This window comes from Frigoribacterium sp. NPDC087798 (assembly GCF_044742985.1).
GTDB lineage: Bacteria > Actinomycetota > Actinomycetes > Actinomycetales > Microbacteriaceae > Frigoribacterium.
This window is the reverse complement of sequence record NZ_JBIUVP010000003.1, coordinates 1-111,132: the sequence shown is the minus strand read 5'-3', so window position 1 is coordinate 111,132 and position 111,132 is coordinate 1. Positions and strand designations below refer to the sequence as shown.

109 protein-coding genes, 4 tRNA genes and 1 pseudogene (1 of these 114 only partly in view) are annotated in these 111,132 nt (G+C 71.5%); 65 read left to right on the top strand and 49 right to left on the bottom strand.

What is annotated here, in order from left to right; all coding sequences use genetic code 11:
- The 6 genes in view from ACIOSR_RS10360 to ACIOSR_RS10335 are tightly spaced (each overlapping or abutting the next) and all read left to right on the top strand, a layout consistent with a single transcriptional unit that may run on beyond the window.
- Positions 1-411, top strand: partial view of an FHA domain-containing protein gene (locus ACIOSR_RS10360; RefSeq protein ID WP_402752563.1) — the 3' portion only. Its footprint begins 513 nt before the window's first position; only the last 411 of its 924 coding nucleotides appear in the window; its start codon lies off the left edge, out of view; its stop codon occupies positions 409-411.
- Positions 408-737, top strand: coding sequence for a hypothetical protein (locus ACIOSR_RS10355; protein ID WP_402752562.1), 330 nt, complete (start codon positions 408-410; stop codon positions 735-737). The genes ACIOSR_RS10360 and ACIOSR_RS10355 overlap by 4 nt, the downstream gene beginning before the upstream one ends.
- A complete protein-coding gene (locus ACIOSR_RS10350; RefSeq protein ID WP_402752561.1) occupies positions 734-2,056 on the top strand; it encodes an EsaB/YukD family protein in 1,323 nt (440 codons plus the stop codon). Before ACIOSR_RS10355 ends, ACIOSR_RS10350 begins: the two co-directional genes overlap by 4 nt.
- The gene (locus ACIOSR_RS10345; protein ID WP_285062068.1) at positions 2,053-3,039 is read left to right on the top strand and encodes a hypothetical protein; all 987 of its coding nucleotides are present in this window, start codon (positions 2,053-2,055) and stop codon (positions 3,037-3,039) included. The genes ACIOSR_RS10350 and ACIOSR_RS10345 overlap by 4 nt, the downstream gene beginning before the upstream one ends.
- A complete protein-coding gene (gene eccCa, locus ACIOSR_RS10340; RefSeq protein WP_402752560.1) occupies positions 3,036-6,983 on the top strand; it encodes a type VII secretion protein EccCa in 3,948 nt (1,315 codons plus the stop codon). Before ACIOSR_RS10345 ends, eccCa begins: the two co-directional genes overlap by 4 nt.
- Complete coding sequence (locus tag ACIOSR_RS10335) at positions 6,980-7,561, top strand: hypothetical protein (protein WP_173153985.1); 582 nt, start codon at positions 6,980-6,982, stop codon at positions 7,559-7,561. Before eccCa ends, ACIOSR_RS10335 begins: the two co-directional genes overlap by 4 nt.
- 57 nt (positions 7,562-7,618) lie before the next feature.
- On the opposite strand, the gene ACIOSR_RS10330 is transcribed toward ACIOSR_RS10335, so the two are convergent.
- The gene (locus ACIOSR_RS10330) at positions 7,619-8,302 is read right to left on the bottom strand and encodes an SOS response-associated peptidase (protein WP_402752559.1); all 684 of its coding nucleotides are present in this window, start codon (positions 8,300-8,302) and stop codon (positions 7,619-7,621) included.
- 78 nt (positions 8,303-8,380) lie between these two features.
- On the opposite strand from ACIOSR_RS10330, the gene ACIOSR_RS10325 reads away from it, so the two are divergent.
- The 4 genes from ACIOSR_RS10325 to crcB all read left to right on the top strand — a co-directional run bounded on the left by ACIOSR_RS10325 (position 8,381) and on the right by crcB (position 10,662).
- Positions 8,381-9,118 (top strand): DUF3800 domain-containing protein, encoded by a 738-nt coding sequence (locus ACIOSR_RS10325; protein WP_402752558.1) that lies wholly within the window; start codon positions 8,381-8,383, stop codon positions 9,116-9,118.
- A gap of 200 nt (positions 9,119-9,318) precedes the next feature.
- Complete coding sequence (locus ACIOSR_RS10320) at positions 9,319-9,837, top strand: universal stress protein (RefSeq protein WP_056229464.1); 519 nt, start codon at positions 9,319-9,321, stop codon at positions 9,835-9,837.
- 13 nt (positions 9,838-9,850) lie between these two features.
- Positions 9,851-10,288, top strand: a complete 438-nt coding sequence (locus ACIOSR_RS10315) for a fluoride efflux transporter FluC (RefSeq protein WP_402752557.1) — start codon at positions 9,851-9,853, stop codon at positions 10,286-10,288.
- Positions 10,285-10,662, top strand: a complete 378-nt coding sequence (gene crcB / locus ACIOSR_RS10310; RefSeq protein ID WP_402752556.1) for a fluoride efflux transporter CrcB — start codon at positions 10,285-10,287, stop codon at positions 10,660-10,662. The genes ACIOSR_RS10315 and crcB overlap by 4 nt, the downstream gene beginning before the upstream one ends.
- A 113-nt stretch (positions 10,663-10,775) precedes the next feature.
- Here crcB and ACIOSR_RS10305 read toward each other — a convergent pair whose 3' ends face one another.
- Entirely contained in the window at positions 10,776-11,684 is a 909-nt protein-coding gene (locus tag ACIOSR_RS10305) for a cation diffusion facilitator family transporter (RefSeq protein WP_402752555.1), read from the bottom strand.
- 237 nt (positions 11,685-11,921) lie between these two features.
- Here ACIOSR_RS10305 and ACIOSR_RS10300 point away from each other — a divergent pair, with 237 nt between their 5' ends.
- Positions 11,922-12,830: an SDR family oxidoreductase gene (locus tag ACIOSR_RS10300; protein ID WP_173153978.1), complete on the top strand. Its 909-nt coding sequence runs from the start codon at positions 11,922-11,924 to the stop codon at positions 12,828-12,830.
- A 51-nt stretch (positions 12,831-12,881) separates the two neighbouring features.
- On the opposite strand, the gene ACIOSR_RS10295 is transcribed toward ACIOSR_RS10300, so the two are convergent.
- From ACIOSR_RS10295 to nucS, 4 genes are all read right to left on the bottom strand, one after another.
- The gene (locus tag ACIOSR_RS10295; RefSeq protein WP_402752554.1) at positions 12,882-14,183 is read right to left on the bottom strand and encodes a CynX/NimT family MFS transporter; all 1,302 of its coding nucleotides are present in this window, start codon (positions 14,181-14,183) and stop codon (positions 12,882-12,884) included.
- On the bottom strand, positions 14,180-14,857 hold the full coding sequence (locus ACIOSR_RS10290; RefSeq protein WP_056044155.1) for an HAD hydrolase-like protein: 678 nt from the start codon (positions 14,855-14,857) through the stop codon (positions 14,180-14,182). The genes ACIOSR_RS10295 and ACIOSR_RS10290 overlap by 4 nt, the downstream gene beginning before the upstream one ends.
- Positions 14,858-14,881: 24 nt before the next feature.
- Positions 14,882-15,133 carry a hypothetical protein gene (locus tag ACIOSR_RS10285; protein ID WP_402752553.1) on the bottom strand — a complete coding sequence of 84 codons (252 nt, stop codon included), beginning with the start codon at positions 15,131-15,133 and terminating at the stop codon, positions 14,882-14,884.
- Between the two features lie 145 nt (positions 15,134-15,278).
- Positions 15,279-15,974 carry an endonuclease NucS gene (nucS, locus tag ACIOSR_RS10280; protein WP_056044151.1) on the bottom strand — a complete coding sequence of 232 codons (696 nt, stop codon included), beginning with the start codon at positions 15,972-15,974 and terminating at the stop codon, positions 15,279-15,281.
- Between the two features lie 134 nt (positions 15,975-16,108).
- Here nucS and ACIOSR_RS10275 point away from each other — a divergent pair, with 134 nt between their 5' ends.
- Positions 16,109-16,771 carry a hypothetical protein gene (locus ACIOSR_RS10275; RefSeq protein WP_159828314.1) on the top strand — a complete coding sequence of 221 codons (663 nt, stop codon included), beginning with the start codon at positions 16,109-16,111 and terminating at the stop codon, positions 16,769-16,771.
- A gap of 64 nt (positions 16,772-16,835) precedes the next feature.
- On the top strand, positions 16,836-17,915 hold the full coding sequence (locus ACIOSR_RS10270; protein ID WP_267659136.1) for a LacI family DNA-binding transcriptional regulator: 1,080 nt from the start codon (positions 16,836-16,838) through the stop codon (positions 17,913-17,915).
- Positions 17,916-17,963: 48 nt separating this feature from the next.
- Here the strand turns inward: ACIOSR_RS10270 and ACIOSR_RS10265 are convergent, their stop codons facing one another.
- Both ACIOSR_RS10265 and ACIOSR_RS10260 read right to left on the bottom strand, forming a co-directional pair.
- Entirely contained in the window at positions 17,964-19,298 is a 1,335-nt protein-coding gene (locus tag ACIOSR_RS10265; RefSeq protein ID WP_402752552.1) for an MATE family efflux transporter, read from the bottom strand.
- Positions 19,299-19,330: 32 nt separating this feature from the next.
- Positions 19,331-20,596, bottom strand: a complete 1,266-nt coding sequence (locus tag ACIOSR_RS10260) for a uracil-xanthine permease family protein (RefSeq protein ID WP_173153971.1) — start codon at positions 20,594-20,596, stop codon at positions 19,331-19,333.
- 118 nt (positions 20,597-20,714) lie between these two features.
- Between ACIOSR_RS10260 and ACIOSR_RS10255 the strand changes: the two genes are divergently transcribed.
- Entirely contained in the window at positions 20,715-22,679 is a 1,965-nt protein-coding gene (locus ACIOSR_RS10255) for a M13 family metallopeptidase (RefSeq protein WP_402752551.1), read from the top strand.
- Between the two features lie 5 nt (positions 22,680-22,684).
- Positions 22,685-23,590: a serine hydrolase gene (locus ACIOSR_RS10250; RefSeq protein WP_402752550.1), complete on the top strand. Its 906-nt coding sequence runs from the start codon at positions 22,685-22,687 to the stop codon at positions 23,588-23,590.
- Positions 23,591-23,688: 98 nt separating this feature from the next.
- Here the strand turns inward: ACIOSR_RS10250 and ACIOSR_RS10245 are convergent, their stop codons facing one another.
- Together ACIOSR_RS10245 and ACIOSR_RS10240 are read right to left on the bottom strand one after the other, a co-directional pair.
- Positions 23,689-24,096, bottom strand: a complete 408-nt coding sequence (locus tag ACIOSR_RS10245) for an NUDIX domain-containing protein (RefSeq protein WP_402752549.1) — start codon at positions 24,094-24,096, stop codon at positions 23,689-23,691.
- 54 nt (positions 24,097-24,150) lie between these two features.
- Complete coding sequence (locus ACIOSR_RS10240) at positions 24,151-25,437, bottom strand: glutamyl-tRNA reductase (protein WP_402752548.1); 1,287 nt, start codon at positions 25,435-25,437, stop codon at positions 24,151-24,153.
- Between the two features lie 153 nt (positions 25,438-25,590).
- On the opposite strand from ACIOSR_RS10240, the gene ACIOSR_RS10235 reads away from it, so the two are divergent.
- The 12 genes from ACIOSR_RS10235 to hemL all read left to right on the top strand — a co-directional run bounded on the left by ACIOSR_RS10235 (position 25,591) and on the right by hemL (position 36,458).
- Positions 25,591-26,604 (top strand): NADP-dependent oxidoreductase, encoded by a 1,014-nt coding sequence (locus tag ACIOSR_RS10235; protein ID WP_402752547.1) that lies wholly within the window; start codon positions 25,591-25,593, stop codon positions 26,602-26,604.
- A gap of 121 nt (positions 26,605-26,725) precedes the next feature.
- Complete coding sequence (gene hemE / locus ACIOSR_RS10230) at positions 26,726-27,793, top strand: uroporphyrinogen decarboxylase (RefSeq protein ID WP_402752546.1); 1,068 nt, start codon at positions 26,726-26,728, stop codon at positions 27,791-27,793.
- Entirely contained in the window at positions 27,790-29,154 is a 1,365-nt protein-coding gene (locus ACIOSR_RS10225) for a protoporphyrinogen/coproporphyrinogen oxidase (protein WP_402752545.1), read from the top strand. Before hemE ends, ACIOSR_RS10225 begins: the two co-directional genes overlap by 4 nt.
- A 117-nt stretch (positions 29,155-29,271) precedes the next feature.
- On the top strand, positions 29,272-29,520 hold the full coding sequence (locus ACIOSR_RS10220) for a hypothetical protein (RefSeq protein WP_043595360.1): 249 nt from the start codon (positions 29,272-29,274) through the stop codon (positions 29,518-29,520).
- On the top strand, positions 29,517-29,966 hold the full coding sequence (locus ACIOSR_RS10215; protein ID WP_054147459.1) for a phage holin family protein: 450 nt from the start codon (positions 29,517-29,519) through the stop codon (positions 29,964-29,966). The genes ACIOSR_RS10220 and ACIOSR_RS10215 overlap by 4 nt, the downstream gene beginning before the upstream one ends.
- Before the next feature lie 47 nt (positions 29,967-30,013).
- Entirely contained in the window at positions 30,014-30,241 is a 228-nt protein-coding gene (locus ACIOSR_RS10210; RefSeq protein WP_043595223.1) for a DUF3618 domain-containing protein, read from the top strand.
- A gap of 112 nt (positions 30,242-30,353) precedes the next feature.
- Entirely contained in the window at positions 30,354-31,127 is a 774-nt protein-coding gene (gene hemQ / locus ACIOSR_RS10205) for a hydrogen peroxide-dependent heme synthase (RefSeq protein WP_082460100.1), read from the top strand.
- Positions 31,124-32,347 carry a ferrochelatase gene (locus ACIOSR_RS10200; protein WP_402752544.1) on the top strand — a complete coding sequence of 408 codons (1,224 nt, stop codon included), beginning with the start codon at positions 31,124-31,126 and terminating at the stop codon, positions 32,345-32,347. Before hemQ ends, ACIOSR_RS10200 begins: the two co-directional genes overlap by 4 nt.
- 4 nt (positions 32,348-32,351) lie before the next feature.
- Entirely contained in the window at positions 32,352-33,338 is a 987-nt protein-coding gene (hemC, locus tag ACIOSR_RS10195; protein WP_402752543.1) for a hydroxymethylbilane synthase, read from the top strand.
- Positions 33,335-34,126, top strand: a complete 792-nt coding sequence (locus ACIOSR_RS10190; protein WP_043595220.1) for a uroporphyrinogen-III synthase — start codon at positions 33,335-33,337, stop codon at positions 34,124-34,126. Before hemC ends, ACIOSR_RS10190 begins: the two co-directional genes overlap by 4 nt.
- A complete protein-coding gene (gene hemB / locus ACIOSR_RS10185; protein ID WP_173153957.1) occupies positions 34,126-35,115 on the top strand; it encodes a porphobilinogen synthase in 990 nt (329 codons plus the stop codon). The genes ACIOSR_RS10190 and hemB overlap by 1 nt, the downstream gene beginning before the upstream one ends.
- Positions 35,115-36,458: a glutamate-1-semialdehyde 2,1-aminomutase gene (gene hemL / locus ACIOSR_RS10180; RefSeq protein ID WP_159824863.1), complete on the top strand. Its 1,344-nt coding sequence runs from the start codon at positions 35,115-35,117 to the stop codon at positions 36,456-36,458. The genes hemB and hemL overlap by 1 nt, the downstream gene beginning before the upstream one ends.
- A gap of 232 nt (positions 36,459-36,690) precedes the next feature.
- Here the strand turns inward: hemL and ACIOSR_RS10175 are convergent, their stop codons facing one another.
- The 6 genes from ACIOSR_RS10175 to ACIOSR_RS10150 form a co-directional block, all read right to left on the bottom strand.
- Positions 36,691-37,509 carry an ABC transporter ATP-binding protein gene (locus ACIOSR_RS10175; protein ID WP_402752542.1) on the bottom strand — a complete coding sequence of 273 codons (819 nt, stop codon included), beginning with the start codon at positions 37,507-37,509 and terminating at the stop codon, positions 36,691-36,693.
- Positions 37,506-38,195 carry a GntR family transcriptional regulator gene (locus tag ACIOSR_RS10170; RefSeq protein WP_123571143.1) on the bottom strand — a complete coding sequence of 230 codons (690 nt, stop codon included), beginning with the start codon at positions 38,193-38,195 and terminating at the stop codon, positions 37,506-37,508. The genes ACIOSR_RS10175 and ACIOSR_RS10170 overlap by 4 nt, the downstream gene beginning before the upstream one ends.
- A 149-nt stretch (positions 38,196-38,344) precedes the next feature.
- Positions 38,345-39,325, bottom strand: coding sequence for an MDR family oxidoreductase (locus ACIOSR_RS10165; protein WP_402752541.1), 981 nt, complete (start codon positions 39,323-39,325; stop codon positions 38,345-38,347).
- 24 nt (positions 39,326-39,349) lie between these two features.
- The gene (locus ACIOSR_RS10160) at positions 39,350-40,747 is read right to left on the bottom strand and encodes an SPFH domain-containing protein (protein WP_056044120.1); all 1,398 of its coding nucleotides are present in this window, start codon (positions 40,745-40,747) and stop codon (positions 39,350-39,352) included.
- A gap of 11 nt (positions 40,748-40,758) precedes the next feature.
- Positions 40,759-41,268, bottom strand: coding sequence for a hypothetical protein (locus ACIOSR_RS10155; protein ID WP_402752540.1), 510 nt, complete (start codon positions 41,266-41,268; stop codon positions 40,759-40,761).
- 81 nt (positions 41,269-41,349) lie between these two features.
- Positions 41,350-42,375: a 6-phosphofructokinase gene (locus ACIOSR_RS10150; RefSeq protein WP_056044114.1), complete on the bottom strand. Its 1,026-nt coding sequence runs from the start codon at positions 42,373-42,375 to the stop codon at positions 41,350-41,352.
- A 142-nt stretch (positions 42,376-42,517) separates the two neighbouring features.
- On the opposite strand from ACIOSR_RS10150, the gene ACIOSR_RS10145 reads away from it, so the two are divergent.
- Complete coding sequence (locus tag ACIOSR_RS10145) at positions 42,518-43,222, top strand: hypothetical protein (protein ID WP_402752539.1); 705 nt, start codon at positions 42,518-42,520, stop codon at positions 43,220-43,222.
- 82 nt (positions 43,223-43,304) lie between these two features.
- Here ACIOSR_RS10145 and ACIOSR_RS10140 read toward each other — a convergent pair whose 3' ends face one another.
- Both ACIOSR_RS10140 and ACIOSR_RS10135 read right to left on the bottom strand, forming a co-directional pair.
- On the bottom strand, positions 43,305-43,790 hold the full coding sequence (locus tag ACIOSR_RS10140; protein WP_056044110.1) for a pyridoxamine 5'-phosphate oxidase family protein: 486 nt from the start codon (positions 43,788-43,790) through the stop codon (positions 43,305-43,307).
- A 33-nt stretch (positions 43,791-43,823) separates the two neighbouring features.
- On the bottom strand, positions 43,824-44,732 hold the full coding sequence (locus tag ACIOSR_RS10135; RefSeq protein ID WP_173153945.1) for a rhodanese-related sulfurtransferase: 909 nt from the start codon (positions 44,730-44,732) through the stop codon (positions 43,824-43,826).
- 101 nt (positions 44,733-44,833) lie between these two features.
- On the opposite strand from ACIOSR_RS10135, the gene ACIOSR_RS10130 reads away from it, so the two are divergent.
- A complete protein-coding gene (locus ACIOSR_RS10130) occupies positions 44,834-46,231 on the top strand; it encodes a GntR family transcriptional regulator (protein ID WP_402752538.1) in 1,398 nt (465 codons plus the stop codon).
- Here the strand turns inward: ACIOSR_RS10130 and ACIOSR_RS10125 are convergent.
- Together ACIOSR_RS10125 and ACIOSR_RS10120 are read right to left on the bottom strand one after the other, a co-directional pair.
- Complete coding sequence (locus ACIOSR_RS10125) at positions 46,212-47,222, bottom strand: LCP family protein (protein ID WP_402752537.1); 1,011 nt, start codon at positions 47,220-47,222, stop codon at positions 46,212-46,214. The genes ACIOSR_RS10130 and ACIOSR_RS10125 overlap by 20 nt on opposite strands.
- Before the next feature lie 62 nt (positions 47,223-47,284).
- Positions 47,285-48,022 carry a sugar transferase gene (locus tag ACIOSR_RS10120; protein ID WP_402752536.1) on the bottom strand — a complete coding sequence of 246 codons (738 nt, stop codon included), beginning with the start codon at positions 48,020-48,022 and terminating at the stop codon, positions 47,285-47,287.
- A 121-nt stretch (positions 48,023-48,143) separates the two neighbouring features.
- Between ACIOSR_RS10120 and ACIOSR_RS10115 the strand changes: the two genes are divergently transcribed.
- A complete protein-coding gene (locus ACIOSR_RS10115; protein ID WP_402752535.1) occupies positions 48,144-49,106 on the top strand; it encodes a DNA-3-methyladenine glycosylase family protein in 963 nt (320 codons plus the stop codon).
- A 104-nt stretch (positions 49,107-49,210) separates the two neighbouring features.
- Here the strand turns inward: ACIOSR_RS10115 and ACIOSR_RS10110 are convergent, their stop codons facing one another.
- Positions 49,211-49,681, bottom strand: coding sequence for a MarR family winged helix-turn-helix transcriptional regulator (locus tag ACIOSR_RS10110; protein ID WP_402752534.1), 471 nt, complete (start codon positions 49,679-49,681; stop codon positions 49,211-49,213).
- 41 nt (positions 49,682-49,722) lie between these two features.
- Here ACIOSR_RS10110 and ACIOSR_RS10105 point away from each other — a divergent pair, with 41 nt between their 5' ends.
- Complete coding sequence (locus ACIOSR_RS10105; protein ID WP_402752533.1) at positions 49,723-53,343, top strand: proline dehydrogenase family protein; 3,621 nt, start codon at positions 49,723-49,725, stop codon at positions 53,341-53,343.
- A 129-nt stretch (positions 53,344-53,472) separates the two neighbouring features.
- Here ACIOSR_RS10105 and ACIOSR_RS10100 read toward each other — a convergent pair whose 3' ends face one another.
- Entirely contained in the window at positions 53,473-53,910 is a 438-nt protein-coding gene (locus tag ACIOSR_RS10100; RefSeq protein ID WP_043593232.1) for an Lrp/AsnC family transcriptional regulator, read from the bottom strand.
- A gap of 102 nt (positions 53,911-54,012) precedes the next feature.
- On the opposite strand from ACIOSR_RS10100, the gene ddaH reads away from it, so the two are divergent.
- The gene (gene ddaH / locus ACIOSR_RS10095) at positions 54,013-54,891 is read left to right on the top strand and encodes a dimethylargininase (protein ID WP_402752532.1); all 879 of its coding nucleotides are present in this window, start codon (positions 54,013-54,015) and stop codon (positions 54,889-54,891) included.
- A gap of 55 nt (positions 54,892-54,946) precedes the next feature.
- Here ddaH and ACIOSR_RS10090 read toward each other — a convergent pair whose 3' ends face one another.
- The 4 genes from ACIOSR_RS10090 to ACIOSR_RS10075 all read right to left on the bottom strand — a co-directional run bounded on the left by ACIOSR_RS10090 (position 54,947) and on the right by ACIOSR_RS10075 (position 56,921).
- Positions 54,947-56,464: a glycosyltransferase family 39 protein gene (locus ACIOSR_RS10090; protein WP_056044092.1), complete on the bottom strand. Its 1,518-nt coding sequence runs from the start codon at positions 56,462-56,464 to the stop codon at positions 54,947-54,949.
- 112 nt (positions 56,465-56,576) lie between these two features.
- Positions 56,577-56,649 (bottom strand) — tRNA-Phe (locus tag ACIOSR_RS10085).
- A gap of 36 nt (positions 56,650-56,685) precedes the next feature.
- Positions 56,686-56,762, bottom strand: a tRNA-Asp gene (locus tag ACIOSR_RS10080).
- Between the two features lie 83 nt (positions 56,763-56,845).
- A tRNA-Glu gene (locus ACIOSR_RS10075) sits at positions 56,846-56,921 on the bottom strand.
- Positions 56,922-57,258: 337 nt separating this feature from the next.
- Here ACIOSR_RS10075 and ACIOSR_RS10070 point away from each other — a divergent pair.
- The gene (locus ACIOSR_RS10070; RefSeq protein WP_056044090.1) at positions 57,259-58,545 is read left to right on the top strand and encodes a M23 family metallopeptidase; all 1,287 of its coding nucleotides are present in this window, start codon (positions 57,259-57,261) and stop codon (positions 58,543-58,545) included.
- 82 nt (positions 58,546-58,627) lie between these two features.
- On the opposite strand, the gene ppa is transcribed toward ACIOSR_RS10070, so the two are convergent.
- Positions 58,628-59,119, bottom strand: coding sequence for an inorganic diphosphatase (gene ppa / locus ACIOSR_RS10065; RefSeq protein WP_043593233.1), 492 nt, complete (start codon positions 59,117-59,119; stop codon positions 58,628-58,630).
- A 71-nt stretch (positions 59,120-59,190) separates the two neighbouring features.
- Between ppa and tilS the strand changes: the two genes are divergently transcribed.
- From tilS to ACIOSR_RS09990, 15 genes are all read left to right on the top strand, one after another.
- Positions 59,191-60,183, top strand: coding sequence for a tRNA lysidine(34) synthetase TilS (gene tilS / locus ACIOSR_RS10060; protein WP_402752531.1), 993 nt, complete (start codon positions 59,191-59,193; stop codon positions 60,181-60,183).
- 44 nt (positions 60,184-60,227) lie between these two features.
- Positions 60,228-60,779 (top strand): hypoxanthine phosphoribosyltransferase, encoded by a 552-nt coding sequence (hpt, locus tag ACIOSR_RS10055; RefSeq protein WP_056044086.1) that lies wholly within the window; start codon positions 60,228-60,230, stop codon positions 60,777-60,779.
- Between the two features lie 125 nt (positions 60,780-60,904).
- Positions 60,905-62,896, top strand: coding sequence for an ATP-dependent zinc metalloprotease FtsH (gene ftsH / locus ACIOSR_RS10050; protein WP_402752530.1), 1,992 nt, complete (start codon positions 60,905-60,907; stop codon positions 62,894-62,896).
- A 660-nt stretch (positions 62,897-63,556) separates the two neighbouring features.
- The gene (gene folP / locus ACIOSR_RS10045; protein ID WP_402752685.1) at positions 63,557-64,390 is read left to right on the top strand and encodes a dihydropteroate synthase; all 834 of its coding nucleotides are present in this window, start codon (positions 63,557-63,559) and stop codon (positions 64,388-64,390) included.
- A complete protein-coding gene (gene folB, locus ACIOSR_RS10040) occupies positions 64,387-64,878 on the top strand; it encodes a dihydroneopterin aldolase (protein WP_402752529.1) in 492 nt (163 codons plus the stop codon). Before folP ends, folB begins: the two co-directional genes overlap by 4 nt.
- On the top strand, positions 64,875-65,588 hold the full coding sequence (folK, locus tag ACIOSR_RS10035) for a 2-amino-4-hydroxy-6-hydroxymethyldihydropteridine diphosphokinase (protein WP_402752528.1): 714 nt from the start codon (positions 64,875-64,877) through the stop codon (positions 65,586-65,588). Before folB ends, folK begins: the two co-directional genes overlap by 4 nt.
- Entirely contained in the window at positions 65,585-66,061 is a 477-nt protein-coding gene (locus ACIOSR_RS10030) for a DUF3180 domain-containing protein (protein WP_056044083.1), read from the top strand. Before folK ends, ACIOSR_RS10030 begins: the two co-directional genes overlap by 4 nt.
- A 56-nt stretch (positions 66,062-66,117) precedes the next feature.
- On the top strand, positions 66,118-66,597 hold the full coding sequence (locus ACIOSR_RS10025; protein WP_056044081.1) for a PH domain-containing protein: 480 nt from the start codon (positions 66,118-66,120) through the stop codon (positions 66,595-66,597).
- Positions 66,594-68,489: a PH domain-containing protein gene (locus ACIOSR_RS10020; protein WP_402752527.1), complete on the top strand. Its 1,896-nt coding sequence runs from the start codon at positions 66,594-66,596 to the stop codon at positions 68,487-68,489. The genes ACIOSR_RS10025 and ACIOSR_RS10020 overlap by 4 nt, the downstream gene beginning before the upstream one ends.
- Complete coding sequence (locus ACIOSR_RS10015; protein WP_082460095.1) at positions 68,486-69,340, top strand: Rossmann-like and DUF2520 domain-containing protein; 855 nt, start codon at positions 68,486-68,488, stop codon at positions 69,338-69,340. The genes ACIOSR_RS10020 and ACIOSR_RS10015 overlap by 4 nt, the downstream gene beginning before the upstream one ends.
- Before the next feature lie 50 nt (positions 69,341-69,390).
- Positions 69,391-70,911, top strand: a complete 1,521-nt coding sequence (lysS, locus tag ACIOSR_RS10010) for a lysine--tRNA ligase (RefSeq protein WP_056044078.1) — start codon at positions 69,391-69,393, stop codon at positions 70,909-70,911.
- A gap of 151 nt (positions 70,912-71,062) precedes the next feature.
- Positions 71,063-71,335: a hypothetical protein gene (locus ACIOSR_RS10005; RefSeq protein ID WP_082460094.1), complete on the top strand. Its 273-nt coding sequence runs from the start codon at positions 71,063-71,065 to the stop codon at positions 71,333-71,335.
- 400 nt (positions 71,336-71,735) lie between these two features.
- Entirely contained in the window at positions 71,736-72,758 is a 1,023-nt protein-coding gene (locus ACIOSR_RS10000; RefSeq protein ID WP_402752526.1) for a sigma-70 family RNA polymerase sigma factor, read from the top strand.
- Positions 72,759-73,259: 501 nt separating this feature from the next.
- The gene (locus tag ACIOSR_RS09995) at positions 73,260-74,120 is read left to right on the top strand and encodes a hypothetical protein (protein WP_402752525.1); all 861 of its coding nucleotides are present in this window, start codon (positions 73,260-73,262) and stop codon (positions 74,118-74,120) included.
- 303 nt (positions 74,121-74,423) lie between these two features.
- Positions 74,424-75,275: a serine protein kinase RIO gene (locus ACIOSR_RS09990; protein ID WP_402752524.1), complete on the top strand. Its 852-nt coding sequence runs from the start codon at positions 74,424-74,426 to the stop codon at positions 75,273-75,275.
- Between the two features lie 269 nt (positions 75,276-75,544).
- Here the strand turns inward: ACIOSR_RS09990 and ACIOSR_RS09985 are convergent, their stop codons facing one another.
- Positions 75,545-76,543 (bottom strand): NAD(+)/NADH kinase, encoded by a 999-nt coding sequence (locus tag ACIOSR_RS09985; protein ID WP_082460093.1) that lies wholly within the window; start codon positions 76,541-76,543, stop codon positions 75,545-75,547.
- A 195-nt stretch (positions 76,544-76,738) separates the two neighbouring features.
- On the opposite strand from ACIOSR_RS09985, the gene ACIOSR_RS09980 reads away from it, so the two are divergent.
- A complete protein-coding gene (locus ACIOSR_RS09980) occupies positions 76,739-79,228 on the top strand; it encodes an ATP-dependent Clp protease ATP-binding subunit (protein WP_159828242.1) in 2,490 nt (829 codons plus the stop codon).
- A 191-nt stretch (positions 79,229-79,419) separates the two neighbouring features.
- Positions 79,420-79,989: an amino-acid N-acetyltransferase gene (locus tag ACIOSR_RS09975; protein WP_402752523.1), complete on the top strand. Its 570-nt coding sequence runs from the start codon at positions 79,420-79,422 to the stop codon at positions 79,987-79,989.
- 133 nt (positions 79,990-80,122) lie between these two features.
- Here ACIOSR_RS09975 and ACIOSR_RS09970 read toward each other — a convergent pair whose 3' ends face one another.
- The 4 genes from ACIOSR_RS09970 to ACIOSR_RS09955 form a co-directional block, all read right to left on the bottom strand.
- Positions 80,123-80,644 (bottom strand): dehydrogenase, encoded by a 522-nt coding sequence (locus ACIOSR_RS09970; RefSeq protein WP_402752522.1) that lies wholly within the window; start codon positions 80,642-80,644, stop codon positions 80,123-80,125.
- A gap of 13 nt (positions 80,645-80,657) precedes the next feature.
- Complete coding sequence (locus ACIOSR_RS09965; RefSeq protein ID WP_192125149.1) at positions 80,658-81,338, bottom strand: hypothetical protein; 681 nt, start codon at positions 81,336-81,338, stop codon at positions 80,658-80,660.
- Between the two features lie 666 nt (positions 81,339-82,004).
- Positions 82,005-83,369 carry a DNA repair protein RadA gene (gene radA / locus ACIOSR_RS09960; protein WP_055975569.1) on the bottom strand — a complete coding sequence of 455 codons (1,365 nt, stop codon included), beginning with the start codon at positions 83,367-83,369 and terminating at the stop codon, positions 82,005-82,007.
- A 9-nt stretch (positions 83,370-83,378) separates the two neighbouring features.
- Positions 83,379-84,305 (bottom strand): SGNH/GDSL hydrolase family protein, encoded by a 927-nt coding sequence (locus ACIOSR_RS09955; RefSeq protein WP_402752521.1) that lies wholly within the window; start codon positions 84,303-84,305, stop codon positions 83,379-83,381.
- A 137-nt stretch (positions 84,306-84,442) separates the two neighbouring features.
- Between ACIOSR_RS09955 and ACIOSR_RS09950 the strand changes: the two genes are divergently transcribed.
- The 3 genes from ACIOSR_RS09950 (at position 84,443) to ACIOSR_RS09940 (ending at position 85,747) form a co-directional block, all read left to right on the top strand.
- A tRNA-Ser gene (locus ACIOSR_RS09950) sits at positions 84,443-84,530 on the top strand.
- Between the two features lie 444 nt (positions 84,531-84,974).
- A complete protein-coding gene (locus ACIOSR_RS09945) occupies positions 84,975-85,226 on the top strand; it encodes a hypothetical protein (RefSeq protein WP_402752520.1) in 252 nt (83 codons plus the stop codon).
- Complete coding sequence (locus ACIOSR_RS09940) at positions 85,223-85,747, top strand: hypothetical protein (protein ID WP_402752519.1); 525 nt, start codon at positions 85,223-85,225, stop codon at positions 85,745-85,747. The genes ACIOSR_RS09945 and ACIOSR_RS09940 overlap by 4 nt, the downstream gene beginning before the upstream one ends.
- On the opposite strand, the gene ACIOSR_RS09935 is transcribed toward ACIOSR_RS09940, so the two are convergent.
- Positions 85,690-87,123 (bottom strand): ATP-binding protein, encoded by a 1,434-nt coding sequence (locus ACIOSR_RS09935; RefSeq protein WP_402752518.1) that lies wholly within the window; start codon positions 87,121-87,123, stop codon positions 85,690-85,692. The genes ACIOSR_RS09940 and ACIOSR_RS09935 overlap by 58 nt on opposite strands.
- 601 nt (positions 87,124-87,724) lie before the next feature.
- A complete protein-coding gene (locus tag ACIOSR_RS09930) occupies positions 87,725-87,868 on the bottom strand; it encodes a hypothetical protein (RefSeq protein ID WP_402752517.1) in 144 nt (47 codons plus the stop codon).
- Between the two features lie 1,102 nt (positions 87,869-88,970).
- Here ACIOSR_RS09930 and ACIOSR_RS09925 point away from each other — a divergent pair.
- Entirely contained in the window at positions 88,971-90,653 is a 1,683-nt protein-coding gene (locus ACIOSR_RS09925; protein WP_402752516.1) for an Eco57I restriction-modification methylase domain-containing protein, read from the top strand.
- Positions 90,653-91,774 carry a BsuBI/PstI family type II restriction endonuclease gene (locus ACIOSR_RS09920; RefSeq protein WP_402752515.1) on the top strand — a complete coding sequence of 374 codons (1,122 nt, stop codon included), beginning with the start codon at positions 90,653-90,655 and terminating at the stop codon, positions 91,772-91,774. Before ACIOSR_RS09925 ends, ACIOSR_RS09920 begins: the two co-directional genes overlap by 1 nt.
- Positions 91,775-91,806: 32 nt before the next feature.
- On the opposite strand, the gene ACIOSR_RS09915 is transcribed toward ACIOSR_RS09920, so the two are convergent.
- The 4 genes from ACIOSR_RS09915 to ACIOSR_RS09900 all read right to left on the bottom strand — a co-directional run bounded on the left by ACIOSR_RS09915 (position 91,807) and on the right by ACIOSR_RS09900 (position 95,071).
- Complete coding sequence (locus tag ACIOSR_RS09915) at positions 91,807-92,355, bottom strand: hypothetical protein (protein WP_402752514.1); 549 nt, start codon at positions 92,353-92,355, stop codon at positions 91,807-91,809.
- Complete coding sequence (locus tag ACIOSR_RS09910) at positions 92,352-92,876, bottom strand: hypothetical protein (protein WP_402752513.1); 525 nt, start codon at positions 92,874-92,876, stop codon at positions 92,352-92,354. The genes ACIOSR_RS09915 and ACIOSR_RS09910 overlap by 4 nt, the downstream gene beginning before the upstream one ends.
- Positions 92,877-93,644: 768 nt before the next feature.
- On the bottom strand, positions 93,645-94,247 hold the full coding sequence (locus tag ACIOSR_RS09905) for a hypothetical protein (RefSeq protein ID WP_402752512.1): 603 nt from the start codon (positions 94,245-94,247) through the stop codon (positions 93,645-93,647).
- A 242-nt stretch (positions 94,248-94,489) separates the two neighbouring features.
- Positions 94,490-95,071, bottom strand: a complete 582-nt coding sequence (locus tag ACIOSR_RS09900; protein WP_402752511.1) for a hypothetical protein — start codon at positions 95,069-95,071, stop codon at positions 94,490-94,492.
- Positions 95,072-95,415: 344 nt separating this feature from the next.
- Between ACIOSR_RS09900 and ACIOSR_RS09895 the strand changes: the two genes are divergently transcribed.
- A complete protein-coding gene (locus ACIOSR_RS09895; protein ID WP_402752510.1) occupies positions 95,416-95,982 on the top strand; it encodes a hypothetical protein in 567 nt (188 codons plus the stop codon).
- On the opposite strand, the gene ACIOSR_RS09890 is transcribed toward ACIOSR_RS09895, so the two are convergent.
- A complete protein-coding gene (locus ACIOSR_RS09890; RefSeq protein ID WP_402752509.1) occupies positions 95,979-96,290 on the bottom strand; it encodes a hypothetical protein in 312 nt (103 codons plus the stop codon). The two genes, ACIOSR_RS09895 and ACIOSR_RS09890, sit on opposite strands and share 4 nt — an antisense overlap.
- A 47-nt stretch (positions 96,291-96,337) precedes the next feature.
- Here ACIOSR_RS09890 and ACIOSR_RS09885 point away from each other — a divergent pair, with 47 nt between their 5' ends.
- The gene (locus ACIOSR_RS09885) at positions 96,338-97,324 is read left to right on the top strand and encodes a hypothetical protein (RefSeq protein WP_402752508.1); all 987 of its coding nucleotides are present in this window, start codon (positions 96,338-96,340) and stop codon (positions 97,322-97,324) included.
- On the opposite strand, the gene ACIOSR_RS09880 is transcribed toward ACIOSR_RS09885, so the two are convergent.
- Entirely contained in the window at positions 97,308-97,673 is a 366-nt protein-coding gene (locus ACIOSR_RS09880) for a hypothetical protein (protein WP_402752507.1), read from the bottom strand. The two genes, ACIOSR_RS09885 and ACIOSR_RS09880, sit on opposite strands and share 17 nt — an antisense overlap.
- A 694-nt stretch (positions 97,674-98,367) precedes the next feature.
- Positions 98,368-98,532 carry a hypothetical protein gene (locus ACIOSR_RS09875; protein ID WP_402752506.1) on the bottom strand — a complete coding sequence of 55 codons (165 nt, stop codon included), beginning with the start codon at positions 98,530-98,532 and terminating at the stop codon, positions 98,368-98,370.
- Positions 98,533-98,741: 209 nt separating this feature from the next.
- Here ACIOSR_RS09875 and ACIOSR_RS09870 point away from each other — a divergent pair, with 209 nt between their 5' ends.
- The 3 genes from ACIOSR_RS09870 to ACIOSR_RS09860 all read left to right on the top strand — a co-directional run bounded on the left by ACIOSR_RS09870 (position 98,742) and on the right by ACIOSR_RS09860 (position 101,467).
- Positions 98,742-99,146, top strand: coding sequence for a four-helix bundle copper-binding protein (locus ACIOSR_RS09870; RefSeq protein WP_402752505.1), 405 nt, complete (start codon positions 98,742-98,744; stop codon positions 99,144-99,146).
- Positions 99,147-99,290: 144 nt separating this feature from the next.
- Entirely contained in the window at positions 99,291-100,178 is an 888-nt protein-coding gene (locus ACIOSR_RS09865; protein WP_402752504.1) for a helix-turn-helix transcriptional regulator, read from the top strand.
- Between the two features lie 77 nt (positions 100,179-100,255).
- Positions 100,256-101,467 carry an MFS transporter gene (locus tag ACIOSR_RS09860; protein WP_402752503.1) on the top strand — a complete coding sequence of 404 codons (1,212 nt, stop codon included), beginning with the start codon at positions 100,256-100,258 and terminating at the stop codon, positions 101,465-101,467.
- A gap of 50 nt (positions 101,468-101,517) precedes the next feature.
- Here ACIOSR_RS09860 and ACIOSR_RS09855 read toward each other — a convergent pair whose 3' ends face one another.
- Positions 101,518-101,862: a DUF2200 domain-containing protein gene (locus tag ACIOSR_RS09855; RefSeq protein WP_056044565.1), complete on the bottom strand. Its 345-nt coding sequence runs from the start codon at positions 101,860-101,862 to the stop codon at positions 101,518-101,520.
- Between the two features lie 64 nt (positions 101,863-101,926).
- Here ACIOSR_RS09855 and ACIOSR_RS09850 point away from each other — a divergent pair, with 64 nt between their 5' ends.
- The gene (locus ACIOSR_RS09850; RefSeq protein ID WP_402752502.1) at positions 101,927-102,445 is read left to right on the top strand and encodes a MaoC family dehydratase; all 519 of its coding nucleotides are present in this window, start codon (positions 101,927-101,929) and stop codon (positions 102,443-102,445) included.
- Positions 102,446-102,538: 93 nt separating this feature from the next.
- Here ACIOSR_RS09850 and ACIOSR_RS09845 read toward each other — a convergent pair whose 3' ends face one another.
- The gene (locus tag ACIOSR_RS09845; protein WP_402752501.1) at positions 102,539-102,928 is read right to left on the bottom strand and encodes a MerR family transcriptional regulator; all 390 of its coding nucleotides are present in this window, start codon (positions 102,926-102,928) and stop codon (positions 102,539-102,541) included.
- A 47-nt stretch (positions 102,929-102,975) separates the two neighbouring features.
- Here ACIOSR_RS09845 and ACIOSR_RS09840 point away from each other — a divergent pair.
- Positions 102,976-103,758: pseudogene (locus tag ACIOSR_RS09840) on the top strand (NADPH-dependent F420 reductase); the annotation flags it as partial.
- Between the two features lie 64 nt (positions 103,759-103,822).
- Here the strand turns inward: ACIOSR_RS09840 and ACIOSR_RS09835 are convergent.
- Positions 103,823-104,533 carry an SDR family oxidoreductase gene (locus ACIOSR_RS09835; RefSeq protein WP_173153806.1) on the bottom strand — a complete coding sequence of 237 codons (711 nt, stop codon included), beginning with the start codon at positions 104,531-104,533 and terminating at the stop codon, positions 103,823-103,825.
- 108 nt (positions 104,534-104,641) lie between these two features.
- Here ACIOSR_RS09835 and ACIOSR_RS09830 point away from each other — a divergent pair, with 108 nt between their 5' ends.
- Positions 104,642-105,244 carry a TetR/AcrR family transcriptional regulator gene (locus ACIOSR_RS09830; RefSeq protein ID WP_402752500.1) on the top strand — a complete coding sequence of 201 codons (603 nt, stop codon included), beginning with the start codon at positions 104,642-104,644 and terminating at the stop codon, positions 105,242-105,244.
- 51 nt (positions 105,245-105,295) lie between these two features.
- Here ACIOSR_RS09830 and ACIOSR_RS09825 read toward each other — a convergent pair whose 3' ends face one another.
- Positions 105,296-106,291, bottom strand: a complete 996-nt coding sequence (locus ACIOSR_RS09825; RefSeq protein WP_402752499.1) for an NADP-dependent oxidoreductase — start codon at positions 106,289-106,291, stop codon at positions 105,296-105,298.
- Positions 106,292-106,561: 270 nt separating this feature from the next.
- On the opposite strand from ACIOSR_RS09825, the gene ACIOSR_RS09820 reads away from it, so the two are divergent.
- A complete protein-coding gene (locus ACIOSR_RS09820) occupies positions 106,562-108,037 on the top strand; it encodes an Nramp family divalent metal transporter (protein ID WP_200922555.1) in 1,476 nt (491 codons plus the stop codon).
- Positions 108,034-109,008 (top strand): phosphoglycerate dehydrogenase, encoded by a 975-nt coding sequence (locus ACIOSR_RS09815; RefSeq protein WP_402752498.1) that lies wholly within the window; start codon positions 108,034-108,036, stop codon positions 109,006-109,008. The genes ACIOSR_RS09820 and ACIOSR_RS09815 overlap by 4 nt, the downstream gene beginning before the upstream one ends.
- A 31-nt stretch (positions 109,009-109,039) precedes the next feature.
- Here the strand turns inward: ACIOSR_RS09815 and ACIOSR_RS09810 are convergent, their stop codons facing one another.
- The 4 genes from ACIOSR_RS09810 to ACIOSR_RS09795 form a co-directional block, all read right to left on the bottom strand.
- A complete protein-coding gene (locus tag ACIOSR_RS09810) occupies positions 109,040-109,624 on the bottom strand; it encodes a DUF1349 domain-containing protein (protein WP_402752497.1) in 585 nt (194 codons plus the stop codon).
- Between the two features lie 71 nt (positions 109,625-109,695).
- Positions 109,696-109,920, bottom strand: coding sequence for a hypothetical protein (locus ACIOSR_RS09805; RefSeq protein WP_402752496.1), 225 nt, complete (start codon positions 109,918-109,920; stop codon positions 109,696-109,698).
- 123 nt (positions 109,921-110,043) lie between these two features.
- The gene (locus ACIOSR_RS09800; RefSeq protein WP_402752495.1) at positions 110,044-110,454 is read right to left on the bottom strand and encodes a cupin domain-containing protein; all 411 of its coding nucleotides are present in this window, start codon (positions 110,452-110,454) and stop codon (positions 110,044-110,046) included.
- A gap of 7 nt (positions 110,455-110,461) precedes the next feature.
- Complete coding sequence (locus tag ACIOSR_RS09795; RefSeq protein WP_173153786.1) at positions 110,462-110,815, bottom strand: carboxymuconolactone decarboxylase family protein; 354 nt, start codon at positions 110,813-110,815, stop codon at positions 110,462-110,464.
- Positions 110,816-111,132: the final 317 nt, after the last annotated feature.

Genomic DNA, 111,132 nt, shown 5'->3' with positions numbered 1-111,132 from the left:
GACGCCGCGGGACGACCCGACGAGAACACCTTCGGTCGGACGGGCCAGGGCCGACCCACGACCGCCGCGCCATCGATCGTCCTCGAGCTCGACAGCGGCGAACGCCTCGACCTCGAGTCGACCCTGCTGATCGGCCGCGCCCCGGTCAACCGCGAGGGCGAGGAGCACCCGGTCTTCGCCTGGGCGGACCTCGCCCGCAGCCTCACCAAGACCCACGCCCTCTTCGCGTGGGAGGGGGCCGTGCTGTGGGTGACCGACCTCGGGTCGACGAACGGGTCCTCGCTCGTCGCGCCCGACGGGACGCGGCAGCCGCTCGTGTCGGGCCTGCGCGGGCCGGCCGCACCGGGATACGTCGTCGAGCTCGGCGAACGGACCCTCACCGTCCAACCGTCCGGGGTGGTGGACGCATGAGCGGGGACCGCGACGTCGTCCTGCTCGAGACCGTCAAGACGCACCGCGCCCGCCTGGTCTCGGCCCTCCTGTTCGGCGAACTCGACGAGCGTCGGCTCGTCGACGACAACGTCCGTCGGCTGATCGTCAGCCTGGTCATCGCTGCGGTCGCCTGCGCGGGCTGCGCCGGCACGTCCTTCGTGCTCTCGGTGCTGGCCGACCAGCGCGCGACCCAGTCGCAGACCACCGGAGGGTCAGGAGGCGCGGTGCCGGTCACCGGCTCGCCGTCGCCCTCTCCCGCGTCAACCGACGTCCCCGACCCCACCCCCACGACGGAGCCCCGATGACCGACTACACCCGGCTGACCATCGTCGGCACGGCGCGCAAGGCCGAGATGGTCGTGCCCGCCGACGAGCCGATCGGTGGTCTGATCCCGCGCCTCATGGAGCTCCTCGACGAGCGTCCCGGTGCCGTGTCGCGCCCGCTGACCCTCGTCCGCTCGACGGGGGAGCAGCTCGACACCTCTCTGTCGGTCGCCGAACAGCGCATCGTCGACGGCGAACTGCTCCGGCTGCTGCGCGAGGACGCCGCGCCCCCGCCGCCCGAGGTCGCGGACGTCACCGACGTCCTGGCCGAGTCGCTCGCCAGCCGACCGGGCCTGTGGACGCGACGGTCGCGCACGGCGACGGCGGCCGTCGCGATCGGACTGCTCTCGCTGGCGCTCTCGACGGTCGTGGCCAGGGCGTCCGACGTCGAGCCCGTCGGCACGCTCGCGATCGTCTACGGGTTCGCCGTCGTGGTGGCCCTCGTGTCCGGCCGGTTCGGCGGCCGCTGGCTCGCCGTCGCCGCGACCTCGGTCGCCCTGGGGTGCGCGGCCCCCCTGGCGGTCGTGCTCGGGGCCGTCCCGGCCCTCGAGCTGCCGCCGGTCGACGTGGCGCTCGCCGTGATCGTGCTCGCCTGGGTCGCGCTGGCACTCGGAGCGGGCGCCGGTCTCGGCTCCCGGTCGGCGTGGTGGGGCGGCGTCCTCGGCGTCGTGCTCGGGGCCGTGCCGATCGTGCTGCGGTCCCTCGGCGTCCAGGACGCGGGGGCCGTGGGCGTCGGCGCCGTGCTCGCCGTCGTCGTCTGCGGCCTGCTGCCCTGGTTCGCCATGAGCGCCTCCGGCCTGACAGGTCTCGACGACCAGGTGGTCGACGGACGTCGGGGTCGCCGTGACGAGGTGCTGCTGACGGTCGGCGACGCCTACCGCACCCTGACCTGGTCGACCTTCGCGGTGGCGGGGCCCGTGGCCGTCACGGCCGTCTCGTCCGTCGGGTCGGCCGATCTCTGGCAGGTCGGTCTCGGGGTCGCCGTGGTGCTCGTCGTCGCGGCCCGCACCCGGGCCCTGCCGATCGCCGCCCAGGGCTGGGTGCTCTGGGCCGCCGCCCTGATCGGCCTGCTCGGGGGCCTGCTCGTCCAACCGCTCGCTCCCGGGTGGCTCGTGGTCGTCCTGTTCGCGGCCGGGGTCGTGGTCGCGGTCGTGGCCGGCGGCGTCGACCCGGTCGCCCACCAACGCGCCTCGCTGCGCCGCGTGGGTAACGCCGTCGAGGCCCTCGGCGTCGTGGCTCTGCTCCCCGTCCTGCTCGGGGTGTTCGGCGTCTACGCCGACCTGCTCGGGGCCTTCTCGTGAGCGCGTTCGACGCGTTCGTCCGGTCGGCGCCGCTGGCCCTGCTCGGCAGCGTGAGCGCCCGGGTGCACGAGGTGACGACGGTCGACGAGATCGTCCGGCGGCCGCTGCCGGTGTCGCGCCGCATCGGCTTCGTGCAGGCACGGGGCGGAGCCGGGGCGAGTTCGACCGCCGGTTACGTCGCCGCCCTGCTCGCCCGTCGCCGTCCCGGGCTCGTCCTCGGCGTGGACGCGTCGCGCGGCCCCCGCGGCATGCTGTGGCAGGCCGGCGCGCCGGTCGGTTCGAGCGCGGCACCGAGCTCGCGGAGGCGCACGGCACGCCGGTCGGTCGACGCCGTCGACGGTCTGCCCCGCACGCCCTCGGGCCTCTACGCCCTCTCGCTCGACCCCCGGGGCGAGTCCCGTGCCGTGGCCGCCGCGGCGGGCTGGTTCGACGAGGTCACCCCGATCAGCCGCTTCTTCGACCTCGTCGTGACCGACTGGGGAGTGCGCGACTGGCGTGCCGACCTCACCGACGTGGTGTCGGCCAGCCGGACGGTCTGCATCGTGGCCCGCGCCGATCGCCACGCCGCCGAGGAGGCCGCGGCCCTCGTGCCCGCGATCAAGGACCACCCCGACCGGCCCGACGTGGTCATCGCCCTGGTCGACGTCGGCGACGCCGGTCGCGCGGCGCCCGTCACGGTCGGCGACGACCCCACCGTGCCCGTCGTGCGCGTGCCCTACGACGCGGCCCGTTCCGGCGGTCGGCCGGTGTCGAGCGCCGCACTGGGCACGCGCACCCGCATCGCCTACGCCCGGCTCGCCGCCGCCCTGCTGCCCCTCGACGCCCCGTCGGTCCCGAGGGGCGCCCCGCCCGTCGGGGATCCCGGCCCGGCCCCGTCCGCGGCCGATCCCGGCCCGTCGGAACGTCGCCCCTCGGAACGCCGCCAGGCTCGCGGGCGGGACGCCCGCCCGGCGATCGCCGACGACCAGGAGGCGCGACGATGACCGTCAAGCTCGTCCACCGGCCCACGCGCATCACGCGACCCGTCCAGCCCGCCGAGCACGAGGACATCACCCCGCCGCCCCAGCTGGCCGACGGCAAGGTCGGCGGCGTGCCCGTGCAGGCCCTGCTCCCCGTCGTGGGCGCCCTCTCGAGCGTCGTGATGATCGTCGTCTACCGCGGCAGTTCGAACCCGCTCTTCCTGCTGGTCGGCGCTGTGCTGCTCATCGTCGCCCTGGTCGGCGGCCTCGCGGTCACCCTCAGCCAGCGGGGCAACGCGGCCCGGCAGCGGCGCCTGCAGCGCGAGCGCTACCTCGACTTCCTCGAGCGCCTGCGCTCCCGGATGCGCACGAAGGCCCGGGCCGTCCGGGCGACGGCGGCCGTGCTCGACCCCGAACCCGCCGCCCTGCTCGAGCTGGTGCGCGACCCCGCGCGACTCTGGGAACGCCGCCGCCAGCACGACGACTTCCTCTCGGTGCGGATCGGCGAGGGCGACCTGACCTGGTTCCCGATGTCCGTCCCCGAGGACCCGAACCCCGTGCAGCCGTTCGACCCGATCATGGCCAGCGAGGCCGAGTCCGTGGTCGAGCACCTCTCGACCGTGCGGGGCATGCCCATCACGGTCGACCTCGACCGAGCCGGATCGGTCGCCGTGCTGGGCGACCGCGAGTCCGCGCTGCGGGTCGCCCGCTCGATGATCCTGCAGCTCGCCGCCCTGCACTCGCCCGACGACGTGCACCTGGCCGCGGCGTTCCCCGAGAGCGCGGCCGACGACTGGCGCGGCTTCGACCTCGTCCCGCACGCCGTGGACGACTCGCTCTACGACGGACCGGTGCCGGCGCGACGGGTCGCGACCAGCGCCTCCTCGTTGCTCTCGGTCATCGGCGGCGAACTGGGCGACCGGGCACAAGAGGCCGCCACGACGAAGCGCTCGATCGGCACCACGGCGCGCACCGAGGGATCGCGCCTCGTCGTCTTCGTCGACGACTGGGGGCACGTCGCCTCGAGCATCCCGGTGCCCGACGCCGACCTCTCGCTGACCGACCTCGGCGTGACGACCGTCCACCTGCTGAGCGACCGCCTGCACGAGCCGTCCGACGTCACCCTGCGCATCACCGTCGAGGGCGACGAGGCGGTCGTGACGGACGCCCGCGTCGAGGACGACGGCCAGGTCCGCGTGCAGACGGCGACGATCGACGCCACGACCCCGCAGCTGTTCGAGGCCGTCGCCCGCACGCTCACCCCCCTGCGGCTCAGCCTCAGCAGGCAGGACGAGGTCGACTCGGCCCAGGCCGTCGAGATCACCGACCTGCTGGGCATCGACGACGTGACGACGCTGACGCCGGCGACCGCGTGGACGCCGCGCTCGCCGCGGGACTTCCTGCGCGTGCCGATCGGCATCGACGACTTCGGGGCGCCGGTCCTGCTCGACCTCAAGGAGTCCGCGCAGCTCGGCATGGGCCCGCACGGCATCTGCATCGGTGCGACCGGCTCGGGCAAGAGCGAGCTGCTGCGCACGCTCGTGCTCGGCCTCGCCCTGTCGCACTCGCCCGACGACCTCAGCATGGTCCTCGTCGACTACAAAGGAGGCGCGGCGTTCGCTCCGTTCGCGGGGTTGCCGCACGTCGCCGGGCTGATCGACAACCTGGCCGACGACGCGCAGCTCACCGAACGTGCCCGGGTCAGCATCCAGGGCGAGGTCGTGCGGCGTCAGGAGCAGCTGCGCGACGCCGGTGGGGCGTCGTCCATCAGCCACTACCGCGAGATGCGCGTGGGTCGCCCGGAGCTGCCGCCGATGCCCCACCTGTTCGTCGTCATCGACGAGTTCGGCGAGCTGCTCACGGCGGAGCCCGAGTTCGTCGACCTGCTGCTCACCATCGGTCGCATCGGGCGGTCGATCGGCGTGCACCTGCTGCTCTCGAGCCAGCGCATCGAGGCGGGCAAGTTGCGCGGCCTCGACACCTACCTCTCGTACCGGATCGGCCTGCGGACCTTCTCCGAGGCCGAGAGCTCGATCGTGCTCGACCGGCCGGACGCGTTCCACCTCCCCGCGGTCCCGGGGTTCGGCTTCCTCAAGGTCGACACCTCGGTGTACCGGAGGTTCCGTGCGGGTTACGTGTCGGGCCCCCTGCCGACCGAGGCCGCCCGCTCGCTGGCGGGCGACGACGTGCGGCCGACCGCGCTCCTGCTGCCGACCTTCAACGGCATCGCGGGCGGCGACGACGACGGCGGCGAGGACGAGCTCTCGCGGCCCGACGTCGGTCGCGCCGTCATCGACGAGGCCGTCGACCGTCTCATGGGCGGCGGCACCGACGTCGACCCGGTCTGGTTGCCGCCCCTGCCCGACCGGCTCGCGCTCTCGCGGGTGGTCGGAGCGGACCAGGCCGGCGGCCTGCGGGTGCCGATGGGACTGCTCGACGACCCGGCGCGGCAGCGGCAGGACCCGTGGCTGCTCGACCTCGCCCGGGCCGGTGGGCACGTCGCCGTGATCGGGGCGCCGCAGACCGGACGCAGCACGTTCCTCCGCACCCTCGTCGCCTCGCTGGCCCTGACGCACACCCCGCAGGAGGTCGGCATCTACGGCATGGACCTCACGGGCGGGGGGCTCGGCCGGATCGAGGGGTTCCCGCACGTCGGCGGCGTGGCGACGCGGGCGAGCAAGGACCGCCTCCTGCGGCTGCTCGAAGAACTGGCGGCCATGCTGACGACCCGGGAGCGCGTGTTCCGCGACCACGGCATCGACTCGCTGGCCATGCTGCGTCGATTGCACGCCGCGGGCGAGGTGCCCGAGCTCATCTCGGCCGACGTGGTCCTCGTCGTCGACGGCACCGGTCAGCTGCGCGGGGACTTCGCCGAGCTCGAGACGGCGTTCGGCGACCTGCTGCTGCGCGGCGGCAGCTACGGCCTGCACGTCGTGCTCGGGATGACGCGGTGGAACGAACTGCGGATGGCGCAGCAACCGCTGGTCGGCACCCGGGTCGAGTTGCACCTGAACGATCCCGCGGACTCGGTCATCGGTCGCAAGCTGGCCCAGACCATCCGGGCCGACCAGGCCGGTCGGGCACTGACCGACGACAACCTGTTCGCGCAGGTGGCGCTGCCGGTGCTGGACGACACGGACGACGACGAGGTCGGCGAAGCCCTCGAGGCCCTCGCCCGACGGTCGGCGTCGAGCTGGAACGGCCCCGCGGCGGCACCGATCCGCCTCCTGCCCACCGAGCTCTCGCCGGACGAGCTGCCCGACGCGCTGGACGAGCCCGAGGCGATCCCGTTCGGCCTGCGGCAGGACACGATGCAGCCGGTCGCCCTCGATCCGGGTGCCGACCAGCACCTGCTCGTGTTCGGCGACTCGAAGGCCGGCAAGTCGACCCTGCTGCGCGGACTCGTCCGCGGCTTCGTCGACCGGGCGACCCCGGACGAGCTCGTCGTGGCCCTGATGGACCTCCGCGGCGACCTGGTCGCCGAGGTGCCCGACGACTACCTCGGCGGTCATGCCTCGACCAGCACGGACGCCCGCGCGCTCGCCGTCGCCGTGGCCGACGAGCTCGCCAAGCGCCAGGCCGGCGACCGCGACGCCGGTCCGCGCATCGTGGTGGTGATCGACGACTACGACATCGTCGCCTCGGGGGGCACCGAGCCGCTCAAGCCGTTGCTGCCCTTCCTGCCCTCGGCCCGCGACCTCCGGCTGCACGTGTTGATCAGCAGGCCGGTCGCCGGCTCGGCGCGGGCGCTCTACGACCCGGCGCTGCAGACGCTGCGCGACACGGGTGGGTCGTCGTTCATCATGTCGGGCGAACGCAGCGAGGGACCGATCGTGCCGCAGGTCTACGCCGAGCAGATGACCGCCGGTCGAGGCCGCCTGGTCCGTCGCGGCCAGGCGCCGCGCATCGTCCAGGTGGCCCGGTTCGAGGCCGACGGACGAGCCGACGTCGCCGGAGCGGGCTCGTGACCGGCCGGACGGTCGTCGTCGCGGGCGTCGCCGGGGGCGTCGGGACCACGACGGTCACGGCCCTGCTCTTCACCCAGCTCTCGGGGGAGTCGGTGCCCCGGCTGATCGACCACTCGGGCGGGGACCTCGGGACCCGGCTGACCGGGGGCGACGACGCGCCGCGGGTCGACCACGAGCTGACCCTGCACGACCTCGGCGCCCACGCCGACGGCGCACTCCTCGACCTGCTCGACGACACGAGCGTCTTCGGGGTCGTCGTGGCCCCGACGACCCCGGTCGGCTTCGCCGACGCCCAACGGGTCCTCGCCCGCATCCGCGAGCGGCACGGGGTCGGCGGCCTGCGCCGGGTGATGCTCGTGGTCGTCGGCGTCTTCGGCGAGCACCGGACCACGCGCTCGAGCGAGGCGCTGCAGAACGAGTTCGGCCGTCGCTCGCTCGTCGTCGTCCCGCGCGACCCCGCCCTCGCGGCGGGCGGGCGCGTTCCGCTCAACCGGCTGACGCGGGAGTCCCGACGGGCCCAGGGCGAACTCGTGTCGTACCTGCGCGAACGCCTGGCGAGCCACCGCGACGCGCGCTGAGGCGCCGAGCCGCGCCTCCGGCCGGGACGCGAGCCGCGCCTCCTCGTCCGAGGGGCGTCAGCGCAGGGGCTCGATGAGGTGAGGGCCGTTGTTGCGGACGTTGTTCGCGTCGCGGCTCACCTCGTGCTGGACGAGGTCGTGGGCGACCTCGAACGAGTCCCGGTCGAGCAGCGAGAGCAGCTCGTCGGCGTCGAGGCCGTCGCCCAGCCAGTCGTCGTACGAGTCGGGGGTGAGGCAGGCCGGCATCCGGTCGTGCACCTCGCCCGGTGCCACGTGGGCGTCGCGCGTGATGATCGTCGTCGAGAGCACCCAACGGTCGGGGTCGTCCTCGTCCTTCGCGGGATCGGGCCACGCGGTGACGAGGCCGGCCATGGCGAGCCCGGCGTCGGGCTGGTGCACGTAGTGCGGCTGCTTGCCGGTCTCGGTCACGACCCACTCGTAGTACCCCTGTGCGGGCACGATGCACCGGCTGCTCGCGAACGCCCGGCGGAACATGCCGCTGGTCGCCACGGTCTCGATGCGGGCGTTGATCGGCTGCGGACGCTTCTTCAGGTCGGGGTACCACGACGGCACGAATCCCCACCGGGCACCGGGCAGCTGCCTCTCGCCGTGCCGCTCCCGGACGACCGGCACGACGGTCGTCGGCGCGACGTTGAAGTCGTCGGGCAGGGGCCCCAGGCCGTCGAGCAGGCTCGGCAGCAGATCGGACGTGGCCCGGGCAACGACGTAGCGACCGCACATGCCGACAGTCTGCTCTTCCGCGGCCCCCTGCGACTGTAGGGTCGACGCCGAACCGGTACGTGACATGACGGAGGATCGATGGCCTACGGCGAGTACATCGTCTACGCGGACGAGAGCGGAGACCACTCGCTGGTGTCCATCAACGAACAGTTCCCCGTCTTCGTCCTCGTGTTCTGCATCTTCCGGGTCGACGACTACGTCCGGCGCATCGTCCCGTCGACCCAGCGCCTGAAGTTCGACTTCTTCGGCCACGACATGATCGTTCTCCACGAGCGTGAGATGAGGAAGGCCCTGCCACCTTTCGACATCCTGCAGAACGGGGCTGTCAGGAGGACCTTCATGAGCCGCGTCTCGAACCTCGTCGACGACGCCCCCTTCGACGTCGTCGCCTGTGTCATCGACAAGAGAGCCTTCCGTGACGAAAGAGGCCACGCGGCCAATCCGTACCATGTGGCCCTCGAGTACGGAATGGAACGTGTCTTCCTGCACCTGCAGCGCCGCGGTCAGCGGGACCGTCCCACCTGCATGGTCTTCGAGAGCCGTGGGAAGGCAGAGGACGCCGATCTCGAGCGCGAGTTCGAGCGGGTACGGTCGTCGACTCGACTGCGGGGCCTGGGGACCACGCTGACGTTCCGTTGTGCGGCCAAGAGCGCCAACAGCACGGGGATCCAGATCGCGGACATGGTGGCGAGGCCGATCGGACTCCAGGTGATCCGGCCGGGTCAGGCCAACGCGGCATGGGACCGCATCGACCCCAAGATCGTCCGGTCACCTGCAGGCGAGACCCGCGGCTGGGGACTCAAGGTCTACCCGTGAGCGGAGGTCACAAGCGTCTGGCCCCGACATCGTCGGGGCCAGACGCCGATCGAGCATTCCCGATCCATTTGTTCTCCCATCCTAACCGTGGGGTCCTGACGAGACCACCTCGGATCTGCTCTTCCGCGGAGGGGCGTGTCGGTGGTTCACTGTGGCCGTGGCGCCGCGTGGGACGGCGACACGGTGAGAGGGTGGTGACCATGTCCGACGAGCAGAACCCCGCGCGCGGCTTCGTCGTCGCGGGCGTCGTGCCCAACTCTGGTGAGGCCGTCGTGGCGACCGCGGCCGACCTGGCAGCACGGTACGGCACCGGTCTGCTCTGCGTCTCGGTCGAGCCCGACCGGCTCGCCTTCGCCGAGGGCATCGACGGCACCGTCCTGTCGTACCCCCTCGACCCCGACGACTACACCGAGACGCTGTCCTTCGACGCCGACCTGGAGGCGCGGCTGCGGCCGGTCGCCTCGGCTCGCGGCGTGGAGCTGCGCACCTCGATCGTCGCCGGCGACCCCGCCCGGTGCCTGTCGCACCTGGCCGAGCAGCTCGACGCCCCGCTCATCGTCGTCGGCAGCCGCGAGGCCGGCCTGCGGGGCAGCGTCCGTGAGTTCTTCGCCGGCTCGGTCGCGCTGCACCTCAGCCACCGTCAGCACCGGCCGGTCGTCGTCGTGCCGCTCGCCCCCGTCCCCCGCAGCCAGACGCTGCCGTGGGAGGACGAACTGTGACGCGAGGCCGCCGGTGACGGGTGCCGCGCGCCCTCGTGCCCCGCACCTCCGTCCGTCCCTGATCGCCCTCGTCGCCCTGGGCGGCGCCCTCGGGACGGCCGCACGGGTCGGGATCACGCTCGTGGTGCCGTCGTGGGGGGCGTTCGACACGGCGATCTTCGCGATCAACGTGGTCGGGGCGTTCGTGCTCGGCGTCCTGCTCGAGCGGTTGCTGCGCTCCGGGCCCGACGAGGGCGGGCGTCGCCGGCTCCGACTGCTCGTGGGGACGGGGGTCCTCGGCGGGTTCACGACCTACAGCTCGCTCGCGACCGAGACCGCGGCGCTCGCCGGGGCGGGCGGGGGCGATCTCGTCGTCGCCGTGCTCTACGGGCTGCTGAGCCTGGTGCTCGGGGTGCTCGCCGCCGCGGCCGGCATCCGGGTCGGCGCACGTCTCGCGGGGCGCGCCTCGTGAGCCCGTTGCTCGTCGTCGCCGTCGCGGTGGCCGGCGGGGTCGGTGCCGCCACCCGGTTCGTCGTCGACGGGCTCGTCAAGCACCGCCTCGGCTCCGCCTACCCGTGGGGCACGACCGTCATCAACGTGTCGGGCTCGTTCGCGCTGGGGCTGCTGACCGGCCTGGCCCTGCAGGCGGTCGTCACGCCCGAGTGGAAGGCCGTGCTCGGCACCGGGCTGCTCGGCGGGTACACGACGTTCAGCACCGCGAGCGTCGAGACGGTGCGACTGCTGGCGGTCGGGCGACGCGGGGCCGCGGTCGCGAACGGCCTGGGCATGCTCGTCGCGTGCGTGGTCGTCGCCTCCCTCGGGCTGTGGCTCGGCTCGCTCGCCTGACGGGCTCGTCGCCCGGGCCTCAAGCGCGCCGAGTGGGCAGATCTGGTCCTTCCGCCGCTGGTGAGGGACCGGTTCTGCCCACTCGACCCGCGCCTCCGGGGGGAGGGGCCCGGTCAGGCGTGCGTCTCGCGCTCGTGCCCGGCGTGGTCGGCCGGCTCGAGCTGGAACGTCGCGTGCTCGACCGAGAAGTGGGCGGCGAGGCACCGGTCGAGGGCGTCCAGGGTCTCGTCGACCTTCATGTCGCAGAACACCTCGCGTTCGACGACGACGTGCGCCGAGAACACGGTCGCTCCGCTCGTGATCTGCCAGGCGTGGACGTCGTGTGCCGAGACGACGCCCGGGGTGTCGCCGATGTGCGTGCGGACCGACTCGAGGTCGATGTCGCCCGGAGCCGAGCCGAACAGCACCCGGATCGCCTCGCGCAGCAGCGACCAGGCCCTCGGCACGATCATCGCCGCGATGATCAGCGACCCGACCGAGTCGGCCTGCGTGAAGCCCGTGGTCAGCACGACGACGGCGGCCACGACGACGGCCGCCGAGCCGAGCAGGTCGCCGAGCACCTCGAGGTAGGCGCCGCGCATGTTGATCGAGTGCGTGGCCCCGCCCCGCAGCACGAGCAGTGCCGCGACGTTCGTCGCCCCGCCGACCAGGCCGACGACCAGCATCGGCAGCCCGAGCACCTCGTGCCCGTCGACCGCCACGAGACGGGAGACGGCGGCGACGGCGACCGAGAGCGACACGGCGAGCAGCACGAGGCCGTTGACGAAGGCGGCGAAGACCTCGGCCCGGCGGTAGCCGTAGGTCTGTCGGCCGCTCGCGGGTCGGGCGGCGACGATCGTGGCCACGAGGGCGATGACCAACCCGGCCAGGTCGGAGAGCATGTGCCCCGAGTCGGCCAACAGCGCCAGGGAGCCCGAGAGCCAGGCACCGACCAGCTGGGCGACGAGACCGAGGGCGACGATCGCGATCGCGAGGCGGAGCCGTCGTCCGTCGGCGGCGACGTGTCCGTGGTCGTGGCCCATGGGCGCCTCTCGTCGGGATGGAGGATCGGGGTGGCGATCGGCCCGGCGGGTCGGTCCGCCGGCGTTCCGGGCCGGCGTCGAATCTACCGGCGCCCGTCGGCGACGGCCACCGATCCGGGCAGTCGATAACGAGTCTCGATCCCTGCAACGACGCCGATCGGGGCCCGCCGGGCGGACGAGGAGGCGCGGGTCGGCCCCGCCTGGGAGCCGCCCCCACCGCGCATGGTTCAGTGAGGCATGACCGACTCGACCGAGACCTCCTCCGCCTCCCTCGGGGAACCCGCCCGCGCCTCCTCGTCCCTCGTCGCCGTGACGGGTGCGACGGGCGCCGTGGGCGGCATCGTGGCCGCGCACCTGTCCGAGCGGGGCGTGCCGCTGCGGCTCGTCGTGCGCGACGCCACCCGGGCACCCCGACTCGACGGGGCCGAGGCCGAGGTCGCCGTCGCCACGTACGGCGACCGGGCGGCCTCCGTCGAGGCCCTGCGCGGGGTCGAGACGCTGTTCATGGTGTCGGCGGCGGAGGCCCCCGACCGCGTCGACCAGCACCGCTCGTTCGTCGACGCGGCCGTCGAGGCGGGCGTGCGGCACGTGGTCTACACGTCGTTCGCCGGTGCGTCGGCGGACTCGGTCTTCACGCTCGGGCGGGACCACTTCGCGACCGAGCAGCACATCCGCGAGTCGGGGCTGGCCTTCACGTTCCTGCGGGACAACTTCTACCTGGACTTCATCCCGCTGTTCGCGGACGAGCAGGGCGTGATCCGCGGCCCGGCCGGTGACGGGCGCGTGGCGGCGGTGGCCCGGGCCGACGTCGCGGCGGTGGCGGCCGTCGTGCTGCTCGACCACGAGTCGCACGCCGGGGCGACCTACGACCTCACCGGGTCGGAGGCGTTCACCCTGACCGAGGCGGCTGCACGTCTCACCGCCCTCGGCGGACGGTCGTTCACGTTCGTGGACGAGACGGTCGACGAGGCCTACGAGTCCCGCCGCGTCTTCGAACCCGAGCCCTTCCAGGCGGACGCCTGGGTCAGCACCTACACGTCCATGGCCTCGGGCGAGGTGGCGCAGGTGACGTCGTCCGTGCGCGACCTGACCGGACGCGACCCGTTGACGCTCGAGGTGCTCTTCGCCGGAGGCGTCCAGCACTGACCCGGCCCGGGAGGCCGCCCGGTCGTCGGCCCGGCCGGCGGCCCGGCCGGCTCAGGGCACGCGTCGCGACGACAGCACGCCGCTGACGCCGAGCACGACGACCGCCGCGGCGACGCCGATCATCGGGATCTGCCAGTTGCCGCTGACGTCGTGCAGTGCGCCGATCGCGAGCGGCCCGAGCGCGGCGATCGCGTAACCGCCGCCCTGCACCAGGGCCGACAGTCGTCGTGCCTCGACGTCGGTCGACGCCATGCGCACGATGACGATGAAGATGATCGTGATGCCGCCGCCCTGCGCGGCCCCACCGAAGATCGACCAGAGCAGCCAGTGCTCGGGAGCGAAGAGCAGGCCCAGCGGCATGGCCGACCAGAAGACGGCGATCAGCCCGATGACGACCGCCGGCCGCACGCGCAGGGCGAGGAACGGCACCCCCAGCGCACCCACGACCGCGAGGATCTGGAAGACCGACGAACTCGCGCCGGCCGCCTCGCGGGTGAGGCCGACCTCGTCGCGCAGCAGCGTGGGCATCCAGGCCGTGAGCCCGTAGTAGCCGAACGCCTGCCCCGAGAAGGCCAGCGTCAGGCCCCAGGTCGTCCACCGACGCAGCAGCGGGGTCGCGCTGCGTCGTCGCTCGCGCGCGTCGACCTCGGCCTCGCCGGGCTCGACGACGTCGATGCCGCCCGTGAAGACGTCGGTCGCCGAGGAGGCGCGGTCCCGGTCGTCGACGTCGGCCTGCGACCCCGGCACCACGGCCACGCTGCCGCCCCGCACCGCGACGCGGGGGCCGACGGCGATCGACCAGACGACGGCGGCCAGGACGGCGAGCAGCCCCCAGGTGACGAGGGCGAGGGGCCAGCCGACGACCGAGGCGATCGGGGCCGTCGCGAGCGAGGTGATCATGGACCCGACGTTGAGGGCCGAGGTGTAGATGCCGGTGACGAAGCCGGCCCGCTCGGGGCTGAAGTCACGACGGATGACGACGGGCAGCACGACGTTGCCGATCGTGATGGCGACGCCGATCACGATCGTGCCCACGTAGAGCCACACCGTGCCACCGGCCGTGCGCAGCAGCGTGCCGAGGAGCACGCCGGCGAGCCCCAGCGTGACGGCGCGCTCGGCGCCGATCCGGCCGATCAGGGCCGAGGCGAACGGGCTCGCCACGGCGAAGCAGAGCACGGGGATGCTGGTGAGCAGCCCGGCGACGACCGCCGTGAGGCCGAGGTCGGCGCTCATCTGGTCGAGCACGGGGGCCGGGGCCACGATCGGCCCGCGCATGTTGAGGGCGATCAGCACGATCGCGAGGGTGAGCAACCAGGCGGCGGGCGACCGCACCGCGGCCGCGGCCCGGGTCACGCGGCGCCGCGCAGCAGGGAGACGCCCAACAGGTCGGCCACCTCGTCGACGTCCGCCGCCACGGCGACCGCACCGACGTACTCCTCGGGCTCGCCGTAACCCCAGCCGACCAGGATGGTTGGCACGCCGTGCACGGCCGCGCCCTCGACGTCGTGGTGGCGGTCGCCGAGCAGGACGGGCCGCGAGAGGTCGGCCCCGCGGGCCCGCAGGCGCTTCAGGGCCTCCTCGACGACGTCGGCCTTGGTGTTGCGCACCTCGTCGTCGGACGCGCCGGTGATGACGTCGAGGTAGCGGTCGAGGCCGTGGGCCCGGAGGATGGCCGTGGCCGGGGTCTCGGGCTTCGAGGTCGCGGTCGAGGTGGGGATGCCGGCCGCGTGCACGGCCGCCATGAGGTCGGGCACCCCGGGGAAGACCTCGCCCTCGAGGGCGCCGTGGGCCAGGTAGTGCGCGCGGTAGAGCCGCATGGCGTCGACGAGGCGCTCGCCGTCGAGGCCGAGGCGCACCTCGAAGCTCTGCGGCAGGGGCGGGCCGACCCAGGCCATGAGGTCGGCGGGGGAGGGCACCGGCAGGCCGAGTTCGCCGATCGTGTGGGCGAGGCTGGCGGTGATCGCGGGCGCCGAGTCGGCGATGGTGCCGTCGAGGTCGTAGAGGACGGCCGTGTAGGGGAGAGTCATCACCCCCAGCTTACGGATCGGGGGTCAGCAGGGGACCGCTCGGAGCGGCCAGGTCGCGACGGCCGACACGGCGTCCCGGATCGCCGTCGCGTTCGCACCCGCACTCGTCGTGCTCGTCTTCGCGGTCGCGGTCGCGGTCGCGGTCGCGTGCGGGGCCGGGCTCCGTCGCGTCGCGTCGAACGGGCGCTGGGGGGCGTCGGGCCTGCTCGCGAGGGATCGGAAGACGGGGGTCGCCTCGCGTTCGGCGGCCAGGGTGTCGAAGATCGGTGAGGTCACGGGTTGCTCCTGCGGTCGATGGGGGTCGTAGCAGAAATATAACCCTGAAATGTGAGTATCACAAGGGTTCGTAGGCCCATACCCGCGTAGGCCCATACCCGCGTGGGCCCGCACCCGCGTGGCCCCGCACCCTCGTGGGCCGGCGTCAGAAGAGGCGGGAGTGCGAGTCGTCCAGCCCGCGCATGGCGTCGTAGTCGAGCAGGAGGGTGCGGATGCCCCGGTCGTGGGCCAGTGTGCGGGCCTGCGGTTTGATCTCTTGCGCGGCGAACACCCCGGTCACGGGGGCGAGGTGCGGGTCGCGGTTCATCAGCTCGAGGTACCTCGTGAGCTGCTCGACCCCGTCGATGTCGCCTCGCCGCTTCAGCTCGACGGCCACCGCGGCGCCCTTCGCGTCGCGGGCCAGGATGTCGACCGGCCCGATGGCGGTCATGTACTCGCGGCGGACGAGGGTGTGGCCCTCGCCGAGCAGCTCGATCTGTTCGGCCAGCAACTTCTGCAGGTCGGCCTCGACGCCGTCCTTGGTCAGCCCCGGGTCGACGCCCATCTCGTGGGACGAGTCGTGCAGCACCTCGTGGATCGACACCACCAGGAGGTCGGCCGTCTTGGCCTGGGTCACCTTCCACAGCTCGACGACGCCGGCCTCGCGTTGGTCGTCGTCGGGTTCGACCGTGCGGATGGTGCAGGGCGGGCTCATCCAGTTCAAGGGCTTGTAGCTGCCCCCGTCGGAGTGGACGAGCAGGCTGCCGTCGCTCTTGACCATCAGGAGGCGCGTGGCCAGGGGCAGGTGGGCGGACAGTCGACCGGCGTAGTCGACCGAGCAACGGGCAATGACGAGGCGCACCCGACGATCCTACGGGGCGGCGCGAACGCGGCAGGGGCCCTCGTTGACAAGTATGCATATGTGAAATACATTCATGACAGATGGTCGGCAGGACGGCCACCGAGACGCCTCCAGGAGGAACGATGCCCCACCCGATGCCCGCCACGACCCGGCCGCTGCGGACGACGACCCACGACACGGCCGAGCTGCTGCTCGTCGACCTGGCGACGGCGCGCTACGCGCCCGGCGACTCCCTCGACGTCGACACCATCGTGCGCGAGCACCGGGTCACCCCCGGCGAGGTGCACCTCGCCCTCTTCGAGCTGAGGCGCATGAAGGTCGTGGTGCGCGCCCCGTTCAGCGGTGCCCACGTCGTCGTCTGGCACCGGCGGTTCAACGAGGTGCTGCTGCGCGACCTGGTCCGCATGGTCTCCGTGGCGTCGACGACGGCGACGTCGCTCGAGGACGTCCCCGAGCCCGCCGTGCGCCGACCGGCCTGCACGGCCCACGGGCTGGCCCTGCCCGCGGACGTCGCCCACTTCCTCGACCTCGTCCGGGCGATCGTGCAGGTGCTCTCGCCGGCGGCCCGTCAGCACGTGCGCGACGACCTGCTGCTGCCGCTCGAGATCCTCTGCAGCGCGAGGGCCGTCGCGGTGCACGACATGCGGCCCGCCCTCGGCGAGACCGTCCGCGGCGCGATCGTCGACCTGATGGAGGCCGCCGCGCACTACGGCGACTGGACACAGCTGCCCGGTCTCGCGTCCGACTACGTCACGGCCCTGGGCGTCGACGAACCGCCCGTGCGACCCGTCGACTGACGCCGCACCGACCGTCACCGCTCACCCGGAGGCCGTCCGGCCCCGTCGGCTAGGCTGCGGCAGCATGAGCCGGGCAGAGGGCGACGTCGCCGCGAGGCCGACCCTCGCGTCGGTGGCGCGGGTCGCCGGGGTGAGCGCGAGCACCGCCTCCTTGGCCTTCAGCGGGACCGGCCCCGTCTCGGACGAGACCCGCGCGCGGGTGCTCGCCGCCGCCGACGAACTCGGCTACGCCGGGCCCGACCCCCGCGCGAGGTCGCTGCGGCGTGGGCGTTCCGGCATCGTCGGCGCCGTCCTCGAGTCCACCCTCAGCACGGCCTTCCGCGACCCGATCAACGTGGCCATGCTCGACGGCATCGCCGACGTCACGGGGCCGGCCGACAACTCGCTGCTGCTGCTGACCGAGACCGCGGGCGAGCGGTCCCGCCTGCTGGACGCCCCGGTGGACGCCGTCGTGCTGTTCGGCTGCAGCACCCGCCTCGACCAGTCCGTGTCGATCATGCGTCGGCGCGGCATCCCGGTGGTCTCGATCGAGGCCCCGCCGACCGAGGGCGTGCTCGACATCGCCGAGGACAACGTGGGCTCGTCCCGCCTGTTGGCGCAGCACCTGCACGACTTCGGCCACCGACGGGTCGCCGTCGTCGCGCTCGAGCTCGGCCCGGGCCGGTCGAGCGGCGACGGGGACGACGAGCTCACCGACGCGCGCGTGGCCCGGGGCACCTCCTGGCCGACCCTCGAGCGGCTGCGCGGCACCCGCGAGGTCTTCCCGGGCGTGGGCGGCCTGGCCACCCGCGGCAGCTGGACGAGCGAGGGGCACCGCGCCGGCCTGCGCCTGCTCGACGTGCCCGAGGCCGAGCGGCCGACGGCGATCGTCGCCCAGAGCGACCTGCTCGCGTCGGGCGTCATCGCGGCGGCGGACGACCTGGGGCTGTCCGTGCCGGGCGACCTGAGCGTCGTCGGCTACGACGGCGTGCGCCTCGACGACCCGCGCGCCGCCGACCTCACGACGGTCGTCCAGCCCGCCGTCGAGAAGGGCCGCGCGGCCGGTCGCGCAGTGCTCGCGCTCCTCGCCGGCGACCCCGTCGAGGGCACGACGTTCACGAGCGTCTTCCGCCCCGGCTCGACCACGGGTCCGCCCGCGCGCTGACGCCCGACCCCGACGCCTCCTCGCCGACGCCGACCCACGACCCCGGGTTCAGCCGGCGCCGACGACCATCCAGCGGTCCGACCGCGCCCGGAGGCCCAGCGTCACGGCGCGGATGCCGATGTAGCCCAGGCCGAAGGCCAGCCACAGGGCGACCGTGCCCCGCGCGTCCGGCCCGACCCGCGCCTCCAGCGGGATCAGGATCGCGAGGTAGACGACCGTGTTGACCACGCCGGCGAGGGCGAGGTAGCGGGCGTCGCCGGCGCCGAGGAGCACGCCGTCGAGCACGAAGACGAAGCCGGCCAGCGGGATGCCCACGGCCATCGCCAGCACGACCCGGGGCAGCAGGTCGCGCACCGCGTCGTCGCCGCTGAAGACGGGTGCGAGCAGCGGCGAGACCGCGGCCAGCAGCACGCCGAGCAGCAGACCGCCGCCGACCCCGAACAGCATCAGCCGGCGGGTGACGGCGCGCACCGCCTCGCGATCGCCCTGACCGAGCGCGTGGCCGACGAGGGCCTGGCCGGCGATGGCCAGCGCGTCGAGGGCGAACGCCAGCGTGCTGAACAGGGTGAGTGCGACCTGGATCGTCGCGAGTCCGGTCACCCCCGAGGAGGCGGCGGCCCAGACGGTCGCGATGATCGCGATCCGCAGGGACGCGTTGCGCACGAGCAGCCACGCGCCGGAGCGTGCCGTGCGACCGACGCCGGCCAGCCCCGGACGCAGCGGAGCCCCGACGGCCCGCGCGGCACGGACGGCGATCACCACGTACACTGCGGCCATGCCCCACTGCGCGACGACGGTCCCCGCGGCCGAGCCGGCGATGCCCCAGCCGAAGCCGTAGAGGAAGAGCGCGTTGAGGCCCGCGTTCGCCGCGAAGCCGACCGTCGCGACGACCAGTGGCGTCCTGGTGTCCTGCAGGCCGCGCAGCAGTCCGGTCGCCGCGATCACGAGCAGCATGCCGGGCAGGCCGAGCATCGACACGGTCAGGTAGGTCGCCGCGGCGTCGACGACGGCCGGGTCGGTGCCGAACAGGCCGACGAGGGGGCGGGCGACGAGTGCCCCGACCCCGGCGAGCACCACCCCGACCAGCAGCGCGAACCAGAGCCCGTCGACGCCGGCGCGGATCGCTCCGGGCCGGTCACCCGCGCCGAGCCGTCGGGCCACGGTCGGCGTCGTGGCGTAGGCCAGGAAGATCAGCAGGCCGAGGGCGGTCTGCAGCACGACGCTCGCGATGCCGAGCCCGGCGAGGGGCACCGTGCCCAGGTGCCCGACCATCGCGGTGTCGGTAAGGAGGAAGAGCGGTTCGGCGATCAGCGCGCCGAGCGCCGGCGCCGCGAGGGCGACGATGCGTCGGTCCCAGGGCGAACGGAGGCGCGAGGCCGTCACCGGGGACGGCTCGCCGCGGCGGCGTCCCACCGTCAGTCGGTGCCCCGGGCCCGACCCACGGCCGACATGAGGTGGTACACGACGATGGCCGCGACCGTGCCGAGGATGATGCCGCCGAAGCTCGCGCCCCCGAGGGCCAGGGTGAAGTCGGCGATGCCCATGATGAGCGCGACGCCGGCGGTCAGCTGGTTCTTCGGGCGGCTGAAGTCGACCCTGTTCTCGACCCAGATGCGGATGCCGATCACGCCGATGAGTCCGTAGAGCGCCGTCGTGACGCCGCCGAGCACCCCCGGCGGGATGGTGAAGATGACGGCGCCGATCTTGGGCGACAGCCCGAGCAGGATCGCCACGACGCCGGCGACCCAGTACGCGGCCGTCGAGAAGATGCGGGTGGCGCTCATCACGCCGATGTTCTCGCCGTAGGTGGTCGTCGCCGAGCCGCCGCCGAGGCCGGCGAGCACCGTGCTGAGGCCGTCGGCGAAGAGTGCCCGGCCGGTCAGCGGGTCGAGGTTGCGCTTCGTGAGCTGGCCGACGCCCTTGACGTGGCCGACGTTCTCGGCGATCAGGGCGAGCACGACGGGCAGGAAGCCGAGGTAGATCGGCAGCTGCCCGAGGTCGAAGGCGGGGGCCGTGAAGGTCGGCAGGCCCACCCACGGCGCGGCCGCGACGGCGCTGTAGTCGACGGCGCCCGCGATCACGGCGGCGACGTAGCCGACGACGACGCCGACGAAGATCGACAGGCGGCCGAGCAGGCCCTTGAAGAGCACGGCGCTCAGCACGACCGCGGCGAGCGTGATCAAGGCGATGCCCGGCGAGAGCGCGAAGTTGTCGCGGGCGGCCGGGGCCAGGTTGAAGCCGATGAGGGCGACGATCGAGCCGCTGACCACCGGGGGCAGCAGGGCGTCGATCCAGCGGGTGCCCGCGAGGTTCACTACCAGGCCGATCACCGCGAGCAGGGCGCCGACGACGATGATGCCGCTGAGCGCGAGGGGGATGCCGCCCACGTCGGTGGCGGCCGCGATCGGGGCGAGGAACGCGAACGACGAGCCCAGGTAGCTGGGCAGGCGGTTCTTCGTGATGACGAGGAAGAGCAGGGTGCCGATGCCGGAGAAGAACAGCGTCGTGCTCGGCGGGAACCCGGTGATGATCGGCACGAGGAAGGTCGCGCCGAACATCGCGACGACGTGCTGGCCGCCGAGGCCGATGGTGCGCGGCCAGCTGAGCCGCTCCTCCGGGGCCACGATCTCGGTCGGGTCGACCGTCTTGCCGTCGCCGTGCAGTGCCCAGGGGAGTGCCATGTCGAGAACTGTACTGGGGGTGCCGTTTCCTCCGTGTTTCCTGGGACGGCCTCGTCAGCCCGGGCCGCCGCGGGTCCGGCCCGGCCCGCCGTCGGGGGCCTCACCTAGGCTGACGGGCATGACCAGCGACGCACTGAGCAGCGGAATCCAGACCGACGAACTCGACCCGGCGGTCCGCCCGCAGGACGACCTCTTCCGGCACGTCAACGGCGCGTGGATCGACCGCACCGAGATCCCCGACGACAAGGCGCGCTACGGCTCCTTCTACCTGCTCGCCGAAGAGGCCGAGAAGGCCGTCCGCGAGATCGTGGTCGAGTCCCAGTCCGCCGAACCCGGCACCGAGGCCCGCAAGGTCGGCGACCTCTTCACCAGCTTCACCGACGAGGAGCGCATCGAGGCGCTCGGCGCCGCACCCCTCGAACCGCTCCTGGCCGAGGTCGAGACGGTCACCGACGTGACCTCGTTCACGCGCCTCCTGGGCTCGCTCGAGAAGCAGGGCATGCCGAGCTTCGTCCAGCTCTTCGTCGACAACGACCCGGGCGACCCCGAGCGGTACGTCGTCTTCGTCGAGCAGGGCGGCCTCGGCCTGCCCGACGAGTCCTACTACCGCGACGAGAAGTTCGAGTCGGTGCGGACCGCCTACCGGGCGTTCGTCGAGCAGATGCTCGGGCTCGCCGGCCTCGACGACGCCTCGGCCCGCGCCGACCGCGTGGTCGGGCTCGAGACCGCCCTCGCCACGCACCACTGGAGCAACGTCGCCACCCGCGACAGCGACAAGACCTACAACCTGCTGCCCTGGGCCGAGTTCGACGCGCTCGCCGAGGGCGTCGACCTCACGGCCTGGCGGGACGCCGTGGGCGGCCCGGCCGGCGTCTTCGACGAGCTCGTCGTGCGCGAGCCGTCGTTCGTCACCGGACTGGCCTCGCTGCTGACCGACGACCGCCTCGACGCCTGGAGCGACTGGCTGCGCTGGCAGATCGTCCGCTCCATGGCCGCCTACCTGTCGACGCCCTTCGTCGAGGCGAACTTCGGCTTCTACGGTCGCACCCTCACCGGCACCCCCGTGCAGCGTGCCCGCTGGAAGCGCGGCGTCTCGCTGGTCGAGGGCGCCCTCGGCGAGGCCGTCGGGCGCATCTACGTCGAGCGGCACTTCGCGCCCGAGGCAAAGACCGCGATGGACGTCCTCGTCGGCCACCTGGTCGAGGCCTACCGACAGAGCATCACGGGCCTCGAGTGGATGACCGACGAGACCCGAGCCCGGGCCCTCGACAAGCTCGAGAAGTTCACGCCCAAGATCGGTTTCCCTGAGAAATGGCGCGACTACTCGGCCCTGTCGATCGACCCCGCCGACCTGGTCGGCAACGTGCGGGCCACCGCCGCCTTCGGCTTCGACCGCGAGCTGGGCAAGATCGGCCAGCCGCTCGACCGCGACGAGTGGTTCATGACGCCGCAGACCATCAACGCGTACTACAACCCGGGCATGAACGAGATCGTGTTCCCCGCGGCGATCCTGCAGTTCCCGTTCTTCGACGAGACGCGCGACGCCGCCGCCAACTACGGAGCCATCGGTGCCGTGATCGGCCACGAGATCGGCCACGGCTTCGACGACCAGGGCTCGAAGTACGACGGCGACGGCAAGCTGACCGACTGGTGGACCCCCGCCGACCGCGAGGCGTTCGAGGAGCTGACCTCGTCGCTCATCGCGCAGTACGACGCCCTCGCCCCGAGGCAGGTGCCCGACCACCACGTCAACGGCGCCCTCACCATCGGCGAGAACATCGGCGACCTCGGCGGGCTCTCGATCGCCTGGAAGGCCTACCTCATCTCGCTCGACGGCAGCGAGCCGCCCGTGATCGACGGCCTGACCGGCGCCGAGCGGTTCTTCCTGAGCTGGGCTCAGGCCTGGCAGATCAAGCTGCGCGACGAAGAGGCGATCCGTCTCGTCTCGATCGACCCGCACTCGCCGAACGAGTTCCGGTGCAACCAGATCGTGCGCAACATCGACGAGTTCTACGAGACGTTCGGCGTCACCGAGAGCGACGCCCTGTGGCTGCCGGCCGAGGAGCGCGTCACCATTTGGTAGGTCAGGTGCCCGGCCGTCGGGCCCGACGGGAGAACGGCGACGGCGCCGACCACGAGCCGCGCCACGGTGGCGGGCGCGCGCTCGAGTCGTTCTCGGTGTCCTTCGCCGCCCTGGGCGACCTGGCGCTCGCGGGTGGGCAGGTCTCGGCCTCGGTCAGGGACCTCGACGCGGGGGCCGACCTGCTGAGCGTCGACGAGCACGTGGCGCTGCCGGTGGGCCAGCTCGGTGCCGTCCTGCTCCTGGTCGAGGTGTCGGCCCGCATCGAGGACGGCACGCTCCGCCCCCTCGACGAACTCGACCGGCCGGGCGACCCCGGCGACCAGGGGCCCCGTGGCCTCTGGCCCTACCTCCGCCGGACGAGCCTCCCGGTGACCGACGCGGCGACGCTCGTCGGGGCCTTCCGCGACGGGGCGGCGATCGACGCGCTCATCGGTCGGGTGGGCCTGGCCGCCGTGCGGGCACGAGGCGAATCGCTCGGTCTCACGAAGACCGCCCTCCTCGACGTCACCCGGTCGTCCCGCGGCCCCGACGACGCGCCCGCGCTCGCCGTGGGCACGGCTCACGAACTCGGCGGCCTCATGGTGTCCCTCGCCCGCGGCGAGGTCGTCGACCGGGCCGTGTCGAACCGGGTGCTCGGCTGGCTGTCGCTGGGCGCCGACACGTCGCTCGTCGCGGCACCGTTCGGTCTCGATCCGCTCGGGCACCGGCGGCTCGACCACGACCTGCAGATCGTCCACACGACCGGTGGCGACCCGGGGGTGCGCTCCGAGCTCGGGGTGCTCCGCGGGCCGCGCCGCAGCGTCGCGTACTGCGTGATCGTCACGTTCGACGACCTGACCCTCGCCCACCGCCTCCGGGCGCTCGAAGCCCTGCGGGCCGTGGGCACCGACGCCCTCGAGTACGTGCACTGAGCCGGGTGCCGCACCGAACCGGGTGCCGCATCGAGCCGGCTGCCGCGCCGAGCCGAGCGCCGCACCGAGCCGCGGCCCGGCCGTGCCCCCGCGCCGACTCAGTCGACCAGGTCGAGCCCCCGGAGGCGCTCGAGCGTCGCGACACCGGCCGGCGGGCACCGGCCCGCGTCGGCCGAGGTGACCCAGTGGACCGCGCCGACCTCGGCGGCGGGCGCCGGCTCGGGGCTCGTCGCCGAGAGCTCGGCCGCGAAGACCGTCATGGCGACCTGCCGACCCTCGGGCTCGCCGTGCGCCTGCGTCACGACGGTGAAGAGCTCGACGACGGTCGTCGGGTCGAGTTCGACGCCGACCTCTTCGCGCGACTCCCGGACCAGCGCCTCGGCCGCGGTCTCGCCGGCATCGAGCTTGCCGCCGGGCAGGTACAGCACGTCACGGCCGCGGGCGGTCACCATCAGCATGCGACGGTCACGGACGAGGGCGAGTGCGCTGACGACGATGGTGTCCATCAGGCCATCCTCGGGCACCACGACGTCGGCCCGGTGCACGGGCGTCCGGGGCGATCAGCCCGCCGAGGCCTGACGCTCGTCGTCGACCGCGCGCAACGGCGACGACGAGGAGGCGCGGCGCCCGTCGGTCACGCCGAAGAGCGCCTCGAGGCCGTCGCGGAACTCGTCGCCCCGGCCCTCTCGGGCCAGCTCGCGCGCCCGGACGGAGGGGGTGTGCAGCAGCACGCCGGCGACGTGTCGCAGGGCCGATTCGGTGCGGTCGGACGAGTCCCCGCGCGACCGCGCGCGCTCGATCTCGGCGTCGAGCAGGTCGAAGACGTGCTTGCGCAGCGCGACGACGGACGGCGTGAGCGACTGTTCGGCGGCGACGGCCTGGAACTCGGCGGCCGCGGACGAGACGAGGGCGCGGGCGTCGTCTGCCGCGCTGAGCTGGGGCAGCGGCGCGTGCAGGCTGATGGTCTCGAGGTCGAGCAGCTCGACGCCCTCGACGCCGGCGACGAGCGGGTCGACGTTGCGGGGCAGCCCGAGGTCGATCACGAGGCGGCGGCCGCCGGGGAGGACGACGTCGCGGGTGACGACCGGCTCGGTGGTCGAGGTGCAGGTGATCAGCACGTCGCTCCAGGCGACGGCGGTGGCGAGGTCGTCGTACGGCGTCGCGGCGTGCTTGAGGCCGAACCACTCGGCGCGGCCCGAACCCGAGTAGACGGCGAGCTGGTCGGCGCCACGGTCGCGGAGTGCCGCGACGGTGGTGGCCGCGTACTGGCCGGTGCCCACGATGAGGACGCGCGCCTCGGACCAGTCGGTCACCCGTGAGGACGCCAGCTCGAGCGCGAGGCGTACGAGTGACCGGCCCGCGCCTCCGACGTTGGTCTGGTTCTTGATGCCCCGGGAGGTCTGCGACGCCTTCTGGAAGAGCCGCTCGAGGTCGCGCGAGGTGGTGCCGTCGTGGCGGGCGCGCTCGAGCGAACGGCGCACCTGGCCCGAGATCTCGTCCTCGCCGACGACGACGGACTCGAGGCCCGAGCTGACGGCGAACAGGTGCTCGACGACCTCGTCCCCCGTGATGACCCGGACGCTGTCGCGCAGGTCGTCGGGCTCGACGCCGCTGGCGGTGCTCATGGTCTCGATCGTGGCCTCGACGGCCAGGGCGCTGCCGGCGGTGAGGGGCTCGTCGACGTCGAGGTAGGCCTCGAACCGGTTGCAGGTCGCGAGCACGACCGCGCCGCTGACGAAGTCGCTGCCGTCGACCAGGGTGCCCGCCGCCGAGGGTGCGCCGATGCTCAGCCTCTCGAGGAGGTCGAAGCTGGCGTTCTGGTGGGACGCCGTGAGGCAGATGAGCACTGAGTGATCCTAACTCTGATCGGCGTTTTCGGCTGGGCGTTGACTCGACGTCGAGTGGCCGGGAATGCCACACGACAGTTGCAGCTTGCAACAACGGAGCCCGGGGCCGCATTCCGGCCGCCGGCCCGCACCGCATCGAACCAAGGAGACACCATGACCTCGACCACCAGCATCCAGTGGCAGCTCGTCGCCCGCCCGCACGGCGAGCCCACCCCCGACGACGTCGCCCGCGTCGAGGTGACCCTGCCCGAGCTCGGCGACGGCGAGGTCCGCGTGCAGAACGAGTTCCTGTCGGTCGACCCCTACATGCGCGGTCGCATGAACGACGTGAAGTCGTACGTCCCGCCCTTCGCCCTCGGCGAGACCATGACCGGCGGGGCCGTCGGCCGCGTCGTCGAGTCGCGTTCGGACGACCTGCCGGTCGGCACCGTCGTGCTGCACGAGCAGGGCTGGCGCGACGTGGCCCAGGGAGGCGCGGCCACGTTCCGTGCCGTGCAGCCCGTCGACGGCGTGCCCCTGTCGGCGTACCTGGGCGTGCTCGGCCTCACCGGCCTGACGGCGTACGTCGGCCTGACCGAGATCGCCGGCATCCGCAAGGGCGACGTCGTCTTCGTGTCGGGTGCCGCCGGGGCCGTCGGCACCATGGTCGGCCAGATCGCCCGCCTCAAGGGAGCCTCGCGCGTGATCGGCAGCGCCGGTTCGGCCGAGAAGGTCGAGTTGCTGACCTCGAAGTACGGCTTCGACGCCGCGTTCAACTACAAGGACGGTGACGTCTCCGAGCTGCTCGCCGAGGCCGCTCCCGACGGCATCGACCTCTACTTCGACAACGTCGGCGGCGACCACCTGTCGGCCGCCCTCGCCTCGTTCCGCACCGGCGGTCGTGCCGCACTCTGCGGCTCGATCGCGAACTACAACTCCACGGGCGCCCCGGTCGGCATCACGGGCATGACCAACATGGTCACCCGCGGTCTGACGATGAAGGGCTTCACGTTGGGCGACTACCGCCACCTCGCACCCGCGTTCCAGGCCGAGATGGGCCCCTGGCTCTCCGCCGGCGACGTCGTGTACGACGAGACCGTCGTCGAGGGCGTCGACAACGCGTTCGACGCCTTCACCGGGCTGATGCGCGGCGACAACGTCGGGAAGATGGTCGTCGCGGTCTCCTGACCCGCGCCTCCTCGTCCGCTCGCGCGTTCGAGGCGATCCGACCGGGACGGTCCCGCCGTGGCGGGGCCGGCCGCGGGTCGCCTCGACGCGACGTCCAGCGGGCGATGGGACAATCGACCACGTGACCCAGACCTCCGCCCTGCCCGAGCAGCACCCGCTGGCCGCCGGCCTCACGACGCGTTCACCGCTGGTCCGTGCCCTGCGCGGCGACCGGCCCGAGACGCTGCCGGTGTGGTTCATGCGCCAGGCGGGGCGCTCGCTTCCCGAGTACCGCGAGCTGCGCGTCGGCACCGCCATGCTCGACGCCTGCCTCACGCCCGACCTGGCGAGCGAGATCACGCTGCAGCCGGTCCGCCGTCACGGCGTCGACGCGGGCATCTTCTTCAGCGACATCGTCGTGCCGATCAAGCTGGCCGGCGTCTCGGTCGACATCGTCCCGGGTCGTGGACCGGTGCTCGAGACGCCGATCCGCACGGCGGCCGACGTCGCGGCCCTGCGGCCGATCGCCCCGGAGGCGCTGGCCCCGATCGCCGCGGGCGTCGCCCAGACCGTCGCGCAGCTCGGCAGCACGCCGCTGATCGGGTTCGCCGGCGCCCCCTTCACCCTCGCCGCCTACCTCGTCGAGGGCGGGCCGTCGAAGGACCACATCCGCGCGCGTGCCCTCATGCACGGCGATCCCGAGACCTGGGACGCCCTGCTCACCTGGGCCGCGGACGTGACCGGTGCCTTCCTGCGGGCGCAGGTGCTCGCCGGGGCGAGCGCCGCCCAGTTGTTCGACTCGTGGGTCGGGTCGCTCTCGCTGGCCGACTACACCGCGCACGTCGCCCGCCACTCGGCCCGTGCCCTCTCGCACGTCGCCGACCTCGACGTGCCCCGCATCCACTTCGGAGTGGGCAGCGGCGAGGTGCTGGCCGCCATGCGCGACGTCGGCACCGACGCCGTCGGGGTCGACTGGCGCATCCCGCTCGACGAGGCCTCGCGTCGCCTCGGTGGCTCCACCCCGGTGCAGGGCAACATCGACCCCGCCATGCTCCAGGCGCCGTGGGCCGTGCTCGAGGCGCACGTCCGCGACGTGGTCGAGCGTGGTCGGGCGGCCCCGGCGCACGTGCTCAACCTCGGCCACGGCGTCAGCCCCGACACCGACCCCGACGTGCTCACCCGCATCGTCGAGCTCGCGCACACGCTGTGATCCCGCCCGTCGTCACCCCGAGCGGCGTCGTCGACGTCGCCGTGGTGGGCGGCGGCATGGGCGGCATCGTGCTCGCCCGTGACCTGGCCGCCGCCGGGTTGGGCGTCGTGCTGTTCGAGGCGTCCGACCGACTGGGCGGCGAGGTCTCGCGACACGTGGTCGCCGGCATCGCACTCGACGCCGGGGCCGAGAGCTTCGCGACCCGGGGCGGCACGGTCGCCGGTTTCGCCACCGAACTCGGCCTCGGCGACGACATCGTCCTGCCCGATCCCCGCGGGGCCTGGCTGCACGAGGCCGACGGCGAGTCCTTCCCCATCCCGCGCACGGGGCTGCTCGGCATCCCCGGCGACCCGTCCGCCGCCGACGTGCGAGCCGTCGTCGGCGAGGCCGGTGTGACCCGCGCGCTCGCGGACGCCGACCTGCCCGCCGAGATCGGGGCCGAAGAAACCACCCTGGGGGGTCTCGTCCGGGCGCGCATGGGTGACGAGGTCGTCGACCGGCTCGTCAGTCCCATCGTCTCGGGCGTCCACTCGCTCCACCCCGACCTGCTCGCCGTCGATCGCGTGGCCCCCGGGCTGCGCTCGGCCCTCCAGCGCGAGGGCAGCCTCGCCGCCGCCGTGCTCGGACTACGCGCCCTCGCCCCGGCCGGCTCGGCGGTGGCGGGCATCCGCGGCGGCCTCGCCCGGCTGGTCGACCCGATCGTCGCCGACCTCCAGCGGCACGGCGTCGACGTCCGCCTCGGCACCCGCGTCCGCTCGATCGACGAGACCGGCGTCGAGACCGCGGGCGGTGAGCACGTCCGGGCGAGACAGGTCGTGCTGGCCGTCGGGGACCACGACGCGGTGGCCCTGACGACCCGCGCCTCCTCGGTGCCGCCCGGAGCGATCACCCTCGCGACCCTCGTCGTCGACCGGCCGGAGCTCGACGCGGCGCCCCGGGGCACGGGCGTCCTCGTCGCCCCCGGCTCGACCGGACTCCGGGCCAAGGCCCTCACCCACGCGACCGTCAAATGGAGCTGGCTGGCCGAGCTCGCCGGGGGACGCCACGTGCTCCGGCTCAGCTTCGACTCGCCCGTCGTCGACCGCGACACACCCGACGCCGAGGTGCGCGACGCGGCGCTCGCCGACGCCTCGACCCTGCTCGGCGTCGACCTCGCCGCGCGCCACCTGGTCGGCTTCGGCCGGGCCACCTGGGACGCCCCGCGCCGGGCCGAGGCGGCGGTCGTCACCGAGCCCGTGGTCGAGGTCGTCCAGGCAGGAGGCGCGGTGGCGGGACGGGGGCTGGCCGCGATCATCGCCCACTCGCGTCGTCAGGCCGCCACCCTCGTGGCGGCGCTGTCGGCGCCCCCGTCCCGCGACTGAGGTCCCGGGCTCGGACCGCTTCGGTCCGGCGCGGGCGTCGGGCACCCGCCTCGGGCTACATTGGAGGGACGTGTGCGGCACATGCCGTCGCGCGTACGACCACGAATGGAGTCCCCCGTGCGAGGCAAACTGATCTTCGTCGCCGGAGCCGCTGTCGGATTCGTGCTGGGCGCCCGCGCCGGCCACGACCGGTACGAGCAGATCACCGAGAGGGCGTCCAAGGTCTGGAACAGCCGGGCCGTGCAGCGCCAGGTCGCCAAGGGCCAGGACTTCGCCGGTGCCAAGACGGCCGACGGCGTGGACGCCGTCGTCACCGGCATCACCCGGGGCATCTCCAAGGCCTTCGGCGGCGGCCGAAAGAAATGACCGACTCGACGCGCAGCGACAAGGTGCGGCACAAGACCAGGCCGCGGTCGCTCTTCGCCCTGGTGCAGGACGTCCCGACGCTGGTCACCGACCTGGTCAAGGGCGAGTTGGCCCTGCTCAAGTACGAGGTCATCGGCACGCTCAAGGCCTTCGGCATCGGTGCCGGCTTCCTGGTCGGGGCCCTGGTCTTCGTCTTCGCGATGCTCGGCGTCCTCCTGACCGGCATCGTCCTGCTGCTCGCCATCTGGCTTCCCGGCTGGGCGTCGGCCCTCATCGTCGCCGGCGTGCTGTTGCTCGTCGCCGCCCTGCTCGCGTTCCTCGGGTACAAGGCGATCAAGAAGGGGCTCCCGGCGGTCCCCGAGAAGACCATCGCGAGCCTCAAGGCCGACCTCAAGGCCGTCAAGGGCGTGGGGTCGATCCCCGGCGCCCGCCTCGACGAGCGCTGACGCGCCTCCTCGACACCCCCACCCTTCCCGTTCCCGACAGGAGCACCGTGAGCGACAGCAGCGACATCCAGGCCCACATCGATCGCACGCGCGCCGAGCTCGCCGCGACCCTCAACGAACTCGAGGACAAGCTGAACGTGCCCAAGCAGTTGGGCATCGCCGGGCACCGCGCCAAGGCGTCGTTCGACCGCGACAAGACCCCGTGGCTCGCCGCCGCCGGGGCGGGTGCGCTGGCCGTCGCGGGCGTCGTCGTCGCGGTCGTCAAGCGCCGCTGACCGCTCGCGCGGCTCGCCGGTCGACTCGACCGCCGGCGGGCGCCGGGTGCCGTTCGCTCGACCGGGAGCAACCTGGTTGGGCTCCCAGCGTGCCGAGAGGGAGAATGGCTGCATGAGTTCCAGCGCCGACGCGGCAGCGCCCGTACTGCCGACGTCCGATTCATCCGCAGCACCCGTCCAGACCGAGTCCGACGACGCCGCGGCGAGCACACCGCCACCCGTCGAACGCCTCGGCTACACGCTCTGGGCCGTGCTGCGACGCGACCCGCAGAACCCCTACGCCCCCGAGCTCGACGACGTCCCGCAGCTCGACGCGGTCGTCGACGCCCTGGCGGGTCTCGGCGTGACCGTCCGTGGCTTCTACGACGTCAGCGCCCTGCGGGCCGACGCCGACATCATGATCTGGCTGCACGGCGAGGTGCCCGAGGCCGTCCAGTCGGCCTACCGGCAGCTGCTGCGCACCGACGTGCTGGGCGGCCTGCTGCCCACCTGGAACGCCATGGGCATGCACCGCGAGGCCGAGTTCTCGCGCAACCACAGCCCGGCCTTCATGCGGGGCAAGGCACCCGAGACCTGGTTGACGGTGTACCCGTTCGTGCGCAGCTACGAGTGGTACCTGCTGCCCGAGGCCGAGCGCCGTCAGATGCTCGCCGAGCACGGCAAGCAGGGCTCCGAGCACCGCGCGGTGCTGACGAACACCGTCGCCAGCTTCTCGCTCGGCGACTACGAGTGGATCCTCGCCCTCGAGGCTCCCGAGCTCGTGCAACTGGTCGACCTCATGCGCGACCTGCGCTACACCGAGGCCCGCCGCCACGTCCGCGAAGAGATCCCGTTCTTCACGGGCCGACGCATCCCCACCACCGACATCATCGAGGTCTTGTCGTGACCGACACCAGCAACATCACCAACGGGCAGCTCGTCCGCAACGCCACCCCCGCCGCGGCCTCCGGCCCCGAGCACGTCTCCGAGCCGACCGACTACGACGCCATCCTGCTGGCCGGCTTCGGCGGGCCCGAGGGGCAGGACGACGTCATCCCGTTCCTGCGCAACGTCACGCGCGGTCGGGGCATCCCCGAAGAGCGGCTCGAAGAGGTCGCGACGCACTACCGCCACTTCGGCGGCGTCAGCCCGATCAACGAGCACAACCGCGAGCTCAAGGCCGCCCTCGAGGCCGAGCTCGACCGTCGCGGCATCGACCTGCCGGTCATCTGGGGCAACCGCAACTGGCAGCCCTACATGGCCGATGCCGTGCGCGAGGCCGACGAGCGCGGGTTCCGCAAGCTCATCGCGGTCGCGACCAGCGCCTACTCGTCCTACAGCTCGTGCCGCCAGTACCGCGAGGACTTCGCCATGGCGCTCGACGCCACCGGCCTCGAGGGCACCATGCAGATCGACAAGGTCCGCCAGTTCTTCGACCACCCCGGTTTCGTCCAGCCGTTCATCGACGGCGTGCGCGACGCGCTCGTCGCGGCTCGCGCCGAGAACGAGGGGCTCGACCTCTCGACCGAGGTCCAGGTGCTCTTCGCGACGCACTCGATCCCGTCGACCGACGCGGCCAAGAGCGGCCCCCAGGCGCGCGGCTTCGACGCCGACGGTGCCTACGCCGCCCAGCACAAGGCCGTCGCCGAGGTCGTCATGGCCGCGGCCGAGGCCGCCCTCGACCTCGACCTGCCCGAGGGCGGCGGCACCACCGTCCCCTGGCAGCTCGTCTACCAGTCGCGCAGCGGCCCGCCCTCGATGCCGTGGCTCGAGCCCGACATCAACGACGCGATCGACGACCTGGCCGGCGGTCCGACCCGCGCCGTCGTCATCGTGCCGCTCGGGTTCGTCAGCGACCACATGGAGGTCATGTGGGACCTCGACAACGAGGCGATGGAGACCAGCGAGAAGAACGGTTTCTGGGCGACGCGCACCCCGACGCCGGGCATCGACCCGAACTACGTCACCGGGCTCGTCGACCTCGTGCTCGAGCGTCGTGACGGCGTCCCCGCCGAGGACCGCCCCCACGTGACCGACCTCGGGCCCTGGTACGACGTCTGCCGTCCCGGCTGCTGCGAGAACGTGCGACTGGGCTTCAAGCCCGCCCTGTCCGGCCTGGTCCCCTGACCCCGTGGCGACCATCCGCATCGGAACTCGGGGCAGCGCGCTGGCCGTCGCCCAGTCGACCACCGTCGCCGACCGCATCGCGGCCGCGACCGGTCACGACGTCGAACTCGTCCGCATCAAGACCGAGGGGGACCGCTCGCAGGGCACCGGCGAGTCGCTGGCGTCGCTCGGGGGCACCGGCGTGTTCGCCAGCGCCCTGCGCGAGGCGCTCCTCGCGGACGAGTGCGACGCCCTCGTGCACTCGCTCAAAGACCTCCCCACCGCCACGCACCCCGGTCTCGTCATCGGGGCGACGCCCGGTCGGGCGGATGCCCGCGACGCCCTCTGCGCGCGCGACGGGCTGACCCTCGAAGGACTACCCGAGGGTGCCCGCGTCGGCACGGGATCGCCGCGTCGTGCCGCCCAGCTGCTCTCGCGACGTCCCGACCTCGAGGTCGTCGACATCCGCGGCAACGTCGACACGCGGCTCGGTCGCGTCGGCGTCGACCTCGACGCCGTCCTGCTCAGCGCGGCGGGTCTCGGCCGCCTGGGACGCCTCGACGCCGCGACCGAACTGCTGGGGCTCGGCTTCTGGCCCAGTGCGCCCGGCCAGGGCTCGCTCGCCGTCGAGGTCCGCGAAGGCGATCCCGACGAGGCGCTCGCCCGCGGACTGGCCGCCATCGAGGACGAAGAGACCCGCCTCGTGGTGACGGCCGAGCGGGCCGTGCTGGCCGGGCTCGAGGCCGGTTGCGCGGCTCCCGTCGGTGCCAGTGCCGTCGTCGACGCCGGGTTGCTGCTGCTCAGCGCGACCGTCTACAGCCCCGACGGCGGCCGACGCCTCAGCTCGTCGCACGCCGTCTCCCTCGACGACGGTCCGCTCGTCGCGCGCCTCGCCGACGTCCACGAGGTCGCCGGCCGTGTCGTCGACGAGCTGCTCGACTCCGGTGCGGCCGAGTTCGCCCCGTTGGGCGGCGGACCGGCCGGCGGTGACCCCCTGGGCAGCGCCTCGTGACCGCCGACAAGCCGCTCAAGGGCGTGCGCGTCCTGGTGCCGCGCGGTGGCAAGTGGGGCGACGGGGTCGCGGCCTCGCTCCGGTCGCGCGGTGCCGCCCCGGTGATCGCCCCCCTCATCAACTTCGCCCCGGCCGAGACGCCGGAGCTGCTCGCCGCGGCCCTGGCCCGCCTCGAGTCCGGCGTCTACGAGTGGCTCGTCGTCACGAGTGCCACCACGGTCGACGTCCTGGTCGGCAACGGCATCCGGCCCCCTGCCTCGACCCGGGTCGCCGCGGTCGGCGAGACCACCGCCGCCGCCCTGAGCCTGGCGGGCATCCGCGTCGACTTCGTCCCCGAGGGCGACAACTCGGCCCGCGGACTCGTGAAGGAGTGGCCGGCCGACGAGGTCACCGGTCGCGTGCTCGTCCCGCAGTCCGACCTCGCCGAGCCGACCCTCGTCGCCGGGCTGTCGGCCCGCGGGTTCGACGCCGAGTTCGTCTCGGCGTACCGCACGGTGGGCGTGCCCGTCTCGGCCGAGGTGCGCGACGGCGTCGCCGACGGTTCGATCGGCGTCCTGCTCGTGACCTCGGGCAGCGTCGCCCGGCAGATCGCCGCCCAGCTGGCGCCCCTGCCCCCGCAGACCCTCGTCGCGTGCATCGGCCCGCGCACCGCCTTCGACGCCCGTGCCGCGGGGCTGCCCGTGCACCTGATCGCCGAGACCCGATCGGCGGCCGCCCTCGTCGAGGCCGTGGTGGACCACGCCCTCGACGGCCCGTCCGCCGGAACGCCCCCCACCGAGAAGGACTGATGTCCGAATTCCCCCGAGTGCGGCCCCGCCGCCTCCGCGCCACCCCCGCCCTGCGTCGTCTGACCGCCGAGACGCGCCTGCACCCCGCCGACCTCGTCCTGCCGATGTTCGTCCGCGAGGGCATCGACGAGCCCACCCCGATCTCGTCCATGCCGGGCGTCGTCCACCACAGCCTGTCGAGCCTGCCCCGGGCCGTCGAGCAGGCCGCCGAGGCCGGTGTGGGGGGCATCATGCTCTTCGGGGTGCCCCTCGAGAAGGACGCCGTCGGGTCGGGCGCGACCGACCCCGAGGGCATCCTCAACGTGGCCACCCGCGTGGCCGTCGACGCCGCCCAGGGCGCGCTGGTCGTGCAGACCGACCTCTGCCTCGACGAGTTCACCGACCACGGCCACTGCGGCGTCCTCGCCGCCGACGGCTCGGTCGACAACGACGCCACCCTGGTCCGCTACGACGAGATGGCGGTCGTGCAGGCCGAGGCCGGGTCCCAGCTGATCGGCATGAGCGGCATGATGGACGGTCAGATCGGCTCGGCCCGCGACGCCCTCGACGCGGCCGGCTTCGGCGGCACGGCACTGCTCGCCTACGCCGCCAAGTACGCGTCGGCCTTCTACGGCCCCTTCCGCGAGGCCGTCCAGTCGACGCTGGTCGGAGACCGCCGCACGTACCAGATGGACGCCGCCAACGGACGCGAGGGCCTGCGCGAGGTCGACCTCGACATCGCCGAGGGTGCCGACGTCGTCATGGTCAAGCCGGCGATGAGCTACCTCGACGTCCTCGCCGAGACGGCCGCGACGAGCACCGTCCCGGTGTGGGCGTACCAGATCAGCGGCGAGTACGCGATGATCCACGCGGCCGCCGCGAACGGCTGGATCGACCTCGACGCGGCGTCGTACGAGAGCGTCCTGTCGATCAAGCGGGCGGGTGCGGACGCGATCCTGACGTACTGGGCCACCGAACTGGCCACGCGCCTCCAGAAGGAGCGGTTCTGATGACCGAGCAGAGCAACGACACCTACTTCACCCGGGCGAAGCGGTCCATCCCGGGCGGCGTCAACTCGCCCGTCCGTGCGTACGGCTCCGTCGGCGGGACGCCACGGTTCCTCGTGGGTGCCAAGGGCGCCTACGTCACCGACGCCGAGGGACGCGACTACGTCGACCTCGTCGCCTCGTGGGGTCCGGCGATCCTCGGGCACACCCACCCCGAGGTGCTCGAGGCCGTCCAGCAGGCGGCCGCGCGCGGCCTGTCGTTCGGGGCCTCGACGCCCGCCGAGACCGAACTCGCCGAGCTGGTCCGCGAACGCGTCGCCGTCGGCGACCAACGGCCGATCGGCAAGCTGCGCATGGTGTCCACCGGCACCGAGGCGACCATGACGGCCATCCGCCTCGCCCGCGGCTACACCGGTCGCGACCTGCTCGTGAAGTTCGCCGGGCACTACCACGGGCACTCCGACTCGCTGCTGGCCGAGGCCGGCTCGGGCGTCGCGACGCTGTCGATGCCCGGCTCGGCCGGAATCACGGCCGAGACCGCCGCCCAGACGCTCGTCCTTCCCTACAACGACCTCGACGCCGTGCGTGCGGCCTTCGACGAGCACGGCCCGCGCATCGCCGCCGTCATCGTCGAGGCCGCCGCCGCCAACATGGGCGTGCTCGCGCCGCAGCGGGGCTTCAACCGCAGCCTGTCAGAGATCACGCGACGCCACGGCTCGCTGCTGATCGTCGACGAGGTGCTCACCGGCTTCCGCGTGGGACGCGCGGGCTGGTGGGGTCTCGAGGCCGCTCGGGTCGTCCCGGACGGCGCCGGGTGGGAGCCCGACCTCATCACGTTCGGCAAGGTCATCGGCGGGGGCATGCCGCTCGCCGCCCTGGGCGGTCGCGCCGAGGTGATGGACTTCCTCGCCCCGCTGGGGCCGGTCTACCAGGCGGGCACGCTCAGCGGCAACCCGGTGGCCGTCGCCGCCGGCATCGCCACGCTCAGGCTCGCCACGCCCGAGGTCTACGCCCGGCTCGACACCGTCGCCGACCAGTTGTCGGCCGGCGTCTCGGCCGCCCTGTCCGCCGAGGGCGTCGAGCACAGCGTCCAGCGCGCCGGGTCGCTCTTCTCGTTCGCCTTCACGCCGACGGCACCGAACGACTACGACGACGTCCGCGCCCAGCAGTCCTGGCGCTACCCGCCGTTCTTCCACGCCATGCTCGACGCCGGGGTCAACCTGCCCCCGTCGGTGTTCGAGGCGTGGTTCGTCACGGCGGCCCACGACGACGACGTGGTGTCGCGCATCCTCGACGCCGTGCCCGCCGCGGCCAAGGCCGCCGCGGCCGCGCAGGCGCCGCACTAGTCCGCTCGAGCGCGCGCCGCGCCTCCGTTCCGGCTCGCCGGGGGCTCGGCCGACTCTGCGCGCCGGGCTCGCCTGCCCGTCACTCGGGGCCATGCCTGCTCCGCCGCATCCCGCCACGAGGTAAACAACCCGCCACATCATTTCTTGGCGGGTTGTTTACATCGTGGCGGGGTGGCGGGGTGGCGGGCACTCCGGCAGCGGCTGCGCGTGGCGCCGTGATGCACCGGGCGGGTCAGCAGTGGCGGCGGGCGCGGGCCGACCAGCGGCCGCCGGCCCGATCGACCACGAGCGGGTGGTCGAACGCGCCCGACACGAGCTCGGACGTCAGCACGTCGTCGGCCCGTCCGGTGGCGAAGACCCGGCCGTCGCGCAGCAGCAGGGCGTGCGACGTGCTGCTCGGCAGGTCCTCGAGGTGATGGGTCACCGTCACGGAGGACATCGCGCGGTGGGTCGTGCGCAGCTCGTCGACGGTGTCGAGCAGGTGTTCCCGCGCCGCGACGTCGAGTCCCGTCGCCGGTTCGTCGAGCAGCAGCAGGGCCGGCTGCGACACCAGGGCGCGGGCGATCAGCGCCCGACCGCGTTCGCCCTGGGACAGCACGCTCCACCGTGCCGAGAGGCGGGACGAGAGACCGACGCTCGCGACGAGGTCGACGACCCGCGCCTCCTGCTCGTCGGTGGGCACCCAGCGGGGCACCGGGTCGCTGCTGCCCGTGAAGCCGGTCAGCACGACCTCACGGACGGTGTTGTCGCCGACCATGCGATGGCGCGGATCGACGTGGCCGATGTGGCGACGCAGCTCGCTCAGTTCGACCCGCCCGAGGCGGCGGCCGAGGACGTCGACCGTGCCCGCGGTCGGGTGGCCGAGCGCACCGCACAACGTCAGCAGCGTCGTCTTGCCGGCTCCGTTGGGGCCGATCAGCGCCCAGTGCTGGCCGGAGTCGACGCGCAACGACACGTCGTGCAGCAGATCACGACCGCCCCGGGTCACCCGTGCAGCGACGACGTCGAGCACGGGCGGCACCGGGGCGGCCACGGAGGGGGCGACGGTCACGCGCGGTAGATGCCCGCCTCGCGCACCTGGTCGAACAGGCCCTGCAGGCGTGCGGGCTGCTCGCGCACGACGGCGGCGGCCGCCGCGGCGTCGTCCGCCTTCACGGCGTCGCGGAACGCCACGGTGAAGGCGTGCGCCTGCGGGAAGTCGAAGATGCCGTTGGCCGACGGACGACGCAGGAGCAGCAGGAGGCGCGGGCCGGTGTTCGACCACAGTCGCGTCAGGGACTCGCTGTCGGCCGCGGCCAGAAGGATCTCGTTGGCCCGCACGAGGCCCGCGATGTCTTCTTCCTTCTTCGCCTTGAAGGCCTTGGCCCGGGTGTCGAGGAGGCCGACGACCTCGGCACGCTGAGCCTTGTCGAGCTTGGGCACGGCCCGCTCGACGAAGAGGGACCAGACGGCGTAACCGACGTCGACGGTGTCGACGAACTCGCCGTAGGACGGGTCGACGATGCGCGTGTAGCGGTTGGCCTCGATGTCGACCAATGCCTGGTCGGCGAGCTTGGCGATCGCCTCGCGGACGGGAGTGCGAGAGACGCCCAGCCAGGCCACGAGCTGGTCGTCGTTCAGGCGCTCACCGAACTCGAGGGTGCCGTCGATGATCGCGGCGAACATCTTGTCGTAGACGACGTCGCGCAACAGGCGGCGCGGGGCGGGCGTCTGGTCGTCGTTCTGGGGGATCGGCATCGGGGGCCTCCGTCGTGTCTGCGGTCAGGTGCCGACGGTCGACGGCGCTCGGCACCGCGGTCGGTCGGTTCGTCGACCCGGCCCTGAACCGGTCGCCGACATGTCGAGCATAAACCCGAGGGCTGAGTACGTATGGGTGATCCGGAGTTCTAGATGCGCGATCCGCCGACGCGCACGACCGTCCGCCCCCGGGTCCGGCCCGCCAGGATCGCCTCGCCGGCGCCCATCACGTCGGCCAGGGCGACCTCGCCGGTCATCGAGTCGAGGAGGTCGAGGTCGAGGTCCCGTGCCAGTCGGTCCCAGGCGCGCCGGCGCAGGTCGAGCGGTGCCTCCACCGAGTTCACGCCGGCCAGGGTCACGCCCCGCAGGATGAACGGCAGCACCGTCGTCGGCAGGTCGGCGCCCTGGGCGAGCCCGCAGGCCGTGACGGTGCCACCCCAGCGGGTCTGGGCCAGGACGGTCGCGAGGGTGTGGCTCCCGACCGAGTCGACGCCGCCGGCCCAGCGGGCCCGCTGCATCGGCTTCCCCGCACCGGACAGTTCGTCGCGGTCGACCAGGGCCGCGGCCCCGAGCGAGCGGAGGTAGTCGCCCTGCTCGGCGAGGCGACCCGAGGAGGCGCTGACCGAGTACCCGAGGCGGCTCAACACCGCGATCGCCACCGACCCGACGCCTCCGGCCGCACCGGTCACCACGACGTCGCCGTCGTCGGGGCCGACGTCGCGTTCGAGCCGGAGGACGCTCAGCATCGCCGTGAAACCCGCTGTGCCGATGGCGGCGGCGCGCCGCCCGTCGATGCCCGGGGGGAGCAGCACGGCGCTGCCCGGGTCGACCACGACGCGTTCGGCGAAGCCGCCCGCCTTCGTCTCGCCGTGGCCCGCACCGTTGACCAGCACCTCGTCGCCCGGTGCGAAACGTGACGACCCCGAGGACGCCACGACGCCGACCAGGTCGATGCCGGGCACGAGAGGATCGACCCGGGCGACCCCAGGGTCACCGCGCAGGGCGAGACCGTCCTTGTAGTTGACGCCGGACCAGGTGACGTCGACGACGACGTCACCTGGTCCGGCGACCGGCTCGTCGAGCTCCCGGAGCTCGGCGGCCCTGCCCTTCTCGACCACGATCGCACGCATGCGACCGAGGTTACGCGGGTGCGGTCAGACGCGATCGACGGGGCCGGACGCTCCCGCCTTGCCCCCGAGGAACCCGCCCAGCGCACTGACGAGGTCGAGCCCCGTCGTGGCCTTCACGACGTCCTGCAGTTGCGTCATGTTGTTGGCGACCGACTTGGTCAGCTCGTTGGCACCGTCGGTCGACACCACCGTCAGGGCGTCGATGTTGCCCATCGGCGCCGCCATCTCGCGGGCGATCTCGGGCAGGCGCGAGATGACCTGCGAGGCGAGTGCCGCCTGGCCGAACTTGCCCTGCGCCTCGGCCAGCGCGTCCACGGCCTCGGCCTCGGCGAGACCCTTGGCCTTGATCGCCGCGGCCTCGGCGCGACCGGCGGCCTCGACGGCCGCGGCCTCGTTCTCGGCCGCGTTGCGGGCGGCGTCGGCGAGCTGGGTGCGGCGGAACGCCTCGGCCTCGACGGCGGCGTTGGCCGCGTCGCGCTCGGCCTCGGCGTTCTGCACGGACGCGTAGGCCGCGGCCTCGGCGGGCTGGCGCACCTCGATGTTGAGTCGCTCCTGGTTGACCTTGGCCTGCTCGGCCACGGCGATGCTCTCTTGTTCGGCGACCAGCTTGTCTTGCATGGCCCGGGCGAGCTCACCGGCGGCGGCGGCCTCGGCCTGGGCCCGGTCGGTCTCGGCCTTGATCTGGGCCTGGCGGACGTCGAGCTGCAGCTGACGCTCGGCCGTCTGCTGCGTGTTGCCGATGCGGGCCAGGGCGGCGATGCGCTCGGCCTCGGCCTCGGCCACGTCGGCGTTCTGCTTGGCGACGGCCGCCTCGGCGCGACCACGGTCGGCGAGGTAGGTGCTGCCCGGCGTCTCGATCTCGCGGATGTTCATGGTCTCGATCTGGAGGCCGAGCTCGGCGAGCTCGCCCTTCGTCTCGTTCACGGCGTCGGCCGCGAGGCGCGAGAAGTTCTTGACCAGGTCGTCGACCGGCTGACCGCCGATGAGACCGCGGATCGACCCCTCGAGCGACTGCTGCACGATGACCGGGAGCTGCTGCTGCTGCAGCAGGTAGCGCTGGGCGGCGCGGCGCACCCCGTCTTCGGTGCCGGTCACCTTGAAGTTGACCGTGGCCTTCACGGCGGTGCGGATGTAGTTGGCGTCGATCGCCTGCACCTCGACCGGGGTCTGGTACTGCTCGAGCGACAGCTTGAAGCCCTCTTGGAAGATCGGCCAGACGAAGGTGCGGCCACCGATGATGACCTTCTGCGGGCTGGAGATGCCGCCGCCCTCGGACCGTTCGGCGCCACGGCCGACCACGATCAGGGCCTCGTTCGGCGGGACGCGTCGGACGCGGCTGGCGACGAACGACAGCAGGGCGAGCACGATGACGACGGCGACGACGATGGCGACGACGCTGACGTTGGAGGAGATGAAGTCCACGGGGCTTCCTTTCAGTTGGTCTGGGGATCACGTGACGCGGAGGTCTCGCCGGCGTCGAGCGCCTCGACCTGCACGCGCGGGCCGTTCTCGGACACGACGCGGACGCGGACGCCGCGCTCGATGCGCGCGTCGCTGGTCGCGAGCCGCCGCTCGAGCTCGCGGACGTCGTCGAGCCGGACCTCGCCGCCGGCCGGGCCGGTGGCCTCGGTCGTGACGCCGACGAACCCGACGGGCGACCAGTGCCCCCCGCTCTCGCGGCGCGTCACGCGGCGGACGACGAGCTGGATCAGCACGAGGGCGACGAGGGCCATGCCGACGGCGACGGCGTAGGTCCACCCCGCGGCGAGGTCGGTCTGCGACGTGACGACCCCGGCGAGCCCGAAGATGGCCAGGGCCGCGCCCAGTGCGACGCCCGAGACGAGCCCGTCGCCGACGTCGACGACGTCGAGCAGGTCGCCCACGACGATGCTGACGAGCAGGAGCAGGAGTCCGATCGCCCCCACCACGATGAACGTGATCATGCGTCGAGACTGTCAGACTCCGGCCGGGCGCACATCGCCTGTGCGACGGACCCCGCGCCACCGCCCACCGGCGGCCGCCCCTCAGCCGAAGAGGATCGCGGCCTCGTCGTAGCGGTGCTGCGGGACGACCTTGAGGCTGTCGAGGGCCTCCTCGAACGAGACGTGGACGATCTCGGTGCCCCGCAGGGCGACCATGCGCCCCCAGCGACCCTCGACCACCGCGTCGCTCGCCGCCATGCCGAGTCGCGTGGCGAGCACGCGGTCGTAGGACGTGGGCGTACCGCCGCGTTGGATGTGCCCCAACGTCGTGGCGCGGGTCTCGATGCCCGTGCGCTCCTCGATGACGGGGGCGAGTCGCTCGCCGATCCCGCCGAGGCGCGGGCGACCGAAGGCGTCCAGGCCGCGCTCGGAGTGCACGTCGCTCTCGTGGTCGGGTACGAAGCCCTCGGCGACGACCACCAGCGGTGCGCGACCCCGGTCGTAGGCCGACTGCACCCATTCGACGATCTGGTCCATGCTGGTCGCCTGCTCGGGGATGAGGATCGCGTGGGCACCGGCGGCCATGCCCGAGTGCAGGGCGATCCAGCCCACGTGCCGGCCCATGACCTCGGCGACCATGCAGCGGCTGTGCGAGTCGCCGGTGGTGCGCAGGCGGTCCATGGCGTCGGTGGCGATCTGGACCGCGGTGTCGAAGCCGAAGGTGTAGTCGGTCGCCCCGAGGTCGTTGTCGACGGTCTTGGGCACGCCGACGATCTTGAGCCCCGCGTCCGTCAGGCGCTTGGCCGCGGCCAGGGTGCCCTCGCCGCCGATGGCGATCATGGCGTCGATGCCGAAGCGCTCCATGTTCTCGGCGATGCGGTCGACGCCGCCGTCGCCCTCGAACGGGTTCGTGCGGCTCGTCCCGAGGATCGTGCCGCCTTGTTTCGCGATGCCCTGGATCTCTTTGCGGGTGAGGGGCATCACGTCGCCGTCGACGACGCCTCGCCAGCCGTCGCGGAAGCCGACGAACTCTTGTCCGTGGATCTGCGTGCCCTTGAGCACGGCACCGCGGATGACCGCGTTGAGACCGGGGCAGTCGCCACCGCTGGTGAGGATTCCGATTCGCATCGAGGGGCTCCATCGCATCGAAGGGCCCGATCGACGGGCCGAGGTCGAGACCCATCATGGACCACGAGGAGGCGCGGCACCTGTCCACGGGCCCGGTCACCGCCCTGCCGGTCGCGCAGGCGGCCGTACTACCCTCGCCTGCATGAGCAACGAGCAGCCGGGGCGTCCGCCGTCGCCGTGGGCCCGGTTCGCCCGGCCCGCGCCGACCGAGCCCGACCGGGGCGAGTTCCCGTTCGGTCCGCCTCGCCCGGTGCACCCCGAGGCGGGCGTGGCCGATCGCGGTTGGCCGCTCGACCCCTCCGGCGCACCGTCGATGCCCGCCGCGCGACAGCAGCAGCCGTTCTTCCCCCAGCCCGCGGCGTCGCAGCCCCCCTCGTCGCAGCCCGTCGGCCAGCAGGCCGCCGCGCCGACGTGGGACTCCGACGGTCGTCAGGTCTGGGCGCCGCCGCCCGGTCCCGTGCCCGAGACCGGCTCCGCGCCCGACGCCCGGGCCGAGAACGCAGGCCTCGGCTCGTACTTCTTCCCCGCCGACGACGACTGGTCGTCGCCGCCGCCCCGCACCGACGACGAGGGCCGCGGTCTCGCGATCGCCTCGATCGTCTTCGGCGTCTTCTTCGCGCCCCTCGGCCTGGTGTTCGGCATCGTGGCGGCGCGACGAGCCCGAGCCGCCGGCCGCCCGGCCACCCTCGCGCTGACCGGCATGGTCGTCGCCTCGATCGTCATCGTCCTGAGCCTCGTGTACGCCATCGCGGCACTCGACTACTACTCGCAACTCGCGACGACCTGTGCCCAGCTCGGTCCCGGCGACTACGTGAACGGCGACGGTCGGACCGTCACCTGCGGGTGACCGGGGCAGGCACGGACCACGACGGGACGCGCGCCGCCGGGGGCGCGGGCCGTCGAGGACGACCCGCGCCGCGCCTCCTCGGCTAGAGCGAGACGGTGCCGGTGTCGGCGACGTTCTTCGGGTGTCCGCCGGTCACGGCGGCCTTGGCGTACTTGAACAGGGTGACGGCCTTGGGCTCGTTGCTGACCCAGTACTCGGCCGTGTCGACGTCGACCTCGAGCAGTGCGACGGTCGGGTCCTCGCGGCCCTTGTCGAACCAGGCCTCGGCCCCGGTCGTCCACAATTCGTCGATCAGCCCGGAGTCCTTGACGATCGAGGCCTTGCCCGCGAGCGACAGGTAGCCCTTGCCGGTCTCGACGGCGACGTTCACCTGCGGGTGCGCCTTGACGTCGTCGACCTTGGGGGAGGGGTCGCGCGTGAAGAAGTACACCTTGCCGTCGAAGTCGCGATCGACGATCGCGAGGGGCCGGCTCACGAGGTGGCCGTGGCTGCTCTGCGTGGTGAGGATGCCGATGCGGCCCGCGTCGAGGACCTCGCCGATCTTCTTGATGTCGTTGGTCTCAGTCATGCCGGGGACCCTACGCCGGAGCCTCGACCGAGGTCACAGCACCGGAGGTCCGCCGCCGGTCACGGAGGAGGAGGCGCGGTGCCGGTCGCAGGTCACGTCGCCTCGTGCACCGCACCCGTCGCAGGCGACCAGTTGCCGTCGGCACTGCACCTCGACGCAGTTCTGCATGCGGCTGGTCGCGGTGCCGCAGACCTCGCAGCGACCGATCACGGCCGCGTGGTCGCTGAACTCGACCGACCCGCGACCGTCGAAGACGTAGAGCGAACCGTCCCACAGGCCGTCGTCGCCGAAGCGCTCGCCGTAGCGCACGACACCCCCGTCGAGTTGGTAGACCCGCGAGAACCCCCGCGACGTCATGAGGGACGACAGCACCTCGCAGCGCACGCCGCCCGTGCAGTAGGTGACGACGGGCTCGTCCTTGAGGTGGTCGTAGCGCCCGCTGTCGAGTTCGGCCACGAAGTCGCGGGTCGTGGCCACGTCGGGCACCACGGCGCCTCGGAACCGACCGATGCGCGACTCGTACTCGTTGCGCCCGTCGAAGAAGGTGACCTGCTCACGGTCGACGAGTTCGTGGAGTTCGTCGGGGGACAGCCGCTCACCGGTGCCCACCACGCCGGACCCGTCGACCTGCAGTTCGTCGGGCGCGCCGAACGTCACGATCTCGTCGCGCACCTTGACCGACAGGCGGGGGAAGTCGTCGCCGGTGCCCTCGCTCCACTTGACGTCGAGCTCGGCCAGGGCCGGGTGCTGCCGGGTCTTCTTGAGCCAGCGCTTGACGTCGGGCAGGTCGCCTCCGAGCGTGCCGTTGAGGCCCTGGTGGGACACGAGGACGCGCCCGCGCAGGTGCAGGGACTCGGCGAGGTCGCGCTGCCACAGACGCATCGCCTCGGGATCGCCGAGCGGTGTGAAGGCATAGAACAACACGATCTTCGGGGTCGCCACCAGGAGATCCTAGGGGCAGGCCGGTGGGGGAGCGCCGTACGCCTGAGGCATGCATGCCTTATGCTGGTACCCGGAATTCCAGACACCGACGAAAGGCGACGATGCCCGTCCCGACCCCCGCCCGTCCGGTCATCCCTCGGCGCCTGCAGAAGGACGCCGTCTTCGAGTACCTGGTCGCGGCGATCCTCGACGGCACGCTGCGACCGGGCGAGCGTCTGCGAGACGCCGACTGCGAGACGTGGCTCGGTGTCTCGCGGACGCCGATCCGGGTTGCCATCGCGAAGCTCGAGCAGGTGCGACTGGCCGAGATCTCGGCGCGGAGGGCGACGAGCGTCGTGGTCCCTCGCCGCGAGGTCGCCGTCGACCTCCTGGCGGTCGGGTGCGCCCTGCTCGCGGCCGTCGTCGCGTCGGCGGGTCACGACGAACGAGCCGGGCTCGATCGACGCCTGTCGGGCCTCGTCGCCGACTGCCGCGCTCGTTCCTCCTCGGCGGATGGTTCCGTCGAGGAGGTCGACGCGGTCGGTGACTCCTGGGCGGCGGTGTGGTCGGCCGTCGACGACCACGTGTTCGGCCGCCTCGCCGTCCGACACGCACGACGTCTGACGCTGCCCCTGCGTCATCACCTCCGAGAGCTGTCCGCCGACGATCTCGACGTCGTCGCCGACGTGTTCGTCGAGGTTCGTCGGTCACTCGGCGGCGGGCTGGTCGACGCCGCGGCCGAGGCGTGCGAGCAGGTCACCGCGAGGCTCGACCCGCCCGACGTCGCCCGGGTCGGGTCGTCCGATCCGCGCGGGGCGTCCGCCGTCGTCGAGGGCCGTCGCGTCCTCGCCCGGGGTGACGACGTCACGAGGGCCGGCGCCCGCGCGCCCCTCGTCCGACCACGCCTGAGCGACGACGTCTACCGGATGATCCTCGTCGCGATCCTGGACGGCACCCTGACGCCCGGCGAGAGGCTCGCCGACGACGAACTCACCACCTGGCTGGGCGTCTCGCGGACTCCCGTCCGTTCCGCTCTCGAGCGGCTCGACGAGAGGGGCCTCGTCGACATGGCTCCGAACCGCTACACGCGGGTCGCTCGCCCCGAGGTCCCCGACGTCGTCGCCGCCCGCGACCTGTACGCACGACTCGTGTCGTGGTCGGCCGATCGACACCCGACGGGCGGCAGCGCCGACCGGGCCGAGATCGCGGCGGTGACGAGCCGACTGCTCCCCTTGGCGACGAGGTCCGAAGGGGCCCCGGCGACCCTGACGACCCTGACCTGCCTGGGCACCGCGGTCAGACGACTCGCCTCGGTCGAACGATCACCGGCGCTGTCCCGCGAACTCGACATCCTCGAGCCCCGTCTGGTCCACGGGGTGATCTCGTGCGGATTCGGACTGCCGCCGAGCTCGTGGCGGACGTTCTCGGATGCCGTGCGGGTGTCGCCCGGTGCGACGGGTGGCGGCTGGGGCCCGGCAGCAGCCGCTCTGATCCGTTCGCTCAGCCCGCAGGGGGGCTGAGCGCCTCGAGGTCGTCGTCGGCGAACGCCCGACGGAGGTCGTCGAGCATCGAGTCGTCGACGACGACGATCGATTGCCCGTCGGGTGACGTGCCGGTGCCCGAGACGGGCATCGTGAAGGACGTCACGTCGGACGGTCGGAGCTGCCTCAGCGAGAGGCCGAGGCCGATCATGTCGCTCGTGGTCCACGAGCTGTCCACCCCGATGTGACCGGCAGTGGTCTCGACGAACGCCGAGACGCGCGCCGGATCGGTCAGGGTGCGCGTGCTGACCAGGCGGTCGGTGATGCCGGCCACCAGGGCTCGTTGATTGCGCATGCGCTGGAAGTCGCCGTCGGCGAAGGCGTAGCGCTCGCGCACGTACTCGAGAGCGCTCGGACCGTCGAGGGTGACGGCTCCCTCGGCGAAGACGCGATCTCCTCGACGGAACTCGACGTCGTTCTGCACGGTCACGGCACCCAACGTCGCGACGATCGATTCGACGCCGCCGAAGTCGACGACGGCGGCGTGGTCGATGCGTGCGCCCGTCAACGCCTCGATCGTCCGGGTCTGGAGTGGGACGCCGCCCCAGGCCAGGGCGGCGTTGACCTTGGCCTGGCCGTGGCCCGGCACCTCGACCCAGGTGTCGCGGGGGATCGACACGAGCTCGACGGAGTGACGGTCCGCGGCGATGTGGGCGACCATGATCGTGTCCGCCCGTCGCGGCCCGGAGCCCGCGAGGTCGCGGTCGTCGACGGGCTCGCGGCTGTCCGACCCGAGGAGCAGCAGGTTGACGGAGCCGTCGGTGGCGGGGGCGGGGCGGCCCGCGTAGTCGGTCAGGGTACCGACGTCGTCGAGGGCGTCCTCGGCCGACCGGATCGTGGTGAGACCGAAGATCGCCAGGGCCCCGACCCCCGTGATCACGACGCCGACCAGCACGAGCAGGCTCGTCATGGCGAGACGGTGGCGTCGGAAGAACGAGCGGCGTCGTCGGCGGGCACGGTGGTCGGTCATGGTGGCTCCGCTTCGGGGGTCTGGTCGGCGGTCGGGTCCGGGGAACGCGTGCCGCGTCTCGCTCAGTACGCGCCGGAGGGCCGGACGACGGCGCCGATCGTCTGCACGAGCAGCCGCGCATCGGTCGTCGGCGTCCAGCCGTGGACGTAGCCGAGGTCGAGGTCGAGCCCGGCGTCCCAGTCGAGGTCGGAGCGGCCCCCCACCTGCCACGGGCCGGTCAGCCCCGGCAGCACCGTCAGGCGCTGGCGGGCGCGGCTGCAGTACTGGGCGACCTCTCGCGGCAGGGCCGGGCGCGGCCCGACCAGGCTCATCTCGCCCCGCAGCACGTTCACCAGCTGCGGCAGCTCGTCGAGCGAGTGCCTGCGGAGCACGCGGCCGACCCGGGTCACACGCGGATCGATGCGGAGCTTGAACAGCGGCCCGTCGGCGTCGTTCGCCTCGGGCATGATCGCGACGGCCCGATCGGAGTCGGCCATCGATCGGAACTTCAGCATCTCGAAGGTCCGGCCGTCGAGCCCACAGCGTTCTTGGCGGTAGAGGACCGGGCCGCGGCTGTCGAGTCGCACCGCCAGGGCGACGAGGGCGAGCGCGGGAGCGAGGGTGGTCAGAGCGGCGACGGCCCCGACCACGTCGATCGCCCGCTTGGCCCGACGGGCGGCGGCCCGCCGGACCGGGGGAGCGGCCGGGGCGACGTCGGGACCGTGGGCATCGCCCTGGTGGTGGCGGTTCGGTCGGCCGGGCGCGGAGGAGGTGACGCGTGCACCTGCGGGTGCGGACAGGGGTCTCGTGGTGATCGTCATCGGGTCTGCTCGGTGTCTCTCGTCTCGTGCACGGGCGGCGGATGGCCGACGCATAAAATATCACACAGACATGAACCATGACGCAAGAGGGGTTGTCGGCGGGAGCGTCTACCATCGCGACATGGATCAGCTCGAGCGCACGGGGGCCGCTCCCGACGCGGACGACCGACGGCTCGGGATGGTCTACTCGTCGGCACGCCCGGTGGACGTCCGGGCCACCCTGCGGCCCCTGGGTCGCGGCTCGGGCGATCCCTCGTTCCGGGTCGACGGCGACCGGACGTGGCTCGCCCTGCGCACCCCGGCGGGCGAGGCGACGCTCTGCGTGTCGGCGAGCCGCGCCTCCTCGTCCGTCCGCGCCGACGCGTGGGGGCCGGGAGCCGTCTGGGCGATCGAGCACGTGCCCGAGCTGCTGGGCCGCGGCGACGACTGGTCGGGGCTCGACGTCACGACGAACGAGTTCCTGGCCGACGCCCGTCGGCGGCAACCGGGGCTCCGCCTGACCCGCACCAACCTCGTGCTGCAGGCCGTCGTCCCGGCGATCCTCGAGCAGAAGGTCACGAGCGTCGAGGCCTGGCGTGCGTGGCGGCAGCTCGTGCGTCGACACGGCACGCCGGCGCCGGGTCCGGCACCCGAGGGGCTCGTCGTGCCGCCGGACGCCCAGGGCTGGCGCCGCATCCCCAGCTGGGAGTGGCACCGGGCCGGCGTCGGGCCGCAGCGATCGGCGACCGTCATGAGGGTCTGTGCGGTGGCGCCGGCACTAGAACGCACGCTCGCCGTCGGTCGGGGTGGCGACGAGGTCGCGACGCGCCTCCGGTCGATCCCCGGCGTGGGCGTCTGGACCGCCGCCGAGACGACGCAGCGTGCGCACGGCGACCCCGACAGCCCCAGCGTGGGCGACTACCACCTGCCCGCCGTGGTCGGATGGGCGCTCATCGGCCGTCCCGTGGACGACGACGGCATGCTCGAGCTGCTCGAGCCGTGGCGCGGCCACCGTGAACGCGTCATGCGGTTGATCACGGGCAGCGGCTTCTCGAAGCCGAGGTTCGGCCCGCGCATGACCATCCAGGACCACCGCTTCCACTGACGCGGCCGGCACGGCCGGCACGGCCGGCACGGCCGAGACGGCCGCGATGACCGAGGTGGCCGCGACGACCGCGCGTCCGCGTCGGGACGCAGAGGAGGCGCGGGTCAGGCCTGGGCGTCGGGCGACGCGTCCGTGCCGATCGCCTGGAGCACGCGACCCGAGAACGCCCGGACGACCTCGGCGTCCGTCTCGAGCACGTCAGTGAAGTACCTCTTGATGGCGGCCGTGTGCCCCCGGGTCGCCGCGAGCATGGCCCGGCGGCCGTCGGGCGTCAGCTCGACCCAGGTGCCCCGCGCGTCGGACGCGCACTCGGTGCGGCGCACCAGCCCCCGGCGCTCCATGCGGGTGACCTGGTGGCTGACCCGGCTCTTCTCCCAGCCGATCTGCTCGGCGATGTCCCGCACGCGCGAGCGTCGGTCGCTGCTCCGGCCCAGGCCGACGAGGATCTCGTACTCGGGGGCGGACACGCCCGAATCGCTCTGCAGACGGAGCTCGAGGGCCCGGTCGAGGCGCCGTCTCATGGCGTAGAAGGAGTCCCAGACGACCCACTCCTCGTCGGTGAGTTCGTCGGCCATTCGCCCAGTGTAGGGACGGTGGCGCGGCATATCCTCGACCCATGTCCGATGTGCACGCCGACGAAGTCACGCAGCAGACCGTCGAGACAGCCCGCCGCTGGTGGGACGCCGCGCGTGCCGTCCCCGTGCAGGGTCCGGCCGCCCGTCTGACCGACGTGCTGCGCGACCCCCGCGGCCTCGACTTCGCCCGCGACTTCGCCGACCGCGTCGTCCGCCCCGGGGACGACCGGGCGGGCGCATCGGCGCTCGAGTCGCTCAGCCGACGCACGCCGGCCCTGCTGCCCTGGCACCTCCGGGCGGCGATCTCGTTCGGTGGGGGCTTCGGTCCGATCGCACCCAAGCCGATCATGCCGGTCGCGCGGCGGACGCTGCGCCACATGGTCGGGCACCTGCTCGTCGACGCGCCACCCGAGAAGCTCGCGCAGGCCCTCACGGGTCTGCGCGGCGACGGCGTCCGGCTCGACGTCACCGCCTGGGGGCCCACGGTGTCGGGGCCGACCCAGGCCGAGCGCCGGGTCGCCGCGGTCCGGGCCCTGATCGAGCGGCCCGACGTCGAGCGCGTCACGACGACCGTCCGCGAGCTCGTCGGCCCCACCTCGCCCTGGGCCTTCGACGAGACGAGCGACCTCGCCGAGTCGAGGCTCCGGCCCCTGGTCGAGCTGGCGGCGTCGACGGGCACGCTCCTCACCCTCGGCGTCGACCGGCACGCCGACGTCGACCTCACGATCGACGTCTTCACGCGACTGCTCGACCGACCCGGGCTCGAGGCGGTGACGGCGGGCATCGTCGTCCAGTCGTACGTCCCCGAGGCGCTCGACTCGCTGAGGTTGCTCACCGACTGGGCCCGTGACCGCGTCGACCGGGGCGGCGCGCCGATCTCGGTCCGGCTGGTGAAGGGCGGGTCGCGACTCGACGAGATCGTCGACGCACGCCTGCACGACTGGCCCGTCGTCACCTTCGAGGCCAAGCACGAGACCGACGCGAGCCACCTCCGGCTGGTCGAGTTCGCGCTGAGGCCCGAGAACGCCGCGGTCGCCCGGGTCGGCCTCGCCGGGCACGACGTCTTCGACCTGGCCCATGCCGTCACGGTCGCCCGTCGCCACGGCACCGACCACCTGCTCGACGTCGAGATGTGGCTGGGGGCCGCACCCGGGCTCGCCGAGGTCGTCCGCTCCGAGCTCGGGTCGCTCGTCCTCCTGGTGCCGGTGACCGTCTCCGGCGAGTTCGACTCCGCCGTGCGACACCTGGTGGGCCGACTCGACGCGCTCGCCGACCCCGAGGGATTCCTCTCGAGTGCCCTCGACGTCGACCACGAGGCGGCGTTCGCGCGAGAGGCTCGTCGGCACGACCGCGCCGTGGCGGCCGTCGGCGATCTGCCCTCCGTGCCCCGGCGCCGTCGAGACCGGTCGGGCCCGCTCGACGAGGGCCCCGACCACGTCGTCGACTTCGTGGCCGAGGCCGACACGGATCCCTCGCTCGACGGCAACCGGAGGTGGGCCCGAGGCGTGCTCGGGCGCGCCCGCCGGTCGGTCGCCGGCAGCGAGACCGCCGACGCGGCCCCCTCCCTCGGGCCCACCTCTTCGGAAGGCGGCGCCCTCGACGACGACTCCCTCGTGGCGATGGTGACCCGCGCCTCCTCGGCCGGTGGGGCCTGGGGCGGCCAAGACCCCGAGACCCGCGCCGAGCTGCTCGACCTGGCGGGCCGCGAGCTCGCCCTGCGGCGTTCGCGCCTGGTCGAGGTGTCCGTCAGCGAGTCCGGTTCGACCCTGTCCGAGGCCGACCACGAGGTCGGTGCAGCCGTCGACTCGGCCCACCGTCTGGCCGTCCTGACCCGAGGGCTCGCGGCGGTCGACACGGCCGAGCACCGGCCCCCGCGGCTGACGGTCGTCGTGCCCGACCTCGTCACGCCCGTCGCCGGAACGGTCGAAGGGGTGCTCGCGGCGTTCGGCGCCGGCAGCGCGGTCGTCGTCTTGTTGCCCCGGAGCCGGCGGCGGGCGGTCGCCGTCGTCGCGGAGGCGCTCTGGGCGGTCGGCGTCCCGGACTCGCTCCTGGCCCTCGTCGTCGCGGACGACTCCGACCACGAACGCGCCCTGCTGACGCACCCGCTGGTCGACCGGGTGGTCGCGCACGGGGCGGTCGAGACGGCCGTCGGCCTCCGCGACGCGCGCCCCGACCTCGACCTCGTCGTGCGGACCCGGGGGGTCACCTCGCTCGTCGTGACCCCGTCGGCCGACCTCGAGCTCGCCGCCGCCGACGTCGTCGCCAGCGTCGTCGACCACGCCGGCCGTGGTCACGGAGCCCTCGACCTGGTGCTGGCCGTCGGGTCCGTCGGTCACGGTGAGACGTTCCGTCGCCTGCTGCGCGAGGCCTTCGAGGCGGTCGTCGTGGGTCCGGCCGACGACGTCGCCACCGTGATGGGCCCGCTCGCCTCCACCCCGACCGGGTCCGAGCTCGACGTCCTGACCGTGCTCGGCCCCGGCGAGTCGTGGCTGCTCGAGCCGCGTCCCCTCGACGAGACCGGGGCCCTCTGCTCGCCGGGCGTGCGCGACGGCGTCGACGCCCGCGGTGCCTTCGCCTCCCGCTCGCACGCGGTCCCCGTCGTCGGCCTCGTCCCGGTCGAGACCCTGGCCGAGGCGATCGCGGTGCAGAACGCCGAGAACGGCGGTGACGTGGCGGGTCTGCACTCCCTCGACGTCGACGAGATCGACGAGTGGCTGCACACCGTGCGGGCCGGAGACCTCGTCGTCGGCGGTCCGACGACGGGCGCCCGGGTCCGGCGCAGGCCCCCCGGCGGGTGGGGTCGACGGGCGATCGGTCGGGGTCTCAAGCCCGGCGGCCCGAACGCCCTGATCGGCCAGGGGGCCTGGCGCCACCGTCCCCACGAGCCGCGCCCCTCCCTGCGCCTGCACGACGTCTCCGAGGGGGTCACCCGTCTCGTCGACGCGGCCCGACCCACCCTGTCGTTCGAGCAGTTCGACTCGCTGCGGACGGCCGTCGAGAGCGACCAGCGCGCCTGGCAGTCCGAGTTCGGCCTGGCCCGTGACGTCACCGGCCTCGTCGTCCAGCGCAACGTGCTCCGCTACCGTCCGCACCCCGTCACGCTGCGACTCTCCGCCGGGGCTGATCCGACGGCTGTCGTCCGGCTCGTCGCCGCCGGGGCACGGGCGGGGTCGACCCTGACCATCAGCTCGGCCGTGCCGCTGCCGGCGGGTCTCGTGCACCTGTGGCGCGCCTCCTCGTCGCCGGTGCGGGTGCGCGACGTCGTCGTCGAGAGCGACGAGGCGTTCGTCGCGCGGGCGGCCGCGGGGGCGCTGCAGGGCCCCACGGCCGAGGTGGCCGGCCCGGACGTGCTCGACCTGCTGGCCGAGGCCGCCGGGGGCGAGCGGGCCTCCACCGAGGAGGCGCGGGTCGACGACTCGAGACCGGCTCCGTCACCCGAGGCGGTCGCGGCCTACCGCGGCCTGCGCATCCGGACGATCGGCGGAGACCCCACCGAGCTGACCCGGGCCCTGCGGGGCAGCCCCGACGTCGCGATCTCGTCGGGCGAGGTGACCGAGGAGGGGCGGATCGAACTGCTGACGTTCCTGCGAGAGCAGTCGGTCTCGCTGACGGCACACCGGTACGGACGCCTCGACCCCACGCTGGCCGACCTGCGACTCTGACCGGCCTGCGGGTCGGGCCGATCTGCGACTCTGACCGGCGTGCGGGTCGGGCCGATCTGCGGGTCGGGCCGGCCTGCGGCATCGACCGGCCGACCGCCCGACCTGAGCCTCCGACCGCAGGGCCGTGCCTCAGGCCGAGCGGCGGCTGATGAGCTTCGAGAGCACGATCGCGCTGCGGGTGTGGTCGACGTTCGGGGCGTTGCGCACGCGTTCGAGGGCCTCCTCGAGCGACGGGATGTCGCGGCTGCGCATGTGGACGATGGCGTCGGCGCTGCCGGTCACCGTGCCGGCGTCGACGACCTCGGGCACCGTTCCGAGGATGCGCTGCAGTTCTTGGGGCGAGACGGTGCCACGGCAGAACAGCTCGACGTAGGCCTCGGTGCCGAGCCCGTCGACGGCGGGGTCGACCTGGACGGTGAACCCCTTGATGACCCCGTCGGCGACGAGGCGGTCGACGCGGCGCTTCACCGCCGACGCGCTGAGGCCGACCGAGGCGCCGATGTCGCCGTACCCTGCGCGGGCGTTCTGGCGCAGGAGGTCGATGATGCCGTAGTCGAGATTGTCCACCACGACATCATACGCCGGAATGCTGCACCAGAGCTGACAAATACGCAAGAAAAGTGCGTGAGAGCTCGGCCTCGTGCGCGCCCACGATGTGACACTGATCCGGTGAGCCTGACGATCGAACCCACCGACCTGCCCGATGCGACCGCCGTGGGGGCCTCGTCCCGCGTGGCCAGCCACCGCACCATCTTGATGTGTCGGCCCGAGCACTTCACCGTCAGCTACAAGATCAACCCGTGGATGGACCCCACCACGCCGACCGACACCTCGCTGGCGCTGGCCCAATGGCAGACCCTCTACGACACCTACGTCGGCCTCGGATTCGACGTCGAGCTTATCGACCCCGAACCGGGTCTGCCGGACATGGTCTACGCGGCCAACGGCGGCTTCGTCCTCGACGGCGTCGCCTACGGCGCGCGCTTCACCTACCCCGAGCGCCAGGCCGAGGGCCCGGCCTACATGCGGTGGTTCGCCTCGGCGGGCTTCGAGGTCGCCGAGCCCTCCGAGACCAACGAGGGCGAAGGGGACTTCCTGCTGGTCGGCGACGTCATCCTGGCCGGCACGGGCTTCCGCAGCGACTCGAGCTCGCACGACGAGATCGGCCGCGTCTTCGGGCGCGAGGTCGTCAGCCTCACGCTCGTCAACCCGAGCTTCTACCACCTCGACACCGCCATCGCCGTGCTCGACCCCGAGCCGGTGGACGGCCGCCACACCATCGCGTACCTCGAGAGCGCGTTCGACGACGCGTCGCTCGCGATCCTGCGGCAGCGCTTCCCCGACGCGATCCTCGTCAGCGAGGAGGACGCCGCCATCCTCGGACTGAACTCGTACTCGGACGGCCACAACGTCGTGATCGCCGCCCGGGCGACCGGCTTCGAGCGTCAGCTGCGCGAGCGCGGCTACAACCCGATCGGCGTCGACCTCTCCGAGCTGCTGCTCGGCGGCGGCGGCGTCAAGTGCTGCACCCTCGAGCTGCGTCGCTGAGGGTCGAGCCTGACCACCCGGCCTGACCGTCGAGCCTGACCACCAGGCCCGGCCGTCAGGCCGGCGGTCGCGCAAAGAGGTAGACGACGCTCCGGCCCGTGCGGTGCTCCTGTCGGATCTCGTACCCCTGGTCGCGGAGCTGCCGCAGGTCGGCCTCGCTGAGGACGTCGACGGAGAGCCGCGCGATCCAGAGGCGGTCGACCGACGACAGCCGGTCGGCCAGTTCGACGGCGTCGTCCTCGTCGTCGAGACGCAGGGTGACGTCCGAGTACGAGCCCGACGGCAGGCCCGAGCGGACGTAGGCCACGTCGTCGAGCTCGGCGAATCGATCCGGGTAGGCGTACATCGCCTGGCGGGGTCGCGTCGACACGGTGCCGGTCGCGTCGAGCAGGAACGCGTCGCCCGGGCGCGCCTGGCTCTCGATGTAGCTCGAGAGCTGCGAGAGGTCGCTGCCGCCGCCCTTGCCGGTCGGCAGTCGCTGCAGCACGTACGTCGGCACCGAGGCCGCCACCAGCAGGGCGACGAGGGCGATGCTGATCCAGCGCCGACGGAAGCCGGTGACGGCCACGGCCAGCAGCAGGCACATGCCGGGTGCCGAGAAGGTCACCAGCCTCGACGTGTACACGGGCGACAGGACGAGTCCCAGTGCGAGCAGCAGTCCGGCGGGCAACGCGACCCAGAGCGCGCCGAGCAACACCACGCTGCCGGGCGTCCGCGAGCGGTCGCGGAGACGGGTGCCGAGCAGGATGAGCAGGACCGCCGAGACCACGGCGAAGGCCAGGCCCGTGACGAACCACGGTTCGACCAGGACCGTCCACCAGGTGACGTCGGCCCCCGTCGACGGATCGGCCACCCCCAGGAGGCGCGAGCGCTCGGCGAGGACCGTCCCGATGACCGGCGAGGTCACGAACAACGCCGCCCCGGTCGAGACGGACCAGCCGAGGAGGCGGTGGCGGGCTCCGCGACGCCGGCGCTGTGCCGGCGCCAGCAGCAGGAACACGCCGTGCACCACGATGATCAGGCCGAGGGGGACGAAGGTCGCGATCGACCCGGCGAGGACCGCGCCGTACCCGATCCACCAGCGTCGGCGGTGACGCCGGGAGGCCACGAGCAGCAGCACGGTGACCCAGACGGCCAGGGCGACCGACAGGGCGTAGGGCCGGGCCTCGGCGGCCTCGAGCGTGAAGCGGGGCAGCACCGCGAAGACCGCGGCGGCCAGCAGCGCGGTGCGCCGGGTCGTCAGCATCCGCGTCAGGACGAGCACCCCGGCCGCCCCGGCCCCGACGAAGACGGCCGACGGGAACCTCGTGGCCACCTCGGCCTCGCCGAAGGCGCCCACCCAGAAGTGCATGAAGAGGTAGTAGACCGTGTGCACCGCGTCGCGCTGGTGGACGAACGCCAGCAACTCACCGAGGGGGAGGCGCGCCACCTGCAGCGTCGTCGCCTCGTCGCTCCAGTACGAGGGCACCCAGCTGAACGCGGCCCCGAGCAGCAGGGCCGCGAGTCCGGCGACGAGCGGGTCGAGCCAGCGGCTGCGGAGGGAGACGACCGCGGGGTCGTGGCCGATGCTCACGAGACGGTCCCACCAGTGGCGATGCCGCGGTGCCCATCACCGGCCATGCCGCGGTGCCCACCACCGGCCATGCCGTTAAACGAGTCAGGCCCCGCCTGAGCGGGGCCTTCTGTGGCTGGACACGGCATCGATCCGTGGACCTTTCGATTTTCAGTCGAACGCTCTACCAACTGAGCTACCCAGCCGTGAGGGCCCGAAGCCCCCAGGCGATGAACTCGCCTTGGCGACCCTGACCGGACTTGAACCGGCGACCTCCGCCGTGACAGGGCGGCGCGCTAACCAACTGCGCTACAGGGCCAAACTTGCTGCTGTGACACAGCGTACTCGATGTTCTGTTGTGATTGGTGCAGGTGATGCCTCGGTACTGTCTTGCGGTGGTGCTGGTGACCCCAACGGGATTCGAACCCGTGCTGCCGCCGTGAAAGGGCGGTGTCCTAGGCCACTAAACGATGGGGCCGTGTCCGAGGACGTCATAGCAACCGATCACAGAGCATACGGATGATCGCGGGGAAAAGCAAAACGAGGGTGACGGCGGGTGCTGCGCGCGCCTCCTCGTCCCCTGTCGTGGTCGGGCGACACGCTCGCCACTCCGCCTCGGCTGCCCCGCGATCACCGACTCGACGGCTAGTTTCAAGTCGTTCTTGAGAGTTCGGGGTCGACCGTCGGTCGACCGCCCGGCGGCGTCGCGTCCGCGGCGCTGTACGGGACCGGGCGTCGGCGATACCGTGTCCTGCACGGCGACCCCGGCGCGACCGGCCGGGCTCGATGCCGTCACGACGAATCGGAACCACTCGATGACCTCCACCCGCCGCACCGGGCGCCCGCGCCTCGTGAGCCTCACCTCGGGCCCGCTCGCTCCGTCGTCGCGCCTGGCCCGCATCGTCGTGACCGTGGCGGCCGCGTCCCTGCTGCTCACCGCCGGCGTCGTCGGCCTGCCCGCGTCGTCGGCCACGGCCGCGTCCTACCCGTCGTGGGAGGACGTCCAGAAGGCTCGCGGCGACGAGACCGCGAAACAGGCCGAGATCACCAACCTCGAGGGCATCCTCACCCAGATGCAGGCCGACCTCGACGCCGCGAACACCGAGGCCGAGAAGCGCGGTGACGAGCTGCAGAAGGCCCAGTCCGCCTACGACGACGCCCAGTACAAGACCGCCCAGCTGCAGTCGCAGGCCGACTCCGCCGACCAGGTGGCCGCGGCCAGCGAGGAGCGGGCGGGTCAACTCGCCGCGCAGCTCGGTCGCTCCGGTGGCACCAACGGCGTCAGCGGCACCCTGATCGCCGACCCGGGTGAGGCCGGGCAGCTGCTCTACAAGCTCGGTGCGATGAGCAAGCTCACCGAGCAGGCCGACGGCATCTACGCGCAGGCCACGCAGGACCGCAACACCGCACAGGGGCTCAGCGACCAGGCCGCCGTCGCCGAGGCCGCCCTCGCCGTGCTGGCCGACGAGGCACAGCAGGCCCTCGCCGACGCGAACGACGCCGCCCAGGCCGCGAGCGACGCCCTCGCCGCACAGCAGGAGAACCAGGCGCGGCTCCAGGCGCAGCTCGAGACCCTGAAGACCAACGTCGACCACACCGAGGCCGAGTACCAGAAGGGCGTCGAGGAGTCACGGGCCGCCGCGGCCGCCGCGGCGGCGGCGACCAACGGCACGGCCCTCGGGGTCGTCTCGCCCCAGGGCTGGACGCGCCCCGCCGGCGGCAACATCTCGAGCGGCTTCGGCATGCGCGTCAACCCCGTGACGCACGCGTACATCCTTCACGCCGGCACCGACCTCGCCGCAGGCTGCAACACGCCCATCTACGCCGCCACCGCGGGCGTCGTCAGCTACGCCGGCTGGTACGGCGGCTACGGCAACTTCGTGCTGATCGACCACGGCAACGGCGTCACGACCGGGTACGGCCACCAGCCGAACGGCGGCATCATGGTCAGCGTCGGGCAGGCGGTCGGCACCGGCCAGCAGATCGGGCACGTCGGCTCGACCGGCAACTCGACCGGCTGCCACCTGCACTTCGAGACCCGCGTCGGCGGCGTCGCGCAGAACCCCCAGCCGTTCATGGCGGACCGCGGCATCCGCCTCTAGGCGCCGTCTCCGCGTTCCGGTACGACGAAGGGCCCGACACCACGTGGTGTCGGGCCCTTCGTCGTACCGGGGTGCGGGGAGGTCAGTGCCCCTCGTCGGCCAGCTTCGTGATGCCGGCCTCGACGATGGCCTCGGCCTCGGCGGCGTCGCCCCAGCCCTCGGTCTTGACCCACTTGCCGGGCTCGAGGTCTTTGTAGTGCTCGAAGAAGTGCTCGATCTCCTTGCGGAGGTACTCGGGCACGTCGGTGACGTCCTGGATGTGCTCCCAGCGCGGGTCCTTCGCGGGGACGGCGATGACCTTGGCGTCGCTGCCGCCGTCGTCGGTCATGTTGAAGACGCCGACCGGGCGCACCTTGACCCCGACGCCCGGGAAGAGCGGGTAGTCGAGCAGCACGAGCACGTCGACGGGGTCGCCGTCGAGGCCGAGCGTGTTCTCGAAGAAGCCGTAGTCGGTCGGGTAGACGAACCCGGTGAACAGGACGCGGTCGAGGTAGACGCGACCGGTCTCGTGGTCGACCTCGTACTTGTTGCGGCTGCCTTTGGGGATCTCGATCACGGCGTCGTACGCGGCCATGGGTGTGCTCCTTGCGATGCGTCGTTGGGGGGTCCGACCCGACGGGCCGGCGGTGTCGCTAACGTTACAAGATGCCCGACAGACCCCGCCTGACCCCCGCGACGGCCGACGTCCGACGAGCCGTGCGCGCCTCCTTGTCCGGTCACGACGAGGGCGACCTCGTGCTCGTGGCCCTCAGCGGCGGGCCGGACTCCCTCGCGCTCGCCGCGGGGCTCGCCTTCGAGGCGCCGCGTGCGGGGCTGCGCGCCGGGGCGGTCGTCGTCGACCACGACCTGCAGGGCGACTCTCGCACCGTCGCGGCCCGCGCGGCCGAGCAGGCTCGCGGCCTCGGGCTCGACCCCGTCGTCGTCGTCCGGGTATCGGTGGGCACCGAGGGCGGTCCCGAGGCGGCGGCCCGCACGGCCCGCTACGACGCGCTGTCGTCCGTCGCCTCCGAGCAGGGTGCCCGCACCGTGCTGCTCGGCCACACCCGCGACGACCAGGCCGAGACGGTGCTGCTCGGCCTCACCCGGGGCAGCGGTGCGACGAGCCTGAGCGGCATGGAGGCGCGCTCGGGCCTGTACGCCCGCCCCCTGTTGGTCGTCGGTCGCTCGACCACGGCGGCGGCCTGCACCGACGCCGGCCTCGAGGCCTGGGCCGATCCGCACAACGACGACCCGACCTTCACGCGGGTGCGACTGCGGCGGACCGTCCTGCCGATGCTCGAGCGCGAGCTGGGCCCGGGCATCACCGAGGCGCTCGCGCGGACGGCGGACGCGCTGCGCGAGGACTCGTCCGCCCTCGACCACTTCGCCGACGAACTGGCCGAGGAGGTGGCCGACCACGCCGAGGCGGGCATCTCGCTCGACGTCCGGGGGCTCGCCGCGAACCCGGCGGCCCTGCGTCAGCGACTGATCCGGCTCGCGGTGCAGAGCGAGTTCGGCGTCTCGCTGAGCCGCGTCCAGACCCTCGAGGTCGCCCGGCTGGTGACCGACTGGCACGGGCAGGGGGCGGTGTCGCTGCCGGGCATTACAGTGGAACGCACCGGAGGCGCGCTGCACTTCTCGGCGACCGGCGCCTCCTGAGATCCCCCCTCGGCACCCCACGACCCCAGGAGCACGACACCACCATGGAACTCAGCGACATCGAGGCCGACCTGACCAGCGTGCTCTACACCGAAGAGCAGATCCACGCCAAGATCGCCGAGGTCGCCCGGCAGGTCGAGGCCGACTACGCCGGCCGCGAGCCGCTGCTGGTGGGCGTCCTCAAGGGCGCGGTGATGGTCATGGCCGACTTCTCGCGCGAGCTCAAACTGGCCTCGGCGATGGACTGGATGGCCGTCTCGTCGTACGGCTCCGGCACCAAGTCGTCGGGCGTCGTGCGCATCCTCAAAGACCTCGACAGCGACCTGCACGGCCGCGACGTCATCATCGTCGAGGACATCATCGACTCGGGCCTCACGCTGTCGTGGCTGCTCGAGAACCTGCAGAAGCGCGGCGCGGCGTCGGTCGAGATCTTCGCGCTCTTCCGCAAGCCGGCCGCCGCCAAGGTCGCCGTCGACGTCAAGTACGTCGGCTTCGAGATCCCGAACGACTTCGTCATCGGCTACGGCCTCGACTACGACGAGAAATACCGCAACCTCCGCGGTGTCGGGGTGCTCGCCCCGCACGTCTACAGCTAGCGGTCCGCTCCCGGGCGGGGCCGATCAAGCCCTCGGCGAACACCCATCCAGGGCATAGCAGCCCCGATGTACCCTTTTGCTCACGTTCTTCCTGCAGAAAGGTGTCGGGCGTCGCCCGTACTGACATGGACTTCAAGAAACTCTTCCGCGGTCCGATCATCTACATCGTGATCGCGGTCATCGGCATCGGCATCGGGTGGAGCCTCATCAGCGGGGCGGGCACGACGCAGATCTCGACCCAGAAGGGCCTCGAGGCGATCCAGGCCGACAAGGTCAAGTCGGCGACGATCTTCAGCAACGAGCAGCGCGTCGACCTCGTCCTGAAGGACGGCGACAAGGCCGAGCAGTTCTACTACGCGACGCCGCGCGGTTCCGAGGTCGTCGACGCCGTCACCGACGCGAACCTCGAGAACTTCGACGACACCGTCACGCAGACCAGCTGGTTCATGTCGCTGCTCAGCATCCTGCTGCCGTTCTTGATCATCGGCGTCATCTTCTGGTTCTTGCTCTCGTCCATGCAGGGCGGCGGCAGCAAGGTCATGCAGTTCGGCAAGTCCAAGGCCAAGCTCGCCTCGAAAGAGACCCCGCAGGTCATGTTCACCGACGTCGCCGGAGCCGACGAGGCCATCGAAGAGCTCGAAGAGATCAAAGAGTTCCTGAAAGAGCCCGCCAAGTTCCAGGCCGTCGGCGCCCGCATCCCGAAGGGCGTGCTGCTCTACGGCCCTCCCGGCACCGGCAAGACCCTGCTCGCCCGCGCCGTCGCCGGCGAGGCCGGCGTCCCCTTCTTCTCGATCTCGGGGTCCGACTTCGTCGAGATGTTCGTCGGCGTCGGTGCCAGCCGCGTCCGCGACCTCTTCGAGCAGGCCAAGCAGAACAGCCCGGCGATCATCTTCGTCGACGAGATCGACGCCGTCGGTCGTCACCGCGGCGCCGGCATCGGCGGCGGCAACGACGAGCGCGAGCAGACCCTCAACCAGCTGCTGGTCGAGATGGACGGCTTCGACGTCAAGACCAACGTCATCCTGATCGCGGCGACCAACCGCCCCGACGTGCTCGACCCGGCCCTGCTGCGCCCCGGCCGCTTCGACCGCCAGATCGGCGTCGACGCTCCGGGTCTCGACGGCCGCCGGCAGATCCTCGAGGTCCACGGCAAGGGCAAGCCCCTCGCCGCCTCGGTCGACCTCGAGGTGCTGGCCCGCAAGACCCCCGGGTTCACGGGTGCCGACCTGGCCAACGTCCTCAACGAGGCCGCCCTGCTCACCGCCCGTTCCAACGCGCAGCTGATCGACAACCGTGCCCTCGACGAGGCGGTCGACCGCGTCATGGCCGGCCCGCAGCGCCGCAGCCGCATCATGAACGACCACGAGAAGCTCATCACCGCGTACCACGAGGGTGGCCACGCCCTCGCCGCCGCGGCCATGCGCCACACCGACCCCGTGACCAAGATCACGATCCTGCCCCGCGGTCGGGCCCTGGGCTACACGATGGTCCTGCCCCTCGAGGACAAGTACTCGGTCACCCGTAACGAGCTGCTCGACCAGCTCACGTACGCCATGGGCGGCCGTGTCGCCGAAGAGCTCGTCTTCCACGACCCGACCACCGGTGCCTCGAACGACATCGAGAAGGCCACGGCGACCGCCCGCAAGATGGTCACCGAGTACGGCATGAGCAACAAGGTGGGCTCGGTCAAGCTCGGCCAGGCCTCCGGCGAGATGATGATGGGCCGCGACGGAAGCTCGCGCGACTACTCGGAGAACATCGCCGAGACGGTCGACGCCGAGGTCCGCGTGCTGCTCGAGCAGGCGCACGACGAGGCGTGGGAGGTCATCAACGACAACCGCGACGTGCTCGACTTCCTCGCCCGCGAGTTGCTCGAGAAAGAGACCCTCGACCACGACGAGCTCGCCGAGATCTTCAAGGACGTCCGCAAGCTGCCCGAGCGCCCGCAGTGGCTCTCGAGCGACAAGCGTCCGGTGTCCGACCGCCCGGCGATCCCGATGCCGACGAAGTCGCCCGTCGACGCCGAAGCCGTCGACGGGGGCGTCGACTCCGAGCCGACGACCAAGCCGGCCCGCACGCGCCCGCCCCGCACGACGCCCGGCATCGCCACGGCCTGACGCCCGATCGGCCGACCGGCTGCGCCCGGGCGCAGCCGGTCGATAGCCTGAGGGCTCGTCCCGAGCACCGAACGGAGGTACCGCTTCGTGACCGACCCGTCCCGCGGCACCCCCGCCACGTCCGGTGACGACGGACGTCCGCCCGCTGCGGCTCACGAGGGCGGCGCCGTACCGTCGAAGCGACCTCGCGGTCGGGAGCGCTACCCGGCCGACGTCGTCGTCGACGCGCCCCCGGCCTCCGCCCGGGCAGCCGCCGACGAGCTCGCGGTGGGCCCGATCACGCAGGGGCGTCTCGTCCTGGCGCAGAACGAGACCGCGGCCGTCCGTCCCCCAGCCCAGTTGCCGCCCGTCACGCACACGCCGGCGACCACGTCCGCGACGAGCCTCCCCGCCGGGGCGCCGGTTCCCGCAGTCCGCTCCGGACGTCGGCTGGTGGCCGGCGGTCGGTTCGAGGGGCCGCTGCACGAGCGGTCGTTCGACGACGCCGACCCCGTGCTCGAGGCCCGGCCACGACCCGATCGGCAGCGCGCCGGTTCGCACGCGGCACCCGCGGTGCGTGACCGGGTCGCGACCGGCCCGGGGTCGCACGCCACGCCTCCTGCCCCGGTTCTCCGCCGGTCGCGCGACCGATCCGGTGCTCGCCGGCCCGGCCCGCAGGTGATGGGCGTGCTCAACGTGACGCCCGACTCGTTCAGCGACGGCGGTCGTCACCTCGACCTGGACGCCGCCCTGGCCCATGCCCGCGCCCTCGTCGCGCAGGGGGCCGACATCGTCGACGTGGGCGGCGAATCGACCCGGCCCGGTGCCTCTCGGGTCGAGCCCGCGGACGAGCTGCGCCGGGTGCTGCCGGTCGTGCGAGAACTCGCGGCCGAGGGGGTGCGCGTCAGCATCGACACGATGAACGCGTCGACCGCCGCCGCCGCGCTCGAGGCCGGTGCCGAGATCGTCAACGACGTGTCGGGGGGCCTCGCCGACGTCGACATGGCCCGGGTCGCCGCCGAGAGCGGCCGCACCTTCGTGGTCATGCACTGGCGAGGTCGACTCGACGGCTCGGGCCAGGCACCCGCCGCGGCGTCACGCGACTACGACGGCGACGTCGTCGGCGCCGTCGCCGACGAGCTCGCCGCGCGGGTCGACGACCTCGTGGCCCGCGGCGTCGACCCGTCCGCGATCGTGCTCGACCCCGGGCTGGGGTTCTCCAAGGACGCCACCCAGAACTGGCAGCTGCTCGCCCACCTCGACGTGGTCGGCCGGCTCGGCCTGCCCGTGCTCGTCGCCGCGTCGCGCAAGCGGTTCCTGGCCGACCTCCTGCCCGAGGGGGCGCCGCCCACGGACCGCGACCCCGCGACCGCCGTGATCAGCGTGCTGGCGGCCCAGGCCGACGTCTGGGGCGTGCGCGTCCACGACGTCGCCGGCACCCGCGTCGCCCTCGACGTGCTGCAGGCCTGGACCGAGGCCGCGGTGGCTCCCCGCCGACCGGCGAGGCACGCGTGACCGGCGTCGAGAGCGGGTACGACGGCCTGCCCGCCCGCGCGCCCGAGCCGGTCCCCGAGCACGAGCCCGAGTCGGTCCCCGAGCACGAGACGGTCGGCGGGCCCGTGCCGGTCCTCCGGGCGACCGGCCTCGACGTGCTGCGCCTCAGCGGGGTCCGGGCGACCGGCCACCACGGCGTCTTCGACCACGAGCGCCGCGACGGGCAGGAGTTCGTCGTCGACGTCGTCGTGCACCTCGACACCTCCCCGGCGGCGTCCGGGGACGACCTCGGCGAGACCGTCCACTACGGCGTCCTGGCCGAAGAACTCGTGGCCGCCGTCGAGCGCGACCCGGTCGACCTGATCGAGACCCTCGCCGAGCGCCTCGCCGGCGTCGTGCTCGCGCACCGTGCGGCGGTCTCGACCGAGGTGACCGTGCACAAGCCGGGGGCCCCGATCACCGTGCCCTTCGACGACGTGTCGATCACCATCAGCCGGGAGCGCGCGTGAGCGGCCCGAGCACGAGCGACCCGACCGCGGGCGCGCCGAGCACGGCCGCGACGAGCACGGCCGCGACGAGCACGGCCGCGCCGCGCGTCCGGCGTGCGGTGATCGCCCTCGGCTCGAACCTCGGCGACCGCGACACCCTGCTGCGCGAGGCCGTCCGGGCCGTCGACGCGACCCCCGGCATCACGGTCGTCGCGGCCTCCGCGCCCGTGTCGTCGACCGCCGTCACGCTCGACGGCCTCGATCCGGGCAAGCCGACCTACCTCAACGCCGTGCTGCTCGCCGACGTCACGCTCGACGACGACGCCCTGCTCGACGCGCTCCAGGCGATCGAGGTGACGCACGGGCGCACCCGCGAGGTGCGCTGGGGCGACCGGACCCTCGACCTCGACGTCGTCGCCCTCGACGACGAGCGCATCGACACCGAGCGCCTGCAGGTGCCGCACCCCCGCGCCGCCGAGCGCGCGTTCGTGCTCGAGCCCTGGCTCGAGCTGGACCCGGAGGCGCGGCTCGCCGGAGCCGGGCGGGTCGCCGACCTGGCGTCCCGGCTCACCGAGCGCACCCGTCCCGTGCCGGGAGCGACCTCGCTGCTCGACCCCGCGCCCGAGCCCCCGCTGCTCGACCCCGCGCCCGAGCCTCCGTTGCTCGACACCACCTCCGACCACGGGTCCGCGCACGACCCGCTTACCGACCTCAGCCCAGGAGCCCCGTGAAGCACACCCGCCCCTCCACCCTGGTCGGCCTGATCATCGTGGCCGTGGCCGCCGGCTTCGTCCTCGACTCGGTGTTGGTCGCCATGCGTCAGCCCTCGATCGTGCTGCCCTTCGCGCTCGGCCTCGTGCTGCTCGGCATCGGCGGCGTCGTCGTCTCGATGGCCGTGCCCGTGCACCGGGTCGCGACCGGGTCGAGCAAGGAACGCGTCGACCCCTACTACGCGACCCGCGTGCTGCTGTTGGCCAAGGCGAGCAGCCTGGCCGGTGCCCTGTTCGGCGGCTTCGCCGGGGGAGTCCTGCTGTTCGTCCTGTCCCGTGGCGTGGGGGTCGCTGTAGGCTCGCTCGTGCCCGCGATCGTCGCCGTCGTCGGCGGTGCGGGGCTGCTGGTGGCCGGCATCGTCGCCGAGCGCATGTGCACCGTCCCGCCCGCCGACGACGAGCACGGCCAGGGCTCGGGCACACAGGCGGTCTGACCGCCCTCGGCCCCACCACCGCCGACCGACCGCTGCCGACCGGAAGAGACGCCGACATGGACCGACTCGACATCCCCGACGCCGAGTGGAACCGCGTCTCGCCCAAGTACGTCTGGCCCGAGCTGATCGGCTACCTCGTCACCGGCCTGATCGTGGCCGGTGCCACCGTCCCGCTCTGGCTGATCGGCCAGTGGTGGACCTACGCGATCACCGCCGTCGTGGTGGTCGTCACCGTCGTGGTCGCCGCCCTGACCCCCCGTCGCGTCCGGGCGATCGGCTACCAGCTGCGCGAGGACGACCTGCTGCTGCGCAAGGGCATCCTGTACCTGCGCGTCGTGGCCGTGCCCTACGGGCGCATGCAGCTCATCGACATCAACCGGGGCCCGGTCGTCCGGGCACTCGGCCTCAGCGACCTGAAGTTCGTCACCGCGGCTGCGGCGTCGGCCGTGACGATCCCGGGCGTCCCCGCCGACGAGGCCGAGCGGCTGCGCGACCGCCTCGTCGAGCTGGCCGAATCGCGTCGGGCCGGCCTGTGAGCGACCCCCGCACCGGGGCGGACGGCGGCGGGGGCCGACCCGCGCCTCCCGACGTCGCCGCGCTCACCGACGGCGAGTGGCACCGCCTGCACCCGGCCACCCCGCTGCTCAAGGGCGGCATCGCCCTGGCCGCGGTGCTCGTCATCCTGTTCAACAACGCGCGCGAGTACGTGGTCGAACTGTTCGTGCCCGGCGGTCGGCGGGGTGACGAGGGCGACCCGTTCGGGTACGTCGTCGACAAGGGCTGGCTGGGCCTGCTGCTGCTCGCCGTGGTCGTCGTGATCGCCCTGTTCGTGGGCGGGTTCTGGTTGTCGTGGCGCATGCACACCTTCCGGGTGGGCGAGGACGTCGTCGAGGTCCGCAGCGGCATCGTGTTCCGCACGAACCGGCGGGCGCGGCTCGACCGCATCCAGGGCATCAACATCCAGCGTCCCCTGCTGGCCCGCGTCTTCGGCGCCGCCAAGCTCGAGGTCACCCAGGCCGGGCAGGACGCCAACGTCACCCTCGCCTACCTGCGGTCGGCGTCGGCGGACGACCTGCGCCGCGAGATCCTGCGGCGCGCGGGCGGGGCGCAGCAGACGCACGCCCCGGCCCCGAGTGCGCCCGGTGCGCCGGACGATGCGCGAGGCGCGGGCACGGGCGATGCGACGGACCCGGCCGCCGTCGCCGGGACCTCGACCCCCGGTCGGCCCGGCGCCCCCGCCCCGCACCGGCAGGGCTTCGGCGGTCTGGTCGAGCAGCGCGCCCACGAGTTCCTCGCACCCGAGCTCGACCCCGACGAGGCACCGCCCCGGTCGGTCGTGGCCCTCTCGCCCGGACGCCTCATCGGTTCGACCGTCCTGAGCGGTTACACGCTGTTCCTCCTGGCGGCCGTCGTGGCGATCGTGATCAGCGTGGTCACGACGGGCGAGTGGTTCCTGCTCTTCGTGCTGCTGCCGGCCGTGCTCGGCTCGGGCGGCTTCTACGTCAACCGCATCACGAAGTCGCTGCGCTACACGATCGCCGGCACGCGCGACGGGGTCCGCATCGGCTACGGCCTCTTCTCGACCTCGAACGAGACGCTGCCGCCCGGCCGCATCCACTCGATCAAGGTCAGCCAACCGCTGCTCTGGCGCCCGTTCGGCTGGTGGGACGTCAAGATCAACCGCGCCTCGCGTTCGAGCACGAAGGGTGCCGCCGGGCAGGAGAACACGACGATCCTGCCGGTCGGCGACGAGGACGACGTCCGCCGCGTCCTCGAACTCGTCCTGCCCGAGCTGGTCGGCGTGGCCGCCGTGGGCGTCGCCGCCGAGGAGGCGCGGGCCGGGTCGCCCGCACCGGCCGACGCCCCCGAGGCGGTCGCCTCCGCGACGGTCCCGGTGGCCGACGCCTCCTCGACCTGCGAGGCCGCGCCTCCTGCCGTCGGGGGTGAGGGGGTCGCCGACGAGACGTCCGTGACCGGCGCTGCCGCGCCTCCTGCCGTCCGCGACGCCGTCGAGGCGACGACCGAGCACACCCTGTCGCTCGTCGAGGGCGGGCTCAGGTCGAGCGGTACGGACGGCGGTTTCACCGTGTCTCCGCGCCGGGCCGCCGTGCTGCGCTGGTTCTCGTGGCGGCGCAACGGGTTCCGCTCGGCGCCGGGTGCGCTGTTGCTGCGCAAGGGCGCGATCTGGCGCCAGCTCGTCATCGTGCCGCTGCCCCGGGTGCAGAGCGTCGGCCTGGTGCAGGGTCCGTTGCGCCGCCGGCTCCGCCTCGCGACCGTGCACCTGCACACCGTCCAGGGGCCGATCGTCGCCGAGATCGGCGCCCTCGACCAGGACGACGCCCTCAGCTTCTTCACGACCGCCGGTCGCGAGGCCGTCGCCGCCGCCCACGCCGACCGCACCCACCGCTGGAGCGAGGAGACCCCGTGACCGACCCGTCGACCGGCGGCCCCTCCCTCGGCGGCTCGTCCCTCGGTGGCCCACGCGACGCACCGCGCGACCCCCGGCCGACCGCGCGCGGCTCCGACCGCCGCAGCGGTCGCCTCGGCGTCGGCATCGTCGGCGCCGGCCGGGTCGGACCCGTGCTCGGTGCCGCGCTCGCCGCCGCCGGTCACGCGATCGTCGGCATCTCGGCCGTGTCCGAGCGCAGCCGCGACCGAGCCGAGGCGATCCTGCCGGGCGTGCCCCTGTTGACCGTGCCCGAGATCGTCGAGCGCAGCGAGCTCGTCCTGCTCGCCGTCCCCGACGACCAGCTGGCCGACCTCGTCCAAGGCCTGGCCGCGACGGGCACCTGGCAGCCCGGCCAGCTCGTCGTGCACACCTCGCCCCGGCACGGGCTCGAGGTGCTCCGGCCCGCCCTTTCGTCGGGGGCGATCCCGCTGGCGATCCACCCGGCCCTCGCCTTCACGGGCACGACCATCGACCTCGTCCGGCTGCGCGACGCCTGGTGCGCCGTCACCGCGCCGACCCCGGTTCAGCCGATCGGCCAGGCGCTCGTCGTCGAGATGGGAGCCGAGCCCGTCATCGTGGCCGAGGCCGACCGGCCGCGTTACGCCGAGGCCATCGCGACGGCCACCGAGTTCTCGGCCGCGATCGTCGCGCAGTCGGTCGGACTGCTGACCGAGCTGGGCCTGCCCGAGCCGGGCCGGCTGCTCGCGCCGCTGATGCGGTCGGCCATGGACGCCGCCCTCGGCGAGGCCGGGGGCGCGGCCGGCCCCGGTACCATCGACATGGCCTCGTTCGACGACGGCCCCACCGCGTTCGGTGACCCGCGCGCCTGACCCGGCCCGCGCCTCCCGCCCCCCTCCACCACCCCAGGAGCACCTGACACATGACCGCCGCGCCCGACCCGACCACCACCCCCGACGACGAGGCGGCCACCGCCGCGCGCGAGGCGTCGGAGCAGAAGCAGGTGCGGCTCGACAAGCGTGCCCGCCTGCTCGAGGCCGGCGTCGAGGCGTACCCGGTCGGCGTGCCGATCACCGACACGATCGGTGCGGTCCGCGCCCGGTACGCCGAGCTCGAGACCGACAGCCGCTCGGGTGACGTCGTCGGGCTGGCCGGTCGCGTCGTGCACGCCCGCAACACGGGCAAGCTCTGCTTCGCCGCGCTCCAGGCGGGCGACGGCAGCCGCATCCAGGCCATGGTCTCGCTCGCCGAGGTCGGCGAGCAGCGCCTCGCCGACTGGAAAGAGCTCGTCGACCTGGGCGACCACGTCTTCGTCAAGGGCGAGGTCATCTCGTCCCGTCGCGGCGAGCTGTCGATCATGGTCGGAGAGTGGTCGATCGCGGCCAAGGCGATCCTGCCGCTGCCGAACCTGCACTCCGAGCTCAGCGAGGAGACGCGCGTGCGTCAGCGCTACCTCGACCTGATCGTGCGCGACCAGGCCCGTGCCACCGTCCGCGCCCGGGCCGCCGCGGTCTCGTCCCTGCGCCGCACCTTCGACTCGTACGAGTACCTCGAGGTCGAGACGCCCATGCTGCAGACCATGCACGGCGGCGCCGCGGCCCGACCGTTCCAGACGCACAGCAACGCCTTCGACACCGAGCTGTACCTGCGCATCGCGCCCGAACTGTTCCTCAAGAGGGCCGTCGTCGGCGGCATCGACCGCGTCTTCGAGATCAACCGCAACTTCCGCAACGAGGGCGCCGACTCGACGCACTCGCCCGAGTTCGCGATGGTCGAGGCGTACCAGGCCTACGGCGACTACGACCAGATGGCCCGCCTGACCCAAGAGCTCGTGCAGAACGCCGCCATGGCCGTCTCCGGCTCGCACCTCGTCACCCTCGCCGACGGCACCGAGTACGACCTCGGCGGCGAGTGGGCCCGCGTGCCGATGTACGAGTCGCTCAGCGAGGCCGCCGGAGTCGAGATCACCCCGTCGACCACCGTCGCCGACCTGCAGGCGCTCGCCGCCACCGTCGACCTGGTCGTGCCGCACGAGACCCACGGCAAGCTCGTCGAAGAGCTCTGGGAGCACTTCGTCAAGCCGTCGCTCGACCGCCCGACCTTCGTGGTCGACTTCCCGGTCGACACGAGCCCGCTCGTCCGCCAGCACCGCTCGAAGCCCGGCGTCGTCGAGAAGTGGGACCTCTACGTCCGCGGCTTCGAACTCGCCACCGCGTACTCCGAGCTGGTCGACCCGGTGATCCAGCGCGAGCGCTTCGTCGAGCAGGCCGCCCTCTCGGCCCGCGGCGACGCCGAGGCCATGCGCCTCGACGACGACTTCCTCACCGCGCTCGAGCACGGCATGCCGCCGAGCGGCGGCATGGGCATGGGCATCGACCGCCTCCTGATGGCGATCACGGGCCTCGGCATCCGCGAGACGATCCTCTTCCCGCTGGTCAAGTAGCGCCCGCGCCCGCGCTCGCGTTCGCGCGGGGGTGCGGACGCTCGCGCGTCGGGTGCAGGAGGCGCGGTGCCGGTCGGGCACCGCGCCTCCGTCGTCTCGGCGTCGAGAGGTGCACGTGGTTTTCCCCGGGAGGGCGACGTACCCTGGTCGGGTGCCTGAGTCCCTTGCCGGAGCCATCGTCTTCTCCGTGACGCCCACCATCCTCGTGGGCCTCATCTTCTGGTTCATCGTCCGGGCACTGCTGCGCTCCGACCGCACCGAGCGGGCCGCCTACGCCAAGGTCGAGGCCGAAGAGCGCGCCCGGGCCGAGGCGGAAGAGCGCGCCGAGTCGCGTGAGCTGTCCGGCCGCGCCGGCGCTACCGGCACCTCGGGCCTGTCCGACCGGTCGGATCTGTCCGACCGCTCGGGCCGCCGCACGGTCTAGTCCGGCCTCTCCCGCCGCCGGGTGGGTCTCCGACGGTGCGCCCGTGACGGGTGCGCCGGTGACGCGCGCGTCCTCGGGTCACGGCACCGCGCCTCCTGGGCTCGCGGTGCCGTTCGTCGTACCCCGACAGATCGGCCGCCGAGTTTCCGGTGAGCGACCTGGGAATGTGTACCCCCGGCGTGATAGCGACCGCCTATACCCGTTCCGGGCTGCTGTCAAACGTCGTTCGCCTTCGTACCCCGTCGGCGTCGAAACTCTGGACGTGCGCTCGGAGTAGTCCCGTCAGGGCCTGCACCAGCTTTTTTCCGCACGCCCCCGCACGCCAGACTCGAAGTACGCCGACGAGCTTCACGAACTAATCGACGCGACACCAGGTCAGTACTCGAGCAGGGAGAGAACGATGACGACCACTTCCGTCACCACGCGCAACACCACCACAGCCACCGACGACACCGAGGTCGAGGTCCTGTCGCAGGTCCGAGGGGCCTCCACCGACCAGGTCGGCGACTACCTCCGCCACATCGGCCGCATGCCGCTGCTCGACGCAGCGGAAGAGACCGAGATCGCCCGCCGCATCGAGGTCGGCCTGTTCGCCGGCGAGAAGCTCAAAGAGCTGCAGGCGGCCGACGCCGTCAAGAAGAACCGCACCAAGGCCCACGCCGAGATGCTCCGCGACCTCCGCTGGCTGCAGCACGACGGCGAGCGTGCGAAGGACCGCATGATCACCGCGAACCTCCGCCTGGTCGTCAGCATCGCCAAGCGCTACACGCAGCGTGGCCTGCCCTTCATGGACGTCATCCAGGAGGGCAACCTCGGCCTCGTCCGTGCCGTCGAGAAGTTCGACTACACGCAGGGCTACAAGTTCTCGACCTACGCCACGTGGTGGATCCGCCAGGCCATCGCCCGCGGCCTCGCCGACAAGGCGCGCGCCATCCGCATCCCGGTGCACACGGTCGAGCGCATCAACCGCATCTCGCGGGCCGAGCGTGACCTGACCGTCGACCTGGGCCGTGCGCCCACCGTCGACGAGGTGGCCGAAGAGGTCGCCATGGACGTCGCCGACCTCATCGAGCTGAAGTCCCGTTCGCACGAGCCGGTGTCGATCCACACCGTCGTCGGCGATGCGGAAGACAGCGAACTGGGCGACTTCATCGAGGACGAAGAGACCACGTCGCCCACGCAGGCCACCGAGAGCTCGCTGCTCAACCGCGACATGCACGCCCTCGTGGCGACGTTGCCCGAAGACGAGGCGCGCGTCATCCGCATGCGGTTCGGCCTCGACGACGACCAGCCGATGACCCTCGACGAGATCTCGAAGCGCGTCCACTCGTCGCGCCAGGCCGTCTCGCGCGTCGAGAGCCGTGCCCGCCTCCGCATGTTCGCGAAGGCCGTCAGCCAGGACCTCCAGCTCTACCTGCAGTAGGTCGCCGGCCGCACCACGTCAGGGTCGTCGCCCGGGTCACCCCGGGCGGCGGCCCTTCGTCGTGCTTGGGGGTCGCGTCGTGTCTCGTGCCGTGCCGTGGTGTCCCGCACCGCGCCTCCTCGGAGCCGCGAGTGGGCAGAAGATGCTCTTCGGGGCTCCCCGAGCAGCATCTTCTGTCCACTCGCCGCCGATCGGTCCCGTCAGCCGGAGGCCACTTCCGCCGAGTGGGCAGATCTTGCCCTTCGCGGGGTCGGGAGCAGCATCTTCTGCCCGTTCGGGCCGTGCGGCGTCTGGTCCCCAGAGGCGACGCGTTCGCACGGATCCCGAAGCGACGACATCAGGAGGTGCGGGTCGCGTTCGGGCGGGCACTCTCGACGAGTGCCGCGCATCGTCGTCCCCCTCCCGCTCGCCGATCGCCCCTTCGCCGTCGACGAGGCCCACCGTGCCGGTCTCGGTATCGGGCGACTCCGAGGGCCGGATCTAGCGGCTCCGCACCGCGGTGTGCGGTACGTCGTCGACGGGCACCCCGATCCCGACGACGCCCCGCGCGACCTCGCGGTCAGGGCCCGCGACGTGCTGCCCGTCATGCTCGTCGACTGGCGGTTCTCCCGCGTGACGGCTCTGGGCCTGTGGGGTCTCCCCGTGCCGTGGTGGGTCCGCGACGGCAGAGAACCACTCCACGTCACCGCGATCGAGGGGCGCGGCCCGCGACGGCCTGGTGTCGCCACGCATCGGGCCGGGGCGGCCGCCTCCCGGGCCGACCCGACGGACCGTCGTGCACGACTCGGTCCGTCCGACCGGCCCCCGATGTCGCGGGTCGACGGTCTGCCGGTCGACGAGCCGGTGACGGCGTGGGTGGAGTGCGGGTCGCTGCTGTCGCTCACCGACCTCGTCCGGGCCGGAGATGCGTTGGCCGGCTGCTGGTCCCCCCACGTGGCTGCTCGGGAACGACCGGTCGCGCAACTCGAGCGTGCGCTCCACGATGCCCGGGGTCGGCGTGGCGTCGCCCGTGTCCGAGAGGCCTTCGAACTGGTCCGCCCCGGGGTCGAGTCGCCGAAGGAGACCGAGCTCCGCCTGCTCCTGACCCGGGCCGGGCTCCCGGAGCCCGAGATCAACGTGCGCACGTACGACGACCGTGGGCGCTACCTCGGCAAGCCGGACCTCCGGTACGCGTGGTGCGGGGTGGCCGTCGAGTACGAGGGTGACGAGCACCGCCGCGACCCCGGGCGATTCCGACAGGACATCCTGCGCCGCGAGAGGTTCGCCGACGCCGGTTGGCGCACCGTCCGGTGCACGGACGACGACCTGCACGGGCGCCGGGCGGACGAACTCGTCGCCCGCGTCCGTCGCCTGCTGTCATGACTCGGCCGAGTGGGCAGAAGATGCGCTTCGTTTCCGTCCGAAGAGCATCTTCTGCCCACTCGACCGGCGGGGGATCGAGAGAAACGACCGTCGACAGGGGAGGCGCGGGGCGGTACCGTGGGCGGACCAGGGCCACGAGGTGGCCGGGCCACGAGATACTCCACGAGAGGGGTGATGAGCATGACTGCCGTCAACGCATGCCACGCGTACCCCACTCACCCCGAGACCCTCCGCCCGTAGCGACAGCCGCGCGACGCTCGTCGCGCCCGCCGGGCCGGTCTCACGCCTCCCCTGGAGCACCGCTTGACCTTCTCCGACGATTTCGTCGTCCCCACCTTCTCCACCGTCGACCCCGACTCCGACGCCGACCAGCGCTGGTCCACCTGGCCGGCCGCCACCCCCACCGAACGCGGTTCCCGGCCCTGGCCCGCCTGGGTCGTGACCTCCGCGGCCGCGATCGACACCGAGCTCGGCGTCGTCAAGACCGGCAAGGAGGCCGACGTCCACCTGATCGACCGAGCCGTGCCGACGGACGTCGTGCTGGGCGCCGGTGACGGAGCCCGCGCCTCCTTGCTGGCCGCGAAGCGGTACCGCGGGCCCGAGCAGAGCGACTTCCACCGTTCGTCGGAGTACCGGGAGGGCCGAAGGGTCCGCAACACCCGCGACGGCCGGGCGATGGCTCGCGGCTCGGCGCACGGCCGCCGCGTGCAGGCCGGGCTCTGGGCCGCGGCCGAGTTCGACGCGCTCTGCCGAATGAACTCCCTCGGCGTCGCCGTGCCGTACCCGGTGCAGATCAGCGGCACCGAGATCCTGATGGAGTTCATCGGGCACGGCGCCGAGGCCGCCCCACGCCTCGCCCAGGTCAAGGACGACGGCGCCATGCTGTGGCCGCTGTTCGAGCAGGTGCACGAGATCGTGATCGGCTTCGCCCGGGCCGGCTTCGCGCACGGGGACCTCTCGCCGTACAACCTGCTCGTGCACGACGGGCGCGTGGTCGCCATCGACGTGCCCCAGCTGGTCGACGTCGCGAGCAACCCGACCGGTGTCGAGCTGCTCGAACGCGACTGCCGCAACGTCTGCGCCTGGTTCGCCCGGCGCGGGTTCGTCCGCGACCCCGAGCAGGTCTTCGCCGAGGCGCTGGGCGAGGTGTACTAGGCCGGGGCCGCGCCGCGCCGGGCCGGGCTGGCCGGCCGAGCTAGGGCCGGGCCGCACGGCGAGCGGCAGGGCGGGCGTGTTCGTGGGACTCGGGCGTCCGCGACCTCCCGCCGTGGCCGAACCCGCTCGAGTCCGCGGCCGCTGCCCCGGGCCGCACGACGGCGGCAGAGCGCAGGAGGCGCGGCGCGCGATCACCGCGCACCGCGCCTCCTGAAGGCCGGCGCGTCGGCGCCCGGGGCTGATGCCCCTGGGCAGCGGCAGCGGCCGCGTCAGTGCAGGGGGCTGATGCCGGTGACGGCGGTGTCGTCGTCGTGGGCGACGCCGGCGAGGCCGCCGGCGCGTTCGGCTCGCTCGCGGAAGCGGGCCCGGACGTCGGTGGGGACGAGCTCGAGCAGCTGGTCCTCGCGCAACGGCAGGTCGAGCAGGCTGAGCTTCAGGCGGCCCTTGCGACCGTGTCGGTCGGCGTCGAGCCGGATGACCTGGCCGGCGTCGCGCCGCAGCACGAGCCTGATGACGCAGCCCTCGCTGACGTCGGCGACCACGCGCCCGTCGACCTCGAGCGCGGCCGAGTGCGTGCCGTCGCCTATCTCGAAGCGCAACTTCTCTCGCGGGCCGAGGACGACCGAGCGGTCGATGCCCGACATCGGCGCCACCGGGGTGACCACGACGGCCGCGATCGCGGGGGACAGGATCGGCCCGCCCGCGGCGTAGTTGTAGGCGGTCGACCCGGCGGGGGTCGCCGCGACGATCGCGTCGGCCTTGTAGTAGCCGTAGGGCGTCTCGTCGAGGACGAGGTCAGCCGAGACGACGCCCTCGCCCGGACGGCGGGCCACCGAGACGTCGTTGAAGGCCAGGTAGGTGTTCTCGAAGCCGGACGCCGAGTGCGTGACCTCGAGGGCGTGGTGCGCCTCGAGCGAGAACTGCTTCTGGCCGACGCGGTCGAGCGCCTCGGGCAGTTCGTGCGGCTCGACCTCGACCAGGAAGCCCACGTTGCCGTAGTTGACGCCCAGCACGGGCACGGGACGCTCGGCGACGAGCCGCATGGCGCCGAGCATCGTGCCGTCGCCGCCGAGGGCCACCACGACGGTGACGCGCTCGCGGAAGGTGCGCTCGTCGACCAGCTCGACGCCGTCGCCGACCCGTGCCGCGTCGGAGGTCATGGCGACGAGGTGCGCCTGTGAGCGGGTCGTCCAGCCGCGGATGATCTCGACGCTGTCGAGCACCGATTTCGTGGGGTGCGGAACGAGGCCGACCGTGAACTTGCCCATGGACGCGAGGCTAGCCGCCACCCCTGTCAGCGCGCCCCGTCAGCCCGCCTGCGCACTGCTCTATGCCCCCAGCGAACAGGGGCAGATTAAGCCGCGGGGCCTGGTTACTCTCTCTGTAAACCGGTGCCGAACCCTGCGGGCGCCAGATGCACATTCGGTGGCGACAACCACCCCGCCACCTAGGGAGCAAAGAAGATGTTCGAGAGATTCACCGACCGTGCCCGTCGCGTCGTCGTCCTCGCCCAAGAAGAGGCGAAGATGCTGAACCACAACTACATCGGCACCGAGCACATCCTGCTCGGTCTGATCCACGAGGGCGAAGGCGTCGCCGCCAAGGCCCTCGAGTCGCTGGGCATCTCGCTCGACGCCGTGCGCGAGCAGGTGCAAGACATCATCGGCCAGGGTCAGCAGCAGCCGACCGGCCACATCCCCTTCACGCCTCGTGCGAAGAAGGTCCTCGAGCTGAGCCTGCGCGAGGCGCTGCAGCTCGGCCACAACTACATCGGCACCGAGCACATCCTGCTCGGCCTCATCCGCGAGGGTGAAGGAGTCGCCGCCCAGGTGCTCGTGAAGCTCGGCGCCGACCTCAACCGGGTCCGCCAGCAGGTCATCCAGCTCCTCTCCGGCTACCAGGGGAAAGAGGCGGTGGCCGTGGGCGGCGAACAGACCCAGGGCGCGCAGGGCGGCAGCCAGGTGCTCGACCAGTTCGGTCGCAACCTGACGCAGGCCGCGCGCGACAACAAGCTCGACCCGGTCATCGGGCGCGAGAAAGAGATGGAGCGGGTCATGCAGATCCTCTCCCGTCGCTCGAAGAACAACCCCGTCCTGATCGGTGAGCCCGGCGTCGGCAAGACCGCCGTCGTCGAGGGCCTGGCCCAGGCGATCGTCAAGGGCGAGGTCCCCGAGACGCTGAAGGACAAGCAGCTCTACTCGCTCGACCTCGGCTCGCTCATCGCCGGCAGCCGCTACCGCGGTGACTTCGAGGAGCGCCTGAAGAAGGTCACCAAAGAGATCCGCACGCGCGGCGACATCATCGTCTTCATCGACGAGATCCACACCCTCGTGGGTGCGGGTGCCGCCGAGGGCGCCATCGACGCCGCGTCGATCCTCAAGCCGCTGCTCGCCCGTGGCGAGCTGCAGACGATCGGTGCGACCACGCTCGACGAGTACCGCAAGCACTTCGAGAAGGACGCCGCCCTCGAGCGCCGCTTCCAGCCCGTGCAGGTCAACGAGCCCTCGCTGCCCCACGCGATCAACATCCTCAAGGGGCTGCGCGACAAGTACGAGGCCTTCCACAAGGTGTCCATCACCGACGGCGCCATCGTCGCGGCGGCGAACCTCGCCGACCGCTACGTCAGCGACCGGTTCCTGCCCGACAAGGCCATCGACCTGATCGACGAGGCCGGCGCCCGCCTGCGTCTGTCGATCCTGTCCGCACCGCCCGAGCTGCGCGAGTTCGACGAGCGCATCGCCGGCGTCCGCGGCCAGAAAGAGGGCGCGATCGAGGACCAGGACTTCGAGAAGGCCGCCTCGCTGCGCGACGAAGAGAAGAAGCTGCTCGGTGAGCGCCTCCGTCTCGAGAAGACGTGGCGTTCGGGCGAGGCCGGAGCCGGCGGAACCGTCGACGAGGGCATCATCGCCGAGGTCCTGGCCCAGGCCACGGGCATCCCGGTCTTCAAGCTCACCGAAGAAGAGACCTCGCGTCTCGTCTTCATGGAGAAGGCCCTGCACCAGCGCGTCATCGGACAAGAGCAGGCCATCGCGGCCCTCTCGAAGACCATCCGCCGCACGCGTGCCGGCCTGAAGGACCCCAAGCGTCCCTCCGGGTCGTTCATCTTCGCCGGGCCCACGGGCGTCGGCAAGACCGAGCTGGCCAAGGCGCTCGCCGAGTTCCTGTTCGACGACGAGGGCGCGCTGATCTCGCTCGACATGTCCGAGTACGGCGAGAAGCACACCGTGTCGCGTCTGTTCGGTGCCCCTCCCGGGTTCGTCGGCTTCGAAGAAGGCGGGCAGCTGACCGAGAAGGTCCGCCGCAAGCCGTTCTCCGTGGTGCTGTTCGACGAGATCGAGAAGGCCCACCCCGACATCTTCAACTCGCTGTTGCAGGTGCTCGAAGAGGGTCGTCTCACCGACGGTCAGGGTCGTGTCGTCGACTTCAAGAACACGGTCATCATCATGACGACCAACCTCGGCACGAAGGACATCACCGGCGGCCCCGTCGGCTTCCAGATCGAGGGCGACACGGCGACCTCCTACGAGCGCATGCGTTCGAAGGTCACCGAAGAGCTCAAGAAGCACTTCAAGCCCGAGTTCTTGAACCGCGTCGACGAGACGATCGTGTTCCCGCAGCTCAACCAAGAAGAGCTGCTGCAGATCGTCGACCTGTTCGTCAAGCGCCTGTCCGACCGTCTGCTCGACCGCGACATGACGGCCGTGCTCTCGCAGTCCGCGAAGGAGCGTCTCATCGAGATCGGGTTCGACCCGTCGCTCGGTGCCCGGCCGCTGCGTCGTGCCATCCAGCACGAGGTCGAGGACCGTCTGTCCGAGCGCATCCTCCAGGGTGAGCTCAACGCGGGCGACCACGTCCAGGTCGACTTCGTCGACGGAGAGTTCACCTTCGCCACCTCGCGTCAGCCGGGTCGCGAAGAAGTCCTCGTGGGCGACGCCCCCGAGCTCGAGAGCTAGGCGCGACACCAGCACGACGGCAACATCGGCACGACAGCAACACCGAAGGAGGCGCGGGTCGCCTTCGACGCCCGGGGCGGTCTTCCACTGTGGAGGCCGCCCTTCGGCGTACCCGGGGCCGGGTCGCGAACGCGTCGCTAGGCTGGGCGGCGGCCCGCGCCTCCTCGGGTCGTGGTCTTCGAGGGAGTTCCATGTCAGACGCGGCAGACGCGCCCACCGGTGCCGACGGACTCGTCGGTGCCGACCGGCACGGCATCACGGTGCGGAACGCGGTCGTGAGTGACGTGCCGCACATCCAGCGGCTGTGCGAGCCGTTCGTGCAGAAGCGCATCCTGCTGGGCAAGGACCTCGTGACGCTGTACGGCGACGTCCAGGAGTTCCAGATCGCGGTCGGGCCCGACGGGGTGCCGATCGGCTGCGGCGCGCTGCACGTCATGTGGGACGACCTGGCCGAGGTGCGCACGCTCGCCCTCGACGCCGCATGGATCCGCAAGGGGGTCGGCCACCGCCTCCTCGAGTCGCTCGAAGGGGCGGCCCGTCGGCTCGAGATCGGCCGACTGTTCTGCCTGACGTTCGAGGTGGACTTCTTCGAGAAGCACGGCTACCTCAACGTGGGCGACGAGGGTCTCGTGCCGCCGGACGTCTACGGCGAGCTCGTGCGCTCGACCGACGAGGGTGTGGCGGAGTTCCTCGACCTGGCCCGGGTCAAGCCGAACACGCTCGGCAACTCGCGGATGCTGAAGGCGCTGCCCGCGTTGTAGTCGTCCGCGCGCGAACTCGCGTTCGCTGCGGCCGGGGGGGGGGTGGGGGGGCGGGGGCCCCGGCCCGGGGGGGGGGGGGGCGCCCCGCCGCCCCACCACTCGACCCGCGCCTCCTGGGCTCGGGGGCTTCTCGCTAGCCGAGGGCCTTGAGGAGGTCTTCCGGGTTGGCGGCCATGGTGTGCGGGCCGGCGATGTCGAAGAAGACCTGCTCGATGACGTCGAGGTGGGCCTCGAGGAAGGCGCGCAGCGAGAGCGCGTCGTAGAGCATGACCTGGCGGTTGGGGTCGTCGGGGACCATCGCGGCGTAGGTGTCGTCCGACGAGAAGAGCAGCAGGATGCGCTTGTCGGTGTTCTCGCGGCCGAAGACGCGGACCTGGTCGCCTTCGTCGGGGAGGGCTCCGTCGTCGGGGCCGCCGGTCGAGGGTGCGGCGGCGGCGGCGGCGGCGTCGGCGTTGCTCGTGGCGCTCGCGCCGCTCGGCAGGACGAGCTTCGGGACGACGACCACGTCGTGCCGCAGGGCGAAGGCGACGGCGGCGGCGTCCTGGGCGGCGAGGGCCAGCTCGAGCGACTCGGAGCGGAGGGTGCCGTTGCGGTCGTCCGGGTCGACGGGCTCGCGGGGGTCGGTGGGCTCGGAGGAGGGGGTGGCTGCGTTCACGGGTGGGTCACTGTCAGTTCAGGATCATCTGGGCGGTGTCGGCGGAGGTGATGTCGCCGACCGAGACGGCGAGGCGGTAGGTCGCGCCGCCGGCAGTGACGGGTTCGCGCGAGGTCGACTCGCAGGTGTCGGCGGACGAGCGCGTGCGGTCCCAGGCGATGGGGGGAGTGCTGAGGGTCTGGCCGGCGGTGAGCGTGACGACCTGGTTGGTGCCGTTGACCTGGCAGTCCTTCGACGACCAGTACTGCTCTTCGCCGCTCGAGATGACGAGGGTCTGCTGGGCCGAGCCGAGGTCGATCGAGCAGTCGGAGCGGCCCGAGTTGGTGATCGACATCGAGATCTGCGGCAGCTCGGTGGCGGCGTAGCTCGTCTTGTCGGTGACCGGCTTCAGCTCGATGCTGCGGGTCGAGCAGGCCGGGGCGTCGGAGGCGCCCTCGGTCGAGGTGTCGGCCGGATCGGCGGTGGCGTCGGCCGCGGGGGCGGTCTCGGTGGGGGCCGGTTCGCTGGGGGCGGTGTCGGCCGGGGGCGCGGAGGTCGTCGCGGCGGCACCGGGTTCTGCCGAGCCGGACCCGGGGCGGACGACGATCAACACGATGATGACCACGACCGCGATCAGACCGAGCGCGAGCACCGCGCGACGACGCCAGTAGACCGAGGGCGGTTGCGGCCCGACCGGGTTCTTGAACGTCGACATGGGCACAGGTTAAGGGCCGGTCAGGGGGTTGGCCGGGACCAGCGCGGCGTGTGGGCTGAGAATCCGCGTGGAGCGGGGTGCAGGTGCCTGGTGAGGCCGCCGACCCGGGTGTACCCCGGTGCGGGCGATGCTGGGCGATGTCGGGTGGGGGCGGGTCATGTCGGGTGCGGGCGGGTCATGTCGGGTGGGGGCGGTGCTCGGGTGGTCGGGACGTGGAGGCCGAGTGGGCAGGAGATGCTGCTCGCGTGCGGGGGAGGAGCATCTTCTGCCCACTCGGGCCCTCATCTCGTGCGGGCCGGGCCGGTGGGTGCGGCTCTGGTTCCGGAGGCGCGGGTCGAGTGGTCGGAGATCGTCCGTCGGGTGCGTCGGAAGGATGGTTCGGGACCACTCGACGGGTCGGTGCTCGTATGCGGGGGTGCAGGCGTCGCGGCCGTCGAGTGGGCAGAAGGTGCTCGTCGGGTTGGTGGGAGCAGCACCTTCTGCCCACTCGCACCTGGTGTCGGACGTGCGGGACCGTACGTCCGCCGGCCGGGCCCAGCCCGGCCCGGGGCCTGGGTCAGGAATCACGGGACGCGTCAGCACACCCGAGTCGGCCTCGGGTCACGAGGCGCGGGTCGGGCCGAGAGACGCGGGTGTCCCGGGTAAGGAGGCGCGGGTCGGGTCGGCTCAGAAGGCCCGGTCGAGTTCGCGGTCGCGTTCGGAGCCCGCGGCGCTGAACGCCCGGCGGAGCGCTTCGCGCAGGTTGCCCGACTCGGCGTCGACGAGCTGGGTGAAGCCGAGACGGCGGGCTTCGGAGGCGCGTTGTTTGGGCGAGGAAACGGGGCGGATCTCGCCGGCGAGGCTGATCTCGCCGACGGCGGCCATGGTCTGGGGGAAGGGCTTCTCGCGACTGGCGCTGGCGAGGGCGAGCGCGATGGCGAGGTCGGCGCCGGGTTCGGTGATCTTGATGCCGCCGACGGTGCTGACGTAGACGTCGGCGTCGCCGAGGCGGATGCCGGCGCGGCGTTCGAGCACGGCGAGCAGCATGGCGACGCGGGAGGAGTCGACGCCGTTGACGACGCGGCGGGGCTGGGGTGTCGAGCTGGCGACGATGAGCGCCTGGACCTCGACGGGCAGGGCACGGCGGCCTTCCATGGCGACGGTGATGCAGGTGCCGCTGACGGGGGTGCCGTTGCGCGACATGAAGAGGCCGCTGGGGTCGGCGACCTCGGCGATGCCGTCGCCGGTCATCTCGAAGCAGCCGACCTCGTCGGTGGGGCCGAAGCGGTTCTTGTGGGCGCGGATGAAGCGGAGCGCGGTCTGCCGGTCGCCTTCGAACTGGCAGACGACGTCGACGAGGTGTTCGAGCAGGCGGGGGCCGGCGATGGTGCCGTCCTTGGTGACGTGGCCGACGAGCAGGACGGGCAGGTTGCGGTCTTTGCTGACGCGGATGAGGGTGGAGGCGACCTCGCGCACCTGGGAGGTGCCACCCGCGATGCCGTCGATGGTCGAGGACGAGACGGTCTGCACCGAGTCGACGATGACGAGCTGGGGGTCAACCTGGTCGATCTGGCCGAGGATGACCGAGAGGTCGACCTCGGCGGCGAGAAAGAGGTTGTCGTGCATGGCGCCGGTGCGTTGGGCGCGGAGGCGGACCTGCGAGGCGCTCTCTTCGGCGGTGACGTAGAGGACGCGGGCGCCGGTGGCGGCGGCGCGGGAGGCGACCTCGAGCAGCAGGGTCGACTTGCCGACGCCGGGTTCGCCGCTGAGCAGGATGGCGGCGCCGGGGACGATGCCTCCGCCGAGGACGCGGTCGAACTCCGCGATGCCGCTGGGCCAGTAGGCGACGCTGTTGGCTTCGACCTGGGTGATGGGTCGTGCGACGCGGTCGCCTTCGACGCGGACCGAGGCGGTGCCGCGGGCGCTGACGAGGGCCGAGGTGACGTCGACGACGGTGCCCCACTTCTGGCACTCGCCGCAGCGCCCCGCCCACTTGAGCGACGTCCACCCGCACTCGGTGCAGCGGAACGGGGGAGTGGTGGTGCGAGCCATGCCGTCAGCCTAGGAGGCGCCCCCGACATCGGCGGAGGCGTCCGTCGGGGACGTGGTGGCGCCTCCTGCGGTGTCCGTCGTCGGGGTGTCGCTGCTGGTGCCGGCAGTCGGGGCCGCGGCTGCTGCGGCCGTGTGGGCCGCGACGGCTTCGGCCTCGCGGACCTCGTGGGTGGTGGCGGCTTCGTCAGCGGCGATGCGGGCGAGGCGGGCGGCGATGGCGGGTTCGAAGGCCGAGGCCCAGACGCGGTAGCCGCGGTCGTTGGGGTGGAAGAGGTCGCCGGCCGAGTTGCGGTAGGTCCGGAAGAAGCCTTGGCTGCGGGTGGTCTCGTAGAGCGGGGCGACGGTGAGGCCGAACTCGCCGGCGACGCGGCGGACGATGGCGTTGGCCTCGACGAGCTTCTTCTCGCGGTCGGGAATCCACATGGCGGGCAGGTCGCCGACGATGGCGTGCGAGGGCAGGGCGCCGTAGATGACGCGGAGGTTCTTCTCGAACGACTCGGGGTTGAACTGGATGATGTCGTTGGCGCCGATGGCCACGGTGACGACGTCGGGTTCGTACTTCTCGAACTTCGGCAGCTGGTCTTTGCGGCAGAGCCAGGTGGTCGAGCCGCTGACGCTGAGGTTGACGACGCGCAGCGAGGTGTGGCTCTGGCGGCGCATGTATGCCGAGAGGCGGCCGACGTAGCTCCGGGCCGGGCTTGAGGCGCCGATGCCCTGGGCCGCGGAGTCGCCCATCGCGACGTAGAGCAGCTTGCCCTTGCGGTCGAAGCGGTCGCGCCACCAGGCGGAGTGGACGGGCAGCAAGGCGTTCAGGTCGGCGGCGGCCGCGTTGCGGCGCTGCATGAAGCGACTGACGCCGGCGCCGGCGGCGGCCGTGGTGGCGAGGGTGACGCCGACGCCCGAGACGAAGGCGAGGACGGTGTGGCGTGTTGGCATGGGCCGAGGCTACGCCGGGCTCCGACGCCCGTGCCGGGCGTCCGTGCACCCTGTGCACAACCCCGAGGAGGCGCGCGCCTGTGGGCGAAGGATCGCCCGGTTTCGTCCCTGCCGCCGGATGTACTAAACTCGTTCTCGGTACCGTGTCCGAGCGGCCGAAGGATCATGTCTCGAAAACATGTGTGGGGGTTAACTCCACCGTGGGTTCAAATCCCACCGGTACCGCAGGAGACAGAGCCCCGAGAACCCCCTTAACTACAGGGGTTCCGGGGCTCTTTTCTTCGTCGATAGGGAACAGCGGTAACGCAGCGGTAACAGGAACGTGGTGAGATCCGGTGAGCAACCAGCACTTCCGCATCACGAGGGGTGTCCAGCTGCCCCATCCTGTGGCGAAGACCGAACGCCACGCGCTCCTCGTCGACCTTGACCTCCGGGCAAATTCAGCAGCCCTATCGCCGCCGAACCCGCCGACGACGACCCGGCGGCCTCGCGGTCGCGCGCGGCGCACGTGCATTCGAGACGCTGCGCGACGTCATCGTTCCGGGTCTCGACCTCGTGCGGACGGTGGGCGTTGCTCGCGGAACCGTCCGCGATGAACTGGTGATCGCCGGTGCAGGCCGCGAGGGCCGTCTCCGCGAGGCCCTGTGGGTCGTCTCCGGCGACTAAGACTTGATCCTGATTGACTGCGCCCCGAGCCGCGACCAGCTCACCAGCGACGGCCGAGCATGGGACGACGACCTGTCGGACGCCGCCACCGCGCAAGGGCTGTGCATCCTCACCCCATCGATCCAGAAGCGGGTCCTCATCGCGGATGCCGTAGCGGCATCGCGCGGACTCGACGATTGGGGGAGTGGTGAGGCGACCGCCCTCGCCGCCGTCTACGCCGACCAACTCGCCACCCTCGAAGGAGCACGCGCATGAGCGCCCGACCCGAACGCCGCCGATCCAGCTTCACCGGGGCGAGCCCGATCGCGCCGCCGCCCGTCGAGCCGGCGGCCGCTGCGGCGCCGTCGCCCGAGCCGCAGGCTGCGGCCTCAGCTGCACCAGCGTCGACGACCGTCCCGGTCGTCGACGCTGCGCCCACGGGCGCCGACAAGCCCCGCAGCAAGTACCCGCCCAAGGTCTCGTTCTACCAATCCACCGAGGACACCGATCGCATCCGCGGCGCGATCATGCACACCATCCCCTACGAGGGCATCCGCACCCTGTCGCAGTTCCTCTCGGGGGCTGCGATGAAGGAGGTCGAGCGCCTCGAGATCCAGTACAACGGCGGCAAACCCTTTCCCCAAGTCGGAGCCCGAGAGCTACCCAGGGCGGCCCGATGGGGGAGTAATAAGCAGCGTCTGAGGCCGCCCATAGGGTCGGCCGATGACGCAGTAGCCGCCTATGGTGCCGGCGCCTCGGGATTCTCCTCTAGGGCGAGGCGCACGGACTCTTCTTGATCCTCGCGACTGACACTGAGGCTCGAGGACCAAAAATCTTCCTCTTCACGCGCCGGGACATCGAAACGTAGCTTTGCGTAGGCGTGTTGTAGCGGCCGGTCAAAGCGGAAGACTCCTTCTGAGGTCCGTCGAACAAGGGCCTTGCGGTCTTCTGTCTGAAGCTCGCGAAGGTATTTGGTCAGGTTTCCCGGTGGGTACTTTGCGTGCGTTTTTAGGATCTCCGCTTGAATCTGGGCATGAGTAGCACCTCGCTCAGGCAGCGAGGCGAGGGCGCGCAAGATAATCGCATGGTTTGCGTAGGTGCGAGTGACTTTGACCTCCATCGCAACGTCGAAGTCATCCTTGAAGTCGCCTCCTCGTGTTGCGGTGTAAGCACTCTTCGCGATCTCGAGAGCCGCCGGCGTGATCGCGACAGTTTTCGGGCTTGTCTTCCGGACACCGACAGCAATGCAGCATTCCCGAGCCAAAGCGTGGGTGACGCTGGCAATACCGACGGAATGGTGGATGAGTCTCTCGCGTACAGGCGCAAAATCAACGTTCAGTAGACGGTTGCCGGTGTCGAGAATGCCTCCGAGCTCGTCGTCCGTTAGGGGCGGAAGACGAAGATCTGCGAGGCGGCCTGTCATATTTGATGGGGCTCGAAGGATTTGAGTAGCTGTCTCTGCAACGCCGAGTACGACCATGCGCAATTTCGGAAAGTTTGGTGACTCGTCGCTGAACACCTTCATTGCATCTGCAAGTCTTAACCGAACCTCAGGGGCGACTTTGTGGAAGTCCTCGATTAGCCACACAAAGCCTTTTTCCCCGAGTCTCAGTGCAAGGGACTCAGAAGTAATCTGGGCGGCAACGACCGTGGCGTAGTCGTCGGTCTGACCGACCTCCCATTCGGTGTGTGCGTTCACCGAGGCCGGAGAAAGTGTCCCTCCTAGCTCGGTCCCGCCACCGACAGTGCGGTTGTCTTGCTTGCTAGTGCCAACTTTGCGCATTGCCTTGATTCGCTCGAACCCTGAAGACAGAATCTGCTCGTAGCTGGTGGTCGTCTCGCAACGAGTCGTGATGAAAGGTTGTCCCGACTCCTCCAAGACTTTTCTCGCAAGAGATGTCTTCCCTGCGCCGGACTCGCCCCAGACGAGAATTTGTGTGCCTCGTTCTTGGAGCAGGTTCGCCAGCAGCGTCTCTTCAGCTGGGCGCCGGACGAATCCCTTGTCAGCTGGTTGCCCAGGCGTGAAGACCTCTTCGAGGTCGTACTCACGAACGAGGTCGTACCGCTGACGACCCTCGGTCGACGGCTCCCGCGACTTGCGTAATAGGTAACTGCGCGGACGTGAGTCGCCCGGATCGGCTTTGTTCTTGAAAAGTCTGTCCCAAACACCCATGTGATTTGCCCCCTTGTAGTCACCTTAGCCATCCGGCGATTTTCTGAGGCGAGCCGATGTCAGGGGCGGACGAGCGCGGTTGATGGCGTCGCGCACAAGATCATCATCGAGCGCGTCGAGACCGGAGCGATCAGGCTGTAAGCCGCTTGCGGCAGCTGCGCCACTGTCGGCCGACTGACCTAGGGTCGGCGGGTGACTCAGTACCAGCTTGTGTTCGAAGGTACGAACGTCGCCCGAATCAAGGCTTTCGATGACCTCTCGGCCGCTCCCCTCGCATGGTTCCGCGTCGTCTATGCCGACGCCGCCAACAACGTGATCGCCGTCCACGTCTATGGCCACGCCGAGGCGGTCAGTGACCGCCCATGGCTCGTTAGTCGCCCTTCGCCGCGGACGCCGTTGCCTACTGCGACGAGCTACACCGCGTCAGCTCCGAGGGGAGCTACGAGTGGATCGCTGGCAGCATCGAGTCGAGCCCCGGGGCTTAGACCGTCCCTGGCCACGCTTCCAGCTCCGGCGAGCTGCGCTCGATCAGTGCGCGGATCTCGGCGTCGTGCTGCACTGTCCACGCGGCGGCGGCGTTGAGAGTGTCGAAAGTGCGCAGCTACGGCCGGCGGCCGCCCTCGTTGCGGTAGTGCGCGTAGACGTCGAACACCCAGCGGCCCATGGAGCTGCGGGTGGTGATGTACCTGAGGGGCGGCGCCGGTTGTTGCTGCACGAGCCACAGCCCGTACGATTTTGGGAACACCGGGCATGCGTACGGGTGTTTCCTCCCTTTCGCTTGTTGAGGATGCGCCGCATTGCCTTACCTGGTCCCTGCACGCCCAAAGGGGCACGCTAGAAGCAGCTATCGACGGCGCAGCTGCCGCAGCACCTCGAGCCCCCTGGCCAGCGCCTAAACCGTGTCAGACGAGAAAACGCTCTCGTCGACTATGGCAAATTGGAGGGTGGCGGCGGCTGCGGACGGCGGCCGTAAACGACGGTCAAGACCTTCAGTGCCTGCTTCGACTGGCGACCCTTTCCCAGGACGCTCATCAGGCTCAGGAAGATGAGAAGACCCATCCAGGCGCAGGCGAAAACCAGCACGACGGGGCTCACCGTTGAGAAGGCCAAACTCGCGGCGGGAGCGGCCCAAGTGAGAAGGGACTGGAGATTCGGCATCGTGTTCCAAACGGTGCATGACCCCCCACGTGCCTACACCAGTTGGTGGATGACGATATAACGCATTCTGCTATGCAAGGAGATGGCTTCCTGGGTTCCCGTGAGCAGCACGTCCCGTGGGGGGAGCGTGTTACTTGACGGGCAGGTAGCCCCTTGCGTTGCCAAACTCTTGGGCAACCCCTTGTAGGTCACAAGGTTGCGGTTCTAGTCGTTCACGGTCCTGGCGGACCCTGTACTTGTCAATAGCCCTACTAGGCCTTCTGCGACTAGGTGCAGAGTATCACACGGCTCCAGCTCGACGACGGAGTTGGCAAATGTTGGACGGTTCAGACCGCTCCGATGCGTCAAAAGCGATCGATTCCGTGTGGACTCGCCCGGCCTTCGGATGTGCCGGCCAGAAACGGCGATCGGTTTGAAACTGGGGTTTCGAACCTGTCCGGGTTTCTGGGAACCCCGCTGACCGGGCGCCCGTTAGACGGTCGTTCACCGAGATCAGTTTTGGACTGACCTATCGAGACAGCCGGCGCCCTAAAGGTGCGGGGGAGTGGCTAGCCTCCGCCGTTGGTCGGTGACCGATCCTCTTACGAGACGCCGGAAAGGCTCCATGAAGAGCCGCCAGAGGAGTTCGGCCTAGTTAATTTGTGAGCGTTCGTCTCGGCGCCGAGGGTCGGCAGCCATATCGTTGTCTCATGGCGCGTTCGGGAACCAAGGCTGCGGCCGCATCAGTAGCCGCGTACCGACCGGACGCGACCGCGGAGATGCTTACTTCTCTGCGCTCGTGGTGGGCACATCGTGCAGCGCAAGTCGGCCTCTCCGGGAGCTGGCTCGATCTGCAGCACGCCGTCGACGGGTTGGCGCCTCTGTTCAGCGACGCGTCGAGCGCCCCGGACTTGCACGATCGATCCGGCCATGAGCTTGGGCAGGCGTACGTGCAGACCCTCTCTCCCTCAAGTCGCGCACAGCACGGGCAGCACTACACGCCCGCGGATCTTGCAGACCACCTGTGGTCGCAGACACGAGTTGCGTTGGGGTGGAACAGCGACGACCACCGACTCCCCGGATTGCTTCGAGATCCGGCCGCTGGTTCGGGGGCTCTGCTCCTTCCGCCCTTGCGCGAGCATCTGCGCGCCGCGGCATTCAGCGACCCCACTTTGACTCTGGCCGCCCTCCCGCAGCTGATCGAGGGGATTGACCAAGATGGGCACGCCGCCTGGGTGGGAAGTGTCATCCTGGCGGCAGAAATGCTGCCCACGCTCGCCCGGGTACCAGCAAAGAGCCGGCGCCCGCTTCCTGCTCTCATTCGACAGGGCGACGGCCTGGACACAACGCTCAGCCCTGCCTCGATCGCGATCATGAATCCGCCCTATGGTCGAGTGTCCTTGGATGTCACGACCCGCGAGCAGTACGCCCATGTGGTCTACGGGCATGCCAACATCTACGGCTTGTTCATGGCAGAGGGCGCGCGCAATCTCACTGTCGACGGCGTGCTCAGCGCACTCGTTCCGACCAGTTTCGCTGCGGGCCTCTACCAGCACCGCCTCCGCGGCTACCTGTCCGACCAAGCACCGTTGCGTAGCGTGGCTTTCGTCCTCGATCGCAGTGGGTCATTCACCGGAGTGCTCCAGGAGACCTGCCTCGCAGTGTTCCAACGCCGACGCCACCGCAAGACCACGGTGGCCCGGGTCAATGGGCATATCGAATCCGTTGCGTCGATTGCACCGCCGCGCGGCTCAGCACCCTGGCTAATCCCACGCGATCCAGCGGACGCGGTGATTGCTGCAGCCGCCGCGCAGCTGCCGCTCTCACTGAGCGCGGCCGGCTATCACGCCTCGACAGGTCCATTGGTGTGGAATCGGCGTCGCGAAGATATTCATGCCCGGCCCGGCAGAGCGCGCCGAATTATTTTGTGGGGTGCGGACATCGACGGCGGTGAAGTCGGCCGCGCCGCCGCTCGGAACACCCAGCGCTATCTCAGCATTCGGGACGATCGGGATGCCGCGGTGATGACGCTCGACGAGCCGGCAGTGCTTGTCCAGCGCACAACAGCACCCGAACAGTCTCGTCGGCTTGTCCCGGCCGAGCTCACACCGGAGAAGCTAAGTGAAATGGGCGGCAGCGTCGTCATCGAGAATCACGTCAATGTCCTTCGGCCGACGATGCTCCTTCCTTTGCTCTCAAGGGCCGCAGTGGCCCGCGTCCTCGCCACACGCACCCTGGACCGTGTGATGCGGTGCCTCAGCGGAACGGTTGCAGTCTCCAGCTACGAACTCGCGGCGCTGCCTCTGCCAGCCGCTGACGTACTCGCCTCCTGGGAAGACCTCTTCGGCGAAGAACTCGAATCAGCCGTGGCGAAGGCCTACCGGCTCGGCTGATGACCTCACTCCGCCCCATCGTCAACCGCGACCTCGCGGCCGAACGCCTCCTCAAGATCTTTCCTCGCGAGGCGTTCGATACGAACCTCTCCAGCCCCATCTCCGCCGCGGGCATCGCTGCGCTCCTCTACGTCGGGGCGGTCGGTCCCGACGTCGAGACCGTCTGGGCGCGTCCCTCCACCGCTTTGTGGATGCAAGAGGAAGTCCTCACTACCGCGGACTCCGAAGAGCGGCGGCGCGCTTGGGGTAAAGCTGCCATGCGAGGCCGAAAGCATGTCGCGGCGCTCTTAAGTTCTTGGGAAATGACTTTTACGCAGTGGTACGCGCAGGACACTCGAGAATCACTCCGTGACGACTCGTGGAACCTGCTTCACGAGAACAACGCCATGGTGACGAAGCCCGGAGTGAAAACCACCTCCTCAGCAGCCAGGTGGGCTCTTGCTGATCATTTCGCCGACCTGTTCGACCCTGCGCTAGAGGGTGACGACCTCGACGCCGCGATCGTGGCGTGGATGGAGACCCACATGACCACTAGCGCTCGCGCGAAGGCCATGGCGGTACGCGATCACGCGCATTCAGCCGATGCCGTTAAGGTCACCTTGCCCAACGGTTCCGTTCGCCTGCTCGAGACCGGCCACGCCTCCTTGATCCTGAAGGGCGTTGTCGAGGAGTGGGCTCCGCGCAAGCTGCACACACCATTGGTGTTGGCTATTTCCGAACCGGGGGAGAAGCAGGCGTACGTCGACGAGCAGCGCCTGCGTAAACTAGGCGTTTCTATCTCCGTCAGTCAGCTGCTGCCTGATGCGCTCCTCTTCGATGCCGGCGGGGATGGCACCTTCTGGGTGGTCGAAGCCGTGCACACAGACGGCCCGATTGACGTGGGACGTAAAGCTCAGCTCCTCGACTGGGCAGCCGCGCAGCACATTCCTCCTCAGCAGGTCGCGTTCCTTACGGCTTTTGAGAGCAGGAATGCCGCCCCCGCGAAGCGCCGGCTGAAAGACCTAGCTCCCGGCACGTTCGCCTGGTTCCGCGACGAGCCAGAGTTCGAGCTGCAATGGGATGCGATTAACGACACCCGCGCTCTTGCCCCCGTGACCTTGCTGCGACCCAACACGCCCTGAGCAGGCGGTACTCAGCACCGCGTAGTGAACGCCTATCGAGAGACGTCTCCTGCCTCCACGAACGGCAGCACGGTGGTCTTCAGGAGCATGTAGATCTTGGCTTTTCGTTTTGTGGAGATGGCGTCTTTGTCCCGTTTGTTGAACATGTCGACCAAGAACTCATAGTCGTTTTCAGCATCCTGTCCATTCCACTGGTTTGGCTGGAAGACGTCCTGATGGAAGAAGTACTCGAGCAGAGCGCGGGAGAAGAACTCAGACGTTAGTGAGATCGTTTTCCCCTCGCGGATAGCCTTTCGGAGCGTCAAGAGTTCGGCGAACACCGTGACCTGGCGGTCGAGGTCTGCTTGCTCAAACTTGTTGACGCAAACACTGCCGATCGGGGACAACTCAGCTCCGCTTATGCGGTTCTTGATGGTGAAGAGCTGGCCCAGTCCTGTTTGGCCGCAGACGCAAATTCCCTGCTGATCCGGGTCGTCCTCAACGTCTGTGACCACCCACTCTTGAACGGCCGCTCGCCACGAACCCGCTTGCGATGAGGCGACCACGGCCGCCACGAGTGACCTAAAGCTGTCCGTAGTCATCGGGCACTCGCATGACCGTTGCGCTCCTCAGTCAAGGAGTGCTCCACAAACACGCGGGTGCGCATGTCGTCATGCTGCTCCTCGACCAGCCGCTCAAGCGGTTTCGTGGGTTCGCGCTTAGGCCGGATTCTGACGCCCACTTCCCGGTCGGTCTTACCAGGGCCCGGGGCGGCCGTTGTGAACTCGGTCGGGCGACCCGCCGTACGTCTGGGCTTGTCCAGCTCGAACGCCCCTGGGTGGACGACGCGATCGCCATGCCCTCTCACGAACGACACCACTTCCAGCCGCTCGTCCTCAACGAGTCGTTGAAGAATTGCGCCTGCACGCGGGGAGAGTTGGTCGTAGATGACGTAGCTGTCAACGGGGTAGTAGGCCCGATATGGGCCGGTGATTTCGACGCCGTACGTTTCAAGCTTGTGCAGAATCTCGGTCAGGGTCACGTCGACGCGGTGATCGATCAGCTCCTGCACGAGTTCATCGAAGGAGACGGACGTCACTGTCTCGAACTGATTATTCGTCATCTCCAAACTCTAATGTCAGGGGTGACTCTCTAGGCTCCGGCCGTGGGAGTTCGAGGGTCAGTTGAGGCGGCAGTGAAAATTTTGCGCCGGCCGATCCCGACGCACCCGATTGCAGTGCCTCCGATCCCCGGCACGTTCGGCGTCTGGCAGGTTCGCCGGGACCGTGCCGCACCCCTCGGCTACGTCCTCTCGCGCGCCGAGCTGGCTGGCATCGGCCACCACTGCTACGCCCACGGCCGAGACGATGCCGGCGGCTGGCCCTGGCTACGCCGAGAGGGCAGTTTGAACAGCGCCGTCGCGTTGATGATCCAGCACGAGGCCGAGCTGTCGGTTCTGACGGGGCGGCTGCACCCCGAGCCGGACGAGTGGCCGTCGAGGTCAACGCCCCGACGCCGGCCGACGCGATCGACCAGGTGCGCGCTACGCTGCCCGAGGATCGCATCGTGACCTCGGTCGCTCCCTAATGAGCCCGAGAGAGCCGTCAGGGGCCGCGCGTACTTTGGCTCCGGTCAGCTTCCCCCCAAGCTGGCCGAGAGCTGCCGGGTGGCCCCTAACCCGCTAGGCAGCAGCATCCCCCGCATTTTGGCTCCCCCCAGCCTGGCGGGGGCTTCTTCGTGCTCGCCGGCCGTTCTCGACTCCGGTGCCGGCCAACGCGCGCTCGTGTCGGATTACGGCGTAGGCGATGGTTGCAGCCCCAACGACGCCAGCCGCGCAGAGCGTCACGAGTGCACGGCGACGTCAACCCCAGCGAATGGGATGCTTGATGAGCTATTTGACCTCCCCAACATCTCCGCCGTCTTCAAGCCAAGCTGCCGGGCTCTTGCGCCCTTGACCCAGAAGGTCTTCCTGGCGAGTCGCGAAGAATCGGCCCGCCGTCCGCCAGTCCCAGTCCCGGAGGAGCGGAATGATGGATTCGAGATGCGGCAGTGTGCGGCCGACGGGTCGCGTGTTGAACTGCCAAGTCGGAACTCGCAATTCGCCGCCTATGTCGACGGCCATCAGCCGGTCCTCACGAACGGCAGCCTCGATCTCATCCATCGTGAGACGGAGGAATGTGGCCGCGTCCTCCAGGGAAGACGTTTCCGCCGCGGCGGTCAGCCACCATTCCATGGCGCTCAGTTCCAGCGAGCCGCGCGCAACTGAGGCCTCAGCCTCGGCCAGTTCATGCTCGGTGAAGGCGCCTGAGGATACGAGGAAGGCCCGGTTTGGATCGTCGGACGGAGGTCGTCGCACCGGCTCGAGGCTGCGGGCGAACGCTAGAAGACCGTCGAGAAGGTACTCAGTATCGGCCTCAAGGTCGCGAAGCGCTCTCACGAGTTCGAAGGCTTTTTGATCCTGTCGGCTGTCTGCTTCACGTGACATGGAGGTCATGCTGCCAGTCACAACCTCATGTCAACGCAGCCTTATCGCTGCCAACCCATGATCTGGCTCGTTTACGAGGAAGAATGAATATATGGACTTGCGGCGTGTCGTCATCGAGTTGACGGCGCGGTTAGCCGCGGATGCGGCATGGCCTCGCCGTGTGACGTAGATGCACCGCCGTTCCTGACGCTGGCGTGATCAATGACCCTTGAAGCGAAAAGTTAAAGGGTGTAACGCGCAATAGCGCGTGACTAAGGGCACCAAACGACCTTTACATCGAGCACCCCAGGGAGTCTGCCGTGCCTTTGACCGCGTCGTTCGGCGATCAGGCGGTGCTCGCACCGTTGCTTCCGAGCGAGGCCTGGCGCGAGCTGAAGGGACATCGGCCTCGGCCCGTCCTTAACTGTGGAGCAACGGCCATCGCCAAGACCTCCCACCGCGGAACTCAGTTCTTCGCCCATAAGATCCGCTGCGACGTCGAACACAAAGGCGAGACCCTTCAGCACCTCCGGATTAAGGCCGTCATCGTTCGCGCCGCCGCCGCCCTCGGACGGGACGCCCGTGCCGAGGTCCGCGCTCCCGATGGGTCGTGGGTCGCCGATGTCCTCGTCGAGAAGGGTGGTCGACGTGTCGCCTTCGAGGTGCAGATCGTTTCTCAGAACCTCGAGCGGTACCGAGAGAGGCAGCTTCGATATGGCCGTGATGGCGTCGAGTGCTTCTGGATCACCTCGAGGGTCAACACCGATCACCTCGTCGGAGTGCCTGCCCTCCGGGTCGACCCGAACGCTGACGAGCTCCTCGTCGCGCATCGGTCTCGCGTCGAGGAAAGACACCCCCTTGATGGCTTCATTGCGTCCGTGCTCGGGGGAGGCCTCCGATGGGCCCCACGGGCGCCAGCGACTGTCACTGGGTCGATCCGCTGGGGCATCCACGTGTGCGACCTCTGCGGGGGTGCGAGTGTGGTGTGGGACGTCGATGCCGCGGCCGCTGCAACCTGCCAGGGCTGCGCCTGGCGCCGGCCGTCCGTCCCGCTCTACGCAGGCCACGCGCCGAGGGCCGCCGCAGCACATCTCGGCGTCGACATGCCCATGACTGCGTGGGAAGGTAAGGACGAAGCCGTGCCTTCACGCTTCCGCTGCCCTCACTGCCAAGCCGAGCTACCCACGAGGGACCTCGGGTGGCTCGTGAACGGCTTGGCTTCCGCGAGGAGCACGGCACCGATATCCGTCGACGTCTTTACCGATGCGCACTGGTGCGCACCGGAGTTCGACTTGCGACGACCTGCCGACGTGGTCCGCTGGCTCCGGGGCGAGCGGCTCGCAGCCCCGAAGCCGGTGTCGTCGTCGCCACTGTGAGGGCCGAGCTCTTCCGGGAAGCGGTGGATCGACGGAACGTCCGACTGAAGCTGGCGGAGGAGTCCGCGAAGTTCCGGGCTGCAGCCGCGGAGAGGGAGGCAGAAAAGGTCGCTCGCCAACGCGAGTTCGAGGCCTCGCTGCCGGTTGTCGACCCGGCCTTGCGAGGCATGCCACCTCTGGTGAGACCGAAGGCCAGGAGCGACCACGAGCGCACTGCGGCGATCGACGCCTACGTCATGGCTCAGCCCTACCAGGCCTTCACGACGGACGCGCTGCTGCCGCTGTTCCCGCGCTTCACGGAACGCTGCTTCTGCCTCGAGTGCGACGCGATCAAGAAGACCTACCAGGCGCTGGAGCGACAGGAGCTCTTTCCGCGAGTGCCCCGCTAGCGCGCTTGGGTGAAGACGTGATCCAGCGCGTCCGACCGAAGCCGACGCGAATAGCGGGCTACCTGCCACAAGACGTAGACGTTCACGGCCAGGGCCAGAAGTTCGCCCACAACTGCGAACGTGTCACCCCGGACCGTCGCCGTCGCGAGGCCAAAGCCGTTGCCGATGGTGGAGATCGTGATTCCCGATTTGGCGAAGGGCAGGCCGACATCGATCGCCCGCTGCGTGCTGGGGCGTTGTAAGCGACCAGGTTGACCGATGCGGAAGCCGACAAGTATCAGCAGGATGCTTACGAAGAGGAACGCCATCAGCGCATCGCATCTAACCTGCATTCATCGACCCTCGGAGGATTCCCATGCCCGACCCCCGCGGTTATACCAAAGGCACACGTGCCGCACTCTTCTCCATCGCGCAAGGCCACTGCTACGCCCCCGGATGCGACGTCGAGGTTGTCAAGCATCTCGAGACCGGCCCTGAGATCGCGGTTGAAATCGCACACATCAGTGCTGCCTATCCGAACGGCAAGCGCTACGACTCTTCGATGACGGACACGGAACGTGCCGCCTTCGCGAACCTCATCCTGCTCTGCACCGCCCACCACAAGGCCGTCGACAAGGACGGAAACGAGACCACCTTCACGGTCGAGGTGTTGAACCAGTGGAAGCGCGATAGGGAGGGCCTTTCAGGCACCGGCGATACGGGCCCGGAACTCCTACAGCAAGTGCCCGAGAGGGACATCGAAGAGATGCTAGGGCGTGCCCTAAGCGAGTTCACGCCGCACCGCGCCGTTGAGCTGGACCTTGTGGCGGTCTTGCAGCCATTCAGGGGCCCCGACGGGCTGGCTGTTCCTTTCGCTGACGTCCCGGCTCTGCGGGGCGGTGCCCGTACGCTTGCTGAGGCAACTCTTCGCGTTGTCGCCTCCGCACGCGTCGTGGGCACACTGGATGTGTCGATCGAGAGCTTCGAGCTTCGGTTCGGGCACGAGAACCGTGACGGGCCCACGACGAGGTCGATTCCACTTCGCGGACACAACGACTTCGCGGGCCAGAATCCGTCCCTTCCCAGACGCGTTAAACAAGGCGATGCCCTGGCATGGCACTGGTCGCAGGACACGCTCGACTTCCTGGACAGGGGGCTTTTCCCGGAGGAAGGGAAGCTGGTCGACATCCGCGCCAGAGTCACCATGCGCTCCGGTGAAACCGTGGATTCCGAGCCTGTCGCGTGGGATGCGGTCCGGGCCGCAATAGATTCGCGGACACCCCCTGCCCCCGACCCGAGGCACGAAGCCCGTCGCGCCCGCTGGCGAGCGGAAGCTGACGGCCGTACTACCGACCCTGGTTAGGTCGCAGCGCCACACCAGGCCGCGCTCTTAGCACCGCGAGGACCTTGAAAAGGGCGCCTAGGTCGACGCGCTCCGCGGTGCCGGGCTCCTCGAGCTCCTTCAGCCGGATCGGATGGACGCCGGCTGCTTCCGCGACCTGCTTCCGCGTTGCGTGACCCCGCAGCTTCATGAGGAGGTCAGCGAGGTCGTCGACGTCAGAAAGTATGCGGAACTGTTCCCTGGTCAGGTCGAGGCGGCTGTGTCCGATGTGCGCTGTTGCCTCCACTACCAGAACCGCAAGACGAAGCCGGTACGGCCGCAGGAGCATGCTCGTTCGCCGCCGCGCCAATACCCCTTCGTCGTCGGACACCCGGGCAGCATCGACTTCCGCGGCCACCTGGGCAGCTTCCGCCCCGGCGGCGATCCGTGAGGCTCTGACCTGAGGGCGACGCGAATGCGCTCTCGTTGTCGCAAGACAGAGACGTCGGCCGAGCGCGGTGGCATGCGTGTCGAGCGTCTCAGTCTTCCCGGTGAGCTTCTTGGTCGCAGAAGAGCTGGTGGTCAACGCTCTCTAGCTGGGCGGACGTCGGAGGGCCGACCTAGTCTCGCCCGCATGGGGATAAGTGGATCAGGCGAGGCGGCACGGTCGGTACTCAAGCGCAGGCCGCTTGCGCACCCGTACGCGATCCGCCCGTTCCCTGGGGCGCAGGGGCTGTGGCTCATCCGTGTGGGCGAGGCCGCGCCGCTCGGCTACATCCGTATACGCGCCGTTCAGGGCGGCCACGTCTTCGACGTCTACGCCCACTGCCGAGACGACGCCGGCGGGCGCCCCTGGCTCTTCACTGCACCGTCGTTCAACGCCGGTGTCGCCTGGGCCGTGCAGCACGAATGTGACGTCTGTCCCGAGCCACCGGGTGTGGTCATGTGGGTTCAAATCCCACCGGTACCGCCAGAGCGAAAGCCCTGAGAACCCTGTCTTCGCAGGGGGCTCGGGGCTTTTCTCATTGTCCGCAGATCTCTTCGGCACCCAGCGCAGCAGAGTTCCGATGGCTTGCCCTCAGTTCTCAGAGGACGGCGTAGGCGATGGTGGCGGCCGCGACGGCGCCGGCCACGCAGAACGTCGTGAGCGTGCCACGAGACAGGGGGCGCTTAGCGCGGATGTCCGTCACCGCGAGCACGATCGCCATGACGGCGATGACGACCGTCACGGCGACTCCGACGAGGATCACGACTCGCATCATCACTCGTCGACCGTAGCCGAGGGCCCGAGGCGTCGCGCTGGCCGTCGCTCGGACACGTTCCGTCGTCTCGGGTCTCAGGCGGCTCGGTCGCTGCGCTCTCGGCCGCCGAATGTCGGGCCGCGACCCACCCCACCCCGGCAGGGCCATCATGGGCGGCGAACCACCGCCGCCACCCGACACCCTGCAGGAGGACCGCCGTGACCACCACCACCGCCATGCTCGACAGCAACCCCAAAGACCTCGGCGGCCTCGACCGCGGCGCCCTCGCCACCGCGATCGACGCCGCCTCCGAGTGCGCCCGCACCTGTGCCGCCTGTGCCGACGCCTGCCTCTCCGAGGGCATGGTCGCCGAGCTGATCGATTGCATCCGCACCGACCTGAACTGCTCCGACGTGTGCGCGACCACCGCCTCCGTCCTCTCGCGGGCCACCCCGGCGACCGCCGCCGTCACCCGCGCCGTCGTCGAGGCCTGCCTCGCCGCGTGCCGCTCGTGCGCTGACGAGTGCGCCCAGCACGCCGACATGCACGACCACTGCCGCATCTGCGCCGACGCCTGCCGCCGCTGCATCGACGCCTGCACCGCCCTGCTCGCCACGCTCTGACGTCCGGCGAACGAGCGAGCGACCCACGGGGCGCGCCGCCGTCGCGCGGGGCGAACCTGGCCAGCCGCCCACGTGCGGGGCCCCGCCCAAGCTGGTTCCCACAGGGCCTGGTTGCACCGATCGACCGACCGTAGGGTCGGACGCATGGACAACCGAGCCGAGGTCCGCGACTTCCTCGCCACCCGCCGCGCACGCCTCTCGCCCGAACAGGCCGGCGTCGTCAGCGCCGGCGGTCAGCGACGCGTCCCAGGGCTCCGCCGCGACGAGGTCGCCCGCCTCGCCGGCGTCAGCGTCGACTACTACACACGCCTCGAACGCGGCAACCTCGGCGGGGTCTCCGACAGCGTCCTCGACGCCATCGCCCGCGCCCTCGGCCTGGACCAGGCCGAGACCGACCACCTCTACGACCTCGCCCGCGCTTCCGTCCCCTCCCGCCGCAAGCCCCCGGTCACCAGCGAACAGACGATCGCACAGTCCCCGGTGCAGCACATGCTGGACGCCATGACCGGCGCCGTCGCGATGGTCACCAACACCCGCATGGACCTCGTCGCCGCCAATGCCCTCGGCTTCGCCCTGTACTCCGACATGTACCGCAGCACCCTGCGCCCCGCCAACCACTCGCGCTACATCTTCCTCGACCCGGGCGCCCACGACTTCTACCCCGACTGGGAGCGCGCGGCCGCCGTCAACGTCGCCATCCTCCGACGCGACGCCGGCCGCAACCCCCACGACCCCGGCATCACCGCCCTCGTCGGCGAACTGTCCATCCGCAGCGACGAGTTCCGCGCCCGCTGGGCCGCCCACGACGTCCGCCGCCACTACACCGGCGCCAAGGAGTTCCGGCATCCGGTCGTCGGCCTGCTCGAGCTGGACTTCCAGGTGATGGAACTCCAGGACACCCCCGGGCACTCGCTCACCGTCTACACGGCCGTCCCGGGCTCCGCGTCCGACGAGGGGCTGCGCCTCCTCGCCTCGTGGGCGGCGACCGAGGACGTCGTCGAACGCGCCCGGTCCGCCGACGCGGTCACCTGACCCGCGCCTCCTTCTTCCTCCCGCACCACCGGGCTCACCCCCAGGAGGCGCATCCCCGCGCCCGAAAGGACCTCACCATGTCGACAGCGCCCGTCCCCACCCGCGCTCACCGCACCTCCGTCGCTGGACGACCCGTCGAGCGGCTGCCGGTGTTCTCGCTGGTCGTCCTGGCGGCGATGGGGTTCATCCTCGTCGCGATGGAGACGATGCCGGCCGGCCTGCTGCCCGTCATCGCGGACGGCCTCGACACGAGCGAGGGTGCGGTGGGACTGCTCATCAGCGCCTACGCACTCGGCACCGTGGTCGCGACCGTGCCGGCCATCACGCTCACCCGGGGGATGCGTCGCAAGCCGCTCCTCCTGATCGCGATCACCGGCCTGGTCGTCGCGAACACGGTGACGGCGCTCTCGCCCGTCATCGCCCTCGCCCTCGTGTCGCGGTTCGTGGCCGGCGCGTTCTCGGGCGTGATCTGGGGCATGCTCGCGGCCTACGGACGCCGGATCAGCCCGCCCGGCCGTGCCGGACTGTCGCTCGCGATCGTCTCGGCGGGTGCACCCGTCGGCTTCGCGTTCGGGACGCCGCTGGGCTCGTGGCTCGGGATGACCTTCGACTGGCGGTGGTCGTTCGGCGGGCTGACCCTGCTCGGCATCGTCGTCTTCGCGCTCGTGGCGAGCACCGTCCCGGACGCGGCACCGGCACCGGCGGGGGCACGGCTCTCGCTCGGGCGGGTGTTCCGCATCCCGGGGATCGCCGTGATCCTGGCCGTCATCGCCGCGTGGATGCTGGCCCACAACACGATCTACACGTACGTCTCGCCGTACCTGCGGGCCGCGGGGTCGGGGCTCGGCGTCGACGTCACGCTGCTGATCTACGGCATCGCCTCGATCGGCGGGATCGTCGTCACCGGGGCGCTGCTCGACCGGCACCCGCGGGCGCTGCTGCACGGCAGCGTCGCCGTGTTCGTCGTCGCGGGGGTGGTCCTGCTCGTCGGGCACGCCTCGGTGCCGGCGGTGGTCGTCGCCGCGGTGGTGTGGGGCGTCACGTTCGGCGGGGCCTCGGCCCAGCTGCAGGCGGCGCTCACCACCGTCGGCGGCGACAACGCCGACGTCGCGAACGCCTTCCTGCCGGTGGCGTTCAACGTGGCGATCTTCTTCGCGGGGATCGTCGGCGCCGCCCTGCTGACCGTGGCGGACGGACTCGTGCTGCCCGTGGTGATGATCGGGTTCGGGGTCGTGGCGTTCGCGCTGACGGTGTACGGGCGGCGCAACGCGTTCCCCGCCGGGCTGTGATCGGCCGGTCTCGGCGTCACAGACGACGTGTCACCCTGCGGTGCGACGCCTCACCCCTCCCGCAGCACCTTCGCCATCGGGCGGCCGCGCGCGACCTCGTCCACGAGCTTGTCGAGACGGCGGATGTTCGCGGTCAGCTCGTCGTCGAGGGCCTCGATGCGGACGCCGCAGATGACGCCCGTCACGAGCGAGGCCCGGGGGTTGAGGTCGGCGGCCGCGAAGAAGTCGCGGAACGTGGTGCCGTCGGCGACGTGCTGGTCGATCTCACCCTGGTCGTAACCGGTCAGCCAGGTCACGACCTGGTCGACCTCGGCCTTCGTGTGGCCCTTGCGCTCGACCTTGGCCACGTACAGGGGATAGACCCTGGCGAACGGCATGTCGTCCAAGCGGCTCATGCCGGAATCGTACGCGGGCCGGTCGACCGGCACCGCGCCTCCTCGGCCGACCTAGGGTGAAGGCGTGCCCTACGAACCGGACGGGGCCGCAGCGGCGGCCGACGACACCTCGCCCTTCGCGCATCGGCTCGCCGATCGCTTCCTCGACGACTACGTGCCCGGCCTCACGCTGGAGCACGGCTCGTACCGCGTCACGGTGGACGAGATCGTCGACTTCGGCCGCCGGTTCGATCCGCACGACATGCACGTCGACGCCGAACGGGCCGCGGCGACGCCGCTGGGCGGACTCGTGGCCAGCGGCTGGCACACCACGGCCATGATGATGCGCCTGATGGTGGCGTCCTACCTCAACCAGGGCGCCAGCGTCGCGTCGCCCGGCGTCGACGAGTTGCGCTGGTCGGCTCCCGTCCGCCCCGGGGACGTGCTCCGCGCCCGGTTCACCGTCGTCGACGCCCGCCCGTCGGTGTCGCGTCCCGACCGGGGAGTGGTCCGCACCCGCATCGAACTCCTCGACCAGCACGACCGGGCCGTGATGACGCAGGTCATGACGAACCTGATCCTGGCCCGCCCCGCCGCCGGCTGACCCGGCCTGCGACCAGCTGACCCCGCCCTGCCACCGGCCGACCCCGGCCGGCGATCAGCTGACCCCGGCACGGCCCGCGTCGAGCAGCCCGGATCACCCGGCCCGGGTCTCCGGACGCTCGACGCCGGCGACCTCGAGGGCGCCGAGGTAGCTCGTGAGCGCATCGCGGTTGTGGGTGAGGAACTCGATCTTCTCGGTCATCCGGTCGCGCTCGGTCTCGAGCAGCTCGACGAGCCCCGGTTCGGCGTTCTCGACGACGATCGTCTGCGGCTGGCCGAGGCAGGGCAGGATGTCCGTCACGATGCGCGTGGGGATGCCCGCGTCGATCAGGCCGCGGATCTTGCCCACCCGGTCGACGAGGCGCTCGTCGTAGTCGCGGTAGCCGTTCGCCAGTCGGGTCGGGGTGATGAGGCCTTGCTCTTCGTAGTAGCGGAGCATCCGCGACGGGACGCCCGTCCTCGTCGACAGTTCACCGATGCGCACGAGTCCTCCTCCGACTTGACCTTCACACTAATGGCAACGTTCATGCTGGAGGCATGCCTGACGTACGAGAAGAAGAACGAGCACACCTGACGATCGGGATCATCGGGGCCGGTTCCATCGGTTCCACCATCGCCCGCCGCCTCGCCCGCCACGGGCACGACGTCGCCATCGCGAACTCCCGCGGCCCCGAGACGATCGACGAGGCGGCCCTCCGCACCGGCGCCCGCGCCGTGGACGCCGCCGAGGTCGCCCGGGGCGTCGACGTCCTCATCGTCTCGGTGCCGATGAACCGCAACGCCGACATCGCCGAGCACGTCCGGTCGGCCCCCGAGGGCGCGGTCGTCGTCGACACGTCGAACTACTACCCCATGCGTGACGGCTCGATGCACGACTTCGAGCAGGGCGTCCTCGAGAGCGTCTGGCTGTCCGAGCTGTTCGGACGCCCGATCGCCAAGGCGTGGAACGCGATCATCTCGCAGTCGTTCGACGCGAAGGCCACCGAGCCCGGCGACCCCGCCCGCGTCGCCATCCCCGTGGCCGCCGACCGTGACGCCGACCGCGCCGTGGCCATGCAGCTCGTCGAGCAGACCGGGTTCGACGCCGTCGACGCCGGCGTCCTCGCCGAGTCCTGGCGCCAGCAGCCCGGCTCGCCCGTCTACTGCACCGACCGCACGCGCGCCGAGATGCCCGGTTGGCTCGCCGCCGCCGAGAAGGAGCGCGTCCCGCAGCGCCGTGACCTCGCGATGGAGGTCATCGGCGGCTACGTCGAGGCCGGCGGCACCGTCGACGGGCCGTTCCTCGTGGCCATCAACCGCGCCTGCTACAGCTGACGCGACCGAGCGCAGGAGGCGCGGTGCCGGTCGGGCCGGCACCGCGCCTCCTCGACGTCACCGGTCAGCGCGCGGCGAGCTGCGGGTAGAGCGCCTCGAGCGGCGCCGACAGGCCGGCCTTCACCTGGCGCGAGGTCTCGTCGGCGAGGACCTCGTGCTCGCCGGCCTCGAGGGCGTCGAGCACGTCGGCGACCAGGGTCGCCGGGTCGGTCTTCGCGTCCGTGACGCCCGCGGCCATCGCGGTGTCGACGTAGCCCACGTGCACGCCGACGACCTGCACGCCCGCGGGCTGCAGCTCGAGGCGCAGCGAGTTCGTGGCCGACCACAGCGCGGCCTTCGTCGCGGAGTAGATGCCCGCGACGGCGAACCACGACAGCGCCGAGTGGATGTCGACGATGGCCGTGCCGCCGCCGTGCGCCGAGAGGAGCGGCGCGTAGGCCCGGGCGAGGAACAGCGGCCCGAGGAAGTTCGTCTCGACGTTGGCGCGGATCTCGTCGTCGGTGTGGCTGAGGATGCCGGGCGTGGGGGTGCTCGCACCGGCGTTGTTGACCAGCACGGTGACGTCGGGCGCCGCCTCGACGACGGCGGCGATCGAGGCCGGGTCGGTCACGTCGAGGGTGAGGGGCACGACGCGCTCGTCGTCCCAGGTGCGCGGGGTGCGGGCCGTGGCGTAGACCTTCGCGGCGCCGCGGGCGAGGGCGGCCTCGACGAAACGGGTGCCGATGCCCCCGTTCGCTCCGGTGACGAGGACGACGGAGCCGGTGATGTCGGTCATGGGTGTTCCTTCCGGGGTGGTGCGAGGATGAGGCGGCTCGAGACCGAGTCGCCATAGGTGACTCATGTCATAATTGAGTTCAGTCAATTTCTATTCCGGGAGATCCGAATGACGTCGTCAGCCCCGCCGCTCGGCCGGCGCGAGCGCAACAAGCAGGAGAAGCTCGAGCGCATCACGCGGGCCGCGTCCGACCTGTTCAGCCGACACGGGGTCGACGAGGTGACGACGCAGCAGATCGCCGAGGCGGCCGACGTCGGCGCCGGCACGCTGTTCCTGTACGCGAAGACCAAGGGTGAGCTGCTGCTGCTCGCGCAGAACGCGGCGTACGCGCGCTCCCTCGACGAGGGGATCCGCGCCTCCTCGTCCGCGACGACCGCCCTGCACGCGGTCGTCGCCGTCCTCGAGCCGATCGTGCACTGCAACCGGGCCCAGGTCGAGAACGGCCGCACCTATCTCCGTGAGATGGCGTTCGGCGACGCGACGGAGCCGCACCACGCCGAGGCGCTCGCGATCGTGGCCAGGACCGAGGAGGCGGTGGCCGGGATCGTCGCGCGCCTCACCTCGGCGACGCCCTCCGACGCGGCCGCGTTCGCCCACGTCGTGTCGGCGGTGATGATGCTCGCGATGTCGTCGGCGGTCGACGAGTCCGTGCCGGACGACGAGATCGTGGCGGGGGTGCGACGTCAGCTCGAGGTGATCCTGCCGCGCTGACGTGCCACGTCGGCCGTGGTGCCGGCCGTCACGTCGGCCGTGTGCCGGCCGTCACGGGAGGGTGACGACCGCCTTGCCGCGGACGCGGACCTTCCCGAGGCCGTCGAGCGCGGTCGCCGTCTCGGCGAACGGGTGCGTCGCGCCGACGACCGGTCGGATCGCGCCCGCGTCGACGAGGGCGGCGATCTCTCGCAGCTGGACGCCGTCGGCGTGCATCCAGAGGAACTCGTACCGGACGCCGAGCTTCCTCGCCCGGGCTCGGACCCCACGGCTGAGGGCCGCGATGGCGAGGCGGACGACCGGGTTCAGTCCGGCGTCCTTCGCGAAGGCGGGGGTGGGCGGCCCCTGGATGCCGATGGCGATGCCGCCGGGGCGGAGCACCCGGAGCGACTTCGCCAGGTTCTCGGCGCCCAGGCTGTCGAGGACGAGGTCGTAGCCGGACAGCTCCTGCTCGAAGGCCTGGGTGCGGTGGTCGACCACGACGTCGGCACCGAGCTCGCGCACGAAGTCGGCGTTCGACGAGGAGGCGGTGGTCGCGACGTGCGCGCCGAGGTGCTTCGCGAGCTGGATCGCGATCGTGCCGACCCCGCCCGCGCCCGCGTGGATCAGCACCTTCTGGCCGGGCTTCACGTCGCCTCGCTCGACGAGGGCCTGCCAGGCGGTCAGGGCGACGAGGGGGAGCGACGCGGCCTCGACGGTGCTGATCGAGGTCGGGGCGAGGGCGACGTCGGCCTCGTCGACGGCGATGCGCTCGGCGAAGGTGCCGATCCTGTGGTCGCGGGGGCGGGCGAAGACCTCGTCGCCGGGCTTCAGGCTGCGGACCGAGCCGCCGACCTCGATGACCGTCCCGGCGACGTCGTGGCCGAGGACGAGGGGCGTCCGGTACGGGAGGATCAGCGTGAACTCGCCCTCGCGGATCTTCGCGTCGAGGTGGTTCAGACCGGCGGCGGCGACCGCGATCAGGACGTCGTGGTCACCGACGGTCGGCTCGGGCACGTCGACTTCGTGCAGGGGTTTCGCGTAGGCGTCGAAGGCGAAGGCTCGCATGGGGGTGCTCCTGGGGGCTGTGGGCTGAGGGCTGAGGGCTGGGGGCTTGGAGTGTGGCTGTGGGTCACGCGGCCGGCGGGTGCGGCGCGCGACGCGGCGTCCACGGTTGTCACTCGGCACCGGCCCAAGCGTACTCAATTCTGAGCGCGCTCAGTAAATAAGTCAAGGACCTGGTCGGCGTCATGTGTCGCGTAGATCGCGCAGACCATCTTGCGCGCAACGCGCAGCACATGTCATGCTCGATCGATTCCGACTGTCAAGGGAGACACCGTGAACACGAGCCAGAACGGCCCGCAGACCACCGATCTGCCCGCGGCCGCCGCGGCTGCCGCGTCCACCGCGGACGCGCGGCCCACCCCGTCGAGCGAGGTCCGCGACCCCTACGCCCTGCGGGCGCAGGACGTCGCCGCCGCCCCGAGGACCTTCCTCCAACGCTTCCGCTACCTCGGCCCCGGCCTGATCCTCTCGGCCGCCGTCGTCGGCTCGGGCGAGCTCATCACGACCACGGCCCTCGGGTCGAAGGCCGGCTTCGTGCTGCTCTGGCTCGTCATCGTCAGCACGGGCGTCAAGGTCTGGGTGCAGATGGAACTCGCCCAGTGGGCGATCCTCCACGGCAAGACCGCCCTGCAGGGGTTCAGCGAGGTGGGACCGCGCACCGGCCGGGGCGGCTGGATCAACTTCCTATGGATCTTGATGGACTTCGCCAAGGTGCTGCAGCGCGGCGGAATCATCGGCGGTGCCGTGGCGTGCCTGTCGATCATGTTCCCGGTGGCGGGCGAACCGCTGAGCACCCCGTCCCTCTGGTTCTGGACGATCGTCGTGCTCGTCGCCGCCGTCACCCTCATGCTCTCGGGCCGCTACGGCATCGTCGAGCGCGCCTCCCTGGTCTCGGTCGTCCTCTTCACGGTCATCACCGTCGCGCTCGCCGTGGGCCTGCCCCTCACCCCGTTCGGCTACGACGGCGGCGACCTCGCGAGCGGCCTCACCTTCGCGCTGCCCGCCGGAGCCATCGGCTTCGCGATCGCCATGTTCGGCATCACCGGCGTCGGTGCCGACGAGATGACGACCTACACCTACTGGTGCCTCGAGAAGGGGTACGCGCGCTGGACCGGCCCCGACGACGGCACCGAGGAGCGAGCGCGCCGCGCCGAGGGGTGGATCAAGGTCATGCGCCTCGACGTGCTCGTCTCGTGGGTCATCTGCACCCTCTGCACGCTCTCGTTCTACGTCATCGGCGCCGCCGTGCTGAACCCGCAGGGCCTCGTGCCCGAGGGCAACCAGATGATCGTGACCCTGTCGCGCATGTACTCGGACACCCTCGGCACGGCGGGCTACTGGGTGTTCCTGGTCGGCGCCCTCTTCGTGCTCTTCTCCACGCTCGTCGCCTCGACGGCCTCCGTGCCGCGGCTGTGGTCGAACACCCTCGCGATCCTGGGCTTCTACCGGTGGGAGGACGTCGCCACGCGCCTCCGGATCATCCGCGTGCTCACCGTCGTCATGCCGACCATCTGGGCCGCGAGCTTCCTCGTGATCAAGTCGCCCGTGCTGATGGTCCAGATCGGCGGGGTCGCCGGAGGCGTGTTCCTGCTGGCGGTGGTCGTCGCCGTCTGGAAGCTGCGACGCTCGGTGCCGCGGCGGTTCCGACGGTCGGCGTTCTGGACGGTCGCCCTCACCTTCAGCAGCGTCGCCGTCACCGCCGTCGGCGTCTACTCGGTGCTCACCGTCGTCGGCGTGGAGTTCGCGTGAGCGCCGCCGACGCACCCCGGGTGCTCGTGACGACGCCGAGCTTCGGCCAGCAGTCGCCCCGCCCCTGGGAGGCGCTGGTCGCCGCGGGTCTCGAGGCCTGCCTCCCCGAGGGGACGCATCCGCTCTCGGGCCCCGACCTCGCCGCCGAGCTGGTCCGCACGGGTGCCTCCGCGGTCGTCGTCGGACTCGACGCCGTGGACGCGTCGGTGTTCTCCGCCGCGCCCGCCCTGCGGGTCGTCGCCAAGCACGGGGTCGGCGTCGACAACATCGACCTCGACGCCGCCCGCGCGGCCGGTGTGGTCGTCGTGAACGCGCCCGGCAGCAACTCGGGAGCCGTCGCCGACCTCGCCCTCGGCGCGATGCTCGCGCTCGCGCGGCAACTGGTCCCGGCCCACGCCTCGATGCTCGCCGGACGGTGGGACCGCTTCGCCGGCGTCGAACTGACCGGCCGGACGCTCGGCCTCGTGGGCTTCGGACGCATCGGGCAGGCGGTCGCCCGCCGCGCCTCCGGGTTCGACATGGACGTCGTGGCCTTCGACCCGTTCGTGCCGGACGAGGTCTCGGACGCCGCCGGCGTCCGCCGCGCCTCCCTCGAGGAGGTCGTGACCGGCTCGGACTTCGTCAGCCTGCACCTGCCCGGGACGCCCGGCGAGCCGCCCCTGGTCGACGCCCGGCTGATCGAGGGCATGCGCCCGGGCGCCTACTTCGTCAACGCGGCCCGTGGCGGGCTCGTGGACGAGGAGGCGCTGGTCGCCGCCCTGCGCGACGGCCGCCTCGCGGGTGCCGCCCTCGACGCATTCGCCCACGAGCCGCTCGGGGCCGACGACCCGCTCGTCACCGCACCGAACGTGCTGCTCACCCCGCACATCGGTGCCTACACCGACGTCGCCAACGCGGCGATGGGCGTCGCCGTGGCCGAGGACGTGGCCCGGGTGCTCGGCGGCCTGCCCCCGCGCAACCCCGTGGCCTGACGCCGGCCGCGGGCTGCCCCGGCCGGGGTGCTCAGTCCTCGGGGTGCAGGCTCTCGTCGGCGGCGGACGTCGTCCACGAGGTGAAGTGCACGGTGAGGTCGGCGCGCGAGGGGGCGCAGCAGAAGGGGCCGGCGCTCGCCGCGGCGTCCGGGGAGAGCGGGGCGACGCGGACCAGGCGCCACGGCTCGGCGTCGACCCGGGCCCGGATGGTGAGCGCGTCTCCGGAGCGGCTGGCTCGGATCGTCACGGTGCGGCCGGTCCAGTCGACGGGGGAGAGCGACCAGTCGGACCGGCCCCGCGTGACCACGGCGCCGAGGCTCTGCTCGCCGTCGCTGAGCTCGACCCCGGCCTTGACCCAGGTCTCGGGGTCGACCGAGACGAAGATCCCGGCCTGGTCGAACTGGGCCGAGAAGTCGAGGACGAACGACACCTCCATCGCGGTGCCCTGCTCGAACGGGGCGACCAGGGCGTGCTCGGTGTCGTGGACGAACCCGTACGATGTGAGGCGCCAGGCGTCGCTGCCCTCGGCTGCCGTGACGCGCAGGCCGTCGTCGGCGACGTCGACCGCGGTCGGCTCGGTGGTCCAGGTGCCGGTGGTCCAGGGGATGTCGGTCATGGCGTCCTCGTGCTCGGTGGTGGTCGGCGGGGGTGGCGTCAGTGCCGGCGGTGCCGTCCGGGCTGCTGGCGTCAGCGCTCGTGCGTCGGCGGGTCGCCGGCCTCGAGGGCGGCGTGCTGCCTCTCGACGCGCCGGGTCAGGGCCATGGCCCGCAGCCCGACCGCGATCGAGGCCGACCCGCTGAGGATCATCAGCACGCCCACGAGGTCACTGCCACCCCTCGTCAGCAGCGCGCCGCACACGACCACTCCGGCGGAGAGGATGAGCTGCAGGGTCGTCCACGTCGTCGTCGTCATCCCTCGACCCTACGAGCGTTCGGCCGCGAACGGCTCGGCCGCGCGACGGAGCGACCCGAGGAGGCGCGGTACCGGATCGAATTGCACCGCGCCTCCTCGGCGACTTCCTGGGGTCTCGGCGCCTCAGCCGGCGTCCCGGCCGGCGTAGTCCTCGTCGGTGATGCGCTCGAGCCAGGTCGTGGTGGTGGCCGGGTCGTCGGCGGCCTCGAGGATGGCGACGTGCTCCATGAAGCTGCCCTCGGCGGCGGCGTGGAAGTGCTCCTCGCCGGGCGCGAGGTAGATCGTCTGCCCGGGGTGGACGTCGACGACCTTTCCGTCACGGGTGCCGAACCGGGCGACGCCCTGGGTGACGTACAGGAACTGGCCTCGCGCGTGATGGTGCCAGGCGGTCCGCGCGCCGGGCGCGAAGCGGACCTTCGCGACCGTCGCGCGCTGGTCGTCGGTCTGCGGGGTGACGATGGGGTCGAGCCACACCTGGCCCGGGAACTGCTCGTCGGGGTTCAGGGTCGTGGGCTGCGGGGGCAAGATCTTCATGGGTTCCTCACTTCTCGTCGGTGTCGTCGTCTGCGTCGTCGGTGAAGAGCTCCTGGGCGACGCCCATGGCGGCCATCCCGCGGGGCCAGCCCGCGTAGAGCGTCACGTGGGTGATCGCCTCGACGAGCTCGTCCCGGGTGACGCCGTTCTCGACGGCGCGGCCGAGGTGGAACCGCAGCTGCTCGGTGTTGCCGCCGGCGGTGAGCACCGCGACGGTGACGAGGCTGCGGTCGCGCGCGGACAGTTCGGGGCGATTCCAGACGTCGGCGAAGAGGACGTCGTCGGTGAGTTCGGCGAGCTTGGGGGCGAAGTCGCCGAAGAGGGTGCGCCCTCCGCCGACCTGGACGGGCTGATCTGACATGGCTGAGCTCCTGGTGGTGGGTGTCGGGGGCCGGGACGTCCGGTGCCGGACGCCGGCTCGGGGCGAGGGGGGCTGCCGGGCCGGGTCGCTCTCGACGCTAGGCCGGCGCGGGCGGGGCAGGGAGGCTCCGCCAGGGTCCCTCAGCCCCGACACGCACGCGACATGGACGAAGCGGCCACCGCAGGAGGCGCGGGGGGGGGGGGGCCCGCCCCCCCCCCCCCCCGGGGGGGGGGGGCCCCCCCCCGGGGGGGTTGGGGGGGGGGGGGGGGGGGGGGGGGGGGGGGGCGAACGGCGGGGACGGGCAACCCGGGGTGGGG

What these genes read in the sequence shown, in the direction of transcription:
- ACIOSR_RS09925 (WP_402752516.1), top strand. Translation starts at nt 88,971, where the DNA reads ATGGCGCGTTCGGGAACCAAGGCTGCGGCCGCATCAGTAGCCGCGTAC.
- ACIOSR_RS09810 (WP_402752497.1), bottom strand. Translation starts at nt 109,624, where the DNA reads ATGACCGACATCCCCTGGACCACCGGCACCTGGACCACCGAGCCGACC.
- folP (WP_402752685.1), top strand. Translation starts at nt 63,557, where the DNA reads ATGGGCGTGCTCAACGTGACGCCCGACTCGTTCAGCGACGGCGGTCGT.
- ACIOSR_RS09905 (WP_402752512.1), bottom strand. Translation starts at nt 94,247, where the DNA reads ATGACCTCCATGTCACGTGAAGCAGACAGCCGACAGGATCAAAAAGCC.
- hemQ (WP_082460100.1), top strand. Translation starts at nt 30,354, where the DNA reads ATGAGTTCCAGCGCCGACGCGGCAGCGCCCGTACTGCCGACGTCCGAT.
- ACIOSR_RS10260 (WP_173153971.1), bottom strand. Translation starts at nt 20,596, where the DNA reads ATGGCACTCCCCTGGGCACTGCACGGCGACGGCAAGACGGTCGACCCG.
- ACIOSR_RS10000 (WP_402752526.1), top strand. Translation starts at nt 71,736, where the DNA reads ATGACGACCACTTCCGTCACCACGCGCAACACCACCACAGCCACCGAC.
- ACIOSR_RS10290 (WP_056044155.1), bottom strand. Translation starts at nt 14,857, where the DNA reads ATGACTCTCCCCTACACGGCCGTCCTCTACGACCTCGACGGCACCATC.
- ACIOSR_RS09830 (WP_402752500.1), top strand. Translation starts at nt 104,642, where the DNA reads ATGACGTCGTCAGCCCCGCCGCTCGGCCGGCGCGAGCGCAACAAGCAG.
- ACIOSR_RS10255 (WP_402752551.1), top strand. Translation starts at nt 20,715, where the DNA reads ATGACCAGCGACGCACTGAGCAGCGGAATCCAGACCGACGAACTCGAC.
- hemL (WP_159824863.1), top strand. Translation starts at nt 35,115, where the DNA reads ATGACCGAGCAGAGCAACGACACCTACTTCACCCGGGCGAAGCGGTCC.
- ACIOSR_RS10330 (WP_402752559.1), bottom strand. Translation starts at nt 8,302, where the DNA reads ATGTGCGGTCGCTACGTCGTTGCCCGGGCCACGTCCGATCTGCTGCCG.
- ACIOSR_RS09980 (WP_159828242.1), top strand. Translation starts at nt 76,739, where the DNA reads ATGTTCGAGAGATTCACCGACCGTGCCCGTCGCGTCGTCGTCCTCGCC.
- ACIOSR_RS10105 (WP_402752533.1), top strand. Translation starts at nt 49,723, where the DNA reads ATGTCCGATGTGCACGCCGACGAAGTCACGCAGCAGACCGTCGAGACA.
- ACIOSR_RS10165 (WP_402752541.1), bottom strand. Translation starts at nt 39,325, where the DNA reads ATGCGTGCGATCGTGGTCGAGAAGGGCAGGGCCGCCGAGCTCCGGGAG.
- ACIOSR_RS09910 (WP_402752513.1), bottom strand. Translation starts at nt 92,876, where the DNA reads ATGACGAATAATCAGTTCGAGACAGTGACGTCCGTCTCCTTCGATGAA.
- ACIOSR_RS10145 (WP_402752539.1), top strand. Translation starts at nt 42,518, where the DNA reads ATGAGCAACGAGCAGCCGGGGCGTCCGCCGTCGCCGTGGGCCCGGTTC.
- ACIOSR_RS10325 (WP_402752558.1), top strand. Translation starts at nt 8,381, where the DNA reads ATGGCCTACGGCGAGTACATCGTCTACGCGGACGAGAGCGGAGACCAC.
- ACIOSR_RS09860 (WP_402752503.1), top strand. Translation starts at nt 100,256, where the DNA reads ATGTCGACAGCGCCCGTCCCCACCCGCGCTCACCGCACCTCCGTCGCT.
- ACIOSR_RS10350 (WP_402752561.1), top strand. Translation starts at nt 734, where the DNA reads ATGACCGACTACACCCGGCTGACCATCGTCGGCACGGCGCGCAAGGCC.
- ACIOSR_RS09915 (WP_402752514.1), bottom strand. Translation starts at nt 92,355, where the DNA reads ATGACTACGGACAGCTTTAGGTCACTCGTGGCGGCCGTGGTCGCCTCA.
- ACIOSR_RS10070 (WP_056044090.1), top strand. Translation starts at nt 57,259, where the DNA reads ATGACCTCCACCCGCCGCACCGGGCGCCCGCGCCTCGTGAGCCTCACC.
- ACIOSR_RS09865 (WP_402752504.1), top strand. Translation starts at nt 99,291, where the DNA reads ATGGACAACCGAGCCGAGGTCCGCGACTTCCTCGCCACCCGCCGCGCA.
- ACIOSR_RS10270 (WP_267659136.1), top strand. Translation starts at nt 16,836, where the DNA reads ATGAGCCGGGCAGAGGGCGACGTCGCCGCGAGGCCGACCCTCGCGTCG.
- ACIOSR_RS09800 (WP_402752495.1), bottom strand. Translation starts at nt 110,454, where the DNA reads ATGAAGATCTTGCCCCCGCAGCCCACGACCCTGAACCCCGACGAGCAG.
- ACIOSR_RS09795 (WP_173153786.1), bottom strand. Translation starts at nt 110,815, where the DNA reads ATGTCAGATCAGCCCGTCCAGGTCGGCGGAGGGCGCACCCTCTTCGGC.
- ACIOSR_RS09805 (WP_402752496.1), bottom strand. Translation starts at nt 109,920, where the DNA reads ATGACGACGACGACGTGGACGACCCTGCAGCTCATCCTCTCCGCCGGA.
- ACIOSR_RS10110 (WP_402752534.1), bottom strand. Translation starts at nt 49,681, where the DNA reads ATGGCCGACGAACTCACCGACGAGGAGTGGGTCGTCTGGGACTCCTTC.
- radA (WP_055975569.1), bottom strand. Translation starts at nt 83,369, where the DNA reads ATGGCTCGCACCACCACTCCCCCGTTCCGCTGCACCGAGTGCGGGTGG.
- ACIOSR_RS09955 (WP_402752521.1), bottom strand. Translation starts at nt 84,305, where the DNA reads ATGCCAACACGCCACACCGTCCTCGCCTTCGTCTCGGGCGTCGGCGTC.
- ACIOSR_RS10320 (WP_056229464.1), top strand. Translation starts at nt 9,319, where the DNA reads ATGTCCGACGAGCAGAACCCCGCGCGCGGCTTCGTCGTCGCGGGCGTC.
- tilS (WP_402752531.1), top strand. Translation starts at nt 59,191, where the DNA reads ATGCCCGACAGACCCCGCCTGACCCCCGCGACGGCCGACGTCCGACGA.
- ACIOSR_RS09920 (WP_402752515.1), top strand. Translation starts at nt 90,653, where the DNA reads ATGACCTCACTCCGCCCCATCGTCAACCGCGACCTCGCGGCCGAACGC.
- ACIOSR_RS10130 (WP_402752538.1), top strand. Translation starts at nt 44,834, where the DNA reads ATGCCCGTCCCGACCCCCGCCCGTCCGGTCATCCCTCGGCGCCTGCAG.
- ACIOSR_RS10245 (WP_402752549.1), bottom strand. Translation starts at nt 24,096, where the DNA reads ATGGACACCATCGTCGTCAGCGCACTCGCCCTCGTCCGTGACCGTCGC.
- ACIOSR_RS10235 (WP_402752547.1), top strand. Translation starts at nt 25,591, where the DNA reads ATGACCTCGACCACCAGCATCCAGTGGCAGCTCGTCGCCCGCCCGCAC.
- ppa (WP_043593233.1), bottom strand. Translation starts at nt 59,119, where the DNA reads ATGGCCGCGTACGACGCCGTGATCGAGATCCCCAAAGGCAGCCGCAAC.
- hemB (WP_173153957.1), top strand. Translation starts at nt 34,126, where the DNA reads ATGTCCGAATTCCCCCGAGTGCGGCCCCGCCGCCTCCGCGCCACCCCC.
- ftsH (WP_402752530.1), top strand. Translation starts at nt 60,905, where the DNA reads ATGGACTTCAAGAAACTCTTCCGCGGTCCGATCATCTACATCGTGATC.
- ACIOSR_RS09965 (WP_192125149.1), bottom strand. Translation starts at nt 81,338, where the DNA reads ATGTCGACGTTCAAGAACCCGGTCGGGCCGCAACCGCCCTCGGTCTAC.
- ACIOSR_RS09890 (WP_402752509.1), bottom strand. Translation starts at nt 96,290, where the DNA reads ATGGCGTTCCTCTTCGTAAGCATCCTGCTGATACTTGTCGGCTTCCGC.
- ACIOSR_RS10275 (WP_159828314.1), top strand. Translation starts at nt 16,109, where the DNA reads ATGCCCGCCACGACCCGGCCGCTGCGGACGACGACCCACGACACGGCC.
- ACIOSR_RS10120 (WP_402752536.1), bottom strand. Translation starts at nt 48,022, where the DNA reads ATGACGATCACCACGAGACCCCTGTCCGCACCCGCAGGTGCACGCGTC.
- ACIOSR_RS09940 (WP_402752519.1), top strand. Translation starts at nt 85,223, where the DNA reads ATGAGCGCCCGACCCGAACGCCGCCGATCCAGCTTCACCGGGGCGAGC.
- ACIOSR_RS10140 (WP_056044110.1), bottom strand. Translation starts at nt 43,790, where the DNA reads ATGACTGAGACCAACGACATCAAGAAGATCGGCGAGGTCCTCGACGCG.
- ACIOSR_RS10305 (WP_402752555.1), bottom strand. Translation starts at nt 11,684, where the DNA reads ATGGGCCACGACCACGGACACGTCGCCGCCGACGGACGACGGCTCCGC.
- ACIOSR_RS10215 (WP_054147459.1), top strand. Translation starts at nt 29,517, where the DNA reads ATGACCGACTCGACGCGCAGCGACAAGGTGCGGCACAAGACCAGGCCG.
- ACIOSR_RS09835 (WP_173153806.1), bottom strand. Translation starts at nt 104,533, where the DNA reads ATGACCGACATCACCGGCTCCGTCGTCCTCGTCACCGGAGCGAACGGG.
- ACIOSR_RS10150 (WP_056044114.1), bottom strand. Translation starts at nt 42,375, where the DNA reads ATGCGAATCGGAATCCTCACCAGCGGTGGCGACTGCCCCGGTCTCAAC.
- hpt (WP_056044086.1), top strand. Translation starts at nt 60,228, where the DNA reads ATGGAACTCAGCGACATCGAGGCCGACCTGACCAGCGTGCTCTACACC.
- ACIOSR_RS09975 (WP_402752523.1), top strand. Translation starts at nt 79,420, where the DNA reads ATGTCAGACGCGGCAGACGCGCCCACCGGTGCCGACGGACTCGTCGGT.
- eccCa (WP_402752560.1), top strand. Translation starts at nt 3,036, where the DNA reads ATGACCGTCAAGCTCGTCCACCGGCCCACGCGCATCACGCGACCCGTC.
- ACIOSR_RS09855 (WP_056044565.1), bottom strand. Translation starts at nt 101,862, where the DNA reads ATGAGCCGCTTGGACGACATGCCGTTCGCCAGGGTCTATCCCCTGTAC.
- ACIOSR_RS10155 (WP_402752540.1), bottom strand. Translation starts at nt 41,268, where the DNA reads ATGATCACGTTCATCGTGGTGGGGGCGATCGGACTCCTGCTCCTGCTC.
- lysS (WP_056044078.1), top strand. Translation starts at nt 69,391, where the DNA reads ATGACCGCCGCGCCCGACCCGACCACCACCCCCGACGACGAGGCGGCC.
- ACIOSR_RS09935 (WP_402752518.1), bottom strand. Translation starts at nt 87,123, where the DNA reads ATGGGTGTTTGGGACAGACTTTTCAAGAACAAAGCCGATCCGGGCGAC.
- ACIOSR_RS10170 (WP_123571143.1), bottom strand. Translation starts at nt 38,195, where the DNA reads ATGCCGATCCCCCAGAACGACGACCAGACGCCCGCCCCGCGCCGCCTG.
- ACIOSR_RS10025 (WP_056044081.1), top strand. Translation starts at nt 66,118, where the DNA reads ATGGACCGACTCGACATCCCCGACGCCGAGTGGAACCGCGTCTCGCCC.
- ACIOSR_RS10355 (WP_402752562.1), top strand. Translation starts at nt 408, where the DNA reads ATGAGCGGGGACCGCGACGTCGTCCTGCTCGAGACCGTCAAGACGCAC.
- ACIOSR_RS09825 (WP_402752499.1), bottom strand. Translation starts at nt 106,291, where the DNA reads ATGCGAGCCTTCGCCTTCGACGCCTACGCGAAACCCCTGCACGAAGTC.
- ACIOSR_RS09985 (WP_082460093.1), bottom strand. Translation starts at nt 76,543, where the DNA reads ATGGGCAAGTTCACGGTCGGCCTCGTTCCGCACCCCACGAAATCGGTG.
- ACIOSR_RS10125 (WP_402752537.1), bottom strand. Translation starts at nt 47,222, where the DNA reads ATGACCGACCACCGTGCCCGCCGACGACGCCGCTCGTTCTTCCGACGC.
- ACIOSR_RS10300 (WP_173153978.1), top strand. Translation starts at nt 11,922, where the DNA reads ATGACCGACTCGACCGAGACCTCCTCCGCCTCCCTCGGGGAACCCGCC.
- ACIOSR_RS09885 (WP_402752508.1), top strand. Translation starts at nt 96,338, where the DNA reads ATGCCCGACCCCCGCGGTTATACCAAAGGCACACGTGCCGCACTCTTC.
- ACIOSR_RS10115 (WP_402752535.1), top strand. Translation starts at nt 48,144, where the DNA reads ATGGATCAGCTCGAGCGCACGGGGGCCGCTCCCGACGCGGACGACCGA.